At 36.5% G+C, this 115,343-nt stretch carries 101 protein-coding genes and 3 tRNA genes (2 of these 104 cut by a window edge); 54 read left to right on the top strand and 50 right to left on the bottom strand.

Going from position 1 to position 115,343, the window contains the following annotated elements:
* Positions 1-246: the 3' portion of a DNA helicase RecQ gene (gene recQ / locus D0817_RS10975; RefSeq protein WP_127338442.1), read on the top strand. The gene continues 1,950 nt to the left of window position 1, outside the view; 246 of the gene's 2,196 nt are visible here — the last part of the coding sequence; its start codon lies beyond the left edge, outside the window; its stop codon occupies positions 244-246.
* A 118-nt stretch (positions 247-364) separates the two neighbouring features.
* On the opposite strand, the gene D0817_RS10970 is transcribed toward recQ, so the two are convergent.
* Positions 365-604, bottom strand: a complete 240-nt coding sequence (locus D0817_RS10970) for a hypothetical protein (RefSeq protein WP_127338441.1) — start codon at positions 602-604, stop codon at positions 365-367.
* A gap of 302 nt (positions 605-906) precedes the next feature.
* On the opposite strand from D0817_RS10970, the gene D0817_RS10965 reads away from it, so the two are divergent.
* The 3 genes from D0817_RS10965 to D0817_RS10955 all read left to right on the top strand — a co-directional run bounded on the left by D0817_RS10965 (position 907) and on the right by D0817_RS10955 (position 4,362).
* Positions 907-2,466, top strand: a complete 1,560-nt coding sequence (locus tag D0817_RS10965; protein ID WP_127338440.1) for an NAD(P)/FAD-dependent oxidoreductase — start codon at positions 907-909, stop codon at positions 2,464-2,466.
* Between the two features lie 69 nt (positions 2,467-2,535).
* Positions 2,536-3,087 (top strand): SMI1/KNR4 family protein, encoded by a 552-nt coding sequence (locus D0817_RS10960; protein WP_127338439.1) that lies wholly within the window; start codon positions 2,536-2,538, stop codon positions 3,085-3,087.
* Between the two features lie 186 nt (positions 3,088-3,273).
* Positions 3,274-4,362 (top strand): DUF6630 family protein, encoded by a 1,089-nt coding sequence (locus D0817_RS10955; protein WP_127338438.1) that lies wholly within the window; start codon positions 3,274-3,276, stop codon positions 4,360-4,362.
* A 212-nt stretch (positions 4,363-4,574) separates the two neighbouring features.
* Here the strand turns inward: D0817_RS10955 and D0817_RS10950 are convergent, their stop codons facing one another.
* The 3 genes from D0817_RS10950 to msrB all read right to left on the bottom strand — a co-directional run bounded on the left by D0817_RS10950 (position 4,575) and on the right by msrB (position 7,377).
* Entirely contained in the window at positions 4,575-5,990 is a 1,416-nt protein-coding gene (locus tag D0817_RS10950) for an aminopeptidase P N-terminal domain-containing protein (protein ID WP_127338437.1), read from the bottom strand.
* 196 nt (positions 5,991-6,186) lie between these two features.
* Positions 6,187-6,804, bottom strand: coding sequence for a peptide-methionine (S)-S-oxide reductase MsrA (gene msrA, locus D0817_RS10945; RefSeq protein ID WP_127338436.1), 618 nt, complete (start codon positions 6,802-6,804; stop codon positions 6,187-6,189).
* A gap of 9 nt (positions 6,805-6,813) precedes the next feature.
* A complete protein-coding gene (gene msrB, locus D0817_RS10940) occupies positions 6,814-7,377 on the bottom strand; it encodes a peptide-methionine (R)-S-oxide reductase MsrB (RefSeq protein WP_127338435.1) in 564 nt (187 codons plus the stop codon).
* Between the two features lie 291 nt (positions 7,378-7,668).
* On the opposite strand from msrB, the gene idi reads away from it, so the two are divergent.
* The 7 genes from idi (at position 7,669) to D0817_RS10905 (ending at position 10,775) form a co-directional block, all read left to right on the top strand.
* A complete protein-coding gene (gene idi / locus D0817_RS10935; RefSeq protein WP_127338434.1) occupies positions 7,669-8,196 on the top strand; it encodes an isopentenyl-diphosphate Delta-isomerase in 528 nt (175 codons plus the stop codon).
* 22 nt (positions 8,197-8,218) lie between these two features.
* On the top strand, positions 8,219-8,629 hold the full coding sequence (locus D0817_RS10930; RefSeq protein ID WP_127338433.1) for a 6-carboxytetrahydropterin synthase: 411 nt from the start codon (positions 8,219-8,221) through the stop codon (positions 8,627-8,629).
* Between the two features lie 4 nt (positions 8,630-8,633).
* Complete coding sequence (locus tag D0817_RS10925) at positions 8,634-9,092, top strand: peroxiredoxin (protein WP_127338432.1); 459 nt, start codon at positions 8,634-8,636, stop codon at positions 9,090-9,092.
* Between the two features lie 56 nt (positions 9,093-9,148).
* Positions 9,149-10,117 (top strand): type I phosphomannose isomerase catalytic subunit, encoded by a 969-nt coding sequence (locus D0817_RS10920; protein WP_127338431.1) that lies wholly within the window; start codon positions 9,149-9,151, stop codon positions 10,115-10,117.
* 57 nt (positions 10,118-10,174) lie between these two features.
* Positions 10,175-10,441, top strand: a complete 267-nt coding sequence (locus D0817_RS10915) for a hypothetical protein (RefSeq protein WP_026982865.1) — start codon at positions 10,175-10,177, stop codon at positions 10,439-10,441.
* Positions 10,442-10,519: 78 nt separating this feature from the next.
* Positions 10,520-10,593: transfer RNA gene (locus tag D0817_RS10910), tRNA-Thr, on the top strand.
* Positions 10,594-10,701: 108 nt separating this feature from the next.
* A tRNA-Thr gene (locus tag D0817_RS10905) sits at positions 10,702-10,775 on the top strand.
* Positions 10,776-11,229: 454 nt separating this feature from the next.
* On the opposite strand, the gene D0817_RS10900 is transcribed toward D0817_RS10905, so the two are convergent.
* Together D0817_RS10900 and htpG are read right to left on the bottom strand one after the other, a co-directional pair.
* Complete coding sequence (locus tag D0817_RS10900; protein WP_127338430.1) at positions 11,230-11,946, bottom strand: DUF4369 domain-containing protein; 717 nt, start codon at positions 11,944-11,946, stop codon at positions 11,230-11,232.
* Between the two features lie 155 nt (positions 11,947-12,101).
* On the bottom strand, positions 12,102-13,985 hold the full coding sequence (gene htpG / locus D0817_RS10895; RefSeq protein ID WP_127338429.1) for a molecular chaperone HtpG: 1,884 nt from the start codon (positions 13,983-13,985) through the stop codon (positions 12,102-12,104).
* Between the two features lie 202 nt (positions 13,986-14,187).
* Between htpG and D0817_RS10890 the strand changes: the two genes are divergently transcribed.
* The 3 genes from D0817_RS10890 (at position 14,188) to D0817_RS10880 (ending at position 16,451) form a co-directional block, all read left to right on the top strand.
* Positions 14,188-14,685 carry a lipocalin family protein gene (locus D0817_RS10890; protein ID WP_167470939.1) on the top strand — a complete coding sequence of 166 codons (498 nt, stop codon included), beginning with the start codon at positions 14,188-14,190 and terminating at the stop codon, positions 14,683-14,685.
* A gap of 17 nt (positions 14,686-14,702) precedes the next feature.
* Positions 14,703-15,398, top strand: coding sequence for a YiaD family glycine zipper/OmpA-like lipoprotein (locus D0817_RS10885; RefSeq protein WP_127338428.1), 696 nt, complete (start codon positions 14,703-14,705; stop codon positions 15,396-15,398).
* 102 nt (positions 15,399-15,500) lie between these two features.
* The gene (locus tag D0817_RS10880) at positions 15,501-16,451 is read left to right on the top strand and encodes an ABC transporter ATP-binding protein (RefSeq protein ID WP_127338427.1); all 951 of its coding nucleotides are present in this window, start codon (positions 15,501-15,503) and stop codon (positions 16,449-16,451) included.
* Positions 16,452-16,566: 115 nt separating this feature from the next.
* On the opposite strand, the gene D0817_RS10875 is transcribed toward D0817_RS10880, so the two are convergent.
* The gene (locus D0817_RS10875) at positions 16,567-18,978 is read right to left on the bottom strand and encodes a S9 family peptidase (RefSeq protein WP_127338426.1); all 2,412 of its coding nucleotides are present in this window, start codon (positions 18,976-18,978) and stop codon (positions 16,567-16,569) included.
* A gap of 265 nt (positions 18,979-19,243) precedes the next feature.
* Between D0817_RS10875 and D0817_RS10870 the strand changes: the two genes are divergently transcribed.
* Together D0817_RS10870 and D0817_RS10865 are read left to right on the top strand one after the other, a co-directional pair.
* The gene (locus D0817_RS10870; protein WP_127338425.1) at positions 19,244-20,251 is read left to right on the top strand and encodes a 3-oxoacyl-ACP synthase III family protein; all 1,008 of its coding nucleotides are present in this window, start codon (positions 19,244-19,246) and stop codon (positions 20,249-20,251) included.
* Between the two features lie 124 nt (positions 20,252-20,375).
* Positions 20,376-21,050 carry a copper homeostasis protein CutC gene (locus D0817_RS10865; RefSeq protein ID WP_127338424.1) on the top strand — a complete coding sequence of 225 codons (675 nt, stop codon included), beginning with the start codon at positions 20,376-20,378 and terminating at the stop codon, positions 21,048-21,050.
* A gap of 100 nt (positions 21,051-21,150) precedes the next feature.
* On the opposite strand, the gene D0817_RS10860 is transcribed toward D0817_RS10865, so the two are convergent.
* Positions 21,151-23,568, bottom strand: a complete 2,418-nt coding sequence (locus D0817_RS10860) for a TonB-dependent receptor (RefSeq protein ID WP_127338423.1) — start codon at positions 23,566-23,568, stop codon at positions 21,151-21,153.
* A gap of 320 nt (positions 23,569-23,888) precedes the next feature.
* Between D0817_RS10860 and argS the strand changes: the two genes are divergently transcribed.
* The 4 genes from argS (at position 23,889) to D0817_RS10840 (ending at position 31,018) form a co-directional block, all read left to right on the top strand.
* Entirely contained in the window at positions 23,889-25,667 is a 1,779-nt protein-coding gene (gene argS / locus D0817_RS10855; protein WP_127338422.1) for an arginine--tRNA ligase, read from the top strand.
* Between the two features lie 638 nt (positions 25,668-26,305).
* Entirely contained in the window at positions 26,306-29,515 is a 3,210-nt protein-coding gene (locus D0817_RS10850) for a SusC/RagA family TonB-linked outer membrane protein (RefSeq protein WP_127338421.1), read from the top strand.
* Positions 29,516-29,526: 11 nt separating this feature from the next.
* Positions 29,527-29,925: a membrane lipoprotein lipid attachment site-containing protein gene (locus D0817_RS26425; protein ID WP_127338420.1), complete on the top strand. Its 399-nt coding sequence runs from the start codon at positions 29,527-29,529 to the stop codon at positions 29,923-29,925.
* Positions 29,926-29,932: 7 nt separating this feature from the next.
* Positions 29,933-31,018: a SusD/RagB family nutrient-binding outer membrane lipoprotein gene (locus D0817_RS10840; protein ID WP_127338419.1), complete on the top strand. Its 1,086-nt coding sequence runs from the start codon at positions 29,933-29,935 to the stop codon at positions 31,016-31,018.
* Positions 31,019-31,196: 178 nt separating this feature from the next.
* On the opposite strand, the gene D0817_RS10835 is transcribed toward D0817_RS10840, so the two are convergent.
* A complete protein-coding gene (locus D0817_RS10835; protein ID WP_127338418.1) occupies positions 31,197-32,099 on the bottom strand; it encodes a DUF6607 family protein in 903 nt (300 codons plus the stop codon).
* A gap of 104 nt (positions 32,100-32,203) precedes the next feature.
* On the opposite strand from D0817_RS10835, the gene D0817_RS10830 reads away from it, so the two are divergent.
* From D0817_RS10830 to D0817_RS10765, 14 genes are all read left to right on the top strand, one after another.
* Positions 32,204-34,315, top strand: coding sequence for a TonB-dependent receptor plug domain-containing protein (locus tag D0817_RS10830; RefSeq protein ID WP_127338417.1), 2,112 nt, complete (start codon positions 32,204-32,206; stop codon positions 34,313-34,315).
* A 17-nt stretch (positions 34,316-34,332) separates the two neighbouring features.
* Entirely contained in the window at positions 34,333-35,421 is a 1,089-nt protein-coding gene (locus D0817_RS10825; RefSeq protein ID WP_127338416.1) for an HmuY family protein, read from the top strand.
* A gap of 268 nt (positions 35,422-35,689) precedes the next feature.
* The gene (locus D0817_RS10820) at positions 35,690-37,171 is read left to right on the top strand and encodes an SGNH/GDSL hydrolase family protein (protein WP_127338415.1); all 1,482 of its coding nucleotides are present in this window, start codon (positions 35,690-35,692) and stop codon (positions 37,169-37,171) included.
* 82 nt (positions 37,172-37,253) lie between these two features.
* Complete coding sequence (locus D0817_RS10815) at positions 37,254-38,585, top strand: GDSL-type esterase/lipase family protein (RefSeq protein WP_238160851.1); 1,332 nt, start codon at positions 37,254-37,256, stop codon at positions 38,583-38,585.
* A gap of 1 nt (position 38,586) precedes the next feature.
* Positions 38,587-40,266 (top strand): MBOAT family O-acyltransferase, encoded by a 1,680-nt coding sequence (locus D0817_RS10810; protein WP_127338413.1) that lies wholly within the window; start codon positions 38,587-38,589, stop codon positions 40,264-40,266.
* A 283-nt stretch (positions 40,267-40,549) separates the two neighbouring features.
* Entirely contained in the window at positions 40,550-41,902 is a 1,353-nt protein-coding gene (gene ffh, locus D0817_RS10805; RefSeq protein ID WP_127338412.1) for a signal recognition particle protein, read from the top strand.
* Positions 41,903-42,034: 132 nt separating this feature from the next.
* A complete protein-coding gene (locus D0817_RS10800; protein ID WP_127338411.1) occupies positions 42,035-42,922 on the top strand; it encodes a bifunctional 5,10-methylenetetrahydrofolate dehydrogenase/5,10-methenyltetrahydrofolate cyclohydrolase in 888 nt (295 codons plus the stop codon).
* 216 nt (positions 42,923-43,138) lie between these two features.
* Positions 43,139-44,068, top strand: coding sequence for a magnesium transporter CorA family protein (locus D0817_RS10795; RefSeq protein ID WP_127338410.1), 930 nt, complete (start codon positions 43,139-43,141; stop codon positions 44,066-44,068).
* Between the two features lie 313 nt (positions 44,069-44,381).
* The gene (locus tag D0817_RS10790; RefSeq protein ID WP_127338409.1) at positions 44,382-44,996 is read left to right on the top strand and encodes a hypothetical protein; all 615 of its coding nucleotides are present in this window, start codon (positions 44,382-44,384) and stop codon (positions 44,994-44,996) included.
* A 4-nt stretch (positions 44,997-45,000) separates the two neighbouring features.
* Positions 45,001-45,291 (top strand): winged helix-turn-helix domain-containing protein, encoded by a 291-nt coding sequence (locus D0817_RS10785; protein ID WP_127338408.1) that lies wholly within the window; start codon positions 45,001-45,003, stop codon positions 45,289-45,291.
* Positions 45,292-45,349: 58 nt separating this feature from the next.
* Entirely contained in the window at positions 45,350-46,738 is a 1,389-nt protein-coding gene (locus D0817_RS10780) for a DUF4153 domain-containing protein (RefSeq protein WP_127338407.1), read from the top strand.
* Between the two features lie 268 nt (positions 46,739-47,006).
* On the top strand, positions 47,007-47,489 hold the full coding sequence (locus D0817_RS10775; RefSeq protein WP_127338406.1) for a hypothetical protein: 483 nt from the start codon (positions 47,007-47,009) through the stop codon (positions 47,487-47,489).
* A gap of 111 nt (positions 47,490-47,600) precedes the next feature.
* Positions 47,601-49,343, top strand: coding sequence for an ATP-binding protein (locus tag D0817_RS10770; RefSeq protein ID WP_127338405.1), 1,743 nt, complete (start codon positions 47,601-47,603; stop codon positions 49,341-49,343).
* Entirely contained in the window at positions 49,336-50,082 is a 747-nt protein-coding gene (locus D0817_RS10765) for a LytR/AlgR family response regulator transcription factor (protein WP_127338404.1), read from the top strand. The genes D0817_RS10770 and D0817_RS10765 overlap by 8 nt, the downstream gene beginning before the upstream one ends.
* 20 nt (positions 50,083-50,102) lie before the next feature.
* On the opposite strand, the gene rluF is transcribed toward D0817_RS10765, so the two are convergent.
* The 3 genes from rluF to D0817_RS10750 form a co-directional block, all read right to left on the bottom strand.
* Complete coding sequence (rluF, locus tag D0817_RS10760) at positions 50,103-50,915, bottom strand: 23S rRNA pseudouridine(2604) synthase RluF (RefSeq protein WP_127338403.1); 813 nt, start codon at positions 50,913-50,915, stop codon at positions 50,103-50,105.
* A gap of 100 nt (positions 50,916-51,015) precedes the next feature.
* Complete coding sequence (locus tag D0817_RS10755; protein ID WP_127338402.1) at positions 51,016-51,360, bottom strand: antibiotic biosynthesis monooxygenase family protein; 345 nt, start codon at positions 51,358-51,360, stop codon at positions 51,016-51,018.
* Positions 51,357-52,526, bottom strand: a complete 1,170-nt coding sequence (locus tag D0817_RS10750) for a cytochrome P450 (protein WP_127338401.1) — start codon at positions 52,524-52,526, stop codon at positions 51,357-51,359. The genes D0817_RS10755 and D0817_RS10750 overlap by 4 nt, the downstream gene beginning before the upstream one ends.
* 78 nt (positions 52,527-52,604) lie before the next feature.
* Here D0817_RS10750 and D0817_RS10745 point away from each other — a divergent pair, with 78 nt between their 5' ends.
* Positions 52,605-53,285 carry an ArsR/SmtB family transcription factor gene (locus D0817_RS10745; RefSeq protein ID WP_127338400.1) on the top strand — a complete coding sequence of 227 codons (681 nt, stop codon included), beginning with the start codon at positions 52,605-52,607 and terminating at the stop codon, positions 53,283-53,285.
* A 164-nt stretch (positions 53,286-53,449) separates the two neighbouring features.
* On the opposite strand, the gene D0817_RS10740 is transcribed toward D0817_RS10745, so the two are convergent.
* The 7 genes from D0817_RS10740 to D0817_RS25665 form a co-directional block, all read right to left on the bottom strand.
* A complete protein-coding gene (locus tag D0817_RS10740; RefSeq protein WP_127338399.1) occupies positions 53,450-54,322 on the bottom strand; it encodes an alpha/beta fold hydrolase in 873 nt (290 codons plus the stop codon).
* 180 nt (positions 54,323-54,502) lie between these two features.
* Positions 54,503-55,282 (bottom strand): zinc ribbon domain-containing protein, encoded by a 780-nt coding sequence (locus D0817_RS10735; RefSeq protein WP_127338398.1) that lies wholly within the window; start codon positions 55,280-55,282, stop codon positions 54,503-54,505.
* A gap of 3 nt (positions 55,283-55,285) precedes the next feature.
* The gene (locus D0817_RS10730) at positions 55,286-56,380 is read right to left on the bottom strand and encodes a Nif3-like dinuclear metal center hexameric protein (RefSeq protein WP_127338397.1); all 1,095 of its coding nucleotides are present in this window, start codon (positions 56,378-56,380) and stop codon (positions 55,286-55,288) included.
* Positions 56,381-56,463: 83 nt separating this feature from the next.
* Entirely contained in the window at positions 56,464-59,316 is a 2,853-nt protein-coding gene (locus D0817_RS10725; protein WP_127338396.1) for a lantibiotic dehydratase, read from the bottom strand.
* Positions 59,317-59,386: 70 nt separating this feature from the next.
* Positions 59,387-60,541, bottom strand: a complete 1,155-nt coding sequence (locus tag D0817_RS10720) for a lanthionine synthetase C family protein (protein WP_161568427.1) — start codon at positions 60,539-60,541, stop codon at positions 59,387-59,389.
* Positions 60,542-60,564: 23 nt separating this feature from the next.
* A complete protein-coding gene (locus tag D0817_RS10715; RefSeq protein ID WP_127338394.1) occupies positions 60,565-63,051 on the bottom strand; it encodes an erythromycin esterase family protein in 2,487 nt (828 codons plus the stop codon).
* A 140-nt stretch (positions 63,052-63,191) separates the two neighbouring features.
* Positions 63,192-63,353 (bottom strand): hypothetical protein, encoded by a 162-nt coding sequence (locus tag D0817_RS25665; RefSeq protein WP_161568426.1) that lies wholly within the window; start codon positions 63,351-63,353, stop codon positions 63,192-63,194.
* Between the two features lie 444 nt (positions 63,354-63,797).
* Between D0817_RS25665 and lpxK the strand changes: the two genes are divergently transcribed.
* A complete protein-coding gene (lpxK, locus tag D0817_RS10710) occupies positions 63,798-64,820 on the top strand; it encodes a tetraacyldisaccharide 4'-kinase (RefSeq protein ID WP_127338393.1) in 1,023 nt (340 codons plus the stop codon).
* A 27-nt stretch (positions 64,821-64,847) separates the two neighbouring features.
* Here the strand turns inward: lpxK and D0817_RS10705 are convergent, their stop codons facing one another.
* The 3 genes from D0817_RS10705 to lipA form a co-directional block, all read right to left on the bottom strand.
* Complete coding sequence (locus D0817_RS10705) at positions 64,848-67,019, bottom strand: tetratricopeptide repeat-containing hybrid sensor histidine kinase/response regulator (protein ID WP_127338392.1); 2,172 nt, start codon at positions 67,017-67,019, stop codon at positions 64,848-64,850.
* 27 nt (positions 67,020-67,046) lie between these two features.
* Positions 67,047-68,045: a type I glyceraldehyde-3-phosphate dehydrogenase gene (gene gap, locus D0817_RS10700; RefSeq protein WP_127338391.1), complete on the bottom strand. Its 999-nt coding sequence runs from the start codon at positions 68,043-68,045 to the stop codon at positions 67,047-67,049.
* 90 nt (positions 68,046-68,135) lie between these two features.
* The gene (gene lipA, locus D0817_RS10695) at positions 68,136-69,002 is read right to left on the bottom strand and encodes a lipoyl synthase (RefSeq protein WP_047774095.1); all 867 of its coding nucleotides are present in this window, start codon (positions 69,000-69,002) and stop codon (positions 68,136-68,138) included.
* Between the two features lie 331 nt (positions 69,003-69,333).
* On the opposite strand from lipA, the gene D0817_RS10690 reads away from it, so the two are divergent.
* Positions 69,334-70,197 carry a M48 family metalloprotease gene (locus D0817_RS10690; RefSeq protein WP_127338390.1) on the top strand — a complete coding sequence of 288 codons (864 nt, stop codon included), beginning with the start codon at positions 69,334-69,336 and terminating at the stop codon, positions 70,195-70,197.
* Positions 70,198-70,261: 64 nt separating this feature from the next.
* Here the strand turns inward: D0817_RS10690 and D0817_RS10685 are convergent, their stop codons facing one another.
* The 10 genes from D0817_RS10685 to recF all read right to left on the bottom strand — a co-directional run bounded on the left by D0817_RS10685 (position 70,262) and on the right by recF (position 78,975).
* Positions 70,262-70,642, bottom strand: a complete 381-nt coding sequence (locus D0817_RS10685; RefSeq protein ID WP_127338389.1) for a PH domain-containing protein — start codon at positions 70,640-70,642, stop codon at positions 70,262-70,264.
* Between the two features lie 231 nt (positions 70,643-70,873).
* The gene (locus tag D0817_RS10680; protein ID WP_127338388.1) at positions 70,874-71,695 is read right to left on the bottom strand and encodes an energy transducer TonB; all 822 of its coding nucleotides are present in this window, start codon (positions 71,693-71,695) and stop codon (positions 70,874-70,876) included.
* 166 nt (positions 71,696-71,861) lie between these two features.
* Positions 71,862-72,413 (bottom strand): RNA polymerase sigma factor, encoded by a 552-nt coding sequence (locus D0817_RS10675; RefSeq protein WP_127338387.1) that lies wholly within the window; start codon positions 72,411-72,413, stop codon positions 71,862-71,864.
* On the bottom strand, positions 72,404-73,510 hold the full coding sequence (locus tag D0817_RS10670) for a glycosyltransferase (RefSeq protein ID WP_127338386.1): 1,107 nt from the start codon (positions 73,508-73,510) through the stop codon (positions 72,404-72,406). The genes D0817_RS10675 and D0817_RS10670 overlap by 10 nt, the downstream gene beginning before the upstream one ends.
* An 83-nt stretch (positions 73,511-73,593) precedes the next feature.
* Positions 73,594-74,208 carry an FMN-binding negative transcriptional regulator gene (locus D0817_RS10665; protein WP_127338385.1) on the bottom strand — a complete coding sequence of 205 codons (615 nt, stop codon included), beginning with the start codon at positions 74,206-74,208 and terminating at the stop codon, positions 73,594-73,596.
* 73 nt (positions 74,209-74,281) lie between these two features.
* Positions 74,282-75,295 carry a UDP-N-acetylmuramate dehydrogenase gene (gene murB / locus D0817_RS10660; RefSeq protein ID WP_127338384.1) on the bottom strand — a complete coding sequence of 338 codons (1,014 nt, stop codon included), beginning with the start codon at positions 75,293-75,295 and terminating at the stop codon, positions 74,282-74,284.
* Between the two features lie 129 nt (positions 75,296-75,424).
* Positions 75,425-75,847 (bottom strand): hypothetical protein, encoded by a 423-nt coding sequence (locus tag D0817_RS10655; RefSeq protein WP_127338383.1) that lies wholly within the window; start codon positions 75,845-75,847, stop codon positions 75,425-75,427.
* The gene (locus tag D0817_RS10650; protein WP_127338382.1) at positions 75,832-76,911 is read right to left on the bottom strand and encodes a glycosyltransferase; all 1,080 of its coding nucleotides are present in this window, start codon (positions 76,909-76,911) and stop codon (positions 75,832-75,834) included. Before D0817_RS10650 ends, D0817_RS10655 begins: the two co-directional genes overlap by 16 nt.
* 94 nt (positions 76,912-77,005) lie before the next feature.
* A complete protein-coding gene (locus D0817_RS10645; RefSeq protein ID WP_127338381.1) occupies positions 77,006-77,683 on the bottom strand; it encodes a DUF2461 domain-containing protein in 678 nt (225 codons plus the stop codon).
* Positions 77,684-77,895: 212 nt separating this feature from the next.
* Positions 77,896-78,975 carry a DNA replication/repair protein RecF gene (gene recF, locus D0817_RS10640; RefSeq protein ID WP_127338380.1) on the bottom strand — a complete coding sequence of 360 codons (1,080 nt, stop codon included), beginning with the start codon at positions 78,973-78,975 and terminating at the stop codon, positions 77,896-77,898.
* 378 nt (positions 78,976-79,353) lie between these two features.
* On the opposite strand from recF, the gene D0817_RS10635 reads away from it, so the two are divergent.
* The 6 genes from D0817_RS10635 (at position 79,354) to D0817_RS10610 (ending at position 85,600) form a co-directional block, all read left to right on the top strand.
* Complete coding sequence (locus tag D0817_RS10635) at positions 79,354-80,133, top strand: tetratricopeptide repeat protein (RefSeq protein ID WP_127338379.1); 780 nt, start codon at positions 79,354-79,356, stop codon at positions 80,131-80,133.
* Positions 80,134-80,221: 88 nt separating this feature from the next.
* Positions 80,222-80,794: a 6,7-dimethyl-8-ribityllumazine synthase gene (gene ribH / locus D0817_RS10630; RefSeq protein WP_065450990.1), complete on the top strand. Its 573-nt coding sequence runs from the start codon at positions 80,222-80,224 to the stop codon at positions 80,792-80,794.
* A gap of 176 nt (positions 80,795-80,970) precedes the next feature.
* Positions 80,971-82,881, top strand: a complete 1,911-nt coding sequence (gene mutL / locus D0817_RS10625; RefSeq protein WP_127338378.1) for a DNA mismatch repair endonuclease MutL — start codon at positions 80,971-80,973, stop codon at positions 82,879-82,881.
* On the top strand, positions 82,878-83,627 hold the full coding sequence (locus D0817_RS10620) for a rhomboid family intramembrane serine protease (RefSeq protein ID WP_127338377.1): 750 nt from the start codon (positions 82,878-82,880) through the stop codon (positions 83,625-83,627). The genes mutL and D0817_RS10620 overlap by 4 nt, the downstream gene beginning before the upstream one ends.
* A 43-nt stretch (positions 83,628-83,670) precedes the next feature.
* A complete protein-coding gene (locus tag D0817_RS10615; RefSeq protein WP_127338376.1) occupies positions 83,671-84,534 on the top strand; it encodes a rhomboid family protein in 864 nt (287 codons plus the stop codon).
* 19 nt (positions 84,535-84,553) lie between these two features.
* Positions 84,554-85,600: an endonuclease/exonuclease/phosphatase family protein gene (locus tag D0817_RS10610; protein ID WP_167470938.1), complete on the top strand. Its 1,047-nt coding sequence runs from the start codon at positions 84,554-84,556 to the stop codon at positions 85,598-85,600.
* Between the two features lie 46 nt (positions 85,601-85,646).
* Here the strand turns inward: D0817_RS10610 and D0817_RS10605 are convergent, their stop codons facing one another.
* The 6 genes from D0817_RS10605 to D0817_RS10580 form a co-directional block, all read right to left on the bottom strand.
* Positions 85,647-86,261, bottom strand: coding sequence for a WbqC family protein (locus tag D0817_RS10605; protein ID WP_127338375.1), 615 nt, complete (start codon positions 86,259-86,261; stop codon positions 85,647-85,649).
* Between the two features lie 93 nt (positions 86,262-86,354).
* Complete coding sequence (gene lepB / locus D0817_RS10600; protein WP_127338374.1) at positions 86,355-87,908, bottom strand: signal peptidase I; 1,554 nt, start codon at positions 87,906-87,908, stop codon at positions 86,355-86,357.
* Positions 87,909-87,974: 66 nt separating this feature from the next.
* On the bottom strand, positions 87,975-88,682 hold the full coding sequence (gene dapB / locus D0817_RS10595; RefSeq protein ID WP_127338373.1) for a 4-hydroxy-tetrahydrodipicolinate reductase: 708 nt from the start codon (positions 88,680-88,682) through the stop codon (positions 87,975-87,977).
* A gap of 38 nt (positions 88,683-88,720) precedes the next feature.
* Complete coding sequence (locus D0817_RS10590; RefSeq protein ID WP_127338372.1) at positions 88,721-89,278, bottom strand: DUF5683 domain-containing protein; 558 nt, start codon at positions 89,276-89,278, stop codon at positions 88,721-88,723.
* A complete protein-coding gene (locus D0817_RS10585) occupies positions 89,278-90,180 on the bottom strand; it encodes a ParB/RepB/Spo0J family partition protein (protein WP_127338371.1) in 903 nt (300 codons plus the stop codon). Before D0817_RS10585 ends, D0817_RS10590 begins: the two co-directional genes overlap by 1 nt.
* 5 nt (positions 90,181-90,185) lie before the next feature.
* On the bottom strand, positions 90,186-90,953 hold the full coding sequence (locus D0817_RS10580) for a ParA family protein (protein ID WP_089353624.1): 768 nt from the start codon (positions 90,951-90,953) through the stop codon (positions 90,186-90,188).
* A 333-nt stretch (positions 90,954-91,286) separates the two neighbouring features.
* Between D0817_RS10580 and D0817_RS10575 the strand changes: the two genes are divergently transcribed.
* The 3 genes from D0817_RS10575 to D0817_RS10565 all read left to right on the top strand — a co-directional run bounded on the left by D0817_RS10575 (position 91,287) and on the right by D0817_RS10565 (position 93,389).
* Positions 91,287-91,361: transfer RNA gene (locus D0817_RS10575), tRNA-Pro, on the top strand.
* A gap of 300 nt (positions 91,362-91,661) precedes the next feature.
* On the top strand, positions 91,662-92,897 hold the full coding sequence (locus tag D0817_RS10570; protein ID WP_127338370.1) for a site-specific integrase: 1,236 nt from the start codon (positions 91,662-91,664) through the stop codon (positions 92,895-92,897).
* 213 nt (positions 92,898-93,110) lie between these two features.
* A complete protein-coding gene (locus D0817_RS10565; RefSeq protein ID WP_127338369.1) occupies positions 93,111-93,389 on the top strand; it encodes a helix-turn-helix domain-containing protein in 279 nt (92 codons plus the stop codon).
* A 53-nt stretch (positions 93,390-93,442) separates the two neighbouring features.
* Here D0817_RS10565 and D0817_RS10560 read toward each other — a convergent pair whose 3' ends face one another.
* The 7 genes from D0817_RS10560 to D0817_RS10530 all read right to left on the bottom strand — a co-directional run bounded on the left by D0817_RS10560 (position 93,443) and on the right by D0817_RS10530 (position 98,693).
* On the bottom strand, positions 93,443-93,916 hold the full coding sequence (locus D0817_RS10560) for a hypothetical protein (protein ID WP_127338368.1): 474 nt from the start codon (positions 93,914-93,916) through the stop codon (positions 93,443-93,445).
* A gap of 14 nt (positions 93,917-93,930) precedes the next feature.
* Positions 93,931-94,551: a tetratricopeptide repeat protein gene (locus D0817_RS10555; protein ID WP_127338367.1), complete on the bottom strand. Its 621-nt coding sequence runs from the start codon at positions 94,549-94,551 to the stop codon at positions 93,931-93,933.
* Positions 94,552-94,573: 22 nt separating this feature from the next.
* Positions 94,574-95,170, bottom strand: a complete 597-nt coding sequence (locus D0817_RS10550) for a hypothetical protein (protein WP_127338366.1) — start codon at positions 95,168-95,170, stop codon at positions 94,574-94,576.
* 18 nt (positions 95,171-95,188) lie between these two features.
* A complete protein-coding gene (locus D0817_RS10545) occupies positions 95,189-96,292 on the bottom strand; it encodes a hypothetical protein (RefSeq protein WP_127338365.1) in 1,104 nt (367 codons plus the stop codon).
* A gap of 9 nt (positions 96,293-96,301) precedes the next feature.
* The gene (locus D0817_RS10540; protein WP_127338364.1) at positions 96,302-97,342 is read right to left on the bottom strand and encodes a hypothetical protein; all 1,041 of its coding nucleotides are present in this window, start codon (positions 97,340-97,342) and stop codon (positions 96,302-96,304) included.
* On the bottom strand, positions 97,342-98,154 hold the full coding sequence (locus D0817_RS10535) for a hypothetical protein (RefSeq protein WP_127338363.1): 813 nt from the start codon (positions 98,152-98,154) through the stop codon (positions 97,342-97,344). The genes D0817_RS10540 and D0817_RS10535 overlap by 1 nt, the downstream gene beginning before the upstream one ends.
* A gap of 77 nt (positions 98,155-98,231) precedes the next feature.
* Entirely contained in the window at positions 98,232-98,693 is a 462-nt protein-coding gene (locus tag D0817_RS10530) for a hypothetical protein (protein WP_127338362.1), read from the bottom strand.
* Between the two features lie 62 nt (positions 98,694-98,755).
* Here D0817_RS10530 and D0817_RS10525 point away from each other — a divergent pair, with 62 nt between their 5' ends.
* Complete coding sequence (locus D0817_RS10525) at positions 98,756-98,977, top strand: helix-turn-helix domain-containing protein (protein WP_035620677.1); 222 nt, start codon at positions 98,756-98,758, stop codon at positions 98,975-98,977.
* Between the two features lie 109 nt (positions 98,978-99,086).
* Here D0817_RS10525 and D0817_RS10520 read toward each other — a convergent pair whose 3' ends face one another.
* Together D0817_RS10520 and dinB are read right to left on the bottom strand one after the other, a co-directional pair.
* Positions 99,087-102,146 carry a DNA polymerase III subunit alpha gene (locus tag D0817_RS10520; RefSeq protein ID WP_127338361.1) on the bottom strand — a complete coding sequence of 1,020 codons (3,060 nt, stop codon included), beginning with the start codon at positions 102,144-102,146 and terminating at the stop codon, positions 99,087-99,089.
* 3 nt (positions 102,147-102,149) lie between these two features.
* The gene (gene dinB, locus D0817_RS10515) at positions 102,150-103,331 is read right to left on the bottom strand and encodes a DNA polymerase IV (protein ID WP_127338360.1); all 1,182 of its coding nucleotides are present in this window, start codon (positions 103,329-103,331) and stop codon (positions 102,150-102,152) included.
* A 122-nt stretch (positions 103,332-103,453) separates the two neighbouring features.
* Between dinB and D0817_RS10510 the strand changes: the two genes are divergently transcribed.
* The 5 genes from D0817_RS10510 (at position 103,454) to D0817_RS10490 (ending at position 106,656) form a co-directional block, all read left to right on the top strand.
* A complete protein-coding gene (locus D0817_RS10510; protein WP_306462212.1) occupies positions 103,454-104,182 on the top strand; it encodes an XRE family transcriptional regulator in 729 nt (242 codons plus the stop codon).
* A gap of 255 nt (positions 104,183-104,437) precedes the next feature.
* Positions 104,438-104,878 carry a MauE/DoxX family redox-associated membrane protein gene (locus D0817_RS10505; protein WP_127338358.1) on the top strand — a complete coding sequence of 147 codons (441 nt, stop codon included), beginning with the start codon at positions 104,438-104,440 and terminating at the stop codon, positions 104,876-104,878.
* Positions 104,875-105,939: a hypothetical protein gene (locus tag D0817_RS10500; protein ID WP_127338357.1), complete on the top strand. Its 1,065-nt coding sequence runs from the start codon at positions 104,875-104,877 to the stop codon at positions 105,937-105,939. The genes D0817_RS10505 and D0817_RS10500 overlap by 4 nt, the downstream gene beginning before the upstream one ends.
* Before the next feature lie 84 nt (positions 105,940-106,023).
* Positions 106,024-106,305, top strand: coding sequence for a DUF6520 family protein (locus D0817_RS10495; RefSeq protein WP_127338356.1), 282 nt, complete (start codon positions 106,024-106,026; stop codon positions 106,303-106,305).
* Between the two features lie 72 nt (positions 106,306-106,377).
* Complete coding sequence (locus tag D0817_RS10490; RefSeq protein ID WP_127338355.1) at positions 106,378-106,656, top strand: hypothetical protein; 279 nt, start codon at positions 106,378-106,380, stop codon at positions 106,654-106,656.
* Positions 106,657-106,672: 16 nt separating this feature from the next.
* Here the strand turns inward: D0817_RS10490 and D0817_RS10485 are convergent, their stop codons facing one another.
* The 3 genes from D0817_RS10485 to D0817_RS10475 are packed head-to-tail and all read right to left on the bottom strand — an operon-like array spanning position 106,673 to position 113,644.
* Positions 106,673-109,222 carry an alpha/beta hydrolase family protein gene (locus D0817_RS10485; protein WP_127338354.1) on the bottom strand — a complete coding sequence of 850 codons (2,550 nt, stop codon included), beginning with the start codon at positions 109,220-109,222 and terminating at the stop codon, positions 106,673-106,675.
* A 3-nt stretch (positions 109,223-109,225) separates the two neighbouring features.
* On the bottom strand, positions 109,226-110,605 hold the full coding sequence (locus tag D0817_RS10480; RefSeq protein ID WP_127338353.1) for a RagB/SusD family nutrient uptake outer membrane protein: 1,380 nt from the start codon (positions 110,603-110,605) through the stop codon (positions 109,226-109,228).
* 12 nt (positions 110,606-110,617) lie between these two features.
* Positions 110,618-113,644: a SusC/RagA family TonB-linked outer membrane protein gene (locus D0817_RS10475; RefSeq protein ID WP_127338352.1), complete on the bottom strand. Its 3,027-nt coding sequence runs from the start codon at positions 113,642-113,644 to the stop codon at positions 110,618-110,620.
* Between the two features lie 657 nt (positions 113,645-114,301).
* Here D0817_RS10475 and D0817_RS10470 point away from each other — a divergent pair.
* On the top strand, positions 114,302-114,796 hold the full coding sequence (locus D0817_RS10470) for a helix-turn-helix domain-containing protein (RefSeq protein ID WP_127338351.1): 495 nt from the start codon (positions 114,302-114,304) through the stop codon (positions 114,794-114,796).
* A gap of 173 nt (positions 114,797-114,969) precedes the next feature.
* A protein-coding gene (locus tag D0817_RS10465) for an SHOCT domain-containing protein (RefSeq protein WP_127338350.1) crosses the window boundary here: on the top strand, positions 114,970-115,343 show its 5' portion. 223 nt of this gene lie beyond the right edge of the window; the window shows 374 of its 597 coding nt (coding positions 1-374); the start codon lies at positions 114,970-114,972; the stop codon falls past the right edge of the window.

Here is a 115,343-nt window from a genome sequence, read left to right as displayed (position 1 = left end):
AAGGGACTTACAATGGATGCGCTGATTAAAGAAATGGAGCAAATTGTGTACGCCGGAACCAAACTGAATATCAAATATTGGGTTGACGATATGCTTGATGATGATCAGCAGGAAGAAATTCACGATTATTTCATGGAATCAGAATCCGATAAAATCGAAGACGCCCTGAAAGAATTCGATGGTGATTATGATATTGATGAATTACGTTTGATGCGTATTAAGTTTATCAGCGAGGTAGCGAATTAAAAATTAAATTCCAAAATTTATAAATTCCAAACTCCAAGTGCTAGCGATAGTTTGGAATTTGGATTTTTATTTTCAATGATTTCCAAACTTGGAATTTGGAGTTTAAAAAATTGGAATTTTATTCTGAGTAAACCTCTCCCCGATGCGGCTTCAAAGCATCTCTTACGGGAATCATATTTTCATCAGTCACCACCATAAAAGCAATGGCGTGCATTTCGCTGATCACTTTAAAACCCGTAATATTCAACGGAAGTTTTTCGATAGCGATATATTCTTTCAAATGAATTTCGTGATGTTCTGCTGTTTTTGCCGAAGCTGGACCCCGGAAATCCCAAATCAATTTTATTTTTCTAGACATTTTTTTAAAGGTGCAAAGGTTTTGAGGGTCAAAGGTACAAAGTCTATTTTACGGACAAGGGAAAAATCGCGGCATAATTAACCGCAAAGTGCGCTAAGATTTAATTTTACTATATGCGTAGAAAACACAAAGTTCGCAAAGCTAGATCAATACAAAGCTTTGCGAACTTTTTGTTTTTATAAAACAATACCTTTAAAAAATCTTAGCGCACTTTGCGGTTAATTATATAAAGTCAGTTCAAAATAGTATTTTTGCATGTTCTTTTCATAAATAGAAAAGCTAATAGCATAAAATAAAATACAATGCCAAGAGAACTTTTACTTCAGGTAACACCAGAAATTGCTGCAAACGAATTGCTGCTTCATGACCATTTGTCTAAACAGTTAAAAGTTTCCCCTAAAGAAATTCAACACGTTTCGATCCTGAAACGATCCATTGATGCGCGTCAAAAAGCGATAAAAATCAATCTGAAAGTACTGATATATTTAAAAGGTGAGCCTTTTCAGGAAACTAAAATAGAATTACCGACATATAAAGATGTCTCTAAAGCTCAGGAAGTAATTGTGGTTGGCGCTGGCCCCGCAGGACTTTTTGCGGCATTGCAACTCATAGAATTAGGTTTAAAACCGATTGTGCTGGAACGTGGAAAAGATGTCCGTGGACGCCGTCGTGACCTGAAAGCCATCAATGTAGATCATCTGGTTAACGAAGATTCCAATTATTGTTTTGGCGAAGGCGGAGCGGGAACTTATTCTGATGGCAAATTGTATACCCGTTCTAAAAAACGCGGCGATGTAACCCGAATTTTGGAACTTCTGGTTGCTTTTGGAGCCTCGGAGGATATTTTGGTGGAAGCACACCCGCATATCGGAACCAATAAACTGCCTAAAATCATCGAAGACATTCGAAACAAAATTATCGAATTTGGCGGTCAGGTTTTGTTTGATACCAAAGTTACCGATATTTTGGTAAAAAATAATGAAGTAGAAGGAGTGGTAACCCAAAACGGAGATACGATTCAGGCGAATAAATTAATCCTGGCAACGGGACATTCTGCGCGTGATATTTTTGAATTACTGGACAGTAAGAAAATTTTTATCGAGGCCAAACCCTTTGCATTGGGAGTTCGTGCAGAACATTCGCAGGAATTAATAGACAGTATTCAGTACAGCTGTGATTACCGCGGGGAGCATTTGCCTCCGGCGCCGTATTCTATTGTCAAGCAGGTTAACGGCCGGGGCATGTATTCGTTCTGTATGTGTCCGGGTGGTGTCATTGCGCCTTGTGCCACCAGTCCGGGTGAGGTAGTTACGAACGGCTGGTCACCATCAAAACGGGATCAGGCAACGGCAAATTCCGGAATCGTGATCGAACTGAAACTGGAAGATTTTAAACCTTTCGAAAAATTTGGCGCTTTGGCCGGAATGGAATTCCAAAAAAGCATCGAGCAAAAAGCGTGGCATTTGGCAGGACAAACCCAAAAAGTACCGGCACAAAGAATGATTGATTTTACTCAAAATAAAGTTTCGGCAGCTATTCCTAAAACTTCCTATGTTCCGGGAACAACTTCAGTGGAAATGGGTCAGGTTTTCCCCGGATTCTTATCGCAGATTTTACGCGAAGGATTTAAAGAATTCGGAAAATCAATGCGAGGTTATTTAACCAACGAAGCTATTTTGCACGCTCCGGAAAGCCGAACTTCGTCTCCGGTCAGAATTCCGAGGGATCCGTTAACTTATGAACATTTGCAAATAAAAGGCCTGTATCCGTGCGGAGAAGGAGCAGGTTACGCAGGCGGAATCATTTCAGCAGCTATTGATGGTGAAAAATGTGCTTTAATGATTGCTGAAACTTTGAAATAAAATTCATTGATTTATTTTGTAGTAAAAGTATTATTTTTTAAATTTGTAAGAAAATTAAAACTTAAAACAATGATACTGCAAGATATTGAGAAAAAATACCAGTTTGAGTATCCTATTTTGTATAAACAGTTATGTGAAGATGGAATGCTTGATTTAGGTGAATGTGGACCTAATTGGTATTCACATGTTTATCCGAAATTAAAAGAAAATCCACCACTACTTTTACATTCGTATGATTTTGAGCTGCTTAATTTGGAAAGTATTACTAGAGAAATAGAAAGGCTTACCGATCCTGATGATTACCGTCAGATTAATAAAGAATTTAAATTCGTTCCATTTGCTAAAAGTGGTGCTGGTGATCACTTTTGTTTTTTTCTAAATGAAGAAGAAAATGGAAATGTGCCCATAGTTTTGTTATGTCACGATATGAGTGAGGCAGAATATTTGGCAAAAAATCTGGGAGATTTTATTTTCAGAACATTATTGACCGATATGTCACAACAAGATATGGATGATGAGGAAGATGAAGAGGAGTTTAGGGATAATATTGAAAAGGTATTTAAATCTCATAAAAAGTATTTAACTGAGCAACAAAAGGAGGTTTTACAAGATTTATTGTAACGGGACATTATTGATTATCAAATTTTGATTAGTAAAAGTAAAGAAGATGCAAGAGGATTTCTAACCGATATTGAAATGAAAAAGCTACTTGCTGAAATTATTTTTTTCGATAAAATGGATACTACTTTTGAATATACAAATGAATAAAAATGCCTAATTTAGACTCAAAAACTTATTGTCTCTAAAATGAAGGACTTCTTTTCGAATTTATTTGGCAGAAACAACGATCCAAAATCAATTATTTCTTTTGATGTTATCGATTCAATCTATGCGTATTTGTATCATGAACAAAATAGTATAGAATTTAAAATGAAGGGAATTCACGATACTGTTTCTGTGAATTTGTATGCATTTCCAACTTCCTTAGATCATGATGAAGGCAAAGCGCAAATTGAAAAAGCAGGATTTAAAAATGCGTATGAAGTTTTAAATGAGCTTTATAAAAAGATTGACATAGGCATTCTCTCCGAAGAAATTATAGAACAGGATTTAGAATACGATTTTATTCATATTCAGTTCTATTCAGAGCCGGGTGCGGAAATGAAAAAGTATTTTAACCGTGTTTTAAATAATTTCATCATCATATTTTGCTGCACAAATAGCTTAGAGATAAACGATTTCAAAATTTTATATTCAGGCAGTCATTTTATAGATTATATAAAAGGATTGCTCGATACTGAATATCTGGATGTCAACAAGCCTAAAAACGAAACACAGGAAATTGGAATCAAAGATTTTAAAATAGTGTTGCAGGGCATCTGCCAATATATAAATATTGAAATTCCGGAAAGCATTGAGCTTCCTTCTTCAGAAAATTTAATAGAACTTGAACAGGTGACTAGTGAAACCTTTGCAGAGTTTATAAAGTTAGTTTCAAGAGGTAATATTGAAGAAAAAGAACTGAAAAAACAATCCAAAAAGCTTTTTGCAGCTTTTAAAAATGAGGCAAAAGACTATTACGAAAAAGTCGAAGGCCATTTTGATTTTTTCGAAAGTATAGATGCCTGGAACAGCGACTGGAAATTCGATCCCGAAGATGCCGAATATTTTATTTCAGAAATGATAGGAGAAGATCTTAATTTCGAATATCCTGAAGAAACCTTCAGTCATGAATTGTTTCCGTATATTCAGTCTGCTTTGGAAAAACGTAATCTGGAATTAATGACCTACGATACCCACGGAGACAATTACCTGTTTTTTGTTGCCAATAAAAGTGATGTATACAGAATTTTAGAATTAGCTGAATTGACAAAAATTGAAGTCAATCAATTGTAAATAATCATCACTGTTGTCACCCTGAGCGCAGTCGAAGGACACGCAGGAACTCCACAAAGATTATCGATTTACTTTGCGGAGTTTCTTACGCGATCCTTCGACTGCGCTCAGGAAGACATACGACGTTGAAAACTGAGACTGAGACTGAAAACGACCTAAATTTATTCAATGGGATTGAATCTCTGTAAATCCTCTAATCTGTGGCTGAAAAATTAAATTTTAGGAAATTTCATCTCATTAAAAGTACTTTTTTGCCTGGCTAAAGCTTCGATTTCGTCCCATTTTCTTGGGGAATCAACAGACAGGTTTTCGCACGAATCTTTTTTGATTAAGATATCATCTTCGATGCGAACACCAATATTCCACCATTTTTTGTCACATTTGCTGTTGGCTGAAATATAAATCCCGGGTTCAACAGTGATGATCATGTTTTCTTTTAAAAGACTTTGCGGACCTTTGAAGTTTCCTTTGTCATGAACGTCGAGGCCAAGAAAATGGGAGCATGAGTGAGGGTAATAAAGACTTACTTCTTTTAAGTCTTTGATAATTCCCAGTTTTAATAATCCGTTTGCCAGCACTTCTTTGGCTTTGTTGTTCAGTTCCAAAAGAGGAGTGCCTTCCTTACAAATAGCAAAAACGGCTTCCTGCGCATCGTAAACCAATTGGTAAATGGCTTTTTGTTCGGCTGTGAATTTTCCGTTTGCCGGAATGGTTCGGGTAACATCGGCGGAATAGCCATGATATTCGGATCCGACATCCATTAACAGCAACTGATTGTCAATTTTAGTACTGTTGTTTTCTCCGTAATGCAAAATGCAGCCGTTTGCTCCGGCACCCACGATTGGAGGATATCCTTCTCCTTCAGCACCATATTTTCTATGGATGTAGGCATGAATTCCGTCTGCTTCATTTTCGCTCATGTCAGGCCCAACCGCTTTCATTACTTCATTGTGGGCCATGCAGGAAAGCTTAACGGTTTTACGCATCAAAACTAGTTCCTCGGGCGTTTTTATTTCCCTAAGTGTACTGGTAATAGTTCGGAACAATTCTAAGGAACTTTCATCTTCTTTTGTAATTCCGGCTTTGGTTTTAAAATTCTGAAGTAAGCCGGACAAATCCGATTCACTTTTGTCACTGCCGATGTCGGTTGGAATTTTATCGTAAATTATTTTATCGAATTTTTTAAAATCAATATCGAAATCTTTAAAGGCATTTCCGTTGTAGGCTGTTGCGATTCCCAATTGGGATTTTGTACCGTCAACACCCAAACGTCTTCCTGTCCACATCTCGCGGGCTGCATTTTTTTCGCGGACGAAAAGCACTTCATTGTATGTTTCACCGCTTCCCTGTGCTTCTTTAAAAATCAATAAAACCGCATCGGGTTCTTTATAGCCCGTTAAATAATACAAATCCGGATTCTGATGAAAATTGTAATTGATATCTTTCGAAAAGACTCTTTCGGGATAAGAAAAAACAAGGGCGACCGAATTAGCCGGCATTAGTGCTCTGAAAGCTTCACGGCGTCCTTTGTGAAATTCTTTTGAAAGATAATCCGCTGGTAAATTTTCCTGGGCATGAATCTGGAAAACACTAAGTAAGAATAAGAAAGGCAGAAGGAGACGCTTCATTTTTTGATAGTTTTGATTGATGATTTTATTTTTTTAATGGATGCAAATTACAAAAAAAATGAATTAAAAAAGGGTTGCCACGAATTACACGAATTACACGAATTTTTATTTCAAAATATTGTAATTCGTGCAAATTTGTGTAATTCGTGGCAAAACATAAAAAAACCGTCCATATTGGACGGCTGATTTTTGATTCTTATTTCTTTTTCAGTTTGCTTTTAAAGACTTTTTCAAACTTTTCTATTTTGGGCTGGATCACCATTTTGCAATACGGCTGGCTTTTGTTGTTTGCATAATAATTCTGATGATAATCCTCGGCTTTATAAAACTTGCTGACCGGCTCCACTTTTGTTACAATTGGACTGTCATACACTTTAGCTTTGTTCAGTTCGGCGATAATGCTTTCAGCAGCTTTTTTCTGTTGCGGATTATGGTAGAAAATTACAGAGCGATACTGCGTTCCTACATCGGCTCCCTGCCTGTTTAAGGTTGTGGGGTCATGAACGGTAAAGAAGACTTTGAAAATTTCATTAATATCCGTTACGGTGTTGTCGTAGGTAATCTGAACCACTTCGGCATGGCCTGTCGTTCCGGTGCATACTTCCTCGTAAGTCGGGTTGGCTACTTTTCCTCCGGAGAAACCCGAAACAACGGATTTTACTCCGTTTAAATTTTCATAAACCGCTTCAACACACCAGTAACAGCCTCCGCCAAGCGTGATGGTTTCATATTTTGAAGTTTTTTTTGCTGTATTGTCCTGTGCAAAACCATTTAGCGATAGTGCAAGGATGCTTATTAAAAATATATTTTTCATTGTTTGTTATTATTTAGAGTCAGGGATAAAATCAAGTGCGATCGAGTTCATGCAATAGCGTTTTCCGGTCGGTTCCGGTCCGTCATCAAACAAATGGCCTAAATGTCCGTTGCATCTGCCGCATAAGGCTTCAATTCTTTCCATTCCCAGCGAGTTGTCTTTTTTATAAATCACGCTGTTTTTGTTTTCCTGTTCAAAAAAGCTGGGCCATCCGCAGCTGCTTGAAAATTTGGCTCCGGATCTAAAAAGAAGGTTCCCGCAGGATGCACAATAATAAGTTCCTTTTTCGTCGGTATTCCAGTACTTTCCTGTAAAAGGTCTTTCGGTATCTGCCTCGCGCATTACGGCATAAACATCTTCGGGTAATACTTTTTTCCATTCGGCATCACTTACGTTTATTTTAGTGGTGTCTGTATTAGAGTAATAAGGGTTTCCGGGTTTGCTGATTTTGTTTTCCATCATAACAGTTTTTGTGTTTTCTTTTTTCTTGTTTTGTCCGCAGGCCTGCAGAATAAAAAGCGGAAGTAAAAAGCAAAGGCTGAAAAGTTGTGTTTTTGTTTTTAAGATTTTCATGAGGCTTTATTTTTTAGTATTTCAAAGGTACGGCGAGAGTTTGTTTAGAAATGTCGTGCACTTTACAATTGAGATTTTTTTAAGTATGATTTAACGTTTTCTTATTTACGTAAAAGCACTGCATTTAGATTTTAAGGCTTGTTTTTAAAGGTTTTTATATAAAATAAACAAGGACAATGTTTTGTAAATTAGTGACTTGTGAAAATATGGGCTCGTTAAACTTTTCACAATCTTTTCTGAAATTTTCAAGCCATTTCTTTTTTCGTATTTTTGTTTGTACAAACCGCCCTGATGATAGAAGAAAACGTAATATTAGTCAATCAAAATGATGAGCAAATTGGCTTAATGCCGAAATTAGAAGCACATGAAAAAGCAGTACTGCACCGGGCTTTTTCCGTTTTTATCCTAAATGGTAAAAATGAGATAATGTTACAGCAACGTGCACATCAGAAATATCACTCACCTTTGCTCTGGACCAATACCTGTTGTAGCCACCAGCGTGAAGGAGAATCGAATATTGAAGCGGGCAGCCGAAGATTATTTGAGGAAATGGGTTTTAAAGCTGATTTGAAAGAATTGTTTCATTTTATATACAAGGCACCTTTTGACAACGGCTTAACGGAACACGAACTCGATCACGTCATGATCGGATATTACAACGATAATCCGGCTATTAATCCTGACGAAGTGGAGGATTGGAAATGGATGAAAATAGAAGATGTAAAAGAAGATATTGAAAGGCAGCCAGAAATTTATACCGTTTGGTTCAAAATAATATTTGATGAATTTTATCATTATTTGGAAGACCATAAGATTTAAACCATACTAACCAGAAACCTAAATGAGAGTAACCATATCAAGAAAAGCACATTTTAATGCTGCACATCGATTGCATAGGAAGGATTGGACATCAGAAAAGAACAGCGCTGTTTTTGGAAAATGTAATAATCCTAATTTTCATGGTCATAATTATGGTTTAACAGTAAGTGTTACAGGAAAAATTGACCCGGAAACCGGTTTTGTTTTAGATGTGAAAGTATTAGCGGACATTATACTGGAAGAAGTAGAAATTCCGTTTGATCACAAAAACCTGAATCTGGATGTTCCGGAATTTCAGGATTTGAATCCAACAGCAGAAAATATTGCCGTTGTGATATGGAATAAAATCAGAAAAAGAATTCAGCCTGATTTCGACTTGGAAATCGTTCTGAATGAAACGGACCGCAATTTTGTAACTTATAAAGGAGAATAAAAAAATGTCATTAAAAATAGGAGATATAGTTCCGAATTTTACTGCAAAGGATAGTCACGGAGAAGTTTTTGAAAGCCAGAGTATTCTGGGGCGGAAACCACTGGTGATTTATTTTTATCCAAAAGACAATACACCTGGCTGTACTACCGAAGCCTGCAGCTTTAGGGATCAATATGAAGATTTTAAAGATCTCGGGGCAGAAGTAATCGGAATAAGCAGCGATAGTGTAAAATCACATCATAAATTTGCCAATAAACACCAACTGCCTTTTATACTGTTATCGGATCAGGATAAAAGATTACGACACCTTTTTGGTGTCCGCGATAATTTATTCGGTCTTGTGCCGGGAAGAGTAACCTATATCATAGACCGAAATGGAGTTGTTATTCTGATTTTTGACAGTATGAATGCCTCAAAGCATATTCCTAAGGCATTGGAAACCATCAAGGAATTAGTATTATAGATTGAAAAAAAAGTACATCAACATTAAATTAATAAAGATATTAGCCAAAAAAAACTATGAAGCCACAAACATACCCTTTGCAATTTGACCCTATCTTGAAAGAGAGAATCTGGGGGGGAGAAAAACTAAAAACGATTCTTAATAAACCAATTGTTTCTAAAATTACTGGCGAAAGCTGGGAATTGTCTACTGTAGAAGGTGACGTAAGTGTAGTAACTAACGGATCTTTGAAAGGTAAATCCTTAATGGACCTGATCGAAGAAATGCCAAAAGAAATCCTGGGAACAAAAGTTTATGAGCGTTTCGGAAAACAATTTCCATTGCTTTTTAAATATTTAGATGCCCGTGAAGATCTTTCCATACAGGTACATCCGAATGATAAACTGGCAAAAGAGCGTCACAATTCTTTTGGTAAAACCGAAATGTGGTACGTAACACAGGCTGATCCTGATGCACGAATAATTGTAGGATTTAAAGAAGATTCCAGTAAAGAAGAGTATCTGAAACATTTAAATGATAAAACATTAGTTTCCATTTTAGATGATGTGAAAGCAAAACCGGGTGATGTTTTCTTTTTGGAAACCGGAACGGTTCATGCAATCGGTGCCGGTTTGGTGGTAGCTGAAATTCAGCAGACTTCTGATATTACGTATCGTTTGTATGATTTCGATCGTAAAGATGCACAGGGAAACACAAGGGAACTTCATGTAGACTTAGCGCTTGATGCTATAAACTATAATAAGGTCGAGACACAGAAAAAGTATGAGACCAAAACAAATGTATCCAATACAGTAGTAGATTGTCCGTATTTTACAACCAATTTTATTCCGCTGGAAGATAAATTGGCTGTTTCTAAAACAGGAGAAACTTTTACTGTTTACATGTGTATAGAAGGAAGTTTCGAAATCGAATACGACGGATTTAAACAATCGTATATCAAGGGAGATACAGTTTTGGTTCCTGCTGAGATAAATGCATTTATCCTGACCGGAAAAGCTTCAATTTTAGAAATTTACATTTCATAGCACGTAATAGAAAGATTATATGTACTTTTGCAGTCGCAAATTAAAATTAAAATAAAAATGGCAAACGTTAAAAATTTAAAGAAAGACATCAACTTCGTATTAGGAGATATTATTGAGGCAATTTACTTATTCGAAATGTCTACTACAGGAAATCCTACTCCGGAAACGAATGCTTTGATTGATCAGGCTATCGCTGCTTTTGACACTTTGATCACAAAAGTGAATGCTAAGAACGTTGAAAACAAAAAAGCACACTTCAAACAAATCAATGTTGAATTGGAAGAAACTGCTAATCAATTGATTGCTAAAATCAACGAATTGTAAGCAAAAAAAAGTATAAAAAAGTGCAAATTTATTTTGGTAAAACGAAAAACCGCTTTATATTTGCACCCGTAATGAGTCGCCAGCGTAGCTCAGTTGGCTAGAGCAGCTGATTTGTAATCAGCAGGTCGTGGGTTCGAGTCCCTCCGCCGGCTCAACGTAAAACCATCACTGAAAAGTGGTGGTTTTTTTATTTAAAGTAAAGGGTTAAATTATTTTGGAAAATAGAAAAAACCACTTTATATTTGCACCCGTAATGAGTCGCCAGCGTAGCTCAGTTGGCTAGAGCAGCTGATTTGTAATCAGCAGGTCGTGGGTTCGAGTCCCTCCGCCGGCTCAACATAAATTAACCATCACTTTTGTGATGGTTTTTTTTTGATCCAAACATTAAATTCCAAACATTAAATTCCAAATTTTTCAAATTCCAAATTCCAAATTGCGGACCAACGCTAAATGTTACTGAAAAATATAAAAAATGTAGGCACTCATTATTTTTTACCGCAGAGAACGCAAAGATTTTTATCTAAGAATATTTTAGAAAGCACAAAGTTCGCAAAGCTAAGTCAGTAAAGCTTTGCGAACTTTGCCATTATAAAAGCCCAGAGTAAAAACTTAGCGTTCTTTGCGGTATTTTTTTTCTCTCCACAGGTTTTGAAATTGATCTCCAATTCCAATTAAGTTGAGTATGGAATTTGGAATTTGAAAAATTTGGAATTTAATTTAATGTTGGATCAAAAAAAAAACGCCCTGAGTTTTCAGGACGTCTTGATGATTTTATAATGTTCAGAAAACTATTTCTGTTCTGCCTTTTTAATATCACTAACATATTTTGTTAGTTTTTTGCCGTAAAGCGATTGTGCTACTTTAGGAGTCATTGATTTTTGAATGGTATCCAGAAACTTCACATTGATGTCGTAGATCTCAGCCAAAGCAATATAAGGTGCTATTTCGTGATCTTTGTGGTTAATAGCAAAATTGGTAGCGAATAAATATTTTCTTTTGATATTAGACTGTTGTTTCGCGTCAATACTGTCAACGGCTTTTTGATCTTTTCTTTTTATCGCATTAAATTTGGATTCTACCATATTAAGGTTTTCATCATTAAAGCGGGAGTTTATTTTTTTATACTCTTCGTATAGCTCCTGATTTTTAGATCCGGTAATTTTAGCGCCGTATATAAAATTATCTAAGTTCGTTTCTATGTTTAGATTTCCCGGTTCAGCAAAAAATAAAATATTATTATCCAGTGAATTTGTTAGGCCACGATCCAGGAATAGATAAAGCATTTCCGGGGATTCTAATTTTATATCTCTTTCAAAAGCTGAGCTTCCGTCGATTTTAACCGAGTCAATAGCAACAAGGGAAGTGTCAACTACTCTTTGAATGTATAAAGTTCCTTTTTTTAATCCTTTTATGTTTCCAGTAAGATGTAAACCGTCAGTAGTTTCTTTTTTGCTGCAGGATGCCAGCAGGGCAATTGTAGCAAAGGCAATAATTGATTTTTTCATTGGTTTTTTAGATTTTGCTGCAAAATAAAGAAAATAGTTTGAATGTTGGGAAGTAACAGTTTAATTTTTACGAAACTAAACTAAATCTGTTTTTAAAGTAAAAAAAAGCCTGCAAGTGTAAACTTGCAGGCTTTAAACAGATTATCAATATAATCTTATTTGATCATTTCAAAACTTCTTTTTACAAAAGCAGTTAATGCTTCTCCTTTTAAGAGGTTTTGTGATAGTTTAGCCAAATCTAAAGCTTGTTTTACCAAGTGCTCCTGATGTGTTTTGTCTTCCGTATTTAAAATACTGGCAGCCAGATCAGAATTAGTATTTACAATCAGATTGTACATTTCCGGCATATTTCCCATTCCAAACATTCCACCGCCACCGGACTGGCTCATTTCTTTCATTCTGCGCATAAATTCCGGTTGCGTGATGATAAACGGAGCTGCCTGGCTGTCCATTGCTTCCAGTTGTACGGAGTACGCTTTTGGAATATAGGACTCCAATGAAGTTTTTAAAGTTTCTTTTTCTTCATCAGATAATTTAGAAATTGTGTTTTCGTCTTTTTTGATCAGATTATCAATATGATCAGAATCGACACGAACGAAACTTAATCCGCTGTTATCACCTTCAATTTTCTGAATTAAATGTGAAATAATCGGAGAATCTAAAAGTAAGACTTCGTATCCTTTTTCTTTTGCAGTTTCAATATAAGAGTGCTGAGCGTCTTTATTACCGGCGTATAAAACAATCAGTTTTCCGTCTTTATCGGTTTGGTTGTCTTTCAGTTTTTCTTTTAATTCCTCAAGCGTAAAGTAGGTATCATCCACTGTAGGATATAATACAAACGCACCTGCTTTTTCGTAGAATTTATCTTCAGAAAGCATTCCGTATTCTAAAACGATTTTAATATCGTTCCATTTTTCTTCGAAATCAGCGCGGTTTTCGGTGAATAAAGCTTTTAGTTTATCCGCTACTTTACGGGTAATGTAGTTAGAGATTTTCTTCACTGCACCATCAGCCTGTAATCCTGAACGGGAAACATTCAAAGGAATATCCGGAGAATCGATAACACCTTTTAACATAGTTAAAAATTCAGGTACAATTCCTTCTACGTTATCCGTAACGTAAACCTGGTTTTGGTACAATTGAATTTTATCTTTTTGAATCTGCATGTCCGTACCTAATTTTGGGAAATACAAAATTCCGGTTAAGTTAAACGGGTAATCAACATTTAAATGGATGTTGAACAAGGGCTCTTCGAATTGCATTGGATACAACTCTCTGTAGAAATTTTTATAATCCTCATCCGATAATTCAGCCGGTTGTTTGGTCCAGGCCGGGTTTGGATTATTGATGATATTGTCTGTTTCAACAGTTTCATTTATGTAATCTTCAGGAGCATCTTCCGGTTTTGGAAGTGTTTCTGTTCTTGTTCCGAACTTAATCGGAATAGGCATAAACTTATTGTATTTGTTCAACAGACCGCTGATTTTTGAATCTTCTAAGAATTCTAAAGAATCTTCGGCAACGTGTAAAATGATCTCGGTACCACGTGAAGTTTTGTCAGCCGGCTCTAAAGTAAATTCAGGGCTTCCGTCACAAGTCCAGTGCGCAGCAGGTTCATCTTTGTACGATTTAGTAATGATTTCTACTTTCTCTGCCACCATAAAAGCAGAATAGAAACCAAGACCAAAATGACCAATGATTCCGGAATCTTTAGCAGAATCTTTGTATTTGTCCAGGAATTCTTCAGCTCCTGAAAAGGCCACCTGATTGATGTACTTTTCAACTTCATCAGCTGTCATTCCTAAACCCTGATCGATAATGTGGATTTTTTTACCCTCTTTATCGACTTTAATTTCGATAACCGGATTTCCGTATTCTACTTTTGCTTCACCAATACTAATTAGGTGTTTTAATTTTAAAGTAGCATCGGTTCCGTTTGAAACCAGCTCACGTAAAAAGATTTCGTGATCGCTGTACAAGAATTTTTTGATTAAGGGAAAGATGTTTTCTACTGAAACATTAATTTTACCTGTTGTCATATTTTTTAATTTTTTAGTTTAATGTGATGATTTTCATTTAGTCAAATAGAATACCAATTGTTTTTTGAATGACAAAATGTCGGAAGTGTTAATTTTGAAAGAAAATAATAAGATTCTAAAACGAATGATGTTTTTATGAATTGTATATTTGTGCTAGAATAATTGTTAAATGTGTAAGTATTAACTTAAATAAAAGTACAAAATGAAGAAAGTTCTTTTCATTTGCATGATTGCCACGATGTTATTTGCGTGTAAATCAGCATCAACAGCCTCAACTGAAGCAACACCGCTATCGACTAAACTTGACAGACCTACTCAGGTAGCTATTAAAGGAAACTGGGTTCTTACCAATGTTTCTTATCCTGGTTCAGAGTATATAAAAGTAAACTCATTTGATCTTGCAGATTCAAAATGTTTTATTGGTAGTACCTGGAATTTTATTTCAAATAATAACAAAGGTACCATGACTCTAACAGCGCCAAGCTGTACTGCATTTACTTCTCCAATTGTGTGGAGTATCAATAATCAGGGGCTTTTTGTGCTTAAAATTGTAGAGCCGGGTACAAAATCAAAAAATGTAAAATCAGGATATTTGCTTAAAGTAGCAGGTTTAACGGAAACTTCGTTTCAGTTAATCGACAACATTAATGTTGGAGGTCAGACCAAAGTGGTTACGTACCAGTTTCAAAGAGCTAATTAATATTAAAAAAGAAAAAAATGAGAAAGATAATAGTTTTAGGGTTGAGCAGTTTACTTGTATTAACTAGTTTTTTTGTAAGTTGTGATTCAGTAAAAAATGCAAATAATACACAAAAAGGCGCCGGAATCGGAGTTGTTGCAGGTGGTATTATTGGTGGTATTTTGGGAAATAATTTAGGTAAAGGCGGAAACGCTGCCTTAGGAGCTGCCATTGGAGCTGCTGTAGGTGGTGGAACAGGAGCGCTTATCGGGAATAAAATGGACAAGCAAGCCCGCGAAATCGATCAGGCTTTACCGGGTGCTGATGTTGAAAGAGTAGGGGAAGGTATTCACTTGACTCTTAATGAGAACGCAGTTCGTTTTGATACTAATAAATCAACACTTACGACTCAGGCAAAAGCCAATTTAGATAAATTAGTTCCTGTATTTAATGAGTACGGAGATACTAATATTGAAATTTTTGGATATACAGATAATACCGGAAAACCGGAATACAATCTGACACTTTCAGGACAAAGAGCTGCGGCTGTACAATCTTATTTAGTAGCGAAAGGATTAAAATCAAGCCGTTTTAAAACTTCAGGTTTAGGAATTGCTGACCCAATTGCTACAAACGATACTCCGGAAGGAAGAACTCAAAATCGTCGTGTTGAATTTGCTATTACTGCAAATGACAAAATGGTGAATGATGCTAAGACAGAAGCTGGAAAATAATTTCCATACAATATAATTTGAAAAAAGCTGTTCGTATTGAACAGCTTTTTTTTTGACTTTCGGTTTTAAAGATTGTAAATTTGAACCCTCAATTAGAATTCAATGCTTGATATAAAAAATATCTCCTTTTCGTATACGGATGCACCGGTTATTAAAAATGTGACTTTTTCAATAGAAAAAGGGCAAAATATTGCTATTATAGGCGAAAGTGGCTGCGGGAAAAGTACACTCCTTAAGCTTATGTATGGATTGTATGATTTAGATGAAGGCCATATTTTTTATAATGAAAAACCTGTTTTAGGGCCTAAACACAATTTGATTCCGGGAATGCCTTTTATGAAATACCTGGCACAGGATTTTGACTTGTCTCCCTATGAAACGGTAGCAGAAAACGTTGGAAAGTTTCTTTCGAACGGTTTTGCCAATATGAAAAAACTACGCGTTCAGGAATTACTTGAAATGGTAGAAATGGACCAGTTTTCTAATGTTAAAGCTAAATTTTTGAGTGGAGGGCAGCAGCAAAGAGTGGCCTTGGTAAGAGTTTTGGCTCTGGAACCCGAAGTTATTTTACTGGACGAACCCTTCAGCCAGATTGATGCCTTTCGAAAAAATGCATTACGAAGAAATTTATTCCGCTATTTAAAACAAAAAGGAATTACCTGCATCATTGCGACTCATGACAGTACAGATGCTTTGTCATTTGCTGATGAAGCTATTGTAATGAGAAGCGGTGAAATTATCGTAAAAGACAACCCGACAAAAATTTATGAAGATCCCGAAACGAAATATGTAGCGTCACTTTTCGGAGAAGTAAATGAAGTGGCGACACATTTATTAGTTCCTTATGAAGACGAAACACATAAAACATTAGTCTATCCGCATCAGTTTAAAATGGTTCCGGAATCTAACTTGCCGGTTAAAATCAGAAGAACTTATTTTAGAGGAAGTCATTATCTGATAGAAGCGGTATATAAACGACAGCTGGTTTTCTTTGAAAGTGAAATTGATTTACCACTTGAAGAAAGTGTTTTCCTGGCGCTGAATTATCTATAAGGAAATATTTGACACTTAATACAAAACCCGACAGGTTCTAAAACCTGTCGGGTTTGTTGTTAAAAAAAACTTAGCACCTCAGTAACTCAGAACCTTTTTGCTTTTTAAAAAAAAACTAATTTTTCAAATACTTTTCTAAAAACTGATCCTGTTCCCAAAGCAAATGCAGGATGTTTTCTTTTGCAACATATCCATGAGATTCTTTAGGTAAAATTACCATTCTTGCAGGAGCTCCCAGTCCTTTTAAAGCCTGGAAATAACGCTCTGTCTGCAGGGTAAAAGTCCCGGGGTTATTATCTGCTTCACCATGTACTAATAGAAGTGGTGTTTTCATTTTATCGGCATTCATAAAAGGGGACATTGTATTGTAAACTCCAGGTGTCTCCCAGTAATTGCGCTGCTCGCTCTGAAATCCGAATGGTGTCAAAGTTCTGTTGTAAGCACCGCTTCTGGCAATTCCACAGGCAAAAAGATTAGAATGTGTCAACAAGTTAGCCGTCATAAAAGCACCATACGAATGTCCTCCCACAGCAACTTTTTTCCTGTTGATATAGCCTAGGGCATCAACGGCATTGATGGCGGCTTCTGCATTATCGACCAATTGTGAAATGAAATTGTCATTAGGTTCCGTTGTTCCTTCACCAATAATAGGGAAAGCCGCATCGTCCAGAACCACATATCCTTTAGTAACCCAATACACGAATGATCCATAGTAAGGGAACGTAAATTCATTAGGATTTTGTGTCGATTGACCTGCGCTGTTTTTGTCTTTGTATTCCGCCGGGTATGCCCATATTAACAAAGGCAGTTTTTCTTTTTTTACCTTGTCATAACCGGCAGGCAGGTATAATGTTCCGGAAAGTTCAACACCATCCTTACGTTTGTATTTGATGACTTCCTTGCTGACATTTTTTATGCTTTCGAAAGGGTTTTTGAAAGCTGTAATTGGCGTCAGGCTGTTTTGTTTTTTGATGTTTCTGAAGTAATAATTCGGATAGTCACTTTTGGACTGGATTTGTACCAGCACTTTTCCGGTTTTAAAATCTTCAATTTCAATTAAATCTTCTTTTTTGTCTTTATAAGAAGAAGTGTAAAGGCGTTTGTTTTTTAAGGTTGTAAAATTGAATTCATCTATAAACGGAAACTGGCCTTCTTTTGTGTATCCGTCACCAATACGATAGGCATTGTCTTTTTCGATTGCTAAGACATATTTGTTATATTCGTTTTTTCTGGTTTCGAAAGTACCCGGATCAGAATATACATCCTGAGAATTTCTGTCGGTAAGTACTTTTGGAGCCTGCCCCGGATTTGATGGATTTATCAAATATGTTTTTACATTACGGGTATCATACCATTCGTCAAAGACAAGGGCAACAGTATCGTTCCCCCATGTCATAACAGAAAAACGCTGAGGTACTTTTACTAAAGTAACGGCATCGTTTGTAAAAGGGGCATCCCAAAGAAAAACTTCGTCTCTGAAGTCTGCCTTATTTGCAGGATTTCCTTCGTCTAACGCAGTTACATAAACTAAAGTAGCAGGTTTGTCATTTCTCCAGGCCATTTCTCTTTTTCCTTTTCGTACCGCCATAAAACCTTTAGGAATAATTTCGTTTAAAGGAACTTCGTTAACGGTTTTGATTTCTTTTCCTCTGCTGTCATAAACAACGGTTTTGGAAGGGAATCTGTTTAAAGGAACCACATAAGAGAATGGTTTCTGAATCGTAGTCAGCATGATGTAATTGCCATCAGGGGAAATTCGTTCTCCGGCAAACATAGCCGCTTCTTTAAATAGCGTGGCAGTTCCGTTGATGTTTACTTTGTATAATTCTGAAGTCATGCTGTTTTCAAAATTAATTTCATCATTTTTGTTTTTCAACATATCCGGATAGGTCCTGTTTTGGGATTTTTCTCCTGAAGTAGTGGAGACAATTGGTCCTGTTGGCAGGTCTTTTTTAGAATCCAGTAAAGGCTGCCTGTTTTTAGGAAGCATTTTTACCAATATGGTTTCATTGTCTAAAAACCAGCTGAACGGATTTCCCAGATTAGCATTTACTGTGGCCTCTGTTAACTTTGTAGCTTTTGCAGTAACCACATCTAAAACCCAAAGTTCAACTCCTGATTTGGTAGTGTGTGAAAACAGGATTTTTTTGTCATTCGGTGACCAGATAATATTGCTTATTTTAGGATTATCAGGTAAACCTGCAACTTGTACTTCATCAGTACTGCTAATTTTTCGCACTTTCAGGTTGCTGACATAAGTCACCGTACTTGAAATATTAGTAACAGGGTTGATTCGTAAACCCGCGAGGCGGAGTTCTTCCTGGTTTAAATCATCTAATGTTTTATAGGTGTTTCTGTAAGACAGCAGCATATATTCTTTTTTGGTGTCCATAGATACAGAAGGAGCCCTTTCGTAATCTGCCAAATCTAAAATTGATTTAGAGGGTTTTTGATAAGTCAGGTTTTCTTGAGCAAAGCCAAAAAAGCCAAAATTTAGAAGTAGTAATAGCGTAACCTTTAATTTCATAATTTGAATTTTAGGGGTTTAAAAAATTGGTACTGATAAATGTTTGTCTAATGTACTTTAGTCTTGTTACATTTTAAGTTCGAAATTTAACTTTTTTTAGTTTTTATAGGAATTTATTGCTTTATTGAAATTTAAAATGAATCAATATAAACTATTATTAAAGTATATTAAATTGTCAATTACGAAAAAAATAGTAATTTGTACGCTTATGTTTTAAAGTATACTTAGATTTGCAATCCAATTTTTTAACAAATAATAAAAGAATATGTATCATTCAAAAATAGCGGGCTTAGGATATTATGTTCCTTCAAATGTTGTCACCAACGATGATTTGTCTAAGATTATTGATACCAACGACGAATGGATTCAGGAAAGAACAGGAATTCAGGAGCGCAGACATATCATTCGTGGAGAGGACACCACAACTTCTATGGGAGTAAAAGCAGCTAAAATTGCAATCGAACGTTCCGGCATTGCCAAAGAAGATATTGATTTTGTAGTTTTTGCTACATTAAGTCCGGATTACTATTTTCCAGGACCTGGAGTTTTAGTGCAGCGTGATTTAGGTTTAAGAACTGTTGGAGCGTTAGATGTCAGAAACCAATGTTCTGGTTTTATCTACGCAATCTCGGTGGCAGACCAATATATCAAAACCGGAATGTATAAAAACATTTTGGTAATTGGTTCCGAAGTACATTCAACAGGATTGGATATGACAACACGCGGACGCGGTGTTTCGGTAATTTTTGGAGATGGTGCAGGAGCAGCGGTTTTAAGCCGTGAAGAAGATTTGACCAAAGGAATTTTGTCCACACATTTACACTCAGAAGGACAACACGCCGAAGAGCTGGCTTTGCAGGCACCGGGTATGGGAGCACGTTGGGTAACAGATATTCTGGCCGATAATGATCCGAATGACGAAAGTTATTATCCATACATGAACGGGCAATTTGTGTTTAAAAACGCAGTAGTTCGTTTTGCTGAGGTGATCAATGAAGGGCTTGAAGCAAATGGTTTACAGGTTTCTGATATCAATATGCTGATTCCACATCAGGCGAATTTGAGAATTTCACAATTCATTCAGAACAAATTCAAACTGTCCGATGATCAGGTGTACAATAATATTCAGAAATACGGAAATACCACTGCGGCCTCTATTCCGATTGCTTTGACAGAAGCCTGGGAGCAGGGAAAAATAAAAACAGGAGATACCGTTGTTTTAGCTGCTTTCGGAAGTGGATTTACATGGGGAAGCGCTATTATTAAATGGTAAACTTTCTGTCTTAATATTATATTAAAACCTGTTCAGTTTCTGAACAGGTTTTTTATTTTTGACGTTTTCGTTTATTTCAGAAAACGAAGGAGCTTGGCAGGAAAATGTTATTATATCGTAAAAAATGAAAAAAAATCAACTCGAAATAGCCTGTTTTAATTTGGAATCTGCTTTCATCGCCGAGGAGAACGGAGCAGACCGAATCGAATTGTGTGAAAATATGCAACTCGGAGGTACAACACCTAATTATATTTTGGGAGTACGGGTGCGGGAGCAATTGTCTATAAAAATGCACGTCATTATCAGGCCGCGTGGCGGAGATTTTGTGTATTCGGATGAGGAACTTATCGAAATGAAACAAGACATTAAGCAATTTAAAAAACTAGGGATTGACGGATTTGTTTTTGGAGTTTTAAAGGAAGATGGCAGTGTCAATAAAACACGAAATAAAGAACTGGTGGATTTGGCAAGTCCGCTTCCGTGTACTTTTCACAGGGCTTTTGATGTGGTGGAAAACGTAGAGCAATCTTTGGAAGATGTAATTGACTGCGGTTTTAAAACCATTCTGACTTCGGGACAAGGTGTAAATGTTCTGGAAGGAATTTCGGTTTTAGAGAAAATTCAAAAATTAGCCGGCAACCGGATTATAGTCATGCCCGGGGGAGGTTTGAGATCTTCCAATATTCAGGTGTTACAGGAAAAATTAGAACCTACTTTTTACCATTCTTCTGCAATCACGGATAATTCGGAAACAGCAGATCCTGAGGAAATAAAAAAAATAAGAGCCAATTTTGAGTAATTTTACTCTTGAGGCTAAATAAAAAAGGCCTGAAGTTGGCAAACTCCAGGCCTTTTCTCTACAAGAAATTATTTAAAAATTGGCTAATAAAAGCGAGAGGTTAGAACATTCCGCCACCACTTTTACTAGTATTATCTTCTCTTTGTTTACGTTGCAGGTTTTTGATTTTAGCACCTCCAAAGTTATAAGTTAAACCTAAATAAACCGTTTGGCTTTCCCAGGTAAATTCGCCTGTATGGGCGTACGGATAATTAGAATCAAAAGCATATTTCATGGTATTGAATACGTCATTGAAACGTAAACTGATGTTCATCTTGTTGTCTAACAAGGTATAACGTGAACCCATGTCTATTTTGTACATTTCCTTACTATTATTTTGAAGACCGTCCACTCCGCCTCTGTAAAATCCGAATAATAAGAAGCTCAGGCGTTTATTTGCTTTGAAGTTGGAATTCATACGTGCGTTAAAAGCACCAACTGTAATTTTTCTTTCTAAAGGACTGCTGGTTTGCTTTACAGGATCGTATTCAAACACAACACCCTGCTGGTTAATGCTTGAGAAATCAATAGAGGGAGAGATATCCCACCATTTTGTAATTTTATAATTGAAAGAAACCTCAAAACCATAAGAAGTATTATTATCGTAGTTTGTATACGTCAGGATTTGTTTGTTACCGGTAGGGTCTGTATTATCCGGAGATAAAATTCTGCTAATCTGATCGTTAATGCTTCTCACAAAGACACCCGTTGTAAAACTTCCTTTTTCAAGGGTTTTAGTGTAATTTACTTCGACAGAATTGGTGAACTGAGGTCTCAATTCCTGATTTCCAAGTGACGTTACTAACGGAGTAGAAAACTCACGAATAGGTTTTGTCTGCTCTAAACTTGGACGGTCCACACGACGGCTGTAACTCAGCTGCAAGGTGTTTTTCTCGTTCAGGTTATACGTTAAATAAGCCGATGGGTATAGCGTAATATAATCATCATCAAATTTTTTAAGACCGTTATTTAAGTTAGCAACGACCTTATAGCTTTCGAAACGGGCTCCAAGCTGATAGCTGAATTTTTTGTATTTCTGACCAAATGTTACATAAGCAGAATAAATATCAGTATCATAAGTGTAATTAGAAACCGGAAGTGGCGCTAACGTATTTCCGGTAATGTAATCATTATCAGTTTTTGTGATTCTGGCTTCAGCACCTGCTTCAAGGGTCGTTTTGTCGTTTAACGGATTTACATAATCCACATTTACAGTGCTTAATTTACGGCCACCTTTGATATAGTCATCATAAATAACGTTTTGTGACGTATTGCCTGTTTTTATGGTCTCCTGTGTATCGAAAGAAGCATTTTGTGTCTCTTTATTATCGCTATAGTTGGCTTCAACATCCAAAGTATGGCCTTCTTTTTTAAAGATATGTTTGTATGCTAAGTTATAAGTCCCAACCTGATCCGGACCTGTATAGGTTGATTTTTGAAAAACAGTTGCAATTTCAGAAGCGGGTACTTTACTATAATCAACAGTAGTGTTGACAAAACCTTTACCGTTTGACTTGTTCTGATTGGTGTAAACCGAAAGTGTATTGCGATCGTCAATCAAATAATCCATTCCAATTTTATACAGATAGGAATCATTTTCATTGGTAACATCAATTTTCTGGGTAGTTTCCGGATTTTCTCTTCTGATAAAACCATCATTGTAGTACGTTCCGAAGTTTTGTCCCACATTCCCGAAAAAGTTCACTTTTCCGGTTTTATAATTCAAATCTAATGACTGATTGTATTTGGCCGTTTCCCCAAAAGTGATACCACCACTATAACTTCCGTTGAAGCCCGTGTTGGCATTTTTATGCAAAATGATATTGATGATTCCGGACATTCCTTCCGGATTGTATTTGGCACTTGGATTGGTAATCAATTCAATTTTCTTGATAGAAGTTGAAGGAATCTGCTTTAATAACTGCGCCGGATCAATAGTACTTGGTCTTCCGTCAATCAATACACGCACATTATCGTTTCCGCGAAGCGAAAGTTTTCCGTCCTGATCTACGTTTACAGCAGGAATATTATTCATGATGTCAGATGCCGAAGCTCCTGCCGTAGTCAGGTCTTTTCCGACAGTAATCACTTTTCGGTCAATTTTTTGTTCTATTGTAGAGCGTTCGCTTACAATGTTTACACCTTTTAGCTGTGTCGCTTCTTCTTCAAGGGACACTTTTACGATAGCTTCCTTTTTGGTATCGCTTAAAATAACAGAACCGATATATTTTCTAAAACCAATATATTGAATTTCGATGGTATAATTTTTTAAAGCTAAATTTTTAATGCTAAAATCACCATTATCATCTGTATTTACCCCGGAAACAACTTTTCCGTTGTCTTTGATCGAAACCGTAGCATATGAAATTGGGGCATTGTTCGATTTTTCGGTAATTTTTCCGGAGACTGTCCCCGAATTCTGAGCTTGTGCTGTTGCCATTACACCCAGTAATGCGAACAGAAAGAATTTTAATTTCATAATGTGGTACTTGATTGATTTGATTTGATTGATGATGAGGATTGTTTTTAGTTTTTCTTTTTTTTCTTTGGAAATAAATTCAAAGTCCCTATTAAGACTCTTTTGTGGTGGATATGTTACAGAAAAATTAAAATAAATTTTGTTTTTTTGTGAGATCTGCTGTTTTATAATGGATTAAGGTTTTGATTTTTTGATAATTTTAACAATTGAAAGATTGTGTTTTTTGTGAAATTCTGACTCTTTTCAGGAATTTTATATGTTTTTGATTTTCTCTAATTGATGAATAAGCAGTATATTTGCTCACTTTAAAATAAGTTTACATGTCATTATCACAAATTCTTACACCTTCTATACAAAAAGCAATACAAGCATTATTTGATGTTACTGTTGATAAAATCGAGTTTCAGACTACCAGAAAAGAGTTTGAAGGAGACATCACAATGGTACTATTTCCTTTATTAAAAGTGATTAAAAGCAATCCTGTCGAACTGGGAAATAAAATTGGAAATTATCTGGTGGAAAATGTTACTGAAGTAGCGCGTTTCAATGTAGTATCCGGTTTTTTAAATATTGTAATTGCCGATAGTTATTATTTGAATTTCTTTAATGAAATAAAAGACAATGCAAAATTTGGTTATGCAACTCCAAATCCGGAGGAGAAAGCCATTATGGTCGAATATTCGTCGCCAAATACCAACAAACCATTACACTTGGGTCACGTTCGTAACAATTTGTTAGGGTACTCCGTAGCGGAAATTATTAAGGCCTCAGGTAAAAAAGTATATAAAACACAAATTATCAACGATCGTGGAATTCATATCTGCAAATCGATGCTGGCCTGGGAGAAATTCGGAAACGGAGAAACTCCGGAAAGCTCGAATTTAAAAGGAGATAAATTAGTTGGTAAATATTACGTAGAGTTTGACAAAGCGTATAAAGCTGAAATCGCCCAATTGATGGCATCCGGTAAAACAGAAGAAGAAGCGAAAAAACAGGCTCCGGTGATCATCGAAGCTCAGGATATGCTTAAAAAATGGGAAGCCGGAGATGAAAAAGTGATCACACTGTGGAAAATGATGAACCAGTGGGTTTATGATGGCTTTGCGACTACGTATTCTAATCTGGGAGTTAATTTTGATAAATACTATTATGAAAGTAATACATATTTGTTAGGGAAAGATGTAGTTCAGGTGGGACTTGATAAAGGGGTCTTCGAAAAAGATCCTGATGGTTCAGTCTGGATTGACCTGACAGATGAAGGTCTGGATCGCAAAATTGTACTTCGTTCAGACGGCACGGCCGTTTATATGACCCAGGATATCGGAACAGCCATTCAGCGTGTAAAAGATATGCCCGATGTTGGCGGAATGGTTTATACGGTTGGTAACGAACAGGATTATCACTTTAAGGTTTTATTCTTAATCCTGAAAAAATTAGGTTTCGACTGGGCTTCAAGTCTGTATCATTTATCCTACGGAATGGTTGATTTACCTTCCGGAAAAATGAAAAGCCGTGAAGGAACTGTTGTCGATGCCGATGATCTGATGCAGGACATGACCGATACGGCAAAACAAATTTCTGAGGATTTAGGAAAACTCGATAGTTATTCTGCCGAAGAAAAGGAGAAATTGTACAAAACAATAGGTCTTGGCGCCCTCAAATATTATATTTTAAAAGTAGATCCTAAAAAACGTATTTTGTTCAATCCTGAAGAATCAGTAGATTTTGCCGGAAATACAGGGCCGTTTATTCAGTATACTTACGCAAGAATCCAGTCGATTATTCGTAAAGCCGATTTCGATTTTGCAAGTAAAACGGATACTACAGCGTTACACGAAAAAGAAAAAGAACTCGTAAAACAAATCGAGCTTTTCCCCGAAGTAATTCAAAATGCCGCTCACAATCACAGCCCGGCACTAATTGCCAATTATACATACGATCTGGTAAAAGAATACAACTCATTTTATCAGTCTGTACATATTTTAGGAGAAGTTGATCTGACTAAAAAAGTATTCAGAGTTCAGCTTTCCCAAAAAGTGGGTGAAGTAATAAAAGCTGCCTTTACACTATTAGGAATTGAAGTTCCGGAGAGAATGTAAATTTCAATAAATTTATAAAAGCCGATGGTAAATTTACTATCGGCTTTTTTTTTGCTTAGATACTTGAATTAGTGCTGTTTATGTTTGTAAAATAGGCATTCGTCTTACTTCTTAATTATTATTTTAAAAATAAAGTAAGATTTTATTTGCATATATAAATATATTATATTAATTTTCCTACTTCGTTTACAGGCAAATCCAAAAGGTCGGTTCAAACCAAATTTGCAGCTCAAATACCACAAAAGAGCACTAGTAACAAATCCACACAAATTCCCCGCAAATACTGATTTTAGAGATTATAGATATTCTCCTTATTATTCATTTTTAATTATTTTGAATTAGTACCCTTTTAGTTATTAATAGATATTAAGGATAAAACCGTCTGATGAATTTTGGACGGTTTTTTTATTTTGTAAGACTGGCGTTCAATAATTTTCAATGCCTTTCTTTTTTAAATTTTCTCCTATCAGTAATCACTAACTAAATATTTAAAATATAAGATTTTACTGTAATTTAATCTTTTTAAAAGTTAATAAAGTAGTATAATATTTACATTTTATAATGTTAAATATGTAATTATTCTTGTTAAAAATATTTTAATTTAATAAGTTCGGCCCATAATTTTAAAATTAAGAATCATGAAACAAAAATTAAAAGGAGTAATGTCGCTGTTTTTCGCGCTTGTTTTGCAATTAACTTTTGCACAGGAAAAAACAGTAACAGGAAAAGTTTCTGACAATGCAGGAATGCCTTTGCCCGGCGTTAGTGTTTTAGTTAAGGGAACGAAATCAGGTACGCAAACTGATTTTGACGGGAAATATACTATTCGTGCAGCATCGAATCAGGTATTGGTATTCAGTTATATCGGAATGAAAACGCAGGAAGTACCAGCGAATGCCGCTAATGCTAATATTACGATGATCGCTAATGCAACAGAACTGGAAGGAATTACCGTAACAACAGCATTAGGAATTAAAAGAGAGAAAAAATCATTAGGATACGCTTCTCAGCAGATTTCAGGTAAAGACCTGGTTGGCGGTGGTGCCGGGAATCAAAATGTTGCGAACCTTCTATCCGGTAAGGCAGCCGGAGTCGAAGTTTCAAGGAATACAAACTTTGGAGGTTCGACCAATGTTGTAATCCGTGGAAATAAGTCCCTCACCGGAAATAATCAGGCGCTTTGGGTCATCGATGGTGTACCCGTTGATAACACAAATAATAATACTTCCAGTCAGGCGCAAGGCAGCGGCGGATATGATTATGGTAACAATGTCGGGGATATTAATCAGGAAGATATTGAAAGTGTTAATATTCTTAAAGGGGCAGCCGCTACAGCCTTATACGGATCCAGAGCTGCTAACGGAGTAGTAATGGTAACTACCAAAAAAGGTAAAAAGGGGGATGACAATAAAGTTGGTTTTACATTTTCAAGTAGCTTAACAGTTGGCAGCGTTGACAAGTCTACTTTTCCCAAATACCAGACAAAGTATGGTTCAGGGTATGGTTTTGGCAGTTCTTTTTTAGACGCCGCCAGTCCCATTCCAACAGTTGATACTTCAAATGATGCTTCATACGGAGATGCTTTTACAGGAAAACCGGTCTATCAGTGGGATGCCTTTACACCGTATTCAAAAAATTATGGTAAAGCAACTCCATGGACAGCTGCCAAAAATGGACCAATTACATTTTTCAATACGGCAAAAACAAATACCAACAGTTTGTCTATTGAAAAAGCAACCGAAAGATCCAGTCTTTCCATGTCCTATGTGAACACACTTCAAACCGGGATTTTGCCGAATAGCGAATTGAAAAAGAATCAGATAAGTGCCAGATTTAGTCAAAAAATAACGGATAAATTAACTGCGAATGCTTATGCCGCGGTAACGTTGCAGAATACTGTTGGTCGAAATTCAACCGGTTATAGTGATAATCTGATTGGTTCTTTTAGACAATGGTGGCAGGTTAATACAGATATAAAAGAGTTGGAAAATGTGTACAATGCTTCCGGCGGCCAAAACGTAACCTGGAACTGGGCAGATCCTACTTCTTCCAAGGGATTGGTGCCTATTTATTGGGATAATCCTTATTTTACCCGTTATCAAAATTATTCTTCAGATAACAGAACACGATTGTTTAGTTATGCTTCGCTAAATTACGAAGTAACCAACTGGCTTAGCGTTTTGGGAAGGGTTTCATTAGATACATACAAACAACTGCAGGAAGAAAGAAGGGCAGTAGGTTCTATTGCTTCGGGATTTGGATTATCACCAGTAGATGAAACATCAGGTTATCAGCGACAAGACATCAATTTTAAAGAAATTAACTATGATTTGATGTTAAACTTCAATAAAAAAATTGGGGAGAATATAAGCTTAACGGGTGTGTTGGGATCAAATATTAGAAAAAACAACAGAGATAATATACTTTCGTCTACTATAGGAGGTTTGGTTACGCCGGGAATATATGCGTTATCAAATTCCAGATATGAATTGCCTTTTCCAGTTGAAAATAAAGCAGAATGGGGGGTTAGCGGTATTTATGCCCAGGGATCTTTAGGCTTTATGGATACTTACTTTATTGACGCTTCTATACGAAGAGATGTTTCTTCAACATTGCCAAAGGAGAATAATGCGTATGTGTATCCTGCTATTTCGGGTGCTTTTCTCTTCTCTAATGTTGTAAAAGCAAAGTGGCTGAATTTGGGTAAATTCAGACTGAATTATGCAGAAGTAGGTAATGATGCAGAGCCTTTAAGTTTAATCAATACATACAAAAGGAGCTCTAATTTTAATGGAGAACCAATCTATACATTACCCACTACCAACAAAAATCCCAACCTTATACCGGAAAGGACAAAATCATTTGAAATTGGTTTGGAAACAAGCACTTTTGACAGACGCTTAGGGCTGGATGTCACTTATTATAAAACCAATACCGTAGATCAGATTGTATCTACTCAGGTTTCTTCAGCAGCAGGATTCACCTATGCCTGGGTAAATGGCGGGAATGTAGAAAATAACGGACTGGAAATTCAACTTTCGGGAACTCCGGTAAAAACGGCAAACTTTAGTTGGGATGTTATTGTAAACTGGTCGAATAATAAAAGTAAAGTAATCTCTTTGCCGGCAGGAGTAGAAAACATGCAGATCGCTTCGTACAATGGAGGAGTAACTGTAAATGCTACTCTTAATGAGCCCTATGGTGCCATTCAGGGTACTGACTATGTGTATACAAACGGTCAGCGTACTATCGATCAGAAAACGGGAAAATATATGATTTCCAGTACATCAGACAAAAAAATTGGAAATGTTACCCCGGACTGGATTGGGGGTATCAGAAACAAATTTGCGTATAAAAATCTCGCGTTGAGTTTCTTAATTGACACCCAAAAAGGCGGAGATATTTTTTCACTTGATATGTACTACGGTCTTGCAACCGGATTGTATAAAGAAACAGCAGTGGGGGATATTAGAGAAAAAGGAGTTTTAAATGCAGGTGTAGCTCCGGACGGGACACCAAATAAAGTAATGTCCCAAAATCCCGGAACTTATTCTAATAACTATGGTTATTTGGCAGCGCCTAATAAAGCATTTATTTACGATGCCTCCTACGTGAAATTAAGAGAAGTTTCTATTTCTTATAATTTCCCTAAAAAAATGTTTGAGAACACATTTGTAAATTCGGCAACCCTTAGTCTGATCGGATCTAATTTATGGATTATTAGCAAAAACCTGCCTTACGCTGATCCGGAAAGCGGTTTGTCTTCCGGAAATAAATCCAGAGGTTATTCTATCGGATCACTGCCCACTACAAGAGATATAGGATTCAACTTAACATTTAAATTTTAATATAGAATATCATGAAAAAAATAATTTACTTTTTAAGTGTTGTAGCGCTATTGAGTTCTTGCAGTGATTTGACTGAGGATGAAAAAAATCCTTCCGTAGTACCGGCAGCATCTTTGTTTACAAGTGCCGAAAAAGGAATAGCCGAGCAGGTCGTAAATACCAGCGTTAATAAAAATATCTTTAGACTGGTCAATCAGCAATGGACCGAAACAACTTATACCGATGAGTCCGTTTATCAATGGACAACCAGAAAAATTTCAGACAACCACTGGGGAGCTTATTTGTCCGGTACTTCAACGAATGACGGTTCATTGAGTGATTTGGCTAAGGCGAAATCTTACCTCGAGAACGAAGTCATTTTAGCTTCTGATCCTGAATTTGCTGCCAAAATTTGTAGTAAGAAAAAATAAACTGGCAATGATTGATATCCTGACGGTGTATTCTTTTCAGATTCTTGTTGATACTTTTGGCGATATTCCCTATTCTGAAGCTTTAAAAGGATCAGGGAATTATTTGCCTAAATATGATAAAGCTGTAGAAATTTACAAGGATTTAATTGTGCGTCTTAATGCCGATATTGCAAATATTGATGTCTCACAGCCCGGTTTTGGAAAGGCAGATGTTATTTATGGAGATAATTTAGCAAAATGGATAAAATTTGCCAATAGTATTAAATTGAAACTTGGAATTAATCTAAAAGCTTCCGGATTGGAAGGAGCTATAGCAGACAATGCTATTATTTCAGCTTCAAACGGCACTTTTACCTCAAATGGAGACAATGCCAAAATATCTTATCAGGTTAGTGTTCCCAACACGAATCCTTTATATGTAGATTTAGTTTTTTCCGGAAGACATGATTTTGTACCTGCAAAGCCCTTTGTCGACGCATTAGTGGCAAAAAATGATCCGAGAACAAAAGTTTATTTTGCCCAAAACTTAAAAGATGCCGATGGAAAACCATTACCATATAAGGGCGGAATTGTAGGGATTAAAAATAGTTTTGGAAAATTTACTCACATTGGTGACGTACTTCAGCTTCCTGATTTTAAAGGTACATATCTGGATTATGCCGAAGTTGAATTCTTACTGGCCGAGGCTGCCGAGAGGGGTGTAGCTATAAGTGGTAGTGCGGCCTCACATTATACAAAAGCAATTAAGGCCTCTATGCAGGATTGGGGTGTTACAGCATCAGATGCTGATGCGTACCTTAGCCAGCCGGCAGTTTCTTATGCTACAGCTACAGGAACGTGGCAACAAAAAATCGGGGACCAGGCGTGGTATGCCTTGTTTAACAGAGGATTTGAAGGGTGGACGTCAGCGAGAAGATTAAATTTCCCGGCTCTTGTTCCTCCGTCTAATGCTGATGCAGCAGCTGAAGGAAAAGTTCCGTCAAGAATGACCTATCCGATAAGGGAACAAACCTTAAATGCTTCCAATTATAAGGCTGCAGCTACAGCAATTGGAGGGGATAAATTAGCAACCAAATTATTTTGGGATAAATAAAATTAGAATTCTTACCAAACAATAAACCCTTTATTCATTTTTAACTATTTTGAATTAGTAAGCTTTTAGTATAACTGATAAAGGGAAACCGTTTAAATTAATTTTTAAACGGTTTTTGTTTATAAAAAAAGCCGATAGTCCTGAAACTATCGGCTTTTTACAACTAACACAAACATTTTTATTTTACGAACTTGTCGATAATAGCATCACTTTCTGCTTTTGTAGCGTTTGGTTTTAAATCAAACAATAAAGAGTAAAGGGCTTTTCTATCTATTTTTGCTTCTAAGTTTAAGTCTTTATGTCTGTCAAAAAGAGTCTGCCATTTATCACGGACATTTTTCCACAGTGCATTATTTTCTTTCCACCATTTCTGACCGGCAATACATTTGCTATCCGGCACTTTAGTGTAAACATCAAATCCTTTTTCTTCTGCTAATACAACGTCTTTTCCACTGTCATCTCGGATTAATTTAGCATTATCCTGTTCATGATTCCATCCGGTAGCGGTAATTTCGTGAATGTTTCTTCTTTTTAAAACATTATAGTCATTACGTTTTGTCTGCTCTCTTCTTGGAAGAGGTGCATCAGCTACGTTTGACCAGTAGTTTTCTCCGTCTACATGAACCCACGTTGAAGATCCTTCATATCTTGGACTATCATCTACCTGAAACACTTTTTGAGTCCATTGTCCTTTTACGGCTTTTTTGTCCAGTTTCTTGTATTTCCAGGAATTGTTTTTGTCAAATGCATACAGGTCTGTATTTTCATACAGCCAGTCTTGTCTCCAGTGTTTGATAATCATGTCATCACTTACGATCAATAAATGCTGCATGACGATTTTATTAGGAGTATCTTCCAAAAGTTCCACCCATTCTAAGGCAGATTCATGTTTAGTTAGAGAAGGTTTGTAGTTTGCCGAATCTTTAGCGTATTGAAAAGTTTCTGCAAAATTAAACTTCACTTCATAACAGCCACACATTGATTTAATGGAGTTAATGTCTTGTTGTTTTTTGTCCTGACTGAAACCAAGGCTACAGGTCAAAGCCATAACGGCTGAAAAATAAAGGCTTTTTGTAATCATAACTATTATTTTGGTTTTATATTTTTTGCAAATATATGTTTTTTATTTAGAACAAATAAAAATAGTTTCTATATTTGCGTCATTATTAAGATTGAATAAAAATAATGAAAATAAAATTTACCCTCTTTGCAGTCGCTCTTTCCTGCCAAATTTCTTTTGCCCAGGAAAAGAATAGTACGGCTGTAAATAAACTTTCCGAGGTGGTGGTTACCGGGCAGTTTGAGCCCCAGTCCATAAAAAAATCAGTTTTTAATGTTCGCGTAATTTCAAGTCAGGACATACAAAATTTAGCCGCAAATAATTTAGCTGACGTTTTAAATCAGTATCTAAACATTACAGTACGACCAAGTAGTACAAGTGGAAGATCAACTGTTTCCTTATTTGGTTTAGATGCACAGTATTTTAAAATTTTGGTGGATAATGTTCCTTTGGTCAATGAAGCAGGTTTGGGAAATAACACCGATTTATCTCAGATTAATCTTAATGATGTAGATCATATTGAAATTGTCGAGGGCTCAATGGGAGTTACCTATGGCGGGAATGCAGTTAGTGGTGTTTTAAATATTATTACAAAAAAATCATCACCATATAAATGGGGGATCAATGCTGCAGTTCAGGAAGAAACAGTTAGCGACGAGTATTCGCTATTTAAGGAAGGGCGACATATTCAGTCTGTAAGGGTTACTCATAATTTTGATAAAAACTGGTTTGTTTCAGTAGGCGCAAATCGTAATGACTTTCAAGGTCACCTGAGTGATAAAAACGGAATTGATTATAATGAAAATGATGGTTCACGAGGGTATCGATGGTTGCCAAAAGATCAGCTAAATGGTACAGCATTAATAGCTTACAACAAAGATAATTTTCGTTTTTTCTATAAGTTTGAATACCTGGATGAAAACGTAGACTATTTTAATAGTACTGTGCAATCAGGTTTTAGTCCCGTTAAAGGATCTTACAGATACGCTGATGATAAAAGATATTTGACAAACAGGTATTTCCATAATTTAAATGCAACGGGTAAAATATTTTCTCAGCTCAATTATAATGTTTCTCTTTCGCATCAAAAACAACAGCGTGATGTTGAGGATTTTAGATATCTTTTTGCAACTAAGGATGAAGCAAATAATGTTAAGGTAAAAGACCAATCCATGGAGGTTCTCTATTCTACAGGAACAGTAAGTAATTTTTTTACAGACAAGAAAGTTGATTTACAGTTGGGATATGAATTCGTAAACAATCAGGGGTATTCACTGGTTCAGGAGGCCAGCAATATTTTTGTGCCAGTTCGAAAAACGATTGAGAATTATGATTTTTTTGCTTCTTCGGAGATTATGGCAACTCAAAGATTTTCGATTAGGCCCGGAATAAGATTTTCAGCCCAGTCAAAGTTTGAAAATCAATATGCCTCTTCAGTAGGCTTGAGATATTTATTTGATAAAGGAATTGAGGTTCGTGGTTCCTATGGAAACGGATTCCGTACCCCAACGTTTGAAGAGCTATATTCCAAACTAATCTTTGATGGACATTTCTTTATCGGGAACGAAAATCTTATCCCCGAAACCAGTACTTCTTATGAAACCAGTTTTAAAAAGACAACTGTATTTTCTTCAGGATTACAAATGTCAAATACGCTGTCCGGAAGCTATTTAGATGTAGATGACCGAATAGATATGGCATTGACAGGATTTAATACGGATACAGGTAATCCGGAATATCAATACATCAATATAAGTAAATATAAAGTCTGGAATTTTTCAACAACCAATCAATTTCGAAAAGATAATTTGGGTCTTAATTTTGGAGCTGCAATTATTGGTATCTCACAAAAAATAGAGAACAAGGTGTTTACATCAGATGATAAATTTCTTTATTCTTTTAATTTAAATGCAAGTTTTTCTTATTTCCTCCCAAAATGGAAAACTACATTTTCCGGATATTATAAATATAATGGAAAAACACAGCGCTTTATAGAGGGATCTTCTTCATTCATCTTATCAGATGTTGGCCAAAGTAACTGGCTTGATATGTCAGCCCGCAAAAACTTCCTTAAAGAAAAATTTGAAGTTACCATTGGAGCCCGAAATCTTTTTGATATCACCAATGTAAATCAGACAAATACAAATCAAACGGCTGGACATGCAGCGCCGGGCGAAGTAATGCTGGCGTACGGCCGGTCGTATTTTTTAAAATTAGCATATAACCTTAATCTTTAATATAAAACAGAAATACAATGAAAAAACTATTATTTTTATCAATAGCCTTAGTATCACTAGCGGCATGCTCAAGTGACGACGACAATACACCTGCTACGGAAGGACCTTCAGTCGGAGCAACTTTACAACCTTCCGTTGGAGGCCCAAATCAGCCCAATCAGATTTATGTTGACTTAAGTACGGCACAATCTAAGTCTGTAAACAGAACAACCTGGGATTTCGGTTTTGCTTCAGGGTCAGAGTTTAGAGTGATTTTAAACGGATCTCTTAAAATGGCTGCGAAAAAATTAGCAACTTCAGATATTACTTTACCTCAAACAAGCGATCCGGCTGTTTTGGCTATTGGCGGTGAAAATCTTGCATCAAACGGATATGTTGATAATCCAACAGGAGTTTTAGCAGGAGCAGGAGCCGGAATTGGAACTGCAATTGCTGAGGTTTCAGCGACTGATGCAGATAACAAAGTTTATCTGGTAAACCTGGGATTAGCTGTTGGAACTACAAAACCAGGTCTTGGTTCGGTGAGTGTTGATGGCGAAGCAAGAGGCTGGAAAAAAGTTAGGATTTTAAGAAGTGGAAATGGATATAAAATTCAATACGCAGATTTAGCTTCAGCAACTTTTACAGAGAAAATCATTACTAAAGATGCCGCATTTAACTTTTCATTCTTTAGCGTAGTTTCTGGAAACACTGTTTCTGTTGAGCCTGAAAAAGAAAAATGGGATCTGAATTTTACTACGTTTACAAATTACCTGAACATGGGGAATGGTGAGGTTACTTACGGTTATGCCGATTTCATTACCACAAATTTAAAAGGAGGAACGCAGGTTTATCAGGTTTTGGTTGCTGCAGGAGGATCTTATGCCGATTTTACAAAAGCAAAAGTTGTAGAAGATAATTTTAAAACTTCTTTTACGGATCAAAGAGTAATTGGAGCCAGCTGGAGAAATGGCGGAAGTGATACAACTTTGCCAAGTATCAGAACAGATCGTTTTTATGTGGTTAAAGATGGAGCCGGAAACTATTACAAAGTGAAATTTCTTTCTATGCTGAATGAAGCAGGAGAGAGAGGAAATGTAACGCTTGAGTATGCGATCCTAAAATAATTCACTGCGAAAATTAAAAACTATAAAGATTATTTTATTCTAAATAAATGCGAAAGCATAATTTCAATTAATCATTAGCTTTGTTTTTTTTATTTTTTTTTGAGAGAGGTTAGATTTATCTAGCCTCTTTTTTTGTTTTATTTTAATCGTTAAAAAAAATTATAAATTAACGTTTAATCCTATCTTTGCGGATGTTTTTTTATAGCAATTAACAGGAATTTAAAAACCGGGGTTTAGAAAACCTTTCTTCAAAATTTATAAGTACTAAGTGAATACAAAATCTTATTTTTTTCAGTCTTTTGCCATTGTAGCATTAGCATTCATAGCTTTCATTGGATTTAAACAAGTCTTACCGGATAAAATATTTTCGGAAGGCAAACTGGATTCCAAAAACATACTTATTGACAGCCTGCTCTTAGAGTCGGTGGCCAATGATTCGTTATCTCAAAAAGAAGACAGTATCTCTGAAGATGAGAAGAAGGAAGCAGGGGAAAAAATTATCTTTGATGCTTCTGAAGGAATAGAATTCCCGCCTGAAACTTTCGATAATTATAAAGGATATCAATACCTGATTTCTTTTTATGAGAAATTATATCAGTTGGAAAAAAACCCGCAATCTAAAGTCAGAATCGCTTACTATGGAGATTCTATGACCGATGGTGACTTAATTGTACAGGACGTCCGCATGAACTATCAGGAACGTTTTGGAGGAAACGGAGTAGGTTTTGTGTCGATAATCTCTGAATCTTCCGCTTCCAGAGGTTCTGTGAAAACACTTTTTTCCAAAAACTGGAAAACACAATCGTATTTAAATGTAAAAAAACCAACAAGTCCTTTCGGAGTAAACGGACATGTGTTTTTTGCAAATGACAAATCAAATTCTACCTGGGTACAATATGAAGCAGGACTGACTAAATTCTCTACGGCTTTAGATAACCCGACCTTGTTTTACGGAAAGGCCTCAAAAAAGGGGAATGTGAACTTTATTATCGGCAAGGATACTTTGCGAAAAACCCTTTCTCCAAATAATCTGGTGAATACCCTGAAAGTGACTTCGGGAAGTATAAAATCATTCAAAGCAAACTTCATACAGGCGGATTCTATTCCGATTTATGGATTTAATTTTGATAACGGAACTGGTGTTCATGTGGATAATTTTTCGCAAAGAGGAAATTCAGGATTGCCGATTTCAATGTTCAATGCAGGCGTAATGCAGGCCTTTAATCATAATTTGAAATACGATCTTATCATCTTACATTATGGAACAAATGTCTTAAATTACGGAACCAAAAATTATTCCTGGTACCAGAGAGGGATGAAAAAGACAGTAGCTAAAATAAAGGAATCTTTTCCTGGCGTTTCTATTCTGATTGTTTCAACGGCAGATAAATCGACGAAATATGATCTTGAAATGAAAACCGACTCCGCGGTAGTCCCTTTAATGAAAGCCCAAAAAAGATATGCCCTCGAGACCGAATCCGGATTCGTGAATCTGTACACCTTGATGGGTGGTGACGGATCAATGGTAAAATGGGTAGATGAAGCTCCTGCCAGAGCCAATAAAGATTATACGCACTTCAACCAGCGCGGAGCAAAGGCCATCGGAAATTTATTGTACAGTCAGCTAAACAAAGGTTACGAAGAATATAAAGTACTGCGTGAAAAACGGGAAGCAGGGGAGCGACCAAAACCTGTCAGAAAAACTAAAGCAGATTCCGTATCTGTGCTAAAAGATAGTGTAAATGAATAAACTTATTATTTTCTTTTGCTGTCTTTTATGGTCGGCAAACAGTAAAGCGCAAAAGTCAGTCTCACTTTCAACAATTAAAAACATGATTAGTAAAATCGATACCGCCACGATTGAAACTTATAGGGGAAATCACATTTATAATGCCCAGGTATTAAAAAGTGTTTTTGAGAAATTAAAAGAAAATGAGAATGGCAAAAACCAGAAAATAAATATTGTTCATATTGGTGATTCTCACATTCAGGGAGATTTAATGACCAATAAAATTAGAAAAATTTTACAGCAGCAGTTCGGAAATGCGGGTCGCGGTTTTGTTTTTCCATATCAACTGGCAAAGACAAATGGTTCTTATAACGAAAGGTTTTATTCGAACAGAACCTGGGAAAGTTATCGAAATATATATCCGTTCAAAAGCAAACCGGTCGGTTTAAGCGGCATCGGACTCTGGAGAGATAACGGCGGTTTTGCAGTACAATTAAATATAAAAGATCCGGCTTATAAATTCAACTCGATTCATATTATTACGCCGCAAAATCAAGATATGTTTGATTTGGCCATTTCCTCTCAAACGAATATCACGGAATCTACGGAACGAAAAGTGATCACGCATAAAATAAAAAAAGGAGAAGCTATTTCTGTAATTGCTGATAAATATAATATTTCAATTGCCGAAATTAAAAAGGCAAACGGTCTGAAATCAGCTAATATCAGAGCAGGAAGAACGCTGAAGATCCCGACGAATGAAACAAAACCCAAAAAGATTAAAAGCTCAGAATTTGTTCCGCTAAATCTTACAGCGGATTCTTTTTCACATTATTATAACTCCGAAAAAGCACTGGACAGAATTTACCTTATTCCAAATAAAAGTGCGTCAGAATTTGAACTTAACGGACTGGTGCTTGAGAAAGATACTCCGGGTATAACCTACAGCGGAATCGGCGTAAATGGGGCTAAATTTTCAGACTATAATAAATACCCTCTGTTTTTTGAGCAATTAAAAGCGCTAAAACCCGATTTGCTGATTTTCTCTCTCGGAACAAATGAAAGTTACGACAACATGGAAGCTTCTGCATATATCAGGCAATTGCAGGAATTCATAAGTAACCTTAAGGAACAAAAAATTGACGTTCCGATTATTGTAATGACGCCGCCGCCTTCGCTACACAGAAAAAGGAAACCAAATATTTACGTGAAAGAATATGCAGAACGTATTAACAGCGTTGCAGAAAAAGATGATTTTGCAGTTTGGGATCTATACGATGAATTTGGAGGCTTAAACGGAGTGAGAACATTAAGAGCAGAAGGATTAATTGGTCCGGATTTCGTTCATTATTCTAAAAAAGGATACGAAAAACAAGGAAAACTCTTTACAGAGGCATTTTTAAAAGCATACGATAATTTTAAATCAAAAAAGTAAGTTGATAACAGGTAATAGCATAAATGATTGGTTTGTTCAGAATTTTGGAGAAATTACGATTGAACAAGCCAAAAGTTGGTTCATATATAATCCCGACGAAAAATTATTATTCAATACAGGCTTGTTCCTTGGATTGTTTCTGGTTTTCTATTTTGTGTACGCATTTTTGCGTAAAACATTTTATTTACGATTAACATACGTTATTCTGTTTTCACTTTTCTTTTATTACAAGTCAAGCGGAATTTACTTTTTGTTATTACTGCTTTCTTCCGTAGTCGATTATGGCCTAAGCCAGATTATTTACAGGGAAAAGAAAGACACTGTAAAGAAAATATACCTGGTCATAAGTGTTATCCTAAACTTAGGATTACTGGGTTATTTCAAGTATATGAATTTTATGATCGTGACCTACAATGATATGTTCAATGGTCATTTCGAACTTCATAATGTTTTCCTTCCGGTGGGAATTTCATTTTACACGTTTCAGTCGATGAGTTATATTATCGAAATTTACCGTGAAGAAATCAAGCCAACCAAAAACTATATCGAATATCTCTTTTTCGTTTCTTTCTTCCCGCAATTAGTGGCAGGACCGATCGTACGTGCCAAAGATTTTCTTCCGCAGATTTATCAGAAGCTGAACCTTACGAAACAGGATGTAAATAACGCTTTGTTTCTGATCATCGGTGGATTAATAAAGAAGACGGTAATTTCAAATTACATCTCGATCAATTTCGTAGACCGTGTTTTTGATACGCCGATGAGTTATACTTCATTCGAAAATTTAATGGCCTCTTACGGATACGCCATCCAGATTTACTGTGATTTTTCCGGATATTCAGACATGGCAATCGGAATTGCTTTGTTGTTAGGATTTAAATTGCCGGCCAACTTTAGAACGCCATATAAATCAGTATCGATTACCGATTTCTGGAGAAGATGGCATATTTCGCTCTCAACATGGCTAAAAGACTTTTTATACATCTCCATCGGAGGAAACAGAGAGGGAACATTTGCCGGATATTTGTTTCCGAGTTTATTCTTCTTCGGATTATTGCTTTGGGGCATGTCAAATGTGAACGAAAGCTTTATTCCGCTGGCCATAGCAATCGGATCAATTGGCGTTTTTTGCCTGACATTTTTACTTTCGAAGAAAAAAAATCAAACGCTTGTAACCAATTTCAACTTATTCACTACCATGCTTTTGGGTGGATTATGGCACGGAGCCGGAGCGCAATTCATTATCTGGGGTGCCTTACACGGACTGGCATTAGCAGTGCATAAAATTTTCATGGAACTTTTCCCTTCTAAAAAAGAAGGTTCTAGTTTCATTTGGAAGTTTTTCTCCATCCTGATTACATTTCACTTCGTCGTTTTCTGCTGGATCTTTTTCCGAGCCAGAGATTTCGAAACAGCCTTGCAGGTCATCAATAATATTTGTCAGTTAACCTTCGAACCGGAACAATGGAAAGCCATAGTTTTAGGATACAAAAATGTATTCTTATTAATGCTGTTCGGTTATGTTTGGCATTTCCTGCCTGAAATATTCACGACAAAACTAAAATGGACTTTCGACCGGACTCCTTTATTGATTAAAGCGATCATTTTAGGTTTCGTGTATTGGATTGTTTACGCAACAGCAGTAGCAGGTTCTCAGCCGTTTATTTATTTTCAGTTCTAATTTAAAAAAGGTTCAAAGGAACAAAGTTGCAAAGGCGCAAAGGTTTTTATACTCTTTGCGTTTTTTGTTTCCCGCAGATTTAGCATTTTTTTTCATACATAACCTAAAAAACAATCTGCCAGATCTGCTAAATCTGCGAGAAAAATAAACTTTGCGATCAAATAAAAAAAAATAGCGAACTTTGCGCAAAAGCTTTGCGTGCCTTGCGGTTAAATGCAGCTAAATAAAAATTGCCTGAAATATCTAATTAGATTATCTTTGCACTTCAAATAAAGAAAATAATATGTTTGATAATTTAAGTGATAAGTTAGATAAAGCGTTCCATATACTAAAAGGACACGGGAAAATTACAGAAGTAAACGTTGCCGATACCTTAAAAGAAGTTCGTCGTGCCTTATTAGATGCCGATGTGAACTTTAAAATTGCTAAGGATTTTACGACCAAAGTAAAAGAAAAAGCAATAGGTCAGGATGTTTTAACCACACTTCAGCCAGGTCAGTTATTAGTAAAGTTAGTAAAAGACGAACTAACAGAACTAATGGGTGGCGATGTTGCCGGAATAAATCTTTCCGGGAATCCGAGCATTATTTTAATGTCAGGTTTGCAAGGTTCCGGTAAAACGACTTTCTCCGGAAAATTAGCCAACTTTCTAAAAACTAAGAAAAACAAAAAACCACTTCTTGTAGCTTGTGATATCTACCGTCCTGCGGCGATCAATCAGTTGCATGTTGTGGGAGACCAGATAGGTGTTGAGGTGTACTCAGAACCGGAAAATAAAAACCCTGTTGAAATTGCCCAAAATGCAATTAAACACGCTAAGGCAAACGGTTTTAACGTCGTTATCGTCGATACAGCCGGACGTTTGGCAGTTGACCAGGAAATGATGGATGAAATTGCGCGTGTTCATAAAGCAATTCAGCCACAGGAAACCTTGTTCGTTGTAGATGCTATGACAGGACAGGATGCCGTAAATACAGCAAAAGCCTTCAACGATATCTTAAATTTTGATGGAGTTATCCTGACAAAATTAGATGGTGATACCCGTGGTGGAGCTGCAATCTCTATTAAATCGGTTGTAAATAAACCAATCAAATTTGTCGGTACAGGAGAGAAAATGGAAGCAATTGATGTTTTCTATCCGGATCGTATGGCCGAGCGTATCTTAGGTATGGGGGACGTGGTGTCTCTTGTGGAAAGAGCGCAGGAACAATTTGACGAAGAAGAAGCCAGAAAACTTCAGAAGAAAATCGCTAAAAACGAATTTGGTTTTGATGATTTCTTAACGCAGATCCAGCAAGTGAAGAAAATGGGTAATATGAAAGACCTGGTTGGAATGATACCGGGTGCTTCAAAAGCCATGAAAGATGTTGAAATCGAAGACGATGCTTTCAAACACATTGAAGCGATCATTCATTCGATGACTCCGGTCGAAAGAAGTAAACCTTCCATAATCGATGTAAAAAGAAAAGCCAGGATCGCTAAAGGTTCCGGAACGAAAGTCGAGCAGGTAAACCAGTTAATGAAGCAGTTCGACCAAATGAGCAAGATGATGAAAATGATGCAGGGTCCGGGCGGAAAAAACCTGATGAAAATGATGGGAGGCATGAAAGGAATGCCAGGCGGAATGCCGAGATAATAAAATAAAAGTTTCAAGTTTCAGGTTTCAGGTTTTGAGACTGAAATTTGAAACTTTTTTAAATAATAGAAATAAGAACTTTCAATTTTACAACTTGAAACTTTAAACCTGAAACATTTTAACTACAATATAATGCAACTACTAGACGGTAAAAAAACAGCTGAAGACATCAAAAACGAAATTGCAGCCGAAGTTCAATCGATTAAAGATGCCGGAGGAAAAGTACCTCATTTGGCAGCAGTAATCGTAGGGAATAACGGAGCAAGTTTAACTTACGTGGGAAGTAAAGTAAAATCCTGCCAGCAAATTGGCTTCGATTCCACTTTAGTAGCGTTGCCTGAGGATATTACCGAAGCCGATTTATTAGCTAAAATTGCAGAACTAAACGAAGACGATAACCTTGACGGATATATCGTTCAGTTACCATTGCCGAAGCATATCGACGAACAAAAAATCTTATTAGCGATCGATCCGGATAAAGATGTAGACGGATTTCACCCGACCAACTTTGGAAGAATGGCGCTTGAAATGGAAAGTTTCATTCCGGCAACACCGTTTGGAATTATGGAGTTGTTAGAGCGTTATAAAGTAGAAACTGCCGGAAAGCATACCGTAGTGATTGGAAGAAGTCATATCGTAGGACGCCCAATGAGCATCTTAATGAGCCGTAAAGGGAATCCTGGTGATTCAACTGTTACGCTGACGCACAGCCGAACTAAAAACTTAGCGGAATTCACTAAAAATGCCGATATTATCATTACCGCTTTAGGAGTTCCTGAATTTTTAAAAGGCGATATGGTAAAAGACGGAGTGGTAATCATTGACGTTGGAATTACCCGCGTAGAGGATGCATCCAATTCAAAAGGGTATGTCATAAAAGGTGATGTTGATTTTGAGGGAGTAAGCCAAAAAGCATCCTTTATTACACCTGTTCCGGGTGGAGTAGGACCAATGACCATTGCAATGTTGTTGAAAAATACACTTTTAGCAAGAAAAATGAGAAGCGCAAAAAATAAGTAATTCTTTCAAAATATAATACAAAGCCCGTTCCCTGAGCGGGCTTTGTCGTTTTTAATATATAATTAATACATTAAAGTTTCGGGTGTGAAAAATAAAAGATACTTTTGCACCACTTAAAAAACACTTCTCCACATGGACGATTATGATTCGTTAGTATTAAATTAAAAGCAGCTTTTGAAAATTTCAAAATGCTGTGATAACACCTGTATTTTTGAAATGAAAGCCTTTTACACCAAAAACAACAACGGATTACTGGAAATCTCAAAATGGACTCCAAACTGCTGGATTAATATTGAAAATCCTTCAGAAACAGAAAAAAAATACTTACTGGAAGAGCTTCAGATTCCCGAAGCCTTTTACAACGATATTGAAGATATTGACGAAAGACCCCGTATCGAAATCGAAGACGGCTGGACCTTAATCATCATGCGCGTTCCCATTAAAAGTGACGACGTTAAACTGCCTTTTCAGACCATTCCGCTGGGTGTCATTTTTAAAGACGATATCTGTGTAACCATTACTTTTTATAAAACAGAAATTATTTCAGATTTCGTTTTGTATTCGCAGCGTAAAAACATTGAAGTCAAAGATAATCCCGATCTGGTTTTAAGATTATTGCTTTCGTCAAGCGTCTGGTATCTTAAATATCTGAAACAAGTCAATCAGAAAATAAAACTTGCGGAAGATAATTTAGAAAAATCCATTAAAAATGAAGAATTGCAGGCCTTGCTTCAAATCGAAAAATGTCTGGTCTTTTTCATCACTTCCTTAAAAGCAAACGACGTTTTATTCCAACGCATCAAAAACCTGAAAGCACATAAAGCAGACTATGATTTAGATTTACTCGAAGACGTCGAAATCGAATTAAGTCAGGCGCAGGACACCGCCAATATTTACAGTAACATTCTGACCGGAATGATGGATGCCTACGCTTCGGTGATTTCGAATAACATGAATAATATTATGAAGCAGATGACTTCTATTTCTATTATCCTGATGATTCCAACGCTGATAGCCAGTTTGTACGGCATGAATGTTCCGAATGGCCTTGAAGAAAGCAAATACGGCATCTGGATTCTTCTTTTTGTTTCAATTATTCTGTCTGTCTTTGGGGTATTTTTATTCAAACGCAGAAGATGGTTCTGATCAATATCTCGCTATTTTATAACAAAGCCCGTTCAACAGAATGGGCTTTTGTGTTTCTATTTGGGCGTGACCATATTGGCTAAAGGCGCTCCATTGGTGCCGGATATAAGCGCCTTTAGTCAATACGGTCGGGCTATCCGCTCCGCTGCGGCGGATTGCTCCTATCCCTCACGCAACTTCAGGTTCCGGATTACTCTCTCTTAAAAAAAGCGTACATTTTTCAGGGTTCAGTTTTCACGATGGTAAATAAAAACACATTTTTGTTTGTCAATTCAAAATAAAACATAACTTTGCAGTACAAAGTACTTTAACCATGAATCAGAAGCACCAAGAAGACTTATCACATATTCGTTCCATGATGGAACGTTCTTCCAGATTTATATCGCTAAGCGGGCTCTCAGGAGTATTTGCCGGATTGTCAGCTTTAATTGGCGGATTGTATGTTTATCAGTTATTCAAAATAAACGGAATAAATTATCTTGATGGGGAACATATTCTGCTGAATGGTAATTTAGTTTCAGAACTAATCACCAGCGGATTGATCATTCTACTGTTTGCTTTTATTTTCGGAATCTTTTTTACAATGCGAAAAAGTAAAAAGTACAATTTACCTATCTGGACAACCGCAACAAAAAAAATGCTTTTCAATCTGGCTATTCCTCTGGCAATGGGAGGGATATTCTGCCTGGCTTTGATTTACCATAAAATTTTTATTTTAGTGGCTCCAACCACGTTGATTTTTTATGGATTAGCCTTGATAAATGCAGAAAAATATACTTTTTCGGATATAAAATATTTAGGTTTCAGCCAGCTTATTTTAGGATGTATTTCGTTGTTTTTCATTGGATATGGTTTGATTTTCTGGATTATTGGTTTTGGAATTTTACATATCCTGTACGGACTAATCATGTTCAAAAAATACAAATAGACCAATGGGAATCATTGATAAATTAAATAAAGATTTCGAAAGCCGCGTCAGATTAGGTATTATGTCTATTCTGATTGTGAACGAGTGGATTGACTTCACCGAAATGAAAACGCTTTTGAACATCACCGATGGTAATTTAGCAAGTCATTCCTCAGCACTTGAGAAAGCACAGTACATTGAAGTTAAAAAAGAATTTGTGGGTAAAAAGCCCAAAACATCGTACAGGGTTACCGATCTTGGCCGTGCTGCCTTTAAGGAGCATTTGAATAGTCTTGAAAAATTAATGAAATTCTAATAATACCTTTTTTTTATCTAATTACTTTGAAAAACAAAGTACTTTTAAATTTTAAATTATGAAAAAAATCCATTTTATCTTAGTCTGCAGTATTCTTTTTATACCGCTTTTTTACAATGAGTCAGTAGGGGTTAATCTCGCTATTTTCGGTCTGGTGTTAACAGGTCTAATCTGTTATTACTTTCAGGATCGGTTTACAGACCGTTCCCATTTGATTTTGGTGGTAACATCTGTGCTTTCCTGCCTTGCTTTTGCCTGGTACGGAGATTTTGTTTCTTTTTTAGCCCTTGCGATGTCCGTGCTTTTTCTGCAGTTTAAAACGCAGGAAACAAAACTAAAAATCATTCAGGTTTTTCCACTGGTGTTTCTAAATGCATTTGCTTCAGTAGGGCGTGTTTTTATGTTCAGCCAATGGCTTCCACAAAGAAAAATCAATAATAATTTTGCGAAGAAACTTGTAGCGTATGTAATAATTCCGGCGGTATTCCTGATACTGTTTTTTGTAGTGTATTCTTTTGGAAGCGATCATTTCTCTTCCCTTTTTACCGATTATACTTTAGATGTTGACATTGTACAAATCATTGTGATTAGTATTTTGGGATTTTATATTTCATTTTCTTTCTGGAATTACTGGGTACCGGATGTTTGTTACGATAAAAACCCGATGCTGGACAATGAGTTTGAGAATGCAGATCAGGTTAAAAATCAAAATACCTTTTCTTTTCTTGATCTGGATTTCGAAAGAAAAAGCGGTGAAATCACATTATTGCTTTTAAATCTGATGCTTTTAGTTTTTGTTGTGACCTACAATTACGAGCAGTTTTTTGAAGTGATACAAAAGTCTCAGTTAAGTGCGGCAACGCATGAAAGAGTCAATGCGGTTATTTTTTCTATCCTGATGGCTGTTGGCGTGATCTTATTTTACTTTAAAGGAGGATTTAATTTCGATGAAAAAGCAGTAAACCTCAAAAGGCTTGCAAAACTCTGGATCACTTTAAACGGAGTTCTTATCGTAAGTACGATCGTTAAAAACTCAGAATACGTTTCTTTTTTCGGGCTGACTTATAAAAGACTGGGTGTTTATGCTTTTCTGATCCTGGCGATCATTGGATTAGTATATGCTTTTTTGAAAATCAAAAACCAAAAAACAAATGCCTATCTTTTCAATCAGATGGTCTGGTATTTTTACGGAACCATTCTTTTATGCAGTTTTGTCAATTGGGGAAATCTGATTACAACCTATAATATTTCAGTAAACAAAGGAGTGGAACCAAGGTTTTTGAGTGATTTAAACTTTAACGATGAAGCCCGAAGAGAATACTTTTCATTGCACAATCTGGATATTTTATTCGTTGATGATGCAAGAGAAGGAGAAATAGAGCGTTATCAGGAAAAACCTTTTTTATCGAAAGCCCTGTACTATGATTTTATAAGTGCAAAAAAATAATTTTATTAGTCCCATTCAAAGCAGAATGGGATTTTTTTTGCCATAAAAACCGGGTATGATTCTTCTGGCAGATTGCATTTCTTGCGTTTTTTATAAAAGTAACTAATAAGTAATTGTTAATTAATATACTTATTATTAGGGCATAAAAGTTATTAGGAAAATGTTTACTATATTTGATTTCTGAAAAAAAGACCTTTTTATGTTTATTAATTCAATTATTTCTTAAAAACATAAAAAAACAATAAAATTTAACCCAAAAACAAATACCATGGAAAAAATTACCCTAGTAGAACCTGGCCAGGAAATTTATCCGCCAGGAGTGCTTATCAAAAAGCCAGCGGAATATCTTAAAAGAGGAAAAGTTTCATTTCCTGATAAATTTACAAAAGATCTTTTTTCTCCAGTTGTGGAGGCCTACTATCTGGATAATAAACTGAGTGTTAGAGCCGTGATTTTTGTAACTCATGAAGAATCGAAGCATTTGGATCTTAGTGTTTATCAAAACTGTTACATAAGTCTTGACGGGAAAGCACAACTTCAATTTTTTGTTTCCTATGATTTAAAAGGGACAGAAGGACATGATTTTTATATCTATGAAGTTAGTTTTAATGCTGATGAAATTCCATATGAAGGAGGACTGGAAAGCATAAAAACAATTCAGACTTTTCTTTGGGATATCGATCCAATAACTTCAAGGGGAACAGAAACTACGGTGCAGCCTGGAACAGGAACCGGGGTTGGGCATCCTTAAATGTAATTTTTGAAACTGAAAAAATCCTATAAATATTTTTATTTATAGGATTTAACTCTTATTTATTTACCTCAAATTAAACTTTGAAAATATAATTTTTTAGAATATCTAATGATTAAAATCAAATTATACATTGTTTCAGTATTATTTCTAAATTCTTTTTTTCTTTTCGCTCAGGACAGACTACACAATGATAAATTATTTGCTGTTGAAATAAAAGCAACAGCTGCAAAATTTAAGGAAGAGCGTAACTTTAATAAGGCCCAGAAATTTTTCAGGGAAAAAAATTGGGACTCTACTTTGGTTTATTCCATGAAGCAGCTAAGCCTTAACAGAAATGAAGAACTTAAAAATTTTTGTTATTATTTCAGAGGAACTTCTTTTAAAGAAAAAAAGCTGTTTAAAGAAGCTAAAAAAGAATTTAATCAGGTGTCTGCCAATTTTCGGTACGCGTACAAGGTTAAAATTAATTTAGGCGAAATTGCGCTGGAGCAAAGTGATTTTAAAAAAGCATTGCAGTATTTTCAGGAAATTGAAAAACTTCCTGTCAGCACATCGTACAATATTTACAGAAGCAATATTTTGCATAATATAGGCTTGTGCTATTTACACCTTGAAAAATTCGATAAATCGGAAGAATATTTGTTTAAAGGTGCGACATTACAGGAAAAAGAAAAAGATACCTTGATGCTTATAAGCTCCTACATGGATATTGCTAATCTGTATTATACACAATATAAAGACAGTCAGGCAATTCCGTATTTTGAAAAAGCATATCACTTATCCAAAAAAACAAATTCTTTCAATCTAAAAAAGACTGCAGCCTTAAATATGGCCGTAGTGGAGGAAAACAGGAAAAATTTCCCGTTAGCCCTAATGTATAGAAAAGAATTAGAAACGTGGAAAGATTCCTTAAACGATCAGAATAAAGTCTGGGCCATTGCAGATCTGGAGAAGAAATTTGCTGTAAAGCAAAAACAAAAAGAAGTAGATGTCCTTGCAGCAGAAAACAAAGTAAAAAAGGCCGAAAGAAACGGGTTTCTTATTTCGTCTGTTTTATTGCTCATTTTGTTTGGAACGGGAGTTTATTTTTACCGGCAAAAAATTAAAAACAACAAGATAATCTTAGCGCAGAAAAATGAACTTGACGAGTTAAATGCCACAAAAGATAAATTATTTTCGATAGTAAGTCATGATTTACGTTCATCCGTAAACGCATTGAAAGTCAGTAACGGAAAACTGATCGAGAATCTGGAAAATAAAAATTTCGCAGAACTCGATGTTTTGCTTCACAATAATAGTACAATTGCCAATGGCGCGTACAATTTGTTAGACAACTTGCTTAACTGGGCTTTGTTACAAACCCAGCAGGCTTATTTTTATCAGGAATCATTACATCTGGCGACAATTGTACAGCATGTAGAGTATAATTATAAGCCGCTGATGTTAAATAAAAACATCGATTTTAAAAATGAAGTGACGGGTTCAGACTATGTATTTGCCGATCTGGATTCGCTCAAAATTATTATTCGTAATTTTCTGGATAACGCCATTAAATTCTCGAATGAAAACGGAAGCATCCTGATTTATTCCCGTCCGGCATCAGAAGACTTTTGCTATTTGGTGATTGAAGACACCGGATTAGGAATGAGCAAAGCAACCCGGGAAGAATTATTAAAAGAAACGATTCTGCTTTCTAAAAAGAAAAATGACGAGATAATCGGAACCGGTCTTGGAATGCAGTTGTGCAAAAGTATGATTCATAAAAACGGCGGAAAACTGGATATAGAAAGCGAAGAAAATAGTGGGACTAAAATAATTATTGCATTACAAAAGTTTAAAAATCATGGATAATATTAATGTACTTATTATCGAGGACACTGCTGCCGAAAGCGACGCACTTGTAAAAGTACTTACCGAAAATAATTACACTATTGTTGGCATTGCAACCAATTACAATGAAGCACTGAAATTGTTTTATAATAATGTAATTGATATTGTGGTGATTGATGTTTTTCTGGATGGAAAACCGGACGGAATTACTTTTGCGGAAACCATCACGATTGTTCCTAATGGCCTGAAACCTTTTGTTTTTTTAACCAGTTCCAAGGATCGTCAGATTTTTGAAAGGGCTAAATTAACCAAACCTTTTAGCTTTCTGTTAAAACCCTTTAATGAACTCGAGATTTTGTACGCACTGGAAATGGCCGTCGAGAAATTTTACGGACAAACCAATGTTTTTCACAGTGAAGACCAGAATGCCGTGATAAGTAATGATTCGCTTTTTATCAAAAAAAACAAAGCGTTAAAGAAAGTCCGAATCGAGGATATTGTTTACATTGAAGTGGAAGACCGCTACTGTAACATTATAACCGATGTTGAGAAATTTGTAATTCTGATCTCATTAACCAAAATTATTCAGCTTCTGGACTCCAATAAGTTTTTTCAGACGCATCGCAATTACATTGTAAATGCAACGAAAATCGAAGAGATCATTGTCAATGACAATCTGGTAATTTTAAAAGGAAATCATAAAGTAACCCTAAGCGATAAATACAAAGACTTTGTAAAAAACTTCAGGATACTGAGATAACGATAAAACAAAAAAGGAGATTAATAATCTCCTTTTTTCTTAAATCTCGGATCGTGTTCCGAAATAAATTCTGTTCTTCTTTTTGGCGCTTCGGCTTTAGGTAAGCTTGCCTCCTCTGTTTTACTGGAAGGTTCGATCAAACGATTTAATTCGGTAATCTCCCCATCAGTCAGATCGCGATAACGGCCAACAGGAACATCCAGCGAAATATTGATAATCCGGATCCGTTTTAATGCCGTTACATCATAACCCAAATATTCGGTCATCCTACGAATCTGACGGTTTAAACCTTGTGTCAGGATGATTTTGAACGTGTATTTGCTGATTTGTTCTACTTTACATTTTCGGGTAACCGTATCCAGAATCGGAACACCATTTCCCATTCGTTGTATAAACCGGTCCGTAATAGGTTTGTTTACGGTTACCGTATATTCCTTTTCGTGGTTGTTTCTGGCGCGTAAAATCTTATTCACGATATCACCATCATTGGTCATAAAAATTAATCCTTCACTGGCTTTATCCAATCGGCCGATCGGGAAAATACGTTTCGGGTAATTGATATAATCCACAATGTTGTTTCTTACTTCTAAATTAGTAGTACACTCGATTCCAACAGGTTTGTTGAAAGCCAGATACACCATTTTTTCATGTTTCTCAACTATTAATTTTCCGTCTATACGTACTTCATCATCCGGAGAAACTTTCGTTCCCATTTCAGGTACAACTCCATTTATTGTGACACGCCCTTCTTCGATAAGTTTATCGGCTTCACGACGGGAACAATAACCGGTTTCCCCAATAAATTTATTTAGACGTTTTAAATTCTCTTCCATACTGCAAAAGTAGTCAAAATTTAGATTTGTTAGATCTTAGACTTCTTAGATCTTTAGATTTTTGGACTTCTTAGAATCTTTGTCCCTTTGCACCTAAAAACTAATCATGAAAATTTAAACTGTCTTTTGGGGCTTCTTTGCGATCGAACATTCCGTAATCGCGAACGACAGTGGCAATCCTTAAATGATAATCCCTGAAGATTTCTTCACGGCCCTTAGCTTGTGCATAGCGGTGCATTTCAAGATTTCTCCATTGCAGGATGCTTTGCTCATCTTTCCAGAAAGATAAAGAGAGGACTTTATCAGGATCGTTGAAACTCTGAAATCTTTCAATCGAAATAAATCCGTCTATGTGATCTAATTCGGGTCGCAGATTTGCTGCAATGTCCAGATATACTGCTTTTTTCCCTTCGTTTGGGATGACTTCAAAAATTACGGCTATCATATTGTTTGGTTTAAATTATAAAGTGAAATCCATATTGCTTGCGGTAATCGGGCATTTATCAGTGGTTCGTATGCTATTTCATTCCCCGAAAGTATAATATTGAAATTGCTGAGCAAATAGTCCAAAGCTTCCGTTGTAATGGTAACAGAGAAATGTTTTGCCACGCACATATGACCGCCGTTTCCGAAGGTCAGATGCTCATGATTGTTATTTCTTTCGATATCAAAATTCATTGCATTTGCAAATTGCTTCGGATCACGATTTGCCGCTGCAAGCACAATCAAAATGGAATCGTTCTTTTTGATGATGATTTTGTTTAACGAAATGTCTTCCGTTGCAATGCGTCTGGTATTCTGAATGGGCGGATCAAATCGCAAGGTTTCCAAAACGATTTTTTGTATCCGGACTTTGTCCATTTTGTCTTCAGGACGGTTTTCTTTCGAAAGTATTTGCAATAATGAATTGCTTAAAAGCCCTCTGCCCGCATCATAACTTTGGATAAACAATCCGATTAGATTGCTGACAATCATTGAAATAGTTTCTTCCAAAGAAATAGGATAAGAGGCTGAAATTTTATCAATCAGCGTTTTATAAAAAGGAAGTGTCACAAGATGCCTTTCTGTAATGTCATAAATCGCTTCCGAAACTGTATTGATTGATTCGATAGCTTCAGCGGTTTTGTTGGGTTGCATTATTTTGACAAGCTGCTCTATTTTTTCACAGATCAAAAGAGTGTCTTTTTCATTAAAATCAAAACTTTTTAAAACCGTTAAAACCGGTAATTTTTTACAGACCAGATCCACCCAGTTTATTGGATTCCCGAGTAATTCTTTTCGAAGTAACTCTTCTAAAATATAATTTACTCCAACTGTCTTCATGTATGAAAAAAGAATGCCGGCAGTTTCTTTTGCGATTTCATGCTGAATCCCGTTTGACAATCGGGCGAGATTACTAATGATGAGCACGGCATATTTACTGAGATTATCATTGGACGGAAAGGCAGGAATATGCGCAGCAGTATGGTTTAAGATTTGCGTACAGGCTTCATAAGAATAAATGGCCCAGATTTTATGGGTTTGATCCCAGTAAACAGGCCTTTCTGCTGTCATTTTCTCATAAAGAGCATAGGGGTTTTTAACTTCGGACTGTAGAAATAAAGTGGACATGGTGTAATTGTTTTTGACAAAGTTATTTAACTTTACGATGTAATACTTCAATACAGATTTAACTATGATGGTATAAAAATGGAAGATCAGTTTATAAAAGCGGCGGGATTAATTGGTGATGCTACGCGTGCTGCAATCATGTGGACATTATTAGACGGAAGGGCTTTTACCGCTACTGAACTTTCAATTGCTGTAAATACATCTCCTCAAAATATTAGCATGCATTTGGGAAAACTTCTTGAAGCTAATTTACTTAGTGTAGAAAAACAGGGCCGGCATAAATATTACAGATTTTCAAATAAAGAAGTAGCATACGTTGTTGAAGCAATGGCCAATCTTATCCCCAAGCCTGAGATTTCTTCAAAAACGAAAAGCGAAAATTATGCTCCCGTAAAATATTGCCGAACCTGTTATGATCATTTAGCCGGGAAAATAGGCGTGGCTTTAGCCGATAGTTTACTGGAACAAAAAATAATTATTGAAAAGAATAATACTTTTGAAATTAGTCCTGAAGGACAAAAATGGTTCTCAGGTTTCGGAATAAATATCGAAGAAGCCCGAAAACAAAAACGAATATTCTTAAAACCGTGTCTGGATTGGAGCGAAAGACGATATCATATCGCAGGTTCAGTAGGAACTTTGTTGTTAAATAAAATGCTGGAGCAAGACTGGATTAGGAGAACGACAAATTCCAGGGCAATAATAATAACAGGAAAAGGAGAAAAAGAAATGTTGAAGTCTTTTAAAATAGTTGTGTAAATGCTTTTTGATAATCTTGTCATTTCGGCAAAGGAGAAATCTTTGTAAGTAACTCTGCAATGAAAAACCAATTTTTGTCGAGCTTCTCGCGGAGATTTCCCCTTTGTCGAAATGAAAATACAGTGGTTGTTATCGTAATCAAAAGTAACAAAGAACCTAGTGTCTTAGCGACTTAGCGACTCAGAACCTTCAGAAAACAGGAAATCCATCACTTTCTGATACAATTCGTCATCATGCATTCCGTGTCCTAAACCCTGGGTTTCGATAAACTGACTGTTTTTCCAGTGGCTGACGATTTTTTTTCCTTCTTCAAAAGCTACGATTTTGTCTGTGGTGTCGTGGGCTACTAATCCGGGAATATTAAATTCCGCAGCAAATTTCTTCCCTGAAAAATCCTCCAGTTTAAAGTTGAAACGATCCGAAAAGCGGCTTTCCAAAAGGGAAAACATTCTGGTGTTTAAACTCAGCATTGAAATATAATTATCAATAAGCGTCTTCAAATCTGAGGGGGCTCCTAAGATTACCATTTTGGTAATGCTGGTGTTGGGGAATAAATACTGATGGTAAACGCAGGCAGCACCACCAATAGAGTGGCCAATAATTATTGTGGGCTGGTATTTTTCTACGGCTTTATTAATAAATTCAGCATACAGTGGAACATTAAATTCTTTACCGCTGCTTTGCCCGTGAGCCGGAGCATCAATCGCGATAATAGTGCTTCCTGATTTCTGAAGGTGGGGCAGCGTTTTTTTCCAGCGCGAGGCATTGCTTTCCCAACCGTGAACGAGCAGGATTTTGGTTTCGTTCCCTTTCCAGATATAGGTTTGAAAATGATGTTCGTTATGATGAAATGTTTCTGTTTCGGTGTTCTGCAATATTTTGGGTAATTGCGCTTTGTTTAATCTTCCAATCCGTGGCTGGCTGAATAAGGCGTAAGAAAGTGCAAGAGCTTTTTGCGGACGAACATAACTCAGGAAGTTAATATATGACCCAACCGATTTTAATGTAATAAAACGAATTCCTTTTTTAAGTCCCAAAATAATAGTTTTAATTATAAAGTATAATTATTCGAAACGAGATTTAAAAAAAAGATCGCCACGAATTCCACAAATTTAGCACGAATTTTTATTCTTAGTATTTAAAAATTAGTGAAATTATTGAAATTCGTGGCGAAAAATTTTAACAAAAAAAAGTCCCGATCAGATCGGGACAGTTATTTAGAATTTAGAGAACAATTGTTCCATTTTTTCTTTTTCTTCTTCAGCCAGTGCGCTGTCAACTAAAATTCTTCCGGAGTGCTCATCAGTGATGATTTTCTTTCTTGAAGCAATTTCAACCTGAGTTTGTGGAGGAATAGTGAAGAATGATCCTGCAGATGCTCCTCTTTCGATAGAAACAACAGCTAAACCATTACGAACGCTAGTTCTGATTCTTGTATAAGCCGCTAATAATCTTTCTTCAATTAATGCTGAAAACTCTGCAGATTTCTCAGACAAGAAGATTTCTTCTTTTTGAGTTTCTGCCATAATTGCATCCAGTTCTGATTTTTTATGTTTCAAATGAGAACTTTTTGAATCAAGTTTTTCTTTCAAATTAGCAATAACTTCTTTTTTGTGCTCGATAGAAGCTTTCATTTCTTTGATTTGCTTTTCAGCCAATTGAATTTCTAATTCCTGAAATTCAACCTCTTTAGTCAAAGAATTAAATTCTCTGTTATTACGAACTGATTCTTGTTGTTTTGTGTATTTTTTGATCACTTCTTTGTGCTCATCAATAGCATTTTTCTTTGCTTTGATAAGATCCTCAACTACTTCAAGTTCACTTTTTAATTTCTCTGAACGCGTGCTTAAGCCTGCAACTTCATCTTCTAAATCTTCAACTTCTAATGGAAGTTCTCCTCTTACGTTTCTGATTTCGTCAATTCGGGTGTCAATAAGCTGTAAATCGTATATTGCTCTTAACTTGTCCTCAACACTTAATTCTTTCGTATTCGCCATATTCTATAAGTACTTAACTGGATTTGTATTTTCTTCTGCTAAAATGATGGCAAAATTAAGGATTTTTTTTTGAAGATAATCAACAATATAGTTTTTTGTATAGCGTTCGCTCTCAAAATGACCAATATCGGCCAAAAGTAATCGGTTTTCGGCTTCGTAAAATTGGTGGTATTTTAAATCTGCTGTCAAAAAAGCATCTGCTCCGGCCTGAATGGCATTTTTTATCGCAAAACTTCCGGAACCTCCCAAAACGGCTACTTTTTTAATTTTTTTTCCTAAAAAAGCAGAATGACGAATTCCATCGGCAATCATTTTATCTTTTACAAAATGTAAAAAGTCTTTCTCCTCCATTTCAGTTTCAAATTCACCAATCATTCCTAACCCGATATTCTGATGTGAATTTTGCAGGGTATAAATTTCATAAGCAACTTCCTCGTAGAGATGACTGGCAAAAAGAGCTTTCAGGATTTTAGACTGTAAATGTTTTTCGAACGTAACTTCTATTTTTATTTCTTCGGTTTCGGTAAGTTCATGGCGCTCGCCAATGACAGGGTTGCTTTCTTCGTTTCCCTGATACGTTCCGGTTCCGTTGGAGTTAAAACTGCAGTTTTCGTAATTGCCAATTGTTCCGGCTCCGGCTTCAAACATGGCCTGACGTACTTTTTGCGCATTTTCGGGAACAGTATACGTCACCAGCTTCTGAATGAAATCCTGCTTCGGAATCAGGACTTTCGTATTTACTAATCCTAAGGCATTACAGAAAATTTTATTAACGCCCGCTGAATGATTGTCCAGTGCAGTATGAACGGCATAAATAGCAATATCATTTTTGATCGCTTTCAGGATGGCACGCTCCACATAATTCCTGCCCGTAATCTTTTTAATTCCGGAGAATAAAATGGGGTGAAAACAAACAACCAGATTGCAATTCTTGCTAATGGCTTCGTCAATAATCGTTTCCAGCGCATCGTGACAAACCAAAACACCGGTGCTTTCCGCTTCGGCATCGCCCACCAGAAGTCCGACATTGTCAAAATCCTCAGCATAAGCCAACGGAGCCATTTCCTCAAGAACTAATAGTATATCTTTGATTTTCATGCGTATCTCAAAAAGTTAATTGTGAAGAGCAAAAGTACTCCAAATTTTATACTATCACAATGAAGCCACAGGATAGCCTTGTTTTAATTGGGTTTTCCCGTGAACTTTAGTTTATTGAAATAAAGTCTTGCCCAGTAATAACTTTTGAATTCATTGTAACGCTGCTCTTTGTCGTAAAGCCTGTTCATGCTCATGTGAATAAGGTCTCCGGCGTAATTAGATCGGATTAAACCGCTTTTGCCTAGCTGCTCTTTAAGCGCTGACTTCAGATCGGGAATTTCGAGAAAGTCTGCATAATTTAAATTTTCCAGATCATTTCGCATGGCTGTGAATTTTTGGTTTAACTCTTTTCTTAAATCGGAAGAAAGGGTAAATTCAGTAGAAAAACTGTCAATATTGGCGTCGCAGAGCAGTATCATTTCGTCTAATGAAAAGTCAAAGAAGTTATAATAGTATTGTATTTTTAATATCGAAAAACAAGCGGTTTCTTCGTCATTGGGCTCGTTTCTGATAATGTTGGTTATAGTGTCAAAACTATCTTCACTAAAAACAGATTCGGTTACTTTCATCAATTCCTTTCCGCCATATCTATAGACTTCTTGTTCGTAGGGTAGAATTTTATAATTTCGAATTAAATGGCTTGTCTTCAGTTTGTTGATTTGTTTTATAATCTGTTCCTTTATTTCTTGGGATGTTGTCCTGAATCTGACTCTTAGATGATTTTCAGGATGATCATATCTTACAAAGAAGAACTGATCTGCCATCTCTCTGGATAAAACAGTATCATAGAGGGTAGTAAGAATATCATTTTGCGCATAAGGATTACAACCCAGGTCAAAATAAAGCCAATCGGACAATAGCGGAACGTTTTCGGTTTGCGGAGCAGGATTTTCCGGGATGTCAAAAGTGTTTTTTATAGATGTGAATTCCGTGTTTTTAACGCTTGCTACAAATTCGTGTGCATAATGTTTCTCTTCGCTTGTTATGGCAGGCAGAAATGATTCATAGAGCGATTCTGAAACATAGATTGTGTTCGTTGTGGTGAATCTGGAGAACAAAATTTTCAGGTGGTCATCGTTTTCAATATCGATAATGATTTCTCCTTTTTTATCTGTCACGGTAACTCTTTTAGAAAAGTCATTTTTTTCAACGCTTTCCAATACCGCTTTTTTGAATTCATCCAGGGTATAGTTGTCGTTTACCACTAAAAGCTGAGCGGGATAGAGTAAAATGCCGTCTTCGAGATAAATTCTGGGAACGTAGGGCAGTACTATGTTTTTATAATAGTTTAAATTAAAATTGACATGGTGAACTTCATTGTTTTGCGATTGTAAATCTGCCAAAAAACGGTAGGCTTCGGAATCTGAAAGTCCGTAATTTATCGCTGAAGTGACTCTGGGAATTATCTCTTTCTGATGTTTTTTAGAAACCAGAGTAAAACCCGACCCGTTGAAACGTGCATACAGGTCTGATAAGAAAATTGGATTTGAATTTTCAGAATGAACTGTATTGACCGGAATAGTATAATCGTAATATTGATGGGAAGAAATAATATTGGAAGCCCTTGGCTTAGCGATCATATTTACTTCGGCAACGATTTTATCACCATAAATTTCTTTTTCAAAACCGGCAATATCCTGGCATACTGATTCGGAAACATGATTGAATCTGGATAATAAATTCAGGGAAGAAGTTCCGGTGACGCACTTACAATACACTATTTCTTTTCCGGTAGTTTTACAATTGAGCAATTCAAAAACGACATTGAATGTAGCTGGCAACTGATTCTTATTGTTTTCTAAAGTCTTTGTATTTGAAAGATATACTTCTTTTGAGCTTGCCGTTAAAAGTTTAGCCATTATATCGGAATGCAGGCTGCTCTCACTTTTTAACTGGATGGAACTATATTTTAATCCGGAATATGGATTGAAAACCTGACTTAACGGAATAAAACCATCGCTGAAACTATGGTAAAATTTGTTTCCAAATTCAAGTATCGAATTCGTAATCGGGGTATGATTGCTATTGTAGGCTACATTGAATTTTATATATTTTAATAATTTTTCCTGTATTGCAGTGTCCAGGAGATCTGATTCTTTTTCAAATAATGAAACGGAATGTGAATAGGTACTGTGAATTTCCTCCTCGGACAAGTAAACATCCTGTTCTTCAATATAATTTTTCGAAAAATGCTCAAAGTCCTTTTTTGTCTCCAGCTGATGAATGTTCTGATCTATCAGTCTAGACGGAATGGAATGCTGGTATGTCGTTTTACTGTAAGGGTTAAAGGCTACGTTATTAATTATAAGCCCGGCATTGACGATCTCCAATAGGAAGTCGTCTATTTCGGTTAACGAAAAATCATCTTTAAGTAAATCATTGGTGACGTCCTGAATCTTTGTGCCCTTTCCAAATCGGTCCAATAGCCATTGAATATCTTCGTCGTAGTCTATCTCAACATATTTTGTTTCGTAAGATCCGTTTGGCGATTTCTGGGATTTATAAAAACTTATTTTTTCCGGGCTTAAAAAGTGAATGGAAGGATTGGTAAAATAGATATAGTTTTTCCAGTCTTCGTTATGCAGAAGGACGATTTTTTCAGCAATATATAAGTTATCAAATTCAACTTTAAGCTCTGTTTTTTTTGATTTTGACAGTGAAGTTCTGTCACTCCAGGCTGAAGAACCTACACTGGTAAACAGACCAAAGGGAATCGGATTAAAATGGGCCCTGGAGAAATATTTGTTCAGGGCGAGATTTGTTTTATCGGATTTATTTTTTTTTACGTCATTATACAGACTTCTCGAAGCGAATAAAATGGATAACTGAAATAAATCGTTTTTAAAAAAAAAGTTCGAAATAGCATTGCTGTTTTCCGTGTAAGATTCAACAGGAAAGGACACAACCCTTTTGATGACGGTATTGAAAAACTTCATTTTAAAATAGTAGTTGAGCTATCAGAAATAGCGTTTACAGATTGCTTTTGAATTTGGATCGGCGGGAACCTTAATATAAATTTAAACACTCGGCCCAGTCAGGCTGAATCTTGTTTTCTATGGTCAGTAAAGTAAGTCCTAAACCTGCGGCACCGTTTAGGATATTGGTTTCGGCTACATACTGATCTATAAAAAAACTTTTAAATTCGGTAAAATTAAGGGTTTGCTTTTTCAGGTTTTCATACCAGATGGCTATAGTTTCCTGGTGCGGAGTATCGGTTTTTAAAGAGGCTAGATAATATTGTAAAATGATACCCGAAGTACCATGACAAAGGGCAAAATCGTTAACCAGAGATTCTTTTACGGTTATATTTTTTGTCGCATTTATCAGTGAATGCCCGTCTTCTTTCAGACTGGTGTTCTTTAAAAAGGATCCTGAATTAAGAATTGCATTTGCGATTCCTAAATCGCCCTGGCACCAACCCAGCCGCGCTTTTGTAACAGCATCATTATGGATTACAACCTGACCGGGATAAAATTGTTTGGATTCTTCGTCGAAAGCCCTGTAGGTATTCATAAAAGCAATTATTTTGGTTATTGCCTCCTGAATGCCAGGATGAACCTCCGGCAGGTTGGTTTGTAAGTACACCAGGAAATTCAAAGTGCCGGACAGGCCGTGCGCCAAACCGAAGTAATGCATTTTTTGATTTGGACGCTCTGAGTCACTTGAAAAGATAACTTCCGGATTGGTGTTTATTTTTTCTATTAAAGTAGTAGAGAATTCGGTTAAAATAGCTTCTATGCTTTTGTTTTTTTTACACTTGTACCTTTCGATAAAGTACAAGGCAATTCCAAATGCGCCATGTAGAAAATCATAATAGTTTTTGGCCGCCTCTTCCAGTAAACTTTCAGCCAATATTGCGTCTAACGCTTCAAAATATTTCTCTTCGATTTCCAGGTTTTTATTTTTTATTTTCGCTAAAACCCATCCGTAGCCTGCTATTCCTGAGCACAAAGACGAATTGTAGCTTTCTTCAGAAATCAAATCACCGATCTTGTCAATTATTGAAAATAATTTATCCTGATACTCGTCGTTTGGTTCAGTTTCTATCAGGTAATTATAAAATAAAGCAATCCCCGAAAGACCGTCAAGTACGCCAATTCTCTTTTCTGTACCAACCGACTTCCAGATTTGTTCTTCTATTTTTGAAATTATGGTATCCATTGTTTTGTTGTGTTGAAATCCGGTTAATAACATACGTCAAAAATGATTTTTTCATCAGGCAGGATAAAACTGTTAGTTTTCCAATAATATGAATTTTCCGGAACGGGATTGTTCAGGCTGATTTTTAAAAGCGGACGATTAAGTTTTTGACTGTTTACGGTTTTAACCTCAGTTGACATTAGGTTACTGACATTATACGTATTATATAAAAAAGAGTTATCAGCCGTTGAGGTAATAATTGATTTGTCTGTTACATTAAGATAATTTATAAAATATTTTCCCTCCGATAATTTGTAGGTAATGATGATTCTATGATTCATCTGGGCAGTTTTTCCCGCCTGACTCTTGATTTCGAAAGGCTCTCTCGCTACACAATGTTCGTATTTTAAGACAGCAAATGTCTGAGTGTCGATGTATAAAAATCCGGATGATTTTTTTGGTGCCGGGTAACCGTAGCCTGTAGAATAGGTGTCAGGAGCGTTATTCTGGAAACTTATTTTATAGACTTTCTGATCATTATAAGGTACAATACCTTCCTTTTTTAGTGTGTAAGCAGCAGGTTTATAAAGTACATTGGCTTTGCTTAGGACAAGGTCACGATCGAACAGAAAAGCAAAAGTACTTATGCCGCTATATTTGTTTTTTGAAGAATTCTGAACAATTTCACGGGTCTGCTGTATTTCGCCATACATTTTTTCATCTGGCGTATTTACGCCTTTCATTCCTGCTGCGTTATAAGTCGCTATAACGGATTCATCATGCGAAATAATGGCATTGTTTTTAATAACCTGATTGCGAAAAAAGAAGGTTTGATTGTAGGGGTTCTGGTAGTAATTAAGTTCTGCATTACTTTGCGCTTTTGCTACTATTTCTTCAGCAGTTAATGCTTTCAGATTTGATTTTACCACTACTTCCCCTAAAGCAATACCCTGAAACTGATATTGCTTTAGTTTGATTTTTACCTGATGTTTGTTTTTATCAGTCAGATTTTGGACGCTGATAGTGTCAGATATATATCCAAAAGCAGATATAACCATTTTATCATTAAAATTTTCTTTTTCAATAATAAAAGAAAACAAACCGTCCTTATTGGCCAGAATACTTCTGTTCGCTTTGAGTACTGAAATATCGGCATTGGGTATTACCCGGTTGTTTTTAGAATCATTTATTTTACCGTTGACCACAAACACATCTTTTTTAGCATCTGAAGGAATGTCTTCCTCAAAAATTCTGGTTTCGGGCTGGTATGATTTTTTAAGGAATAAAAAACCGTCAAAAATGGTATTCCATTTCGCTTTTATCGGAATATTTCCAAACGCCGAACAGTAATACAGATTGGTGTCTTTTTTATCAAATTCAAAAAAGACCTTATTATATCCGTTGTTGACATGTTGTTGTTCGATACTATTTTCCGGAGGAGTAAGGATAGGGAAGGTTTTATCGTCCACGCGTCCGTATTGTCCTTCGTAAGACGAAAATGCAATGCTGTACATCTGATCTTTAAAATAGTCTTTTAAGAAGCCGCCCATCGGTAATCCCCCTTCAAGAAGTTTTGCTCCTTCTCCCGGAATATAATCTGAAAAACCTGTCGTTTTCAATTCAATATTCGCTTGATTTTGTAAGTAGGTTTCTGTGAGGTCAGTGAATTCGGTTTCTCTTACATTTGCTGCAAAATGATAGGAAGCACCCCAGCAAATCATTTTTTCATTAGGATAAAGTTCAGACAGAAAGATCAGGTTTTTAGCCATTTGCTCATCTCTTGGATTTTGAACCGCAATTTTTTGTCTTTGCAATTGCAGGACTTCAAAACTTACATCAGAAATTTTACTGCCAAAGACCTGCTTTATGATTTTTTCGTGAAGTGTAGGATTTTTTATGTTTTGGAGTGCATTTACCACCAGATCAAAATCCTGGTATAAAGCAAGGGAATCTTTTTTGCTGGTTGCAATGTTCTCTAAATCCCTGAAAATAAATGCTTTTTCTATTCTGGTGAAACTGTTTTTGGTAATAGTTATTTTTCTGTTCTGAATCAGCTGCGTTAAGTCATTCATGAAATGATTGGTAAACAGCAATCCTTCCTGACTGTCAAAACCTGAAATTTTTATAGTATCTTTTTGTTTGGCCCGATCCTCAATATAAAATAATAGATTTTGAAATGCTTTGGTGTCCGACCATATATCTAAAATGCTTTTGTCAAACACGGCGACAGGCGCTTTTTTTTTAGAATATTCTTCAAATGCTTTATATTGGTCATATAATCCGCTTTCAAAAACAATGGTATTGTAATTCTGTTTTTCATGCAGGTATTTTATAAGGTTTACTTTTTCGTCAAAAGTGGCACCGTCACCGTGAGTTTGTTCTCCCAATAAAACAATTTTTTTATTTTTAAGTTTCGCAGCTAAGAAAGAATAGTCATCATTATGAATTGCTGAATATTCGCCGGGTATTGTTTTTTGTGAAAAAGTAAAATTTATAAATAAAATAAAAGATAGAGTAAAAAGAAATTTCATGACCGTTTTTGTTTTTCTAATCAGAATTCACCCGATTGTACTTGTTTAAAAGGATAAAAGCTAAAGGCTATCTTTAATGGATAGCCCTTAATTAAAATGGGAATAGTTTTAAATAAAACTATTCTTTGCCAGATATTTGATTAAGCAATTACTGGTCCGCAAACTCTTTCACAAGAATTTCTAAGGCTGCAAGTAGTTCCAATAGATAAGAATACTTCTTTTTGTTGACCACCATTAACTTTTGCCTGCTCCTCTTTTGTAAGTGCTTTAACTTTTAAATTTTCTAATTTTAATTTTTTCATCTTTAAAATTTTAGGTATTAATAAATGTTTTAGGTTTTTTGATTTCTTGCTATTTAAACTTTACCACGTGCACTTGGAGTTTTAATTAGTTAAAGAAAATTCGTTCTAAAAATAATATAATAAATTGTTGTTTTTGGTTTTTTTTCTGACAAATTTTTAAAATTTTATTGAAAGAACTCAAGGTTAATTCTTTAGCTTTGTTAAAATTGTTTTATTGGGTAAATGATAATTATAATGAGGTTTTACGTAATTAAACGATTTTTTATTCATTAATTAAGAAACTAATTGCGATATTGTTTTTTATCAGTTGCCGTTCTTATTGAGGTTAAATGGATTTGAAATTATTTCTAGCAGAGAAAGGAGTATGCGTTGAGGCGCAATTCTATATTGGTATAATTGCAGCCCTTTATCTGAAAATAGCATAAAAAATTATACTTTCGCAAAATGAATGTACTTCGAAAATTACTTTTTCCGTTTGCCATTTTATACGGATTCATTACGTCAATCCGGAATTATCTTTTTGATAAAGGAATCCTGAAAGCAACTGCATTTGATATCCCGGTTATTGCGGTTGGAAATTTAAGTGTTGGCGGAACCGGAAAAACACCTCAGATTGAATATCTCATTCGGTTATTGTCAGATAAATACAAAGTGGCAACGCTGAGTCGGGGCTATAAGCGAAAATCAGAAGGTTTCGTTTTGGCTGACGCAGGCTCCAATGCCGAAATTTTAGGAGATGAACCCTTTCAGTTTTATCAGAAATTCCCAAATATTCAGGTGGCTGTCGATGCAGACAGGACAAATGGAATTACGCAATTGCTTTCCCAAAATAAAAAACCACAGGTTGTTCTATTAGATGATGCTTACCAGCACCGAAAAGTAAAAGCAGGATTTTATATTCTTCTCACGTCTTTTGGCGATTTGTATGCCGATGACTTTATGCTCCCCACCGGAAATTTAAGAGAAAGCAGGAGCGGAGCCAATCGTGCTACTATTGTAATCATAACAAAATGCCCAAGTGATTTATCTGTTGAAGTACAAGAACAAATTCGTCTCAAACTGAAACTGAATTATTCCCAGCAAATCTATTTTACTTTTATCGATTATGATGATTTTATCTATAGCAAAGAAGAAAAAATAGCCGTAAATGAAATTAAAAACGAATCGAAACTGCTTTTGGCCGGGATCGCAAAACCTACGCCATTCTTCAGTTATTTAAAAAATGAAAATGACGAATGCCTTACTTTTCCGGATCATCATCATTTCTCTGATTCAGATTTAGAGCACATTCAGACGAAAGCCGGAACTAAAAAAATCATTACAACAGAAAAAGATTTTGTACGCTTAAAGGATTCGAAACTGGCCTCACAATTGTATTACCTGCCAATAAAAAGTACGTTCATTAGTAATGACCAAAATTTTGATGCCACAATTCTGGAATATGTTAAATCAAAGGTAGAATCTTAGCAACTTAGCTTCTCACAAGCCTGGTTTTTAGTCAAAAAATGTCGCAATAATACTGTAAAATTCGTCAGGAACGAATGGCTTTGTAATCACATCATTCATTCCGAAAGACAATAGCATATCTCTGTTTTCGTCCAGCGATATAGCTGTTAAGGCAATGATAGGAGTGATTTTGTCAAATTCCCTGATTTGTTTTGTAGCGGTCGTTCCGTTGATTCCGGGTAAATGAACGTCCATTAGAATCATATCGAATTTTCTTATTTTCAATAGCTCAACAGCATCTTCTCCATTATCGATTATTTCGCAGATGATTGATTTGTTTTCGAGCATTTTTCGGGTAATCATCTGATTGATTTTGTTGTCTTCAATCAATAAGATCGATTTGTTTTTTAATTGTTTATCGTCGTAGGATTTTGTTTCTTCCTTTATTTCAAGAGGTTCTTTATTGATTCTGAAGTCTAATCTGAAGGTGAAAGTAGAGCCTTTGTCCACTTCGCTTTTCAGTTTTATTTCCCCGCCCAGAAGTTCAATTAATTTCTTGACAATCGTAAGTCCGAGACCGGTTCCGCCGTATTTTCGATTCACCTCTATGGATCCCTGAGAAAAACTTTCAAAAACAGTTTGCAGTTTATCTTCGGGAATTCCAATTCCGGTGTCTACAATTTCGAAATAAACCGTTGCATTATCATTTTCGATAGCATACAATTTCGCAATTACGCTTACCTGCCCGTTTTGTGTGAATTTTAAAGCATTGTTAATTAAGTTGAGTATAATCTGCGAAAGTTTTGTTGGATCGCCAATTAAATTGTCCGGAATGGTTTTGTCTATTTCAAGATTAAAATAATTTTTATTGGCGGTAGCTAACTCTTTTAAGGAACTTTGAATGTTGAATAATAACTCTTTCAGATTAAAGGAAATGTTTTCAATTTCTACTTTTGTAGAATCAATTTTATTGATCTCGAGAATTTCGTTAATAAAAGTAGTCAGGTAATTTCCGGAGAATTTTAAAGATTCCAGGTATTTCAACTGTGTTTTTTTAGGATTGTCTTCCAGCAGTAAATGTGTAATTCCGTTTATGGCATTTAGCGGTGTGCGAAGTTCGTGACTTACGGTTGACAAAAATTCAGATCTGGCCTTTGACGCTTTTTCAGCTTTGTTTTTGGCCAGGATAAGCTCCTTGTTCTTCTCCCTCAAAAGTATATTATTCTGATTTCGAATAATATTGTTTTTGTACAAAGCCAGACTCAAAAGGGACAAAATTGAAATTAAGGCAATTGCTAAAATACTCACCAGCTTAGAGTAACGATAGGTTTTTAACTGAATTTTTTCTTCGCTCTCGCGTTTCAGCGTTTTGTTGATCGATTGATTTTTTTTAAATTTTTCAAACTCGTTTACGTCTAATTTAGCATTTTTTATTTTTAGGATATAGTTCTCAATCTGATAATGTTCGTTCAGATAAGAATAGGCGAGATCAAAGTTCTTTTGTTTTTTGTAATACTGGCTGATGGCCAGAATGATTTTTGATTTTTGGGCTAAATCATTGCTTTTAGCGTTAATTTCCAAAGCATTGTCAAAATAAATGATGGCAGAATCATTTTGTTTCAGCTGGTTTTTAAGCAGGCCCAGTTGGTAGTATGAATCTGCTTTTGCTTTTAAAATGGAGCCGTTGCCCTGTTTTTTAATGATTCTTTGAAAAGTTTTTACAGCTAAAGGATAGTTATGGTTTGCCTTGAATGCCATTGCTTTCTGATAGCTTAAAATTTCGGCACTATCAGCAATATTTAATTCCTTTAGAAGGTTCTCCGCTTTTTTGTAATACAGCTCGGCAGTTTGGTAATTTCCCTGTGTAGTATTTGTTATGCCGATGTAATGCAGGGCAAGGGCCTTGGTACAAGTAGGCTTAACCCTGTTGAATAAAGAAACACTTTTATGAAAGTTTTTAAGGGCATCTTCATAATTCCCGACGTTGTAATAAATTTTGCCAAGCTTAAAAGTCTGATTGGCTAAATTTTCCGATTTGTTATTTGAAGCACAAAAAGCAATGGATTTTTGTGTGAAAAAAATAGCCTGATCGTACTCCCTGTCCTGAAGATTATTATTGGCCAGCCTGTTATAATAGACAATGCTGTCTGTATTCTGTTTGCCCTGAGAATACAAAAACGTATTGAAAAAACTAATCAGAATTAAAAGGTAGTGTTTCATGTATCGCAGTGCTTCTTACAATGAATCTTATGCTTTTCTCATCAGCAGAATCAAATCAATCAATCTTGATGAATAGCCAATTTCATTATCATACCAGCCAACAACTTTCACCATTTTATCAATAACGGAAGTTAGTTGTGCGTCAAACAGGCACGAATTTGTATTGCCAATTACATCAACCGATACGATCGGATCTTCTGTGTAATCTAATATTCCTTTTAAACTTGTATTTGAGGCGTTTTCAAAAGCAGTATTGATTTCTTCGATGGTAACAGCACGTTTTACATTAAACGTAATATCGGTCAATGAACCATCCGGAACAGGAACACGAATTCCGCAACCCCCTATTTTTTCATGCAATTTAGGGAAAATTTTTGTTAAAGCCTTAGCAGCACCTGTAGTTGTCGGAACAATCGACTGACTGGCACCTCTGGCACGGCGTAAATCCTTATGTGGCTGGTCGTGAAGACTTTGGTCGGTAGTGTAGGAATGTATTGTTGTAATGTATGCCTGTTCAATTCCGCATAATTCGTCGATGATTTTGATCATCGGAGCGGCATTGTTTGTGGTACAGCTTGCATTCGAAACTATGGTTTCAGTTCCATCCAGAATGTTTTCATTAACTCCAAGAACGACTGTTTTTATGGTGTCAACTTCAGAAGGAGCCGAAAGGATCACTCTTTTTGCCCCTGCTTCAATGTGTGCATTTAGTTCCTCATGGGTTTTGTACTTTCCTGTACATTCTACCACAAAATCTATAGAATGGCTTTTCCAGTCTAAATTCGAAATGCTTTTTTCATGAAAAAATAAAAAATGCTTTCCATCGATAGTAATACTTTTTTCATCATGGCCTACTTTAAAAGGTAAAACACCATGAATACTGTCGTATTTTATCAAATGCGACATGGTTTTGTTATCTGCAATATCGTTAATAGCAACAACTTCAATTTCAGGATGGTTTAAAAGCAGACGGAATAAATTTCTTCCAATTCTTCCAAAACCGTTTATAGCAATTCTTGTTTTCAATCTTTATGTTTATTTGTTTAATCGTTAACCGGTTAATCGCTTAATTGCAATACGATTAAACAATTAACCGGTTAAACGAATAACCTTATTCTATAAAATATGTTTTTGTGCTTTATAGGAAGAACGAACCAATGGTCCGCTTTCTACATGGCGGAAACCCAGCTCAAGACCAAACTTTTCGTATTTGGCAAACTGATCAGGCGTAATAAATTCTTTTACCGGTAAATGTTTTTTACTTGGCTGCAGGTATTGTCCGATGGTCACCACATCTACATTTGCATTTCTTAAATCGGTCATGGTCTGGAAAACTTCTTCTTCCGTTTCGCCAAGTCCGAGCATAATTCCGGATTTGGTTCTGTTGATTCCTTTTTCTTTTAAATAACGTAAAACTTCAAGACTGCGATCATATTTCGCCTGAATACGTACTTCACGTGTTAAACGGCGAACCGTTTCGACATTGTGGGACACTACTTCAGGATTCGCTTCTACAATCCTGTCAATGTTTCTTTCAATTCCCTGAAAGTCCGGAATTAAAGTCTCAAGAGTGGTATTAGGATTCATTCTGCGAATTGCTTTTACAGTTTCAATCCAGATGATGGAACCACCGTCTTTTAAATCATCTCTGTCAACACTTGTAATTACAGCATGTTTTATGTTCATGATTTTGATCGAACGGGCTACTTTTTCCGGCTCGTCCCAATCTACCGTTTCCGGTCTTCCGGTTTTTACACCGCAAAATCCGCAGGAACGGGTACAAACGTTTCCAAGAATCATAAAAGTGGCCGTACCTTCTCCCCAGCATTCCCCCATATTTGGGCAGCTTCCTGAGGTACAAATTGTATTTAAGCTGTATTTATCGACCAAACCACGAAGTTCAGTATATTTTTGTCCAATAGGAAGTTTTACTTTTAACCATTTAGGTTTTCCGGTTGGTATATTTTCAATGACTGTTTCCATATATCAAAATTCAAAGCACAAAGATACGGAATGTAGTTTATTTGGAGATTTGTTTACAGGTTAATTTGCGAATAGCGTGTTTTGATTCTGAGAACGCACTCGTTGAAGATAATTTATCCCTATTGTTAAAATTTTAATTTAAAAAAGGAAGCTATGCTGATCTGTTTAGGTTTTTATTTATGTATTGATTTAAGATGCACAATATTGACAGGTGTTTGAATTTTACTTGTTTAAAATTTATATCTTTATTTGTTATAAAATTAGTCGGAAAGAGATAAAATAGTATTTTGTTAATAGTACATTTGTTGTTAAATTGTAATAAGATAAAAACATGAAAAAGAAATTTATTATATCAGGTGCTTTGTTTGCTGCCTTTAGTTTTACCAGTATACATGCACAAATTAATTTTGGTGAAAAAGCCCTTGGAGCAGTGCAGAAAGGAGTTGCAGGTTTTACCCTTAGCAATGCTGATGCTGCAGCTTTGTCTAAAGAAGCAGTTGTAAAATTAGATGCAGAACATCAGGTTGCACCGGCAACAGATGGATATGCAATCCGATTAAACAGGGTTTTTGGCAAACACAGTGCCGGTGAAGGATATACTTTAAACTACAAAGTATATAAAGTAAAAGAAGTAAATGCATTTGCAACAGCAGACGGAAGTGTTCGTGTATATTCTGGTTTGATGGATATTATGGATGATAATGAATTGCTGGCTGTAATCGGACATGAAATTGGTCACGTTGCCAATAATGATTCGAGGGATGCAATGCGTGCAGCTTACCAGAAAGAAGCCTTAATTGATGGTGTTTCTTCGCAATCGGCAAAGATTACGTCAGTAACGGATAGCCAGTTAGGAAAAATCGGGAGTGCTTTAATCGACAGTAAACACAGCAGAAAACAGGAAACTGAGGCGGATTTGTTTGCGTACAATTTTTTAAAGCAAAATGGGTATAACATCAATGCCGAAGAATCTGCTTTCAGGATTTTGGCCAAAATGAGCGAAGGAACTGAAGCTTCCTTTATTGATCAGATGATGAGTTCACACCCGGACTCTAAAAAGAGAGCTGACGACGCCAAGGCAAGAGCGGAAAAAGATGGTTTGTACAAACCTTATGTGCAGCAAAAAATTGTAAACACAGTTCCTGTACCGGCTAAAAAAGCGAAAGCAACAAAGAAAACTACTAAGAAGAAATAAGAATTCCGGATTGCTATAAAAAACAAACCCCGACAAGTTATTTGTCGGGGTTTTAGTTTTTATACTATCCTAAAACATGATACGCTAAAACTTTTTGTACATCGTACACATTCACTGATTTGTTAAATTGTTTTACGATGCTTGGCTGTAATTCACTGGATACCCAGATTTTCAATTCAGCGTCAAGTTCAAAAGTACCTGCAGTTTCTACGCTGAAGCGCGTGATACTTTTGTATGCAATTGATTTGTATTCTGTCTTGCTTCCCGTAATTCCTTGTACGTCAATCAGAATTAATCTTTTGTTGGTGAAGATAAAAGTATCGCGAATCAGTTTGAAACCCATTTCAATTTCTTCCTTATCCGTTAAAAGTTGTCCGTATTTTTTAATCAAATCTTCCTGACTTACTGAACCAGCATTGCCAAGAATAGCCGAAAATATTCCCATTTTTATTGTTTTTAATTTTTAATACAATTCTCTTTAAGTACTGTAAATGTAATTGATTTTACTGATTTTAGGAATTGGTTTTTGATTTTATAATGAAAGGAGTTAATATAAAAGAAAGTAAAAAAGATGATATTGTTGAATCGAAGTTAAACTTTAATGATCTTCATTTTTTAATTAGGGTATTAAAAAACCATAAAAAAAGCAGAACCTAAATTCTGCTTCTTTGTTTTGTTATTCCAGTTCCGTTTTTATTGTAATTGGAAGATTGTATGCGGTGCGAACCGGTTTTCCGTCTAAGATACCAGGGCTCCATTTTGTTTTTAATGATTTCAGCACACGAATAGCTTCTTTTCCCATTCCGTAACCCGGATCTTTTTTTACCAGGATATCTGTTAAGGAACCGTCTTTTTCAACTACAAAAGAAACATAAACCTGTAAAGTTCTTTCAGCATCCAGTTCCGGTCTTTGGAAATTATTTCCAACGAAAGTGTAAAATTTAGCCATTCCCCCCGGAAATTCAGGTTGTTTGTCTAATGTTGCAGCAAGCAAAGGTTCATTAGTGGACGGAGCTGCTGAAGCAACCTGTCCGCCAGTACCATTTGATGGTAAAATATTAGTAGTAGGAGCGCCTGTTCCGCTAGTGTTTTCCACTACGGGTGCATTTACTTTATTCGGAGCAATCTCTTGCACAGCCTCTTCAGCTGCCACTACAACAGGATTTATAAACTGAACTACTTCAGTTAATGGCGTCGAAGCGCTTTGCGGTGGTGCAGGAGGAGCGGGCGGTATGTCCCGAATCAGGTCTACTTTTGTAACAACAACAGGATCCATGGGAAGGTCTGTAGGTATTGTGTCAATGATCTCTGCTGGTTTCAATTTGTTAATTAAAACAGAGGCACTTCCTAAAGTTGCTATGACTAGCAATCCTGCAAATAAAGCTGTTATTGAATTTTTAGAACTTTCCTGGCGTAATTGGTACGCGCCGTATTCTTTGTTTTTGTTTTCGAAAACAAGATTGGTCCACTTGGTTTCATAGATGCTTAGTTTAGACATAATTAGATTGGATTTTAAGGTTAAGTAAACATTAAATCATAAGCAACAAAATTTTTAAATTTTGATTGGACAATAAAAACAAAAGAACATGTTAAGGGTTTGTGGAAATTTTAATTTTTTAAGAAAAAATACATGGCTATTTTAATCTTTAACTAAAGATAATAAATTATCTTTTACGTTCGATGATTTCGGCTAACAATTTTTTAGCGCGGAGTAATTTTACTTTTACGTTGCTTAAAGGCTCATCAATCTTGAGTGCAATTTCCTGATAAGTCATTTCCTGAAAATAACGCAGGTGAATTACTTCCTGATAATGTGGTTTCAATTCTTTGATGCATTGCAGTAAACGCGAAAGGTTTTGCTCTTTGATTAAGGCATCTTCAGCAGACGGAGTAGTGTCGGCGATATTATAGGCCTGTTGGTCCTCAGTATCAGTAATTTCTATAAAAAGATTGGTTTTCTTTTTGCGTAGTAAATCAATGTAAACATTTTTTGCAATTGCAATTAACCAGGTGTTGAACTGAAATTCAGGATTATATGAGGCAATTTTGTCGAAAGCTTTTGAGAAAGTCTCAATGGTAATATCTTCGGCAGTAGTTTCGTTTTCGGTACGTTTGAGCATAAAACCGTACACTTCATTCCAATAGAAATCCAACAAAAAAGTAAAGGCGATCTGATCGCCTTTTTTTGCTTTTTCTATTTTAGAATTTATTTCCAATGTACAGGTTTTGAAAAGATATTAGTTATAAAGATATTAATTTGCGTGAATATAAGCATGATTTCTACAACAGGAAACCATACTTTTAAATCTTTCTCCTTCAGTTTTCCTGCTGAAAATCCCATTACAATCCATGCAATGGTATAGCGTGTGGCCAATAAAGCCAATACAGCGATCCACTGAAATTGAAAAGACAGCAGAAGTATAACTAATAAAAAGAAGAATAATTGTGAGGTATAAAAAAGACCTAACTGAATTTTATCAAAAACTTTGTAATAATTTGCGGTAGAAACATGTCTTCTTTTTTGGGAAAACCATTCTCCGTAGGTCTCTTTTGGTTTGGAATACGTGAAACTTTCGGGAGTAAAAGAAATGGTAGTATTGCTTTTATTGGCAGCCTGATTGATGAAGAGGTCATCATCACCCGAACGAACCTGAATATGCTCAATAAAACCATTTACATTAAAAAATTCTTCCTTTTTGTACGCTAAATTTCGCCCAACGCCCATGTAAGGAAGGCCGACTTTTGCCCAGGAGAAATATTGTACTGCGGTCAGAACGGTTTCAAATCGAATTAATTTATTCAACAAAGAGCGCTCTCTTCTTTCATAACCTCCATACCCTAAAACAATGGTTTTGTTCATGGTAAACTGCGAAGTCATTGCCGTAATCCAGTCTTTTGATGTCGGATAACAATCGGCATCCGTAAACAAAAGGTACTCTTTTTTGGAAGCTTTAATCCCTAGTGTCAAAGCATATTTTTTGTTGCCCCAGAAGGCTTCATTATTTTCTACTTTTACCAAACGGATGTTATCGTATTGTTTTTCAAATTCTTCAAAAACTTCCAGCGTTTCATCACTTGAGGCGTCATCAATTAAAACAATTTCAAAATCAGGATAGTTTTGTTCCGCTAATAAGGGAATGTATTTTTTTACGTTTTCTTCTTCATTTTTGGCACAGACAATCACAGAAACAGGAATGTTTTTTGGTGTAATGCTTTGTGGTTTGCCGAAAGCAAATTTTCCGAAAATACCCAGATAGTAAGAAAGTTGTAGAACAACAATAGCAATAAAAAAGTAAAAAATGAATGTAAGCATCTGATTTTAATGTCTTTTAATTTCTGAATCTTGCGCGTGCAAATGTACTTATGAATTCCTAATTTTCAATGATTAATACCGATTTACTTTCGGCATTTTGACATTTCTTTCGCAACAGCAATAGCCTGAGGGTTTTCAGTCTTTTCCAACTCCGAAATTATATTTTTATAATTGTGATCGTCCCTGTTTTGCGATAGTTTTTTTGTGGCCTGAATTTCATCGATTTCAATCTCAAAACCAAAAACTCCCCGGGCCTCACGCATGGTTTTTGCTGAGAGATCCTCCACACGAACCGGGTTCTCTGAGCCAGTTTCGTATTTGTTAACCAATTTTCTAAGGGATTCGATGGTTGCGGTTTCATCCGTTATTTTGATACGGCCGTAAACATGTACGGCTATATAATTCCATGTCGGCACATTTTCATGATCGTACCACGAAGAAGAAATGTAACTGTGAGGACCCGAAAATACAGCAAGAACCTGATCGTTTTCTGCAAATCCTTCCGCCTGCGGATTTAATTTTGAAATATGTCCCTGCAACACTTCTTTGCCGTCAGCATTCGTTTCGAGTTCTATCGGAATATGGGTAGCGCATAATTTCCCGTGGGTCTGATTGATCAGAATGCCAAAACTGTTCTCTTTTAAAAAAGTTCTGATCGATTCCGGATCTTCGTTTTTGTATATCTCAGGTGTGTACATTTTTGGGTCTTGTTTTTTTGCCACGAATTACACGAATTTTTACTAATTATTTGTGTAATTCATGGCAGGATATCTAAATCACATTTACTTCAGCTTCGATATGAATGCCAAACGTTTTAAAAACGGTATCCTGAACTTCTTTTGAAACTGCTAAAATTTCCTGTCCTGTGGCATTTCCGTAATTCACCAAAACCAGGGCCTGGTTTTTATGAACTCCGGCATCTCCAAATCGTTTTCCTTTAAAACCGGCTTGTTCAATCAGCCAGCCCGCAGGGACTTTTACCTCGGTTTCTGAAACTTCGTAATATTTCATTTCCGGAAACTTCTGATGGATTTTTTCAAAATCGGATTTCAGTAAAATCGGATTTTTAAAGAAGCTTCCGCTGTTTCCCAATTCCTTCGGATCCGGTAATTTGCTTTGTCTGATAGTGATTACGGCATTGCTGACGTCTTTTAAAGTAGGCGCCGTAATATTGTTCTTAGACAATTCAGCCAGAATATCTCCGTACGAAGTGTTGATTTTATGATTGCGTTTCGTCAGTTTGTAAATCACCGACGTGATGATATATTGGTCTTTAATTTCATTTTTAAAAATGCTCTCTCTGTAACCGAAATTACATTCAGCATTCGTGAACGTTCTCATTTCCTGGGATTCAATATTCATCGCTTCACAGGAAACAAAAGTATCCTTGATCTCAGTTCCGTAAGCCCCGATATTCTGAACCGGAGTAGTGCCGACGTTTCCGGGAATTAAGGACATGTTTTCTAAACCGCCAAAATTGTTCTCAATGGTGTACAGAACGAAATCATGCCAGGTTTCTCCCGCCTGACTTTCAACCCAGACAAAATCTTCATCTTCCTTAATGATTTTTTTGCCTTTTAAATCAATATGAATGACCAGAGCATCAATGTCTTTTGTTAAAAGCATGTTGCTGCCGCCGCCCAAAATAAATTTTTTCTGGTTTTTGTTTTCCTCTAAAATGGTTTTCAATTCGGCTGTTGAATGAACAGCTACAAATTGTTTCGCTTTGGCTTCGATACCAAAAGTGTTGTGTTTTTTTAAAGAAAAATTGGATTGGATTTCCATAAATAAAAAGTCTTTTTGACGTCCCGAAAGTTCAGGATGATTCTGAGTTCAAAAGTAAGAATTATAATTTTTGGTTTTACCGCAAAGACACAAAGTTTGCGCAAAGTTCGCAAAGCTTTGTATTTTTATTTAAATGTCTTGTAGTAAAATATTTAAGATTATAGGAGAGATTAGAGAAAATATTACAATTAATGCGCCAATGATTCGATCTAAAACTTTTATTCCATTCTTTCCTTTTGGAGGTCTATCCCATCGAGTTGCTATTATAATGTTACGATTGTATAAATTTCGAAAAAGGGGGTTTGAAAGTTTGATTAATAAAATAAATACCAGGGGAGCAGTATAATATGCTTCAGCAGGATGTGACTTTAATCGAAACATTCCTAAAATAAAAAAGCAAATTGCAAAAACTAAATGTTTTATTAGCGTATCATTTTTGAAAAGCCTGTTATATCTGAAGGTTTTTGGGTTTGGTTCTTTTCCCCATAACATGTAAAAAAATATGTATCCGAATGTGATTGCTAGAGGTATGAAAATTAATATTTTTTCCATTTTTTTACTTCGCATTTAGAATTCAACAACTCATTATATTTATCCGCAATAATCTTCATGTTGATGTCATAATTCGCATTCTCTTCTACAAACTTCCTGTTTTGTAAAACAGCATTGTTCCGGGATTCCATATTTTCAAAAGACCAGATTAACTCTTCTGCCAGCATTTCGATATTATCAATTTCAATCAATTGTCCGTTCTCGCGATGTTTGATCCAGCTTTGATTTCCGGGAATATCAGAAACTACCGGATAGCAATTGCACGCCATCGCTTCAAATAAGGAAGCCGAAACGCCTTCGGTTATGGGCATGCTGATGTAGATATTCGATTGCTGCAATAATTTTGGAAGTTCGGTATTTGGAATTCTTCCTGTAAAAATGACTTTGTTTTCGATCTGTAAATCTTTGGCTAAATCCTTCAAAAAAGACAAACGGGTTCCGTCGCCCACAATAGTCAGTGAAAAATCAATTCCTTTTTGATTTAAAATCGAGAAAGCTTTTAAAATCGAATCATGACGGTATTCCGGCTGTAAAGAACGTGTTACAATAGCTTCAATTCTGGTCGCATTACAAAGGGATGGGGTGAAAATTGAAAAGTCAATTCCCTTTGGCAGCACCAGCACTTTACTCATGTCAACGCCTCTTTCCTTCATCGAAATGGTCATGACAGGTCCCCAGGCATGAATTAGATGTGCTTTTTTGAAAGCGTATTTCTGAATAAATTTCTTGAAAGGCAATAGAACAGAACCTTCCGGCCATAGATCCGTTCTTCCCTGCTGCGCAATGGCAATGGTTTTGGCACCGGATAATGCAGCGAGAAAACCATAACTGGTTGTTCTTTCGGCAATCACCATATCGGGTTTTTCCTTTCGAACTATTTTTCGAATAGCAAGAGGTGAGAAAAAATATTCTGCAATACGTCTGAATCGGTTTAATTTTGAATTGTTGGGTGTTTGAAGTTCCCATGTTACAATTTCAAAATCGCCGAATTCTTTCAGGCCTTTCATCCAGGTGATCGCATCAGCGCGATAGGATTCGCCAAGAAAAAGTATTTTTCTTTTCATTCCGTTATATGGTTTTTCCTGCCACGAATTTCACGAATTTCCACTAATTAATTTGTGCTAATTCGTGAAATTCGTGGCTAAAATTTATCTGAATTTAAAATTCATCTGTTTCCAGAGCACGAGTGATGAATTCGTTTAACGGTTTTAAGGCGATCAGTTTCTGACTCATCTTTGCCACAAAATCTTTTTGGGTAACTTCTTTGATGTCGTATTTCTGGGTAGCGGTAAAACTTTTCAATTTTAAAAATTCAATGGCAGGGTGATCCTTTTCATAACCACGCGGCGGGTTTTTAAGTGAATTGTTTTCGTCAAAATCCAGATTTCCAAATTCTTTTTTGAAGTTTTTGCCGGCTATAACAGCTTCTAAATCCTCATGGAAAAAGGCAATTTCTTTTCGGACCTTTTTTAATTGTTCCGGATCCGGCGAATAAAATCCTCCTGCGATAAAACTGGCGCCTTTTTCAATATGTACATAATATCCCGAACGATTCTGTCCTTTTGCGCCAGAAGACATCCAGACGCCTAAATGTGCTTTGTAAGGAGATTTGTCCTTAGAAAACCGAATGTCACGATTGATTCTGAAGGTACAATTTTTAATTTCCAGTAATTCCAGTGAAGGATCCAGTGGCTTCATCGCATCAAGAAAATCACCCACTAACTGATGGTAATCTTTTTTGAAAATCTCGTATCGTTTTTTATTATCCTGAAACCAGTCTCTGTTGTTATTGGCTTTTAAGTCGTCTAAAAATTGCAATGATTCTTTCGTTAGCATATTGGATATTTATGACAGTTATTTGTTTTGGCTAATTTAATACTTCTCCCTCATAGTGGTTGTAAAGTTCGCCGCGAATTTCAAGGATTAGCACGAATTTTAAAAGTTTTTTTAGTCGTCCGGCTTTTACAAAGTCTTCAAACCTGTGGCTAATAATTGTTGCAGATTAGGACGATTAGTGAAAATTTGTGGAATTCGTGGCAAAAAGCTTCTTACAGATTAAAGATTTTATAACTCTGATGGGTCGATTTTACAATCGCTTCGGTACGATCCGGATGGGTGTCTGAAATAAAAAGCTGCCCAAACGTATCACTATTTACCATTTCGATAATTTTCGCCACCCGGCTTTCGTCTAATTTGTCAAAAATATCATCAAAAAGCAGCAGCGGTTTTACGCCGCTTTGTTTTTTCAGAAATTCAAACTGAGCCAGTTTCAGGGCAATCAGAAATGACTTTTGCTGGCCTTGCGAGCCGAATTTCTTTATCGGATAACCGTCAATTTCAAAAGACAGATCATCCTTGTGAATTCCTGAACTGGTATAATGCAGCGCGCGATCCTTATTAATTGTTTCCTGTAAAAGCGTCAGTAAGTCTTTTTCGAATAAATGACTTTCATACACCAGCTGTACGGATTCTTCAGAGCCGGTTATCGCCTGATGGTGTTTCTTAAATATAGGTATAAACTGTTCGAGGAAATCTTTTCGCTTTTCAAAAATAGATTTTCCAAAAGCATCCAGTTGCTCATTATATATAGATAAGGTATCGTTATCAAAAACATGATTCAGGGCAAAATATTTCAGAAGGGCATTTCGCTGCACAATGATTTTCTGATAATGAATGAGCTGATGCAAATACGTATGGTCTAATTGCGAAATCACACTGTCCATAAATTTACGTCTTGTCTCGCTTCCTTCCACAATCAGGTCGCGGTCGGCAGGAGAAATAATCACTAATGGAATAAACCCAATATGATCGGAGAATTTATCGTAAGCTTTGCCGTTTCTTTTTAAGATTTTTTTCTGTCCTTTTTTTAAACTGCAGACAATTTGTTCGGTTCTGTCATTTTTTTCCAGTTCGGCATCAATTACAAAAAACTCTTCGCCATGTTTGATGTTCTGAACGGCCAGCGGATTGAAATAGCTTTTTCCATAAGCCAAATGATAAATGGCATCCAGCACGTTAGTTTTTCCTATTCCGTTTTTCCCGACAAAACAATTGATCTTGTTGTCGAAATCAAAACTGGCTTCGGAGAAATTTTTATAATTGAATAAAGAAATTTTGTTTAAATGCATTTTTAAGGATAAAATCTGCTGTTTTGAACAGGAGTTCTTCCGGAGATTCAATTTTTACGACACAGATCGAAGGATTTTCAAAGGATTTCTTTAAAAATAGTGCTCTAATCTGTGAGAATCTGTAAAATCTGTGGCTAAAATGATACCCGCAGCTCAGGAAAAGTCGTGTTTTGAACAACAAAAATTTGAGGGTGCAAATTATCGAAAATTATCGATATAAAAGGCTTTTGAAGCTTTTCAGGATGAATTATTTTGCCATTGAAGGGAAAGCAGTTACGATTGTTGAAATTATTTTTTTTAAAATAGTGATAAAATTGATTTTTTTTACCTCAGTTTCAATAAAAATTTTATTTTTGCCGTTCACTAAATTAATTTTAAATGGCTACTTACAATAAAAGAGGATATAAAGCACCAAAAGAAAAGGAAGTTAAAGAAGTAAATGAAGAACAACAGGTAATCATTGACGAAAAAGACAGCACAACAGCTGGTGTTTTTTCAAAATTAGATGAGACTGCTTCTAAAACGGAGGATTGGGTTGCTAAAAATCAAAAAATCATTATTGGTTTAGTTGCTGGTATTGCAGTTGCCACTATTGGATACTTGGCTTACCAAAAATTTATCGAAGCTCCGAAACAAGACGAAGCTGCAAACGAAATGTTTGTTGCACAACAAAATTTCCAAAAGGCGACTGATGGTGTAGCAAGCGATTCTTTATACAAATTGGCTTTGAATGGTTCTGAAGGTAAATTCGGATTCCTTAAAATTGCTGACGAATATTCCGGAACTGATGCCGGAAACCTGGCAAATTACTATGCGGGTATGGCGTATCTGAATACAGGTAAATTCGATGATGCTATTAAATACTTAGGTGAATTCAAATCTGAGGATTTAATCTTAAGTGCTTTGGCAAAAGGTGCAATCGGAGATGCTTACTCTCAGAAAAACCAACAAAAAGAAGCTTTAGACTATTATGTAAAAGCGGCTGAATCTAACAAAAACGATTTTACAACACCTCGTTTTCTGCTTAAAGCAGGTAAAACAGCTTTGGCTTTAGGTCAGAAAGAGGATGCTTTAAAATACTTTACAGATATTAAAGAAAACTTCGATGCAACTCCGGAAGCTGCTTCTGTTGATGTATTGATTGGATTAGCGCAATAATTTATTGCAGAATTTAGATTTAAGATTGTAGATTTGTATTTCAGAATCTGAAATCTTAAGTCTAAAATCTAAAATCTAAAATATAAAGATGGCTACCGAAAATAAAAATTTATCAGAATACGATAAAAACACGATCCCAAATGCGAAAGACTTTCGATTTGGGATTGTTGTTTCTGAGTGGAATGAAACTATAACTGAAGGACTTTACAATGGTGCATTTGAGGCATTGATTGATAATGAAGTTCCCGCTCAGCAAATTATCCGTTGGAATGTACCGGGAAGCTTTGAGCTTATTTATGGTGCAAAAAAAATGCTGCAGACTCAAAATGTAGATGCCGTTATTGTCATTGGATGTGTCATTCAGGGACAAACGAAACATTTTGACTTTGTATGCGAAGGTGTTACGCAGGGAATTAAGGATTTGAATGTACAAACGGATATTCCGGTTATTTTTTGTGTTTTAACAGACAATAACATGCAGCAGTCTATCGACAGAAGCGGTGGAATTCACGGAAATAAAGGAACTGAAGCGGCAATTGCAGCTATAAAAATGGCTTATATCCGTCAACAGGCTTCTATGTCACATCCTTTTCACCAGCCTTTATTGGCTTCAGGAGCGATTCAAATCGAAGAGACGCCGATAAAAATCGAGAAAGAATAAAACACAATCGTTTTAAAAATACTAAAACCTGTACTGTGTAAAAATAGTATAGGTTTTTTGTTTTTTTTATGATACCACTTATTTAAAAAGCCAACGGAAATTCATTAAATTTGTACACCTTGGTTTAGATTTTAAATCAAAATCTTAAATCGTTAATCCACAATCTAAAATTTTAAATGTCAAGTATTATTCAATTACTTCCTGATCACGTTGCTAATCAGATTGCCGCCGGAGAGGTAGTTCAAAGACCTGCTTCGGTTGTAAAAGAGTTGTTAGAAAACGCTGTTGACGCCAAAGCAACCGACATTAAATTGATTATCAAAGATGCCGGAAAATCGTTGGTTCAGGTGATTGATAATGGGGCAGGAATGAGTGTGACCGATGCGCGTTTGTGCTTTGCACGTCATGCTACCTCAAAAATACGTCAGGCAGAAGATTTGTTCTCGCTTCACACCAAAGGCTTTCGTGGTGAGGCACTGGCTTCTATCGCTGCAATTGCCCACATGGAAATGAAAACAAAACAGGACCAGGAAGAACTGGGGACGCATATCGTCATTGAAGGCAGTAAATTTATCTCTCAGGAAGTGGCCGTTTTACCCAAAGGGACTTCATTTGCGGTTAAAAATCTGTTTTTTAATATTCCGGCACGCCGTAACTTCTTAAAATCCGATACGGTGGAATTTCGCCACGTCATGGATGAATTTCAGCGTGTAGCGTTGGCGCATCCCAATATTCATTTTACTTTTTATCATAACGGAAGTGAAATGTACAATTTGCCTGCTGCGGGGTACCGTCAGAGAATTGTTGGGATTATGTCCGGAAAAACCAATGAGAAATTAGTTCCCGTAAACGAAGAAACCGAAATCATAAACGTGCAGGGATTTGTCTGCAAACCTGAATTCGCCAAGAAAAACAGGGGAGAGCAGTTTTTTTTTGTAAACGACCGGTTTATTAAAAGCGGTTATTTGCACCACGCCGTAATGGCAGCTTATGACGGACTTTTAAAAGATGGTTCACAACCGAGTTATTTCCTTTTCCTGCAAGTACCGCCAAATACAATTGATATCAATATTCATCCGACTAAGACGGAAATCAAGTTTGACGATGAACAGGCTTTATACGCTATTTTAAGAGCTTCGATCAAACACAGTTTGGGTCAGTTTAATGTGGCTCCTGTTCTTGATTTTGATCGTGATGCCAATTTAGACACACCGTATCATTATAAAGATTTAGAAGGCGAAACGCCAACGATTCAGGTAGATGGAACCTTTAATCCATTCACGGACGACAAAACCAACCAGCATTATTCTAAATCCGGTTCAGGATCAGGTTATGCAGGTAGTTCCGGCTCGGGCTCAGGTTCGTATTCCGGATATTCCAAAAGAGTGGAACCAACAGCCAGTTGGGAAAGTCTGTATGTGGGTTTGGAAACAGAAACAGAAAGTATCGAAAGTGCTCCTTTTACATTCGAAAATGAAGAAGTTACGTCGTCTTTATTTAACGATGAGGATGTAGAGCAGGCCATTCAGAAAACCTATCAGATCCATAAAAAATATATTGTTTCACCCATAAAATCCGGAATGGTGATTGTGGACCAGCAACGGGCACATCAGCGTATTTTATACGAGCAGTTTCTGTTGAATATGACTGTCAATCAGGCTTCAAGTCAGCAATTGCTGTTTCCTTTGAATTTGTTCTATTCTTCAGATGAAATGACATTAATTGAAGAATTGAAACCTTCATTAGAAACGACAGGTTTTGTTTTCGATGAAGCCCAAACCGATCATATTGTGATTTCAGGGATTCCTGTCAATATTACAGAAAGCGAAGTTTCAATGGTAATCGAACAATTATTAAGTGATCTGCAGGACGGAATTCCGGCAAGCAGTTACAGCCAAAACGATACCATAGCCAAATCGATGGCCAAAAGTTTAGCGGTTAAAACCGGATCTTATTTAACCGAAAAAGAACAGGATAATTTAGTAAACGGATTATTTGCCTGTAAAGATCCCAATATTTCACCTTTTCAAAAACCGACTTTCATCACGATGCGTGTGGAAGATATAGATAAAAAGTTTGCCTTATGATGAACATGACTCCTGTAGTAAAACAATTGCTGATAATCAATATTATCTTTTTTATTGGTTCGCAATTAGTGCCTGTTTCTTATGAATATTTCGCGATGTTTTTTCCGGAAAACCCAAGCTTTAAAGCCTGGCAGCCTATCACACATATGTTTATGCATGGCGGAATCCTGCACATCGCATTTAATATGTTTGCCATGGTATCTTTCGGATCTGCATTAGAGCATTTTTGGGGCGGTAAAAAATTCCTTTTCTTTTATATCTCTTGCGGACTGGGAGCTGCACTACTGCATACTGGTGTAAATTATTATTTTTTTCAGGACAGTATCAATACGCTGACAGCTAATGGTTTCAATAAAGCAGATATTTTGCAAATTCTCAATGAAGGTAAAATCGATACCAGATGGCAGGAATTGCTAACGGTTTCGCAATTTGAAAGTTTTACCGGAGCTTACATAGGAACTGTTGTAGGTGCCTCAGGAGCAATTTATGGTTTGTTAACAGCTTTTGCCTTTATGTTTCCTAATGCGGAGCTGGCATTAATGTTTATTCCGGTTCCAATCAAAGCAAAATATTTTGTTCCGGTAATTTTAGCAATTGATTTGTTTTTAGGTTTCAGAGGTAATTCTTTATTTGGCAGCGGCGGTACAGGTGTTGCCCATTTTGCCCACTTAGGCGGAGCATTAACGGGGTTTTTAATGATGCTGTACTGGAAAAAGAATCAGTTTAATAGCAATCGTTGGAATTAATTTTTAATTTTAAGATCAATACTAGAAACTTAAAAAAGCTTTTATGAATATTCTCGATGATTTAAAATTGCAGTATAGATTAGGAGGCATTGCCATGCGTGTTATTTACTGGAACATTGCCTGTTTTCTGATTTCATTAGTGTTCTTTTATCAATATTCAGTCGGACAGTTTGCTTTTCCGGGCTGGCTGGCTTTATCATCAGATCCTGAAGTATTTTTGTTTAAACCCTGGACATTTCTGACCTATGCCTTTTTTCACGATGGATTTTTGCATCTGTTGTTTAATATGATGGTTTTGAATTTTGCAAGTTCACTGTTTTTAACCTTCTTTACACAAAAACAATATTTGGGATTGTACATTCTAAGTGCTGTTTTTTCCGGAATCGTTTTTGTGCTGACCTATTATTTTTTAAATTATTCAGCTTCTATAGTTGGTGCTTCGGCTGCTATTATGGCTATTTTGGTGGCAACAACAACCTATCAGCCGCTGATGAATGTTCGTTTGTTACTGATTGGAAATGTAAAATTATGGCATATTACCGCCGTGATTTTAATTTTAGATTTAATGCAGTTGCGCCTGGGTAATATGGGCGGACACATTTCGCACCTGGCGGGTGCTGTTTTTGGATTTATTTTTATTAAATTGCTTCAAAATGGGACTGACCTGAGCATAGTGATCTCCAGAACATTGGACTTTTTTACCAATTTGTTCAGAAAATCACCTGCAACCCCCTTCAGGACTGTACATAAGAATTATAAAAAACCTACAGAAAAACCAATTTCAAGAATTGTTACGAAAGATAAAACGCAACAACAAATTGATGAAATTTTGGATAAAATCAGCCAGTCCGGCTATGATTGTCTGACCAAAGAAGAAAAAGAATTTTTATTCAAAGCAGGAAAATAATCCTTGTAATAAAGAAAGCATGCAAAACCTGTCGTGGTTTAATAAACTGATGTTCTTTTTGAATATAGTACTTACTGTAGTAACATTTAGTATCTATGTTTTGCCTTTTCTCGCACCCAAGAGCTTTCCGCTTTTGTCGGTGCTTACGCTGTTTATGCCGGCCTTTTTTGTGATGAATGGCTTGTTCTTCCTCTATTGGGGAATCCAGTTCAAAAAACGTCTTATTTTATCTGGTCTGGTACTGCTGACCGGAATTACTTTCATTAATAAATTTTATAAATTTTCTGCCAAAGAATATGTTGAAGACGAAAAGGACTTTTCTGTAATGAGTTATAATGTCCGTCTTTTTAATGTGTTTAAATGGCTGGACCGCGATGATATCCCCTCGAATATTAAAACATTTATAGACGAAAAAGATCCTGATATCTTATGTATTCAGGAATATTCCAATTCTGCCCATATTGACTTGAAAGTGTATCCGCATCGCTATATTTTCATAGACGGAAATCAGATCAAAACAGGGCAGGCTATTTTCTCCAAATTTCCAATCCTGTATCAGGGGAGTATTATTTTTCCCAAATCAGACAATAACGTAATCTATGCCGATATAAAACGTGGTAAGGATGTAATACGGGTATACAACATGCATCTGCAGTCGATTAAGATTTCTCCGGATGTTAACGATATTTCGGATAATATCGACAATGTAAACCAACGGAAATCACAGTTGATTTACGGCCGGATCAGCAAGGGCTTCAGACAGCAGCAGGAGCAGGCAGAAATTTTTAAGGAGAATATCAAACAATGTAAAACGCCTATTATTATTTGCGGCGATATGAATAATAGTCCTTTTTCTTATGTGTACAGAAATATCAAAGGAAAGCTGAAAGATACTTTTGAAGAAGCCGGGGAAGGTTTCGGCGCCACGTATAAATTTCGCTATTATCCGGCCCGAATCGATTATATTTTTACGGACAGTAAGATGAAGGTAAAACAATTTCAGAGTTTCTCTGATTTCGAGAACTCCGATCATTATCCGATCATGGCAAGGCTTTCAATGGAATAAATTTCCAATTTTTTAAATTCCAAATTCCAAAAAACTCCGTGGAATATTAGATTATTTTTTGGGTTTTTAAATAATCCATGGCAAATTTACCTTCATTAAAAAGTAAATCCAGTACGCTCAGATTGTTTATAAAGCCATGTTTGTCGTCAAATACCTGGGTATATTTTTCGAATGAATTAGCGTCTTTTTTTCCGTTTACCAAATACCTGTAATCGGTAATGTTTTCGACTTCATGAAAGTATTCCGTAGTTTTTCCAAACTCTAATTTCATTCTAAGACATTTCGTCAGGATTTCTAAAACTTCCAGGTTGAGATCCATTAAAAAGGTATGTTCTTTTTTGAAAACAGGGCGAATATCCTCTTCAAAAAACTCAAAAAATGGAGAGCTTCTATACGCGGCTTCTAAAGATTTGAAGTGTTGCTTTCGCCAGTCAAATTCATTTTCAATTCGTACCTCTTTTGTTTTCTGATGCAGTTCTTTCGAATGTTTGACAGGGATATTCAATAACTGAATTCCGTTTGGGCTATAGATATAAGTACGGTTTCTGTTCGTCTGTTTCTGAAAATTATCTTCCATTTCAAAAGTAATATTTTCAGATTGGGCCATCACTGCAAAGTGACTGATTGACGGAAAATAGGTAGGAAGTAACAAGGAGTTCATGTTTGATTGGTTTTGTGTTAAAAGTTTCAGGTTTCAAGTTTCACGTTCGCGCAGAACTTTAAACTTGAAACCTGAAACTAAAAAAACTTTATTTTATGCTTTGTTTTCTTTTCTTTTTCTCCAGAAGAATTCTCCAACGAAATAAAGGGCAAGAAAAATTAAGAAGTATTTAAAGTAAGACTGAGGTTGTCCCTCGCCGTCAACAGTGGTGAAGACCCTGCTCCAGCGAATTTTATTGATTCCTTTTCCGTTAGTGTCCCAGCTCAGCCAGATGAAAACAGGCTTTCCTACAATATGATTTTCAGGAACGTAACCCCAATAACGGCTGTCTTCAGAGTTGTGACGGTTGTCTCCCATCATCCAGTAATAGTTTTGCTTAAAGGTGTACGTTGTGGCAGGTTTTCCGTTGATTAAATAATGGGAACCGTCTATTTGCAAAGTATTTCCTTCGTAATTCGTGATGATTTCTTTGTAAAAAGGTAACGATACATTGTTTAAGGCAACCGTTTTCCCAGCTTCCGGAATGTATATTGGTCCGAAATTATCCTGATTCCATTTGTTGATGTGAGGGAAAATGGCATCGTCATTTCCTTTGGAGATTTCTCTTCTTACGTCGGTAACTCCAGGTGTGTTTTTTAGTCTTTCGACGCTGGCTTCTGTTAAAGCTGCAAAATAAATGGTATCTCTTTTTTCGCTTTTGAAACCGGCGCGATCCGTAATATCAAGCTCTCTTAATAATGTTTCAAAATCAATAGGTGTTTTTCCATCAAGCGCAACTGCATACGAATACTGCGGTTTAGCTCTTTCAGGCAAAACTAATTTTTTTCCGTTAATGAAAACAAAACCATCTTTTATAGACAGGCTGTCTCCGGGAATACCAACGCATCTTTTTACGTAATTCGATTTTTTATCGATTGGTTTTATAACACCGGGTCTTCCTTTTGGTTCGTAGAAATAATGTACGGTATCCACAGGCCAGTTAAAAACTACAATATCGGTTCTTTTGATTTTTTCAAAAGCAGGTAGTCTGAAATAAGGTAATTGTGGCCATTTTAAGTACGATTTTCGTTTTAAAAACGGGATAGAGTCGTGAACCATTGGCAACGCTACTGTCGTCATCGGAACTCGCGGTCCGTAATTAAGTTTACTCACAAACAAAAAGTCACCAATCAATAATGATTTCTCTAAGGAAGAAGTCGGAATTGTATAGGGCTGTACGACATAGGTGTGCACTAATGTGGCTACGATGATAGCAAAAAGTAAGGAGCTTACGGTATCAGCAGTTTTGTTTTCAGGCGTTAATTTTCGGTTCGCATTGTATTCTAATTTCTGGGTATAGTTTACATAGTAAATGTAAAATCCGAAAGTGAAAATTCCTAAAAAGGTATCCAAAGATGATTTCTTTCCGAAGGTTCTTAAAGTTTCTACCCAGACCACCGGAAACATAATCAGGTTAATAATCGGAATGAAAAGCAACAACGTCCACCACGTCGGCCTTCCAATGATTTTCATTAAAACGATTGAATTGTATACAGGAACTGCGGCTTCCCAACTTTTTCTTCCTGCTGCCTGATATAATTTCCATGTTCCTAAGAAATGAATAATTTGTACTGCCAGGAAAAAAACAAACCAAAGATATAGTGTCATAGTTTTTTAGTTTTATGTGTCAAGTTTCAGGTTGTTTAAATTTATGCCTTAAACTTTAAATTAGTCTTATTTAGATTCCAGATTCAAAACATCCTTCATCGTATATATTCCCTTTTTGCCTGCCAGCCATTCCGCTGCTATAACGGCTCCAAGAGCAAAACCTTCACGGTTGTGAGCGGTATGTTTTAATTCGATACTGTCAACAATCGAATCATAAGTCACCGTATGGGTTCCGGGAACATCTCCAATTCTTTTTGCTTCTATATGAATCTCATTCGTTTTTGCATCTTCTAAAGTCCAGTTGGCATACTTGCTGTTTTCAATAACCCCTTTGGCTAATGAAATGGCAGTTCCGCTTGGTGCGTCTAATTTCTGGGTATGATGAATTTCCTCCATCGTTACTTTGTAGGAGTCGAACTGAGACATGATTTTGGCTAAATATTCGTTCAGTTCAAAGAAAATATTCACGCCTAAACTAAAATTAGAACTGGAAATAAATCCTCCTTGCTTTTCGTTGCAAAGGGCTGCCATTTCCTCATAATGTTCCAGCCAGCCGGTTGTACCTGATACTACTGGAACATTTGCATGAAAGCAATTTGAAATATTAGCTACGGCAGCGGTTGGAACACTAAAATCGATAGCAACATCAGCAGTCGAGAGTCCGTCGTATGTGTTGGATTCGTCTTTTTTTAAAACAATTTCATGGCCTCTTTCTAAAGCAATTCTTTCGATTACTTTGCCCATTTTTCCGTATCCTAAAAGCGCAATTTTCATTTGTGTATTTTTTGAATTTAAATAGAAAGCAGCTCTATTTAAAAGTGGTAATTAAAAGTTAGCCCGACATTGGGTCTTAATGTCATATCATCAGGGTAAATTTCCGGACGAAGTGATAGTCTTTCGTTGACGTTGAATTGAATTAAAGCTGCGTCAACATTGGCATCAATGATGTTTAAAACATAAAACCCTACCACAAATAAAGCTGATAAATCCCTGTTTCTCTGGTAGAATTTCTGACCCGCAATAAGCCTGCTGTCATCTAAAAACTGATAATCGTCAGGAAGGCCTTCAAGTCTTTTTTTGTAGGCATCGCGATAATTATTGTATTTTTTATTATTGTCAAGGTAAAAGTATAAACTGGTTCCGATTGCTCCGTAGACTAATGGAATTTTCCAGTATTTTTTATTGTAAGCCTGACCAAGACCCGGTAAAATGGCAGAGTAAAATGCTGCTTTTGCCGGTGTAAGCGGATCTATTTCCTCTAACTTAGTAGTGTCTTTAGCGACTAAAACCGTCTCTTCTTTTGCCTGGGCAAAAAGAGAAACGGTTCCTATGAGAAAGAACAATAGACTTATGGGGACAATTTTATTCACTATCCGTTTATTAATTTTATAATTCTGTTAAAGTCGGCTTCAGAATTAAAAGGAATTGTAATTTTTCCTTTACCGTTGCCGGCGACTTTTATATCAACTTTCGCACCAAAATATTCGTTGAAGGTGCTTTTTTTGATTTCTTCAATTTCAAAAGAAGATTCTGATTTTGCTTTTCCTTCTGCTTTTGGTTTTTCGCCTTCATGATAGTTTTTTACCAAAGCTTCGGTCTCACGAACCGATAAGTTCTGGCTTACTATTTTCTGGTAGATGTCTGTCTGCACATCTAAGTCTTCAATATTAATGATTGCCCTTCCGTGGCCCATGCTGATAAAACCGTCACGAATACCCGTCTGGATAATCGGATCTAATTTTAAAAGACGCAGATAATTGGCAATTGTAGAACGTTTTTTACCCACACGCTCGCTCATTTGTTCCTGGGTCAGTTGAATTTCATCAATCAGACGCTGGTACGAAAGTGCGATTTCGATTGGATCCAGGTCGTGACGCTGGATGTTCTCCACCAGGGCCATAACCAGTGACTCGTTGTCATTGGCAATACGGATATAGGCAGGAACTGTGGTTAAACCTACCAGTGTTGAAGCACGTAAACGACGCTCTCCCGAAATTAACTGGTATTTATTGAAGTCTAATTTTCGAACAGTAATAGGTTGAATTACGCCCAATTCCTTAATAGACGTGGCTAATTCGCGTAACGATTCTTCATTAAAATTGCTTCTGGGCTGAAACGGATTTATTTCGATAGCACTTATTTCAAGCTCTATAATATTTCCAACAACTTTGTCAGCATTTTTGTCTTCTACTGAGGTAATGTCGTTTTCCGGATCTTTTAATAATGCTGATAATCCTCTTCCTAAGGCTTGTTTTTTAATTGCTTTTGTCATAAAAACTATTTACTGTTTTTCTTTATAATTTCCTGAGCTAAATTAATGTAATTAACGGCCCCTTTGCTGGTTGCGTCGTAATTAATGATGCTTTCGCCAAAACTTGGAGCCTCACTTAATTTTACATTTCGCTGAATAACGGTATCAAAAACCATATCGTTAAAGTGTTTTTGAACCTCTTCCACAACCTGATTGGATAAACGCAATCTCGAATCGTACATGGTTAATAACAATCCTTCGATGTCAAGATCCGGGTTGTGAATTTTCTGGATACTTTTTATGGTATTCAGTAGTTTTCCTAATCCTTCAAGTGCAAAATACTCACACTGAATCGGAATAACTACAGAATCAGCCGCTGTTAAAGCATTCAGCGTTAATAGTCCCAAAGAAGGAGCACAGTCTATAATGATATAATCATATTCGTCTTTCACACTTTCCAATGCTTTTTTAAGCATATATTCTCTGTTTTCTTTATCAACCAATTCGATTTCGATGGCAACAAGGTCAATGTGAGCAGGTATCACATCAACATTTACAGCTGAACATTTTATAATTGTTTCTTTAGGGGTGTGGCTGTGTTCCAGTATCTGATAGGTACCAATTTCTACAGATTCTACATCAATCCCAAGACCTGATGTAGCATTCGCCTGAGGATCAGCGTCTATCAGTAATACTTTTTTCTCTAAAACACCTAATGAGGCCGCAAGGTTTACTGATGTAGTAGTCTTTCCAACGCCTCCTTTTTGATTAGCAATCGCAATGATTTTGCCCATTTATTTTCTGAATTTTGAACCGTAAAAATACAATTATTTATGGTTTTTGAAAATCTATTTTGTTAACATTTAAGAAACTTAGGTTAACCGTTGTTTGGTGGGTGTTTGATGGAATGTGTTTTTGGTTTTTCACAGAATACAGCTATAAAAAAGTCATGCGGATAATAGTTAATCTGACCTTAAAAAGTGTCATAAGTGAAATTTGATTTTAATAAAAAAAGTATTGGCAGGCTTTTCAGGATTTTTCAAATTCAGCATTTGAAATTAAAATAGTTCTTATTTCTCAAATTGTTTTGGATAAGCAAAAAATAGTTATATATTTGCACCCGCTTACGGGGTGTAGCGTAGCCCGGTTATCGCGCCTGCTTTGGGAGCAGGAGGCCGCAGGTTCGAATCCTGCCACCCCGACACTAACGCCTTACAAAGGCAGTCAAAACCCCTTAAATCGTATGATTTAAGGGGTTTTTCTATTTTATTCAACTCCAAAATGTTCACGTTATATCAAAGAAAATGGGACCTATTCGGCTACCCCTTTTCTTTTTTTAACTTGTAGGTCCCAAAAATCATTTTAATACCATCGTTTTCAGTCTGTTGTGCTCAAATTTTAACATTTGATGCTTCTCTGAGTATGCCGGTTTTTCAGCAGAAATCCAGCTTTTCTGAGACCCATTTAATGTGCAAATGATCTGAACATTAAATTTTTGAGATATGAAAACAGCTACTACAACATTTGGGGTGCTCTTTTATTTAAAGGCACAAAAAACTTCCATGCAAGGCAAGGCGCCGATATGCGCCAGGGTTACTGTAAATGGAAAACGCACTGAGATTTCCGTAAAGCGTTCTGTGAACGCAAATGAATGGGATGAAAGAAAAGGCATGGCAAAGGGAAGCCGTAAAGAAACAGTTGAACTCAACATGTACCTTAATCAGTTCAAGGCAAAAATCATAAATACGTATCAGCAGATGGTACTGAGTGATGATGCGATAGACGGCCCGGCAATTCGCGATAAGGTATTGGGCACTGATCACTTATTACCTACATTGGTATCACTGATTGAATATCATAATGAGCAACAGGAAATTAAATTGGCTCCCGGAACCATGAAAAACTACTACACAACACAGCGGTATATCGAAAAATTCCTAAGAGAGAAATATTACAGGAATGACTTAATCCTTTCACAGCTTACGTATAAATTTATTCTGGACTTTGAACGCTACCTTTTTAATTATGTTCCCAAGGACCACCAAAAACCACTGAACAATAACGGAATCATGAAGCATATTGAAAGGCTGCGCAAAATGATAAATATGGCTGTTAAACTGGATTGGCTGGCTAAAGATCCTTTCGCAAGCTTCAAAAAACATTTTGACAAGGTGGAACGTGAATCCTTAAACAGCAAAGAGCTTACAGCATTAGAAAACAAAGAGTTTACTATCGAACGGCTGAGGCATGTTCGGGATATGTTCATGTTCAGCTGCTATACGGGTCTGTCCTATATTGAACTGGCAGAGCTAAGCCCAAATAAGATTATTACAGGTATAGATGACGGACTTTGGATATCTACAAGCAGGGCTAAGACAGATACAGGTGTACGTGTACCGTTATTGCCCCAGGCAATAGAATTGATGGAGAAATATAGAGATGATCCAAGGGCGCTGAATAACGGCACAGTCTTTCCTGTAATTTCAAATCAGCGAATGAATGGCTACCTGAAAGAAATCGCTGACATCTGTGGGATAACCAAGACGTTGACATTTCATATAGCACGTCATACTTTTGCAACTACTGTTACACTAAGCAATGGGGTACCAATAGAAAGCGTCTCAAAAATGCTCGGCCATACCAGTATCCGGACTACTCAGATATATGCAAAGGTTGTAGAGTCTAAGCTTAGTGAAGATATGCATAATCTTAAACAACGAATGTCTGCTGACGCATAAGACAATCAAAAAAAGATAGTAATTTAAAAGGTGGTCTATATAGACCACCTTTTGTTTATATGATAACAACGCATTTTTTTGGTAAAAGAGAGCCACAATCAGCCAAACAGCGACAGTTTATTATCTTATACCCCCTGATAAGTTTACTTTGTAATGGTTTGTAAAGACTACCAAACTCTAAGTTAGATATTGTTCAATGTAAAAGTAAGAATTATGAATGTAGATCTTATTACCAGGGATGACCTTGATAAATTTAAAAAAGAACTTTTAGAAGAAATTCGAAGATACCAGCAATATCCTCGCAAACCAGGTCAGGAAACGCGGGTATGGCTCAAAAGTTATGAAGTTCGTAAACTTCTAAATATTTCAGCGGGGACTTTGCAAAACCTACGAATAAATGGCACCCTTCCTTATAATAAAATTGGTGGACTTATGTACTATCGCTATGAGGATATTCAAAAACTTATGGATGGGGATAACAATGATAAGTGAGCAGTAGAATTATTTATCTACTGACGAAAGAAACAAACACAATGTCCTTCGCGTTATTTTTTTCTAATCCTTAAAAAAGTTGTATTTGAGCTCGTAAGTTCAAAAGTGTAATTTTTAGTTGAAGATAAAGGGTCGAATTTTTTCTTATTTTTTTTACTATTCAGGTCATAAATCCTAAGGATATTATAAAGATCCTGCAACCATGCTTTTTGATATTCAATTTCGAAATCATAATAAGTGGCCTTACCATCTACATAAACTGTGTCATGGTACTTTAAATAAATAGTCTTCGTCGCTGGCGAAATTAATTTTTCGTAATCAAGTTTACTCAAAGACAAAGTCCCTGGATAATATTGAGCTGGCAGATTTTCTGTTGATGTGTCTGTCGAGATTATAAAAGTTAGTTTTGATTTTGTGCTTATGATTTCATCATCTACAACTAAAATAAAGCTTAGATTTTTTATTTCCTGTGCTACAAGATTTTTTGAGCTCAGGAGCAAAAAACAGATTACGATTATCTTCTTCATTCTTATTAATTACGCTATCGAATATTGAAAATTTTAAAAAGAACATTTCTTTTATCATCTGTAACAATATAATTTTCCAGTGCATCTAAATTTTGTTTGTCATAATCTGATGCATATTGTTTTTTGTAAAATTTAAGCTGTTCCAACGCATAATTTTTATCTTTAAAATAATTCTCCAATGCTAGCTTATAAAAAATATTGCTGGAAGTTGGTTTCTTAATTTTTGCTATTTTAGTATAGACCTCACGTAAGTCTTTATCTGCATCATCATTATTAAGTTTTAATTTTAGTACACTACTAAAAAGCTTCAGTGACGGATCAATTGAATCAATTTTAATCTCGTTTAGCTGATTAAGTGCCTCTTGGTACTTTTGATTATCAACGAAAAATTGTGCTTTGCTAAATTTATAATTATTATTAGCTGGATCGCAGCTTATACTTTTATTTAGGAAGTATATTGCACTATCATTTTCCATCTTAGATGCTTTTTCAATATACTTGGTATAAATAATTTCGCACTCGGGTTTGTCTGCAATTGTTTCTTTTTCCAGATTTTTCTTTGGTTCACTCTTACTTTGACAACTTGAAAGCGGTGTTATAAGCAGAAGTATAATGATATGATGTACATTTTTCATAGCTTGTTTTTATTCTTATTCCTTATTGCTCCCCTGGATAATTTTCAATATTATCTTTTAAAATACTTTCATAGAACATTTCTGAATAGTTTTTATTTACAGCCTTCATACTATCAATTTCTTTTAAGGTATTTTCTTTTCCTACCAAAAACATTCTCATTGAAAAATAGTCCGCATATAGTAAAGAGTCCTTTGGAACTTTATTAACAGTATCTTTTATCATTTCGATACTTTGTTTGATATAAGACTCAGCTTTGGGTCTATCACTACTTTTAAATTTTAAAAACCTTACAGTATTTAAAGTGTTTAATCGATTGTATTTATTAATAGTTATATTATTAACTAATAGTTTTTCCAGTTCATCGTATTTTTTTAAGCTTAGCAATAGTGAAATTATGGGCAATGAATTCTTACCCACCAACCCGTTTTCTACAAAATCCTTATTATACTGCAATTTATTATAGGCTAATAGCAAATGCTTTTGATCTTTCGTAGCATAATATTTTGAAATGCTTTGAGATAGAAAAAGATTTAGGTCTTCATTATTAATGCTTTCCTTTGTTTTTACACATGAGAAAAGCATCATTATAATTGTAAGTATTAATAATCTCTGTTTCATATAATTTTTATTGCTTTATTATTTTGGTTTTTTATTATTAAAATTAATTGATGTACCTACACTTGTTGAGTTGGGTACTCCGATAAGACCAGCGGGACCAGGTGCAGACATTGGGAAATTCCCATTTGAATATTGCCCCTTAAAATTAAAATTAAGATTGAATGAATTACCATAGTTGCTTTGTATTGATTTTGCATTCCAAGAGCTTTGAAAAGTTAAAGATGGAACGTTACCTCCCTGTACAATATTCCCACTTGGACTAGCTGCGGCGGCACCCATTTTATTGCCTTGTAACGTCATAGATTCACTGCTTAGAGATATTTCAGCTCCGGGATATGGCGCATTGGCATTTCCAGAAACTACCGCTGACATAGTTACACCCTGAAATTCCTTTGATTTGATTCCGCCGGATTCATTATATTCAGTTTTAACATCCGCTGCAATAGAAACACTTAATTCTGTTTTAGCGGTCATATTATAAAATGCCGCGCCCTTGGCTGAATAAGCGTTGTCAAAATCATCTACACCAACTAATCCCATATCCCAGTCGGAACTTCTGGAATTAGAAGTACTAAATAAATTGCTTATAATAGAGCTATCTTCTTTACCAACGTAACTATATCCCTTTGGAGTATTACTGCTTGATGTCACTTCGTTTCTCCATTCAAAACCTCCAGTACTGATATTCTTTATCCAATCTAAAGGGCCTCGCCCATCAGGATCAACATATTTCATAGGATTATCAAAGCACATATTGTATGGTGACCAGCTTGAAAATTCCTCACTTAGTGGGTCAGGAGAAAGCCACCTGCTCGGCATATCGCCAATTGGCCTTGAATACATTCCATTAATCGTATCAGGTGTAGCATTGCCAACAATTTCTTTTCTATCTACATGGAAACGAATTGAACCAATTGTTACAATACTGTCAAGATCATGCACTTCGAGATATTTGCCCTTGCTTAATGTAGCCACTTTTGCTTTATAACCGAATTGCTTAAAAGGATTAGCAGCCTCAATATTCTTTTCCCTGCGGGCTTGTTCTTCTTTGGATAGCTTCTCTTGGGCAGACATGGTTCCGGCTGCTGATAGGAGAAAAATTAAAAAATAGAGTTTTCTCATAGTGTTAGTTTATTGCTTGTTAAAGGTATTCAATTTTTTGTTTTCGTACTTATCCCTTTCGGTTTTTAATGAAACGAGCCAGTTCAGATACATTTCTTCTGGCATGAAACGGTAGCCTATTTGGTGTATATGGGCATATTCTTTTTCCAATAGCTTGAAATCTGCATTTGCTTTTTTAGTGTCTGCCTCATTTTCAACTAGCTTCTTGTGAAGTTCTGCCTTTAGGATTAGGGCTGTGGCAAAATTTGGATATGTCTTTATTGCAACATCTGCACATTTTAGAAGAAAAGTTCCGTCGTTTTCAGGAAAGGATTTTTGATAGGCATTTGCTAAATCAATGATGACCAGCGCAATACTCTCATTGTTATTCAGGGCTTTCATATACACGCCGTTTTTTATGGCATCCAAATGAACAAATCCAGAGGCCATTAGCCATGAATCATTAGGAAATATACCGCTTGTCAGTTCAGTATTATACCATCCGTTCGCCTTGCTCTGGTGTTTAATATATATGTGGTTGGGTGCCAATGCCAGATGTGCTGTTGTTCCCAATTCTTCACATAAAATCTTATATAAATAGGGCAATGAATGGCAGTTCCCTTTGCGGGTATAAAGCAGTTTCGATACAAACATACTGGAGATGTCCTGATTTCCAAATACATCGTTGAAGTCGTAGACAAAAGGAACATATTTATACTGCTTGTCTTCTATAACAATCGGGATGCTATCGCACATAACCTGATACACAGAAGCCCACTTGTTTACATCCTTCTTGTCACTTTCAACATAGGCCAAGAATCTGTCTTTAATCAATGAGTTGCATAAATTCTTAAGCATCTTGATTTCCCTGTTTGCTGAAACTGTGTCAAGCTTTCCATCTAAATAGGCATTCTCGACTGAAAATACAGCCTCCTTAAAATTATACTTCGTTCCATCAGCAACCATGCTTGTAAGGATAGTAAAACTATCTTCATAAAGTTTTGCCTTGTCCTGTGCCGTTGCTGATATTGCCATTGCAAGGCTTGCAATTATGCATAAATATTTTTTCATCAATCTTTTAATGTTTTTATCGGCTTGCCTAATAGTCCTTTAAATTGTTTTTCAATAGCTTTGTTTTCTTCCTTTTGCTTTTCGCCTCTCATCAATTGCAGCCACTGTTGGTAAGCTTCCGGCGGCATGTGCTCATATCCTAAATTGTCAATCAAGGCGTACTGTGTGTTCACTTGATTTAGCAATACCACAGCATTTGGGAAATTACGGATATTTTGCAGTTGTTTATTGTCACGTGGATTAATTCCCAGACTGCTCATAACATTTTCAAAGCGGACAGTATTAATATTAGCCTGAATCAAATTAGCACTTATACTTTTAGGGTACAATTGAAGGGCTTTATCTATAATCTGCTGTGCAAACTCATCATACCCAAACTTGTAGATATAGCCTCCTGCCAAATCGCTTAAATGTTGTGAAAGGAGTTCTTTTTTTGAAAGGTTTTCCATGTAGATTTTATTCTGCAATGCCTCTGATTTTACATAACCCGATTGAGAGATATAAGATTCAGTCGAAAACATCCCGTTGGTCAGCTCAACATTGTACCACTTTCCATTATCGTCGGGAAAACGAATATAGGAATGGTTCGGAGAAAGCGCAAGATAGGCTTCCGCACTAATTTCTTCAGCCAGTATTAGGTACAACAATGGCATGGAATGGCATTGCCCTGAACCCGTCCTTAATAATTTCGTGACAAACATCTTGGAATAATCCTGCACTCCCATATAATCCTCAAAGTCATATTTGAATGGCAGGTGCTTGTCTTTTGAATTTTTAAGTTGCAATGTTCCGGAAAAGAACTGGAACAGCATAAAATTTTTAGCGGCATTACTGTTAGGGTCATATCCTAATTCATTTATTTTCGCCTTCAGGAACTCCCCACTGTTCCTTATGATCTTGTCAAATTCATCTTTGTCAAGCTTGTTTTCAAAAAAAGCATTTTCGATAAGGAAATTATTGTTTTTAACGGAGTAAGTACTATCTGTAATAATTTTATCGAAAGCCTCCCTGTAAAAGCTTGCTTCTTTCTTTCCAGAAAACGCAGGAAGACTGATCGCATTTCTGCGATATCGGCTCTTGCCTCTTTCATGGCATTCTCGCGAAGTTTCTCCTGCTGTTTTACCTCATTCATGATCTGCTCGTTCTGTCGTTGCTGATAATTATTACCAGTAGATGGTAGTTGAGTCGCAGAAGGTGCAAGAAAACTACCCGAAGGATATAGGGATGGTACTGGAGGTTTGATTTCTGGTAAACCAGGTGTCATTATCGTTTGACCATTTACATATACAGTAAACAGTACAACGCTAAAGGTTATAAGCTTACGGATTATTAAAAAATTATTATTTCTCACTTTATTTCTAACTTGGACGTACGTCCTACAGTATTTATTATTAGAACTCTGAATTTTGTCCTGTGAGGGATAAAGACAAAGAATATTTACAAAATTTTGGAGCCAACCTTAAGAAAATTCGCGAAGACAAAGGCTTTACTCAAGCCCAGCTTGCTATTGACAGCGATTTGGATATCTCCTATATCAGCCGTATTGAAAACGGCAGGATTAGTCCGTCCCTAATCTATATCACACATCTTGCTGACGCACTTGGCGTGGATATGAAGCAGCTAATTGGCTTCTAGTAGGTAAGACTTTTCCGAAGCGAACATACAAAATATTTTTTCTATATCCTTACGGAAAAACCTCAAAAAGTAAAAACAAGTATTTTTACGTGGTTTTTACTGATCATCTTCAGGCATTTCCCATTTTATGTCGCGGCAGACCTATTTCATGCTCCTGCGGGTATGGTGCTCTCTGGGTCATGCTTATATCTTCGCGGATATTTCTATGTGCATCATATTGTTTTTCATTACTTTCAGAATACCTCGGATCTGGTATAAAGGGCATTTTAGCCATCTTCGTTACTGTTATCGTAGGAAAGTGATAATCGACCTGCACATTTCCTAACAGCAGGTAACACCCTCCTCCTTGAAAGGGATATTCTTTAAGACTGCCAGTAAAATGAGCCGTATCAAACAATTCTCCTTCAACATCTATCCATGTTCCGAAAAACATTGCTCCCATCTTTGTAGGAACGTGCTTTCGAGAGATCAAATAAGCCAGCATTTTTACCGTTTTTTTGTGATGTTGCAATAAGTCTTTTGCCATTACATTGCCTCGGAATTTTGTTTGCAGCAGATCGAACGGCGTGCAGGAAACGGGAAAGCTTAATAATTCAATTTCATCGAAAGCATCTTCAAACCTTGAACGTTCTAAAACCGGGAGATTGTATTCCTTTACCGGTTCCTGAAGGAGCATCAAACTGCGATTTTCAGGTTTGAAATTAACCAGTATCAGCCTTGCAATGACTAATAACTGGTTCTTTGTTTTTCCCGTAAAACGGAATGCTCCAATAAATATTAATATTTGGATTCCTTCGATGCCAATCGGTACTCTATTTATAAAATCTTCCAGTGATTTATATTCTCCATTTAACTGACGCTCGGTAACTATGTGCCCCGCTATTTTTGTTTCCAATCCTTCAAGATGCATAAGCCCAAGGTAAACATCGACACCATAAAGTGTAGTTTCATATTCGCTTTTATTTACACATGGATTATGTATAGCTGCACCTGACATCCGGGCTTCATGCACATACACTTCAGTTCTGTAAAAACCTCCTTGGTTATTAATAACCGCAACCATAAATTCAATTGGATAATGTACTTTAAGGTATAAGCTCTGATAGCTTTCTACTGCATACGATGCTGAGTGCGCTTTGCAGAAAGAATATCCAGCAAACGATTCGATCTGGCGATAAATTTCCTGGCTAAGTTCAAAAGGATGACCTTGACGCTCACAGCATTCAAAAAAGTTATCTTTTACTTTCTGAAGGGCGGATTTTGACCTTCCTTTTCCGCTCATAGCCCTGCGCAATATATCCCCATCTGCAGCGGGAAGTCCTCCATAATGCAGGGCAATCTTTATTACGTCTTCCTGATATACCATTATGCCATACGTCTCACCGAGTTGCTCCTTAAATACTTCATGGAAGTATTCAAATTGTGTCGGGTTGTTGTGTCTGAAAATATATTCCTTCATCATTCCACTTTGGGCAACGCCAGGACGAATAATAGACGATGCGGCCACAAGGATCTTATAGTTATTACATTGTAGTCTTCGGAGAAGCCCGCGCATTGCGGGACTTTCAATATAAAAACAGCCGATAGTTTTACCACGACCTAAATATTGATTGCATAAAGCCTCATCTTTAGAAAGCGATGTATCCCTAATATCGACATTTATACCACGGTTCTTACGTATCAGTTTGACACTATCATCAATATGTCCTATACCGCGCTGGCTCAAAATATCGAATTTCTCAAAACCAATATCTTCTGCCACATGCATATCGAACAGTGCGATTGGAAATCCTTTTGGTGGCATTTCCAGCACTGTAAAATTTGTAATAGGTTCTTCAGAAATCAAAATCCCACATGAATGCATACTTCTCTGATTGGGATATTTTTCAAGCATCATTCCGTATTCCTGAACCATCCTCACCACCTTATTATTATCGTGAAGTTCTAACGGGTTTTTAGCCAAGGCATCAAGTTCCTCTTTTGGAAGTCCAAATACTTTTCCAATTTCCCTGAATATTGACCGATATTTAAACTCAACATTGGTGCCGCAGAAAGCAACATGCTCAACTCCGTAGCGGTCGAAGATATATTCTAATATTATATCACGTTCTTTCCATGACCAGTCAATATCGAAATCTGGCGGGCTTTTTCGGTTTACATTCAGAAAGCGCTCAAAATACAAATCCAGTTCAATAGGGCAGATATCGGTAATGCCCAGACAATATGCGATAATGCTGTTAGCTCCGCTGCCCCTTCCTATGTGCAAAAAGCCCATACTGATACTATATCTAATAATATCCCATGTTATGAGAAAATAACCGCTGAACTCCAATTCTTCAATGACTTTTAGCTCTTTGTCAACACGCTGTTTTGCAATAATATTATCAGGACCATATTTTTTGATCATTCCTTTCTGGGCGAGTTCTCTCAACCGTTGCATATCCTCATCGCGGCTGTTGGTGAAATATTTTTTATTGCGCGGTATACCGAATTCATATTCAAAATTGCACCTTCCAATTATGCTTTGGGTATTCTTAATAATAGTAGGATAGAGCATATATTTTTCCAATAATTCTGAAAGGGGCAACATTGTTTCTGAATCACTGCAATAATTCTCCATAGTTAATTTTGACCCTAGCACGTTTAGATCGACAGCACGTAATATTTTATGAAGGTTATATTCTTTTTTATTCCTAATTGTAATAGGATGCAGCATCACCATTTTATCTAACCTGTTTTTCCATTTTTCTTTATATAATATAAGAAGCTCATTAGGCTTGATACCGATGTATTCGTTTTCCCGTAGGTTAGCCGGGGCATTGCTGATAGGATAAATAACTATAACATTCTCAAAAGTCGGCGCAAAAACCGGAAGCGCTGAATCTTCAAAATTATGCTTTGTCAAAAATCGGTTCATTTCTCCTAAACCTTCACGGTTTAGGGCAAGACCAATATATCGCAATATATGCTGGCAGCGAAATTCAATTCCGATAAGGGGCTTTATAGATGCAGCCTGACATAATTTAATAAAATCGTAAATGCCTGTTACCGTATTGATATCAGTAAGTGCCATAGATTCTGCTTTGAATTGAATCCCCAGCTGTACCAATTCTTCAACCGGTATAGTGCCATAGCGAAGGCTGTGAAATGAATGGCAGTTGAGGTACATGGCTTATTTTTTTCTTTTTAATATTTCATCTTTGTTGTTGGGTTTGAATGTTGCGCCTCCTCCACGCATTACGGCATCAAAGCCGTACCGGGTTTTCATTCTATCCATAGCCTGGTACAAAGACATCATTTCTTCCGTGTCTTCAAACATGTTGATTTGATAAGTACCCCTTACCAGACCGCTGAACCGAATTCCTATCAGGCGCAAGCGCATCCTGCGCTGGTAGAGTTTACTGAAAAGGTCCGTTACATTCTTTATCAGGATATGATCTGCGGACGTGTATTGGACTCTGCATTGTTTGGTTTCGGTATCGAAATTTGCATAGCGTATTTTAATGACCACTGTTGAGGTAAGCCAGCCTTCAGAACGAAGCTGAAAAGCCAGTTTTTCCACCATTCCCTGAAGTACTCTTTTGAGCTTTTCAATATCAATCGTATCCTGTAAAAAAGTATGCTCTGTAGAAATAGATTTGCGCTCGGTGTAAGGTTCAACGGGATTGTGGTCTATACCGTTGGCTTTTTTCCACAATTCGATGCCATTCTTGCCAATCATCTGCTGCAGTACATCGGCCGGCATTTCGGAAAGTGTCTGGATATTCCTTATACCTATACGGGATAGCAATTGAAAAGTGGCATCGCCTACCATTGGTATTTTTTTTATAGACAGCGGATTAAGAAAAGGTTTTACCATGTTTTCCGGTATCTCAAGATTTCCTTTGGGTTTTCCTTCACCGGTAGCAATTTTTGATACCGTCTTATTGACCGACAAGGCAAAACTTATCGGCAGTCCTGTCTCCTTTGTAACGGACTGGGCAAGCTCATTGGTCCATGTGTAGGAGCCGTAAAATTTATCCATACCGGTGATATCAAGATAAAATTCGTCGATACTGGCTTTCTCCATAACCGGTGCTTTTTCTTCGATAACTTCGGTTACAGCATGGGATAATTTAGAATATAGTTCCATATCACCTTTCATCACTTTTGCTTGGGGGCAAAGGCGCAGTGCCATCTTAATTGGCATTGCCGATCGCACGCCAAAGGTTCGAGCTTCATAGGAACATGATGCCACAACACCTCTTTCACCACCGCCAATAATGAGCGGAATGCCATTCAATCCTGAATTGGTCAGTCTTTCACAGGATACAAAAAAAGTATCCAAGTCCATATGTACAATTGCCCTCGCCATAACTTTCATTTTTGCACTCAACAAAATTAGCACAGATTGGAACAAAATATCATATATTTGATGTTCTAAATCGTAACAAAATCATCATGTCTTTATTTTCCGACAACATTAGGAGCTTGAGAATGAAAAAGAAAATTTCACAGGAAAAGCTTGCTGAAAGCCTTCTAATAACGCGAGGGAGGTATGTGAAATACGAAGACGGGACTTCGGAAGCTCCCTATGAAATTTTAAAGAGAATATCCCAGTATTATGGGATTAGCATTGACATACTGCTTTGCGCTGATGTGCGTAAAATTAAAATGGATGACTTGGTTAAACTCGAAAATAACAGGCTTCTTCTTCCAGTTATTGTCAACAATGAAGGGGATAATCTTATTGAAATTGTCACTCAGAAAGCCAAAGCTGGCTATATGAACGGATATTCAGATCCGGAATATATTGAAAGCCTGCCGCGCATCTCACTTCCTTTTCTAGGACCTGGCCTTCACAGGGGATTTACGGTTGATGGAGATTCCATGCCCCCACATGAAGACGGTGATGTTATTGTTGCCAAATATATAGAAAAACTTGGTGAGGTAGTTGACGGCAGGACATACATTATCATGACTAAAAATGATGGGATTGTCTACAAACGATTAAATAAAAACAAGAAAAACTTGCTAGTGGTCGAATCTGACGAATCTTTTTATACTCCTTACGAGGTTAAAGCATCGGAGATCGAACAGATTTGGGAATTCAAATGTAACCTAGGCAAAAAGGACAAAAAACGTGTAAACATTGTTCCCGGCAGTATTGAAGAAATGTTTTTGGAATTGAAGAATGATATTCGGAGGCTAGAGCGAGAAAAATAACAAGTACTTTTTTCAGTATGAGGCTGGCATTTGCCAGCCTTTTTGCTTGAATATTGTAGAACAGTGTAAATTGGCTCGGTTTTTATAAATTTTGGCTCGGTTTTGTTAACAATTCTCTAAAGATATCTATCTAATTTAGCATCTGTAAACAATAACACGGTGGTGGTCAATTCAATATGAGCTGTTGGAATATTATATTTTAGTCTGCAAACACATTATTTTCGAATAAACCACTGTGAGATAAAAATGGATGTCATGAAAATATCTATCTCCTTTAAAAGTACTTTTGTATATCTAATCTGCTTACTATTTGTCTCCCTATTTATTTACGCAGCTGTAAGTAAAATACTGGATTATGAAAACTTTCGTGTACAGCTTGCACAGTCCCCATTATTAAGTGCCTTCGCCCGATATGTAGCATGGGGAGTACCGGCCTTTGAAATTTTAATAAGCATACTATTATTATCTGAAAAATGGCGAACAGTAGGGCTGTTTTCTGCTTTTGGTTTAATGGTGATGTTCACCACATACATCTACATCATTTTAAATTTCAGCTCATTCGTACCATGTTCCTGTGGTGGCGTTTTAGAGAAAATGACATGGAACCAGCATCTTGTTTTTAATTTAGCTTTCATAATACTGGGAGGCATTGCTGCCTTAGTTCAATCTAGCAACTTTCAATATAATCTGTCATGAAAACAGCTAGAGCAATAACAGTGATGGGATTTATAACAGCATTTGCTGTAGGTATTGTCGTAGTGCTGTTTCTTACTTCCGAAGATATCATGCACCACCGTAATAATTTCATTAGGCGATTTTCAGATCAAGTAGAGAAAAATTATGAAATCGACCTCCAATTAAAAGGATACTATTTTGCCGGGGAATCAGATGACAGCATCTATTTAGGGAATTATGATGCACCACTATATTTTGCATCAGTCGACAAAAAACTAAAGAAGCTTCAACCACATGTAATGCAAATTGACCAAATGGACCTGCCTTATCGCTCCGTGGAGGTTCGTGTAAGGGGTTCCCAGATATTCCTGGTCGATGGCACTGTACCTTGCGTATTTCGAGGGGAACTAAAATCACTAAAAATGAAATATGTAGTTAGGCCAGACAAAACATTTTCGCATGTAGTTGTAATTGATTCAGTGAATATTGCATATCGTACCCACAATAAAGACGGTGAAAGCATTTTGGGTTTATCTAAACTTGATGGAAGAAACAAAATAAATCAGAGGCTGCTACAAAAACAAATTGACGGGAACTTCGATGTAGATGGTTCATTGTATTACGATGCAGAATTAAAAAAACTTGTATATGTTTACCTGTACAGAAACCAATATATAATAGCAAATCCTGACTTGTCGCTGGATTCTCGCGGGAATACTATCGATACTGTTTCCAAGGCTAAGATAAAGGTATCGTACATCAAAAGTCATAATGCAAAAAAAATGTCTGCACCACCTTTGTCTATTAATAGGACTGCAGCTGTATACAATGGATTACTATTTGTCAATTCTGAGCTGATAGGGAAATATGAAGACGAAAAGATATGGAAACAAGCAAGCATTATAGATGTTTACAGTATTACAGACCGCAGTTATATAAGCAGCCTTTACATATACAACATTAAAAAAAAGAAATTGCGTGCAATGTACGCCAGCGGAAACAATTTATACGCAATCATCGGACACACATTGGTCAGCTATAAACTAACTGATCTCATCACAAAACATTATGCAGTCAAATGATTGCCAACGATATATCGGCCGATATCAGGGATAAGATCGAAAACCTGAAATAGAGTAGATCCCAATCTTTAATAATTTATTATTATGAAAACATTCAAACAAATCTTGCCGGCGTTTGCTATTATGCTTGCGCTAGGCGGTGCTTTCGGCACCTACGCTATGAACAATTCTGGCGGAAAGGGAGCACTGACAAATTTTAGAGGTCATATTAAAAACAATCCGCTAGGCACCAGCTGTACGGAATCAATCATGTGTACCGATGTTAATGGCCCACTTTGTACTGTCAACGGTCAGCCAACAGGAACACAGCTTTGGAAAAAAAATGATCAAAATCGCTGCGTTGATGAAATCTACAAGATTCAGTAAGCAACTGATTTGTAAAAGAAATGCAGCCTTGGTGGCTGCATTTCTAATAATTATTATTTAAAAAAAAGAACAATGAAAAATTATACTTTCAAAAAATTAGCCTCATTATGTTTCATAGTATTGTCAATTAGCACTGCATTCGTAAATGGTTATTCAAAAACTGCAAAGAGGACCATTATTCAAGGATATATTAGAAACAACGCACAAGGTACAATTTGTCAGCAAGCAGGATTATGCGCTGATGTTGGTAACCAACTCTGTACAGTTAACGGCCTTCCAGGCGGTACCCAATTGTGGGGCAAAAATGCTGCTGGCATGTGTACAATTGAACTCTACAAAATTCCTAATTAATGCGGTCTAAATTACATTAAATCTTATCTGGTTTCATCCATTCTAGGGCGGGTTTATCTTTTAAGAAATGATCAAACCATTCCATTATACGAATTGTCAGATCTTCCTGATCAGCTTTCCGCTTCATTGCATGCGTTTCCTCGGGATATACAAGCATAACGCTTGATTTTTCAAGCCTACGCAGTGCAAGATGAAATTCCATAGATTGGCTTGGTAATACTTGTCGATCGTTCCTTCCCGTCCATAAAAGCAACGGGGTATCTACATTTTTAACAAAATTCAATGGCGAATTGGCTGCATAATTTTCAGCTAATTCAAAAAGAGAGCCGTTCATCCTAAATTGTCCGGACTCAAAATGATAATTATTTTGTCGTGCGCGATTTTCATTAATACAAAGAAAATGAGTGGTTAAATCAGAAATTCCAGCTCCTACTACAGCGGTTGCAAAAAGATTAGTTCTAGTTATTATCATATTAGCTTGGTACCCACCGAATGAATGCCCAATCAACCCGATTCTCTTGCTGTCGATTCCAGAAATATGTAATATCGCATTAACTCCTGCCGTCACGCAATCGACTGCTGATAATCCTGGATTTCCCATTTCGTAATGAATGTCTGGCTCGAATACAAAATATCCTTGTGAAATGTAATTACTCTTGTTGTAACCGGTTTGGTTATGCAATGTAGGATTTACATACTCATAAAATCCTTTGGATAAATATTCATAAATATTCACAATAACAGGATAAAGTTTAGTGGAATTAAACCCGGCGGGATAGTATAAGGTGCCTTGCAATTGCTGCCCTTTAGAATTCGAGTAAGTTACATTTACAGCCTTTCCCCACTTGTAACCAAAATGCTGTGGGTTACTTTGATAGAGTGACCTCGCTATTACTCCGTTATTTTGATACATCAAGCGTGGCGGCAGGTTATAGTTTTGCTCTACAAATAGTTTTGCATCTCCTTTTGCATTGACCTTCAGCTCAGACTGCGAATAGCCATCATATATTAGAGGTTTGCATGTGCTATGCGCGTTCCATCTGTAGTACACTGTTCGGTTCCCGGTAGTTCCGGTTAGCCATTGTTCCTTTGATAAATAGAAAAAACCCTCCTTTTTATTTTGCGTCACAATCCGGAATATTGTATTGGTTTCCCTGCCATTAGTAAGCCTTTTGCTTTTACCGTTTAAGACAATTTTCCAGATATCAAATGCATCGTGAACTAATACACCTAATTCATCATAAGTCCATTCTGCAGTGCCGTATGGCGGCACATCACCGGCCCAGTCATATCTTTCATCTTCAAAAGAGACCTTCAGTTTTGCTGTTAAACTGATAGTTTCACCGGTACTAATATTATAATTCCACCATTGCTTTTCACGAAAATAAGTAACGAAATTACTATTGGGAGAAAAAGAAATTTGATTTGTATCGCCTGATTGCTTGGCCAGAAACAACTTCTTGTCACGGGTTTCAATATCCAACAGATAATAATCTGTATCACCAATTTGCTTTTGTTGCGGTTGATAAGCATTCGGGTTCCATACTAAAGCATGTCTACCATCAGCGCTAATTATACAATGGGGTAATTCGTTATTTGTGAGATACTGGTAACTGTCCCTATCTGGCTCCCAGCTTATGGTTTTATCTATCAATTCGTATCCTTTTGTCATGACCTTACTTGGATAAACTACTTTGTCTTCGGTATTCCAAATTTCTATGTCATTGTTGTTCTGGTCGAATGTATTATTCCCGATCTCGAAGAACACTTTTTGCCCATCGGGTGAAATCCGCAGCAGTGATGTAAATACTTTATTTGAATCTAATTCGTGAACATACTCTTTATTGATTTCCATGTAGTTAGCATTATTTAGCCGATATAATCCTATACTGGTATTTTCGTTCTCATTCTTAAGAAACGCAACCGATTCTCCATTGTCCTGCCAAGTAAAGTTAGTTGCTGCGGTTTCGCCTGTTTTCGCTATTTTGGTGATGAGAAAGTTTTTAGACAGTCGAAGTAACAACATGGCCTGACTTCCTGTATCATTTGTTTGATATATGATAGCATCTGATTTGACATTATACGACCATGCAGTGACATTTTTAATGTCGAAGTAAATATTACCTTCTTCATTATAAATGGTCAAATTTTTATTGACATTGCCAAATGGCGATTCAGCAATGATGTAATTTTCTTTTGTTATTTCATATCGAATTACCTCGCTTACAGTTTTTAAATTTCCCGTTTGAAGATTTGCAATGCATAATCCACTTTTCAGGCAGGCAAATTTGTCTTTCCCAAAGAAACGACCATCCTGTCCCTGAGCAAAATCAAAGCAAGATTTTCCGTCAGTTCGTTTCACAAATAAAGTGTCCGCACCGTTTTCATACGACACATTAAAACTAGCCCATTTTCCATTCTCGGAAAGTGTCCCGACAGAAAGCCGACTCCATAAATTGTAGTCAGCTGGTGTTAAATCCTTTTGCATTACCTGCCCCATAACTGGGCAGGTAATCATAACAGAATAAAAAAAGAATACATATCGAAATAAAGAAATATGCTTCATAAGTCAATATCCGGTATTTTGTGGTGCAAGATTGGGATTCAGCAATAGTTCTGTCTCTGGTACTGGCAACAAAGCATCAGTAGTATTCCAGCCTGTCTTAACTGTCGAAAGCGTTGTATCAAGTGCGTTGCTACGTTTCAAGTCGAAAAAGCGGTGTCCGTATTCAGTAAACAATTCCACACGCCTTTCGCGCAGTATCGCGTCTATGATTTCCTGTTGGCTCACAGCAGGCGTATCACCAAGCCCGGCAGCATGCCTTACAACATTAAGATCGTCCTTAGCTCCACTAAGTTCACCCTGCCTTGCGCGGGCTTCGGCCCTAATTAGGAATTGTTCAGACAACCGCAAAACGATTGAGTATTCTACTGAGCTTCCGGTATTGGTCTGTTCTTTATATTTGTTGGCAAAATACCAGGTTGTTGAGCCGTCACTCACTGTACCTATCCAAGATATGCGGCGGTGATCACCCGCCTCGAAAGCATTAACTAAATCCTCCCTGAGTGCGACAAACGGTGGAGGTCCAGAGGTAAATACAAAGTTTCCCCCTTCAGCGGTATTGACACCTTCTGCCATTGGCTTAAACTGCCAGATTGTTGATGTACTGCCTTTGAGAAAAACCATATTGGCATTGCTTTCGAGACCATATTGACTATCATTAAGTACTACACTGGCTGTATTTGAGGCTTCAGCCCAATCACCATGATATAAATAAACGCGTGCAAGCAAAGCGATGGCAGCGCCTTTATTGGGTCTGATGCGCTCAGCAACAACATAATCCTCTTCAATCAGGTTCTGTGCTTGCACAAGATCGGTAATGATTGATTGATATACCAATTCAGTGGCAAGTCTACCTGCATGACGGTTTATCTCATAATCGGTCGTGGTAATATACGGCACGGCACCGTAAAGATTCACAAGGTAAAAGTGAATAAGTGCCCTGACAAACAATGCTTCTCCAGTCAGTTGATCCTTGTCGGGCTGTCGTAATGATACAGAGGCAGCAACGCCCTGAATAATAGCATTTGCAGAATATATTTGATTATAGCTATCATTCCAAAATGACGCAACTGTACCATTGTTAGCTGTCAGTGTATTATTGTAAAACGGAGGTATACCTGTTGTTGCACTTCCATAGTAAATGAGCTCGTCTGTGTAATTACCCATCAGGTTAGACAGCCCAGTACCGTTTCCTGTAATCAATCCCGAATCGCGCAGTTTGGCATATAGGTCCGCCATAGCAGCGTTGGCCGTAGTGCGATCCTCAAATACACTTGGTGTATTTAACTGTCCCGGCGGTAGGTCGATTTCTACAAAGCTATCACAGTTACAAAAGAAGCACAGCAGCATAAGTGAAATCGAAAATTTGAATATAATATTTTTCATGGTCTAGTTATTTTATAAGGTAAATTGCAATCCAGCCGTAAATATTTTAAGCGGTGGCAGGAAACCCGGTGATCTGAATTCAGGATCGGCACCATTATAGTGTGTAATGGTAAGCAGGTTTTGCCCTTCGACAAATACCCGGCACTTCAATCCTGATAACCATTTTTCCGGTATGGTATACGATAATGAAACATTTTTCAGCCTGATATATGAAGCATCCGTTATCGTCGCATCACTGTCATAGTATTTTGAAAATGCCTCGACGGCTGCGCCGTTTACGCCTGAAGAATATAACTGATAACCGGATGTATCACCTGGATGCTGCCAATGGTTTAATACTGTTATTGGTTGGTTGCTCATAATTCCAGGCATCCCTCCTAAGTAGGTCGCATTATAATTGTCCTGTTTGACAAACTGGAACAGGAAATTAAGTTGCACCCCTTTATAGCTGATTTGATTCTGCAGCCCTCCGAAGTATTTAGGATTCAGATCGAGAACAGTTTGCTTATCTTCGGGAGCTGACAGGCTTCCGTCGCCGTTCACATCTTGGAATGTGTAAAGGCCGCTTGCAGGATCAAGTCCTGTATAATGATAAACTTTCCTGATATTTAATGCCCGACCAATTACATACTGGTTTTGGTATGTCGATCCCTCAAGATCTGGGAATGACAGCAACTTATTACGTGAAGCTGAAATATTAAAACTTGTTGTCCAGTCAAATTCTTCAGTGTGGAAATTCACAGTTCTCAACGTTAATTCAATTCCTTGGTTTTCAACAGTCGCATCTAAGTTCGCTTGTATTGAACTGAACCCAGTCGTACCCGGCAATGGAATTCCTACCAATTGATTAGATGAACGGTTAGAGTACCATCCGGTGGTTAAGAAAATTCGGTCTTTCAAAAAGCCTGTTTCTAATGCAACCTCCACCTTGGTATTACTCTCCCAGCCAAAATCAGGATTAAACAGTCGTGTGGGCTGAAGACCGCTTATACCATTATAGTTGTTGCCACTTGATGTGTACGTATCCATAAATTGATAATCACCAATTTGGTCGCTCCCACTTGTGCCGTAACTTGCACGTAGCTTTCCAAAGCTAAGAAAGGTCGAATGTTCTTTAAATAATTTTTCATTTGTAAAGAGCCAGGCCGCGCCAACTGCCCCGAAATAGGCAAACTGTTTTCCAGGTCCGAAGCGACTTGAACCATCGCGCCTTCCGGTAAGGTTTACTATATACCGATCATCGTAGTTATAATTAGCCCGGCCAAAGAATGCCTGATAACGATAATCCTGCTCGCTATCATTCCTGATATCTACAACATAGGCTGATGCTAAGTTATAAATCAGCGCATTGCTCGCAAAACCATCTCCTTCCTGAACCAGCTGCCTGCCGTTTAATTGTTGGAACGTTACTCCCGCAAGTACGCTTGTCCTGCTTTTATTCCATGATTTGGACCATTCTACCTGTGGCTCAACAATCCATGAACGTCGCGAAGTAGTATTTAAGTATAGTATTGAATATTCGCTCCCTGCTTCGTATGCGGGATCATACATACTAGAGGGCATCGTTCGAGATTCCTCATGTCGCAGGTCAGTAAATCCAAAACTACTCTTTACTGTGAGTTCAGGCAATATTTGGTAACTGAACAATACATTTGCTAAAAGATCGCCTGTCCTGCCTTTAGTCTTGCTTTCCAACAAGCTCAACGGATTTTCCCATGTACTGTTTTCCCAATTTAAATTTCCATCTGGAGTATACAAAGATGGAGCGTTCGGCGCAAGCCTTTTGGAAACAGCGGAAAGATCGGTTCCCGGTTGTAGATTATCTTGAACGGTATATCCACCAGAAAATTGGGCTCTGAATTTTTCATCATCCGATGTATGGTTTAAATTAACATGTACTCCTCCTTTTTTATATCGGAACTCACCAGGGAATACGCTTGTTTCCTTATGAAAGTCTCCACTGATCAAAAATTGCGTCTTTGCTGAGCCTCCTGATATTGAATATTTTACATCATTAATCTGTACAGTGCCACCAGTCAGCTCCTTTTGCCAATCTGTATATTTATTGGAATCCCATGTACCATTCACGTCATAGTCCGAGGGACCGGGTTGAATCCCGTCGTTAACAAATGCTTCATTTCGCATAGCTAAATATTGCTCTGTATTCATCAGATCCATAAATCTTGTAACGCGTCCAGTGCCATTCATTGTTGTAACGTTAAAAGTGGTTTTTCCTGCCTTACCTTTTTTTGTGGTGATAAGGACAACACCATTTGCTCCTCGCGAGCCATAGATTGCCGTTGCATCCGCATCCTTCAATACTTCAATACTTTCAATATCACTTGGATTTATGCTATTGAGCGGACTTGTTGTTGTAGGCTGTGCTCCAGCAGTTAAGTAAAACCCTGTGGTTTCACTGGCATAGGGTACACCATCAATAATGAACAACGGACGGTTTGCATCTGATCGTAGACTGTTCTGTCCCCTAATTTGGATGTCAAATCCACCACCGGGAACACCCGAATTCTGCGTGATACTTACTCCAGCCATGCGTCCTTGCATAGTTGCTAACATATTAGTTACAGGTTGCGTTTCTATATCTTTGGAAGTTATTCTTGAAATACTCCCAGTTCGTTCTTTTTCTTTTACTGAATAATACCCGGCATTAATAGTCACTTCTTGAAGCTGTGTACTATCTTCCGACAATATTACTTTTATTGAAGTCTGTCTTCCCACGATAATTTCCTGAGTGGTATAGCCAATGAATGTAAACACTAAAATGTCTGTAGAACTGGCCGTAATGGAAAAATTACCTTTTTCATCTGTTACGGCTGAAGTAGTAGTTCCTTTGACAATGACCGTTACGCTGGGAAGTGGTCCGGCGACATCAGTAACTGTTCCTGTAATTTGTTGTTGTGACTGCTTCACATAGCTTCCGAACGTTAGTTCAGAGGAATAAATTTGATTGGAAAGCAGCATTGCGAAAATAAATATGCAAAGACAGGAGGGCCTGCCTTTGTTAAATGAAAGATTTTTCATAAATTTAAAAAGGATTAAAATTGAACGAAAGTTTGGTTTTCTCTCGCCTTCTATAGCTTATGTTGACGCACTGTTATAGAAGGCTTTTCTTGTTAATTAATTTACCATAGGCATAATTTGGTTTTGGTTATTTGAATGAGTTAATAGCTGTTGTATGGATTGCAGTTCTGCGATATTGCAGAAAAAATATAATGGTTATTGATAATATAATAACCCAGCCCTTCCCCGACTAATTCAGCGGGAATACCAGTACGGGCCAGGCATTATAAAAAATAAAAATAAAGAAACTACAACATAGGCAAACCGGTTAAGGGTTAGACACAATGGCTGCGATTCTTAATTATCGTGAAGAAGCTTTGAGAAGTTGAGGTATAGCCAAAAAAAAGGCGCGGAACTCAGCTTATTGTTTCAAAGGTACTTGGCATACCCACCCACAAATAAGTGAGCCCACGCCCGTAAGCGTGAGCAATCTACTTATCATCCTGTGGGTTTAAACTGCCAAGTTTTTTGAAACAGGATTCAAAGCGAAAGCTTCAAATATTTTTATATGAAGAATCGCAAATTTATTTTAAAAATCAAATATATACAACTTTTTTTTAACTACAAAATTTCATTAAAAGATATTTTTTGTAGTCAAATGAATTTGTCAATTTGGATATGGCTAGATATAAAAATGAAACTGCATTAAAGACTTTAGGTTTAAGAATTAAAGCTTATAGAATCAAGGCAAAACTGGAGATTTTAGATCTAGTTGTGATGACTGGTTTTAGCTATAACACTATTTCTGATATAGAAAATGGATCTGAAACCACCATTTCTTATTTCATAGGAGTTTGTTTTGCTCTAGGGATTCATCCAAAAGAAATGATGGATATCGAATTTGATGTTAAATCTAAAAATCCTCTGACTCCTGATAGGCTAGAAAAATCCAGACTGACTCAAAGAATTAGAGATTTAATACAGAGCGGATATTTTAATGATCCAAGGTCAACTAATGAAGTTACTAAAAATTTGAAAGAAATTCATAAATTAGATTTTGAATCTAAAAATGTTTCTGTGATATTAACAAGGTTTGCCACAACCAATATTCTAAATGTTACTATGAAAGGAAATAGAAAAATTTACATTAATAAGTCTGTTAAGACTTATTAATAATGTGATAAAGAAAATGTTCTTATACTAACGTTAAATTATATTTTTTTAAATATTGAAGATATTTCATATCTTTCACGTATACAAATATTTCCTTAATGGGCTAAGGTAAACGTTGTTGCAATTTTATATAATCATAAAATTGCGAGCCCATTACTTCTAAAAAATCATGTATGGCACCAACAAACCTCATCACAAAAAAGCACTGGATTGTATATGTAAAGCCAGCAATTCTTATTCTACTTTCTTTATTTTTCATTTATGTAGCGCTTGGCCTTCAAACAAAATGGCTAGCTACTGTTATTTTGATATTCGGACCCATAATAGCCATCTCCAACGTAATAAAAGTGCTGAACTTTGCCAGTATTGCGTGGAGTTTTGATGGTGCAGAACTACTAGTAACAAGAGGTATCCTGCCATGGAACAAAACACGGATACAAATTCCAATTTTCGATTTGTATGATTCCGTTGTTTCCAGCGGGTTTTTAGGCCATTATTTGAACTTCGGTCATATCGGGATCAGAAGAACGGAAGGTGTAACTTCCCA

The sequence above is a fragment of the Flavobacterium cupreum genome (assembly GCF_003996965.1).
Classification (GTDB): Bacteria; Bacteroidota; Bacteroidia; order Flavobacteriales; family Flavobacteriaceae; genus Flavobacterium; species Flavobacterium cupreum.
The sequence above is the reverse complement of the archived record's forward strand: the minus strand, read 5'-3'. Positions and strand labels throughout refer to the sequence as shown.

What these genes read in the sequence shown, in the direction of transcription:
- D0817_RS10750 (WP_127338401.1), bottom strand. Translation starts at nt 52,526, where the DNA reads ATGTCCACTTTATTTCTACAGTCCGAAGTTAAAAACCCCTATGCTCTT.
- D0817_RS10480 (WP_127338353.1), bottom strand. Translation starts at nt 110,605, where the DNA reads ATGAAAAATATTATATTCAAATTTTCGATTTCACTTATGCTGCTGTGC.
- D0817_RS10580 (WP_089353624.1), bottom strand. Translation starts at nt 90,953, where the DNA reads ATGGGCAAAATCATTGCGATTGCTAATCAAAAAGGAGGCGTTGGAAAG.
- D0817_RS10655 (WP_127338383.1), bottom strand. Translation starts at nt 75,847, where the DNA reads ATGGAAAAAATATTAATTTTCATACCTCTAGCAATCACATTCGGATAC.
- D0817_RS10545 (WP_127338365.1), bottom strand. Translation starts at nt 96,292, where the DNA reads ATGAGAAAACTCTATTTTTTAATTTTTCTCCTATCAGCAGCCGGAACC.
- D0817_RS10775 (WP_127338406.1), top strand. Translation starts at nt 47,007, where the DNA reads ATGGAAAAAATTACCCTAGTAGAACCTGGCCAGGAAATTTATCCGCCA.
- D0817_RS10500 (WP_127338357.1), top strand. Translation starts at nt 104,875, where the DNA reads ATGAAAACAGCTAGAGCAATAACAGTGATGGGATTTATAACAGCATTT.
- D0817_RS10860 (WP_127338423.1), bottom strand. Translation starts at nt 23,568, where the DNA reads ATGAAATTAAAATTCTTTCTGTTCGCATTACTGGGTGTAATGGCAACA.
- D0817_RS10560 (WP_127338368.1), bottom strand. Translation starts at nt 93,916, where the DNA reads ATGAAGAAGATAATCGTAATCTGTTTTTTGCTCCTGAGCTCAAAAAAT.
- idi (WP_127338434.1), top strand. Translation starts at nt 7,669, where the DNA reads ATGATAGAAGAAAACGTAATATTAGTCAATCAAAATGATGAGCAAATT.
- D0817_RS10835 (WP_127338418.1), bottom strand. Translation starts at nt 32,099, where the DNA reads ATGATTACAAAAAGCCTTTATTTTTCAGCCGTTATGGCTTTGACCTGT.
- D0817_RS10690 (WP_127338390.1), top strand. Translation starts at nt 69,334, where the DNA reads ATGAAAAAGAAATTTATTATATCAGGTGCTTTGTTTGCTGCCTTTAGT.
- D0817_RS10535 (WP_127338363.1), bottom strand. Translation starts at nt 98,154, where the DNA reads ATGCTGTTCCAGTTCTTTTCCGGAACATTGCAACTTAAAAATTCAAAA.
- ribH (WP_065450990.1), top strand. Translation starts at nt 80,222, where the DNA reads ATGGCTACCGAAAATAAAAATTTATCAGAATACGATAAAAACACGATC.
- D0817_RS10880 (WP_127338427.1), top strand. Translation starts at nt 15,501, where the DNA reads ATGCTTGATATAAAAAATATCTCCTTTTCGTATACGGATGCACCGGTT.
- D0817_RS10970 (WP_127338441.1), bottom strand. Translation starts at nt 604, where the DNA reads ATGTCTAGAAAAATAAAATTGATTTGGGATTTCCGGGGTCCAGCTTCG.
- D0817_RS10955 (WP_127338438.1), top strand. Translation starts at nt 3,274, where the DNA reads ATGAAGGACTTCTTTTCGAATTTATTTGGCAGAAACAACGATCCAAAA.
- D0817_RS10960 (WP_127338439.1), top strand. Translation starts at nt 2,536, where the DNA reads ATGATACTGCAAGATATTGAGAAAAAATACCAGTTTGAGTATCCTATT.
- D0817_RS10780 (WP_127338407.1), top strand. Translation starts at nt 45,350, where the DNA reads ATGAAAAAAATCCATTTTATCTTAGTCTGCAGTATTCTTTTTATACCG.
- lepB (WP_127338374.1), bottom strand. Translation starts at nt 87,908, where the DNA reads ATGACACTATATCTTTGGTTTGTTTTTTTCCTGGCAGTACAAATTATT.
- D0817_RS10730 (WP_127338397.1), bottom strand. Translation starts at nt 56,380, where the DNA reads ATGAAAATCAAAGATATACTATTAGTTCTTGAGGAAATGGCTCCGTTG.
- D0817_RS10650 (WP_127338382.1), bottom strand. Translation starts at nt 76,911, where the DNA reads ATGAAAAGAAAAATACTTTTTCTTGGCGAATCCTATCGCGCTGATGCG.
- D0817_RS10850 (WP_127338421.1), top strand. Translation starts at nt 26,306, where the DNA reads ATGAAACAAAAATTAAAAGGAGTAATGTCGCTGTTTTTCGCGCTTGTT.
- mutL (WP_127338378.1), top strand. Translation starts at nt 80,971, where the DNA reads ATGTCAAGTATTATTCAATTACTTCCTGATCACGTTGCTAATCAGATT.
- D0817_RS10720 (WP_161568427.1), bottom strand. Translation starts at nt 60,541, where the DNA reads ATGGATACCATAATTTCAAAAATAGAAGAACAAATCTGGAAGTCGGTT.
- argS (WP_127338422.1), top strand. Translation starts at nt 23,889, where the DNA reads ATGTCATTATCACAAATTCTTACACCTTCTATACAAAAAGCAATACAA.
- D0817_RS10510 (WP_306462212.1), top strand. Translation starts at nt 103,454, where the DNA reads ATGAAAAAGAAAATTTCACAGGAAAAGCTTGCTGAAAGCCTTCTAATA.
- D0817_RS10950 (WP_127338437.1), bottom strand. Translation starts at nt 5,990, where the DNA reads ATGAAGCGTCTCCTTCTGCCTTTCTTATTCTTACTTAGTGTTTTCCAG.
- D0817_RS10670 (WP_127338386.1), bottom strand. Translation starts at nt 73,510, where the DNA reads ATGCTTACATTCATTTTTTACTTTTTTATTGCTATTGTTGTTCTACAA.
- D0817_RS10520 (WP_127338361.1), bottom strand. Translation starts at nt 102,146, where the DNA reads ATGTACCTCAACTGCCATTCATTTCACAGCCTTCGCTATGGCACTATA.
- D0817_RS10615 (WP_127338376.1), top strand. Translation starts at nt 83,671, where the DNA reads ATGAATATTCTCGATGATTTAAAATTGCAGTATAGATTAGGAGGCATT.
- D0817_RS10755 (WP_127338402.1), bottom strand. Translation starts at nt 51,360, where the DNA reads ATGATAGCCGTAATTTTTGAAGTCATCCCAAACGAAGGGAAAAAAGCA.
- D0817_RS10685 (WP_127338389.1), bottom strand. Translation starts at nt 70,642, where the DNA reads ATGGGAATATTTTCGGCTATTCTTGGCAATGCTGGTTCAGTAAGTCAG.
- D0817_RS10485 (WP_127338354.1), bottom strand. Translation starts at nt 109,222, where the DNA reads ATGAAGCATATTTCTTTATTTCGATATGTATTCTTTTTTTATTCTGTT.
- D0817_RS10815 (WP_238160851.1), top strand. Translation starts at nt 37,254, where the DNA reads ATGATTAGTAAAATCGATACCGCCACGATTGAAACTTATAGGGGAAAT.
- msrA (WP_127338436.1), bottom strand. Translation starts at nt 6,804, where the DNA reads ATGAAAAATATATTTTTAATAAGCATCCTTGCACTATCGCTAAATGGT.
- D0817_RS10875 (WP_127338426.1), bottom strand. Translation starts at nt 18,978, where the DNA reads ATGAAATTAAAGGTTACGCTATTACTACTTCTAAATTTTGGCTTTTTT.
- D0817_RS10725 (WP_127338396.1), bottom strand. Translation starts at nt 59,316, where the DNA reads ATGAAGTTTTTCAATACCGTCATCAAAAGGGTTGTGTCCTTTCCTGTT.
- D0817_RS10705 (WP_127338392.1), bottom strand. Translation starts at nt 67,019, where the DNA reads ATGAAACACTACCTTTTAATTCTGATTAGTTTTTTCAATACGTTTTTG.
- D0817_RS10800 (WP_127338411.1), top strand. Translation starts at nt 42,035, where the DNA reads ATGCAACTACTAGACGGTAAAAAAACAGCTGAAGACATCAAAAACGAA.
- D0817_RS10900 (WP_127338430.1), bottom strand. Translation starts at nt 11,946, where the DNA reads ATGAAAAAATCAATTATTGCCTTTGCTACAATTGCCCTGCTGGCATCC.
- D0817_RS10870 (WP_127338425.1), top strand. Translation starts at nt 19,244, where the DNA reads ATGTATCATTCAAAAATAGCGGGCTTAGGATATTATGTTCCTTCAAAT.
- D0817_RS10680 (WP_127338388.1), bottom strand. Translation starts at nt 71,695, where the DNA reads ATGTCTAAACTAAGCATCTATGAAACCAAGTGGACCAATCTTGTTTTC.
- rluF (WP_127338403.1), bottom strand. Translation starts at nt 50,915, where the DNA reads ATGGAAGAGAATTTAAAACGTCTAAATAAATTTATTGGGGAAACCGGT.
- D0817_RS10825 (WP_127338416.1), top strand. Translation starts at nt 34,333, where the DNA reads ATGAAAAAACTATTATTTTTATCAATAGCCTTAGTATCACTAGCGGCA.
- D0817_RS10610 (WP_167470938.1), top strand. Translation starts at nt 84,554, where the DNA reads ATGCAAAACCTGTCGTGGTTTAATAAACTGATGTTCTTTTTGAATATA.
- D0817_RS10770 (WP_127338405.1), top strand. Translation starts at nt 47,601, where the DNA reads ATGATTAAAATCAAATTATACATTGTTTCAGTATTATTTCTAAATTCT.
- recF (WP_127338380.1), bottom strand. Translation starts at nt 78,975, where the DNA reads ATGCATTTAAACAAAATTTCTTTATTCAATTATAAAAATTTCTCCGAA.
- D0817_RS10920 (WP_127338431.1), top strand. Translation starts at nt 9,149, where the DNA reads ATGAAGCCACAAACATACCCTTTGCAATTTGACCCTATCTTGAAAGAG.
- htpG (WP_127338429.1), bottom strand. Translation starts at nt 13,985, where the DNA reads ATGACAACAGGTAAAATTAATGTTTCAGTAGAAAACATCTTTCCCTTA.
- D0817_RS10865 (WP_127338424.1), top strand. Translation starts at nt 20,376, where the DNA reads ATGAAAAAAAATCAACTCGAAATAGCCTGTTTTAATTTGGAATCTGCT.
- D0817_RS10715 (WP_127338394.1), bottom strand. Translation starts at nt 63,051, where the DNA reads ATGAAATTTCTTTTTACTCTATCTTTTATTTTATTTATAAATTTTACT.
- D0817_RS10470 (WP_127338351.1), top strand. Translation starts at nt 114,302, where the DNA reads ATGGCTAGATATAAAAATGAAACTGCATTAAAGACTTTAGGTTTAAGA.
- D0817_RS10495 (WP_127338356.1), top strand. Translation starts at nt 106,024, where the DNA reads ATGAAAACATTCAAACAAATCTTGCCGGCGTTTGCTATTATGCTTGCG.
- D0817_RS10620 (WP_127338377.1), top strand. Translation starts at nt 82,878, where the DNA reads ATGATGAACATGACTCCTGTAGTAAAACAATTGCTGATAATCAATATT.
- D0817_RS10555 (WP_127338367.1), bottom strand. Translation starts at nt 94,551, where the DNA reads ATGAAAAATGTACATCATATCATTATACTTCTGCTTATAACACCGCTT.
- D0817_RS10475 (WP_127338352.1), bottom strand. Translation starts at nt 113,644, where the DNA reads ATGAAAAATCTTTCATTTAACAAAGGCAGGCCCTCCTGTCTTTGCATA.
- D0817_RS10890 (WP_167470939.1), top strand. Translation starts at nt 14,188, where the DNA reads ATGAAGAAAGTTCTTTTCATTTGCATGATTGCCACGATGTTATTTGCG.
- D0817_RS10765 (WP_127338404.1), top strand. Translation starts at nt 49,336, where the DNA reads ATGGATAATATTAATGTACTTATTATCGAGGACACTGCTGCCGAAAGC.
- D0817_RS10840 (WP_127338419.1), top strand. Translation starts at nt 29,933, where the DNA reads ATGATTGATATCCTGACGGTGTATTCTTTTCAGATTCTTGTTGATACT.
- D0817_RS10830 (WP_127338417.1), top strand. Translation starts at nt 32,204, where the DNA reads ATGAAAATAAAATTTACCCTCTTTGCAGTCGCTCTTTCCTGCCAAATT.
- D0817_RS10540 (WP_127338364.1), bottom strand. Translation starts at nt 97,342, where the DNA reads ATGAAAAAATATTTATGCATAATTGCAAGCCTTGCAATGGCAATATCA.
- D0817_RS10550 (WP_127338366.1), bottom strand. Translation starts at nt 95,170, where the DNA reads ATGAAACAGAGATTATTAATACTTACAATTATAATGATGCTTTTCTCA.
- dinB (WP_127338360.1), bottom strand. Translation starts at nt 103,331, where the DNA reads ATGGCGAGGGCAATTGTACATATGGACTTGGATACTTTTTTTGTATCC.
- ffh (WP_127338412.1), top strand. Translation starts at nt 40,550, where the DNA reads ATGTTTGATAATTTAAGTGATAAGTTAGATAAAGCGTTCCATATACTA.
- murB (WP_127338384.1), bottom strand. Translation starts at nt 75,295, where the DNA reads ATGGAAATCCAATCCAATTTTTCTTTAAAAAAACACAACACTTTTGGT.
- D0817_RS10795 (WP_127338410.1), top strand. Translation starts at nt 43,139, where the DNA reads ATGAAAGCCTTTTACACCAAAAACAACAACGGATTACTGGAAATCTCA.
- lipA (WP_047774095.1), bottom strand. Translation starts at nt 69,002, where the DNA reads ATGGAAACAGTCATTGAAAATATACCAACCGGAAAACCTAAATGGTTA.
- D0817_RS10605 (WP_127338375.1), bottom strand. Translation starts at nt 86,261, where the DNA reads ATGAACTCCTTGTTACTTCCTACCTATTTTCCGTCAATCAGTCACTTT.
- D0817_RS10915 (WP_026982865.1), top strand. Translation starts at nt 10,175, where the DNA reads ATGGCAAACGTTAAAAATTTAAAGAAAGACATCAACTTCGTATTAGGA.
- D0817_RS10490 (WP_127338355.1), top strand. Translation starts at nt 106,378, where the DNA reads ATGAAAAATTATACTTTCAAAAAATTAGCCTCATTATGTTTCATAGTA.
- D0817_RS10635 (WP_127338379.1), top strand. Translation starts at nt 79,354, where the DNA reads ATGGCTACTTACAATAAAAGAGGATATAAAGCACCAAAAGAAAAGGAA.
- D0817_RS10645 (WP_127338381.1), bottom strand. Translation starts at nt 77,683, where the DNA reads ATGCTAACGAAAGAATCATTGCAATTTTTAGACGACTTAAAAGCCAAT.
- D0817_RS10790 (WP_127338409.1), top strand. Translation starts at nt 44,382, where the DNA reads ATGAATCAGAAGCACCAAGAAGACTTATCACATATTCGTTCCATGATG.
- D0817_RS10885 (WP_127338428.1), top strand. Translation starts at nt 14,703, where the DNA reads ATGAGAAAGATAATAGTTTTAGGGTTGAGCAGTTTACTTGTATTAACT.
- D0817_RS10785 (WP_127338408.1), top strand. Translation starts at nt 45,001, where the DNA reads ATGGGAATCATTGATAAATTAAATAAAGATTTCGAAAGCCGCGTCAGA.
- msrB (WP_127338435.1), bottom strand. Translation starts at nt 7,377, where the DNA reads ATGAAAATCTTAAAAACAAAAACACAACTTTTCAGCCTTTGCTTTTTA.
- D0817_RS10665 (WP_127338385.1), bottom strand. Translation starts at nt 74,208, where the DNA reads ATGTACACACCTGAGATATACAAAAACGAAGATCCGGAATCGATCAGA.
- D0817_RS10745 (WP_127338400.1), top strand. Translation starts at nt 52,605, where the DNA reads ATGGAAGATCAGTTTATAAAAGCGGCGGGATTAATTGGTGATGCTACG.
- lpxK (WP_127338393.1), top strand. Translation starts at nt 63,798, where the DNA reads ATGAATGTACTTCGAAAATTACTTTTTCCGTTTGCCATTTTATACGGA.
- D0817_RS10570 (WP_127338370.1), top strand. Translation starts at nt 91,662, where the DNA reads ATGAAAACAGCTACTACAACATTTGGGGTGCTCTTTTATTTAAAGGCA.
- D0817_RS10565 (WP_127338369.1), top strand. Translation starts at nt 93,111, where the DNA reads ATGAATGTAGATCTTATTACCAGGGATGACCTTGATAAATTTAAAAAA.
- D0817_RS10585 (WP_127338371.1), bottom strand. Translation starts at nt 90,180, where the DNA reads ATGACAAAAGCAATTAAAAAACAAGCCTTAGGAAGAGGATTATCAGCA.
- D0817_RS10925 (WP_127338432.1), top strand. Translation starts at nt 8,634, where the DNA reads ATGTCATTAAAAATAGGAGATATAGTTCCGAATTTTACTGCAAAGGAT.
- D0817_RS10930 (WP_127338433.1), top strand. Translation starts at nt 8,219, where the DNA reads ATGAGAGTAACCATATCAAGAAAAGCACATTTTAATGCTGCACATCGA.
- D0817_RS10735 (WP_127338398.1), bottom strand. Translation starts at nt 55,282, where the DNA reads ATGGCGAATACGAAAGAATTAAGTGTTGAGGACAAGTTAAGAGCAATA.
- D0817_RS26425 (WP_127338420.1), top strand. Translation starts at nt 29,527, where the DNA reads ATGAAAAAAATAATTTACTTTTTAAGTGTTGTAGCGCTATTGAGTTCT.
- D0817_RS10505 (WP_127338358.1), top strand. Translation starts at nt 104,438, where the DNA reads ATGAAAATATCTATCTCCTTTAAAAGTACTTTTGTATATCTAATCTGC.
- dapB (WP_127338373.1), bottom strand. Translation starts at nt 88,682, where the DNA reads ATGAAAATTGCGCTTTTAGGATACGGAAAAATGGGCAAAGTAATCGAA.
- D0817_RS25665 (WP_161568426.1), bottom strand. Translation starts at nt 63,353, where the DNA reads ATGAAAAAATTAAAATTAGAAAATTTAAAAGTTAAAGCACTTACAAAA.
- D0817_RS10965 (WP_127338440.1), top strand. Translation starts at nt 907, where the DNA reads ATGCCAAGAGAACTTTTACTTCAGGTAACACCAGAAATTGCTGCAAAC.